General features: G+C 61.7%; 104 protein-coding genes and 1 pseudogene (2 of these 105 cut by a window edge). 65 read left to right on the forward strand and 40 right to left on the reverse strand.

All coding sequences use genetic code 11. From position 1 onward, the window contains the following. The 3 genes from QEH68_RS05545 to QEH68_RS05555 all read left to right on the forward strand — a co-directional run. Nucleotides 1-151, forward strand: the 3' portion of a protein-coding gene (locus QEH68_RS05545) for an AAA family ATPase (RefSeq protein ID WP_280627168.1). It extends 2,084 nt beyond the left edge of the window; 151 of the gene's 2,235 nt are visible here — the last part of the coding sequence; its start codon lies beyond the left edge, outside the window; it ends in the stop codon at nucleotides 149-151. 91 nt (nucleotides 152-242) lie between these two features. Further along, nucleotides 243-1,451, forward strand: coding sequence for a restriction endonuclease (locus tag QEH68_RS05550; RefSeq protein ID WP_280627979.1), 1,209 nt, complete (start codon nucleotides 243-245; stop codon nucleotides 1,449-1,451). 36 nt (nucleotides 1,452-1,487) lie between these two features. Then, entirely contained in the window at nucleotides 1,488-1,727 is a 240-nt protein-coding gene (locus QEH68_RS05555; RefSeq protein ID WP_089593976.1) for a PLD nuclease N-terminal domain-containing protein, read from the forward strand. Between the two features lie 7 nt (nucleotides 1,728-1,734). Here QEH68_RS05555 and QEH68_RS05560 read toward each other — a convergent pair whose 3' ends face one another. Further along, nucleotides 1,735-3,405, reverse strand: coding sequence for a PAS domain-containing sensor histidine kinase (locus QEH68_RS05560; RefSeq protein ID WP_280627170.1), 1,671 nt, complete (start codon nucleotides 3,403-3,405; stop codon nucleotides 1,735-1,737). A gap of 99 nt (nucleotides 3,406-3,504) precedes the next feature. Between QEH68_RS05560 and QEH68_RS05565 the strand changes: the two genes are divergently transcribed. Beyond that, nucleotides 3,505-4,248 carry a response regulator transcription factor gene (locus QEH68_RS05565; protein ID WP_280627171.1) on the forward strand — a complete coding sequence of 248 codons (744 nt, stop codon included), beginning with the start codon at nucleotides 3,505-3,507 and terminating at the stop codon, nucleotides 4,246-4,248. A gap of 60 nt (nucleotides 4,249-4,308) precedes the next feature. Here the strand turns inward: QEH68_RS05565 and QEH68_RS05570 are convergent, their stop codons facing one another. The 3 genes from QEH68_RS05570 to bioB form a co-directional block, all read right to left on the reverse strand. Beyond that, the gene (locus QEH68_RS05570; protein WP_280627173.1) at nucleotides 4,309-4,689 is read right to left on the reverse strand and encodes an Hpt domain-containing protein; all 381 of its coding nucleotides are present in this window, start codon (nucleotides 4,687-4,689) and stop codon (nucleotides 4,309-4,311) included. Nucleotides 4,690-5,016: 327 nt separating this feature from the next. Then, nucleotides 5,017-5,511, reverse strand: a complete 495-nt coding sequence (locus QEH68_RS05575; protein ID WP_207596627.1) for a very short patch repair endonuclease — start codon at nucleotides 5,509-5,511, stop codon at nucleotides 5,017-5,019. 295 nt (nucleotides 5,512-5,806) lie between these two features. After that, nucleotides 5,807-6,841 (reverse strand): biotin synthase BioB, encoded by a 1,035-nt coding sequence (gene bioB / locus QEH68_RS05580; protein ID WP_280627175.1) that lies wholly within the window; start codon nucleotides 6,839-6,841, stop codon nucleotides 5,807-5,809. 195 nt (nucleotides 6,842-7,036) lie between these two features. Between bioB and QEH68_RS05585 the strand changes: the two genes are divergently transcribed. Next, the gene (locus QEH68_RS05585) at nucleotides 7,037-8,764 is read left to right on the forward strand and encodes a hypothetical protein (protein WP_280627177.1); all 1,728 of its coding nucleotides are present in this window, start codon (nucleotides 7,037-7,039) and stop codon (nucleotides 8,762-8,764) included. A gap of 156 nt (nucleotides 8,765-8,920) precedes the next feature. Here QEH68_RS05585 and QEH68_RS05590 read toward each other — a convergent pair whose 3' ends face one another. Beyond that, nucleotides 8,921-9,106 (reverse strand): CsbD family protein, encoded by a 186-nt coding sequence (locus QEH68_RS05590; protein ID WP_089593984.1) that lies wholly within the window; start codon nucleotides 9,104-9,106, stop codon nucleotides 8,921-8,923. A 107-nt stretch (nucleotides 9,107-9,213) separates the two neighbouring features. Here QEH68_RS05590 and QEH68_RS05595 point away from each other — a divergent pair, with 107 nt between their 5' ends. Beyond that, nucleotides 9,214-10,200, forward strand: a complete 987-nt coding sequence (locus tag QEH68_RS05595) for an SDR family oxidoreductase (RefSeq protein ID WP_280627180.1) — start codon at nucleotides 9,214-9,216, stop codon at nucleotides 10,198-10,200. A gap of 18 nt (nucleotides 10,201-10,218) precedes the next feature. Here the strand turns inward: QEH68_RS05595 and QEH68_RS05600 are convergent, their stop codons facing one another. After that, a complete protein-coding gene (locus QEH68_RS05600; RefSeq protein ID WP_280627182.1) occupies nucleotides 10,219-11,394 on the reverse strand; it encodes a zinc-dependent alcohol dehydrogenase in 1,176 nt (391 codons plus the stop codon). Between the two features lie 130 nt (nucleotides 11,395-11,524). Here QEH68_RS05600 and QEH68_RS05605 point away from each other — a divergent pair, with 130 nt between their 5' ends. From QEH68_RS05605 to QEH68_RS05665, 13 genes are all read left to right on the forward strand, one after another. Then, nucleotides 11,525-11,728 (forward strand): hypothetical protein, encoded by a 204-nt coding sequence (locus QEH68_RS05605; protein ID WP_089593987.1) that lies wholly within the window; start codon nucleotides 11,525-11,527, stop codon nucleotides 11,726-11,728. Between the two features lie 91 nt (nucleotides 11,729-11,819). After that, nucleotides 11,820-12,242 carry a hypothetical protein gene (locus QEH68_RS05610; RefSeq protein WP_280627980.1) on the forward strand — a complete coding sequence of 141 codons (423 nt, stop codon included), beginning with the start codon at nucleotides 11,820-11,822 and terminating at the stop codon, nucleotides 12,240-12,242. A gap of 109 nt (nucleotides 12,243-12,351) precedes the next feature. Beyond that, nucleotides 12,352-12,861, forward strand: coding sequence for a hypothetical protein (locus QEH68_RS05615; protein WP_207596634.1), 510 nt, complete (start codon nucleotides 12,352-12,354; stop codon nucleotides 12,859-12,861). Between the two features lie 27 nt (nucleotides 12,862-12,888). Further along, nucleotides 12,889-13,512 (forward strand): SIS domain-containing protein, encoded by a 624-nt coding sequence (locus tag QEH68_RS05620; protein WP_280627186.1) that lies wholly within the window; start codon nucleotides 12,889-12,891, stop codon nucleotides 13,510-13,512. Nucleotides 13,513-13,641: 129 nt separating this feature from the next. Continuing rightward, nucleotides 13,642-14,712, forward strand: a complete 1,071-nt coding sequence (locus tag QEH68_RS05625) for an alkene reductase (RefSeq protein ID WP_280627187.1) — start codon at nucleotides 13,642-13,644, stop codon at nucleotides 14,710-14,712. A gap of 156 nt (nucleotides 14,713-14,868) precedes the next feature. Continuing rightward, the gene (locus QEH68_RS05630; RefSeq protein WP_280627188.1) at nucleotides 14,869-15,567 is read left to right on the forward strand and encodes a GntR family transcriptional regulator; all 699 of its coding nucleotides are present in this window, start codon (nucleotides 14,869-14,871) and stop codon (nucleotides 15,565-15,567) included. Between the two features lie 180 nt (nucleotides 15,568-15,747). Next, the gene (locus tag QEH68_RS05635) at nucleotides 15,748-16,749 is read left to right on the forward strand and encodes a sugar phosphate isomerase/epimerase family protein (RefSeq protein WP_280627189.1); all 1,002 of its coding nucleotides are present in this window, start codon (nucleotides 15,748-15,750) and stop codon (nucleotides 16,747-16,749) included. A 4-nt stretch (nucleotides 16,750-16,753) separates the two neighbouring features. Beyond that, a complete protein-coding gene (locus QEH68_RS05640; protein WP_280627190.1) occupies nucleotides 16,754-18,514 on the forward strand; it encodes a dihydroxyacetone kinase family protein in 1,761 nt (586 codons plus the stop codon). Then, nucleotides 18,511-18,993 (forward strand): ribose-5-phosphate isomerase, encoded by a 483-nt coding sequence (locus QEH68_RS05645; protein ID WP_089593994.1) that lies wholly within the window; start codon nucleotides 18,511-18,513, stop codon nucleotides 18,991-18,993. The genes QEH68_RS05640 and QEH68_RS05645 overlap by 4 nt, the downstream gene beginning before the upstream one ends. 2 nt (nucleotides 18,994-18,995) lie before the next feature. Then, on the forward strand, nucleotides 18,996-19,985 hold the full coding sequence (locus tag QEH68_RS05650) for a 3-hydroxyacyl-CoA dehydrogenase family protein (protein ID WP_280627193.1): 990 nt from the start codon (nucleotides 18,996-18,998) through the stop codon (nucleotides 19,983-19,985). A gap of 20 nt (nucleotides 19,986-20,005) precedes the next feature. Beyond that, nucleotides 20,006-20,770 (forward strand): SDR family oxidoreductase, encoded by a 765-nt coding sequence (locus QEH68_RS05655; RefSeq protein ID WP_207596642.1) that lies wholly within the window; start codon nucleotides 20,006-20,008, stop codon nucleotides 20,768-20,770. Nucleotides 20,771-20,953: 183 nt separating this feature from the next. Beyond that, entirely contained in the window at nucleotides 20,954-22,303 is a 1,350-nt protein-coding gene (locus QEH68_RS05660; protein WP_207596643.1) for an MFS transporter, read from the forward strand. 9 nt (nucleotides 22,304-22,312) lie between these two features. After that, nucleotides 22,313-23,116, forward strand: a complete 804-nt coding sequence (locus QEH68_RS05665; protein WP_280627981.1) for a triose-phosphate isomerase — start codon at nucleotides 22,313-22,315, stop codon at nucleotides 23,114-23,116. Here the strand turns inward: QEH68_RS05665 and QEH68_RS05670 are convergent. Next, on the reverse strand, nucleotides 23,113-26,673 hold the full coding sequence (locus QEH68_RS05670) for a TM0106 family RecB-like putative nuclease (protein ID WP_280627198.1): 3,561 nt from the start codon (nucleotides 26,671-26,673) through the stop codon (nucleotides 23,113-23,115). The genes QEH68_RS05665 and QEH68_RS05670 overlap by 4 nt on opposite strands. Before the next feature lie 111 nt (nucleotides 26,674-26,784). Between QEH68_RS05670 and QEH68_RS05675 the strand changes: the two genes are divergently transcribed. Beyond that, nucleotides 26,785-27,237 carry a nucleoside deaminase gene (locus QEH68_RS05675; protein WP_280627200.1) on the forward strand — a complete coding sequence of 151 codons (453 nt, stop codon included), beginning with the start codon at nucleotides 26,785-26,787 and terminating at the stop codon, nucleotides 27,235-27,237. Between the two features lie 32 nt (nucleotides 27,238-27,269). On the opposite strand, the gene QEH68_RS05680 is transcribed toward QEH68_RS05675, so the two are convergent. After that, nucleotides 27,270-29,459 (reverse strand): hypothetical protein, encoded by a 2,190-nt coding sequence (locus QEH68_RS05680; RefSeq protein WP_280627201.1) that lies wholly within the window; start codon nucleotides 29,457-29,459, stop codon nucleotides 27,270-27,272. A gap of 336 nt (nucleotides 29,460-29,795) precedes the next feature. On the opposite strand from QEH68_RS05680, the gene QEH68_RS05685 reads away from it, so the two are divergent. Then, a complete protein-coding gene (locus QEH68_RS05685) occupies nucleotides 29,796-30,230 on the forward strand; it encodes a CBS domain-containing protein (RefSeq protein ID WP_207596646.1) in 435 nt (144 codons plus the stop codon). Between the two features lie 51 nt (nucleotides 30,231-30,281). Here the strand turns inward: QEH68_RS05685 and QEH68_RS05690 are convergent, their stop codons facing one another. Then, on the reverse strand, nucleotides 30,282-30,578 hold the full coding sequence (locus QEH68_RS05690; protein ID WP_207596647.1) for a hypothetical protein: 297 nt from the start codon (nucleotides 30,576-30,578) through the stop codon (nucleotides 30,282-30,284). Between the two features lie 88 nt (nucleotides 30,579-30,666). Between QEH68_RS05690 and QEH68_RS05695 the strand changes: the two genes are divergently transcribed. After that, on the forward strand, nucleotides 30,667-33,021 hold the full coding sequence (locus QEH68_RS05695) for a Tex family protein (protein WP_280627203.1): 2,355 nt from the start codon (nucleotides 30,667-30,669) through the stop codon (nucleotides 33,019-33,021). Nucleotides 33,022-33,073: 52 nt separating this feature from the next. Here the strand turns inward: QEH68_RS05695 and QEH68_RS05700 are convergent, their stop codons facing one another. The 3 genes from QEH68_RS05700 to QEH68_RS05710 all read right to left on the reverse strand — a co-directional run bounded on the left by QEH68_RS05700 (nucleotide 33,074) and on the right by QEH68_RS05710 (nucleotide 35,529). Continuing rightward, nucleotides 33,074-34,105 carry an alpha/beta hydrolase gene (locus QEH68_RS05700; RefSeq protein WP_280627204.1) on the reverse strand — a complete coding sequence of 344 codons (1,032 nt, stop codon included), beginning with the start codon at nucleotides 34,103-34,105 and terminating at the stop codon, nucleotides 33,074-33,076. Continuing rightward, nucleotides 34,102-34,464 carry a DUF1622 domain-containing protein gene (locus tag QEH68_RS05705; RefSeq protein ID WP_280627206.1) on the reverse strand — a complete coding sequence of 121 codons (363 nt, stop codon included), beginning with the start codon at nucleotides 34,462-34,464 and terminating at the stop codon, nucleotides 34,102-34,104. The genes QEH68_RS05700 and QEH68_RS05705 overlap by 4 nt, the downstream gene beginning before the upstream one ends. Before the next feature lie 150 nt (nucleotides 34,465-34,614). Continuing rightward, nucleotides 34,615-35,529, reverse strand: coding sequence for an MSMEG_6728 family protein (locus QEH68_RS05710; protein ID WP_207596651.1), 915 nt, complete (start codon nucleotides 35,527-35,529; stop codon nucleotides 34,615-34,617). A gap of 83 nt (nucleotides 35,530-35,612) precedes the next feature. On the opposite strand from QEH68_RS05710, the gene QEH68_RS05715 reads away from it, so the two are divergent. From QEH68_RS05715 to QEH68_RS05725, 3 genes are all read left to right on the forward strand, one after another. Further along, nucleotides 35,613-36,644 (forward strand): adenosine deaminase, encoded by a 1,032-nt coding sequence (locus QEH68_RS05715; RefSeq protein WP_207596652.1) that lies wholly within the window; start codon nucleotides 35,613-35,615, stop codon nucleotides 36,642-36,644. Between the two features lie 157 nt (nucleotides 36,645-36,801). Next, complete coding sequence (locus QEH68_RS05720) at nucleotides 36,802-37,698, forward strand: glycosidase (RefSeq protein ID WP_280627208.1); 897 nt, start codon at nucleotides 36,802-36,804, stop codon at nucleotides 37,696-37,698. 90 nt (nucleotides 37,699-37,788) lie between these two features. Next, complete coding sequence (locus tag QEH68_RS05725; protein WP_207596654.1) at nucleotides 37,789-38,073, forward strand: acylphosphatase; 285 nt, start codon at nucleotides 37,789-37,791, stop codon at nucleotides 38,071-38,073. Between the two features lie 7 nt (nucleotides 38,074-38,080). On the opposite strand, the gene QEH68_RS05730 is transcribed toward QEH68_RS05725, so the two are convergent. After that, entirely contained in the window at nucleotides 38,081-38,977 is an 897-nt protein-coding gene (locus QEH68_RS05730) for a ribokinase (protein ID WP_280627210.1), read from the reverse strand. A 22-nt stretch (nucleotides 38,978-38,999) separates the two neighbouring features. After that, a complete protein-coding gene (locus QEH68_RS05735; protein WP_207596656.1) occupies nucleotides 39,000-39,773 on the reverse strand; it encodes a GntR family transcriptional regulator in 774 nt (257 codons plus the stop codon). Between the two features lie 135 nt (nucleotides 39,774-39,908). On the opposite strand from QEH68_RS05735, the gene QEH68_RS05740 reads away from it, so the two are divergent. Both QEH68_RS05740 and QEH68_RS05745 read left to right on the forward strand, forming a co-directional pair. After that, on the forward strand, nucleotides 39,909-41,360 hold the full coding sequence (locus QEH68_RS05740) for an MFS transporter (protein WP_280627211.1): 1,452 nt from the start codon (nucleotides 39,909-39,911) through the stop codon (nucleotides 41,358-41,360). Between the two features lie 93 nt (nucleotides 41,361-41,453). Continuing rightward, on the forward strand, nucleotides 41,454-42,446 hold the full coding sequence (locus QEH68_RS05745; protein ID WP_280627212.1) for a nucleoside hydrolase: 993 nt from the start codon (nucleotides 41,454-41,456) through the stop codon (nucleotides 42,444-42,446). A 70-nt stretch (nucleotides 42,447-42,516) separates the two neighbouring features. On the opposite strand, the gene QEH68_RS05750 is transcribed toward QEH68_RS05745, so the two are convergent. After that, nucleotides 42,517-43,269, reverse strand: a complete 753-nt coding sequence (locus tag QEH68_RS05750) for a metalloregulator ArsR/SmtB family transcription factor (RefSeq protein WP_207597496.1) — start codon at nucleotides 43,267-43,269, stop codon at nucleotides 42,517-42,519. A gap of 440 nt (nucleotides 43,270-43,709) precedes the next feature. On the opposite strand from QEH68_RS05750, the gene QEH68_RS05755 reads away from it, so the two are divergent. From QEH68_RS05755 to QEH68_RS05775, 5 genes are read left to right on the forward strand one after another with little or no spacing between them, the layout of a single operon-like run. Continuing rightward, nucleotides 43,710-45,797 (forward strand): beta-galactosidase, encoded by a 2,088-nt coding sequence (locus QEH68_RS05755; protein ID WP_280627214.1) that lies wholly within the window; start codon nucleotides 43,710-43,712, stop codon nucleotides 45,795-45,797. Beyond that, entirely contained in the window at nucleotides 45,797-46,777 is a 981-nt protein-coding gene (locus tag QEH68_RS05760; protein ID WP_207596660.1) for an ABC transporter permease subunit, read from the forward strand. The genes QEH68_RS05755 and QEH68_RS05760 overlap by 1 nt, the downstream gene beginning before the upstream one ends. Before the next feature lie 56 nt (nucleotides 46,778-46,833). After that, the gene (locus QEH68_RS05765; RefSeq protein WP_089597228.1) at nucleotides 46,834-47,703 is read left to right on the forward strand and encodes a carbohydrate ABC transporter permease; all 870 of its coding nucleotides are present in this window, start codon (nucleotides 46,834-46,836) and stop codon (nucleotides 47,701-47,703) included. Nucleotides 47,704-47,723: 20 nt separating this feature from the next. Next, nucleotides 47,724-49,373, forward strand: a complete 1,650-nt coding sequence (locus QEH68_RS05770; protein WP_280627216.1) for an extracellular solute-binding protein — start codon at nucleotides 47,724-47,726, stop codon at nucleotides 49,371-49,373. An 8-nt stretch (nucleotides 49,374-49,381) separates the two neighbouring features. Then, nucleotides 49,382-50,104 carry a YesL family protein gene (locus QEH68_RS05775; protein WP_280627218.1) on the forward strand — a complete coding sequence of 241 codons (723 nt, stop codon included), beginning with the start codon at nucleotides 49,382-49,384 and terminating at the stop codon, nucleotides 50,102-50,104. Here the strand turns inward: QEH68_RS05775 and QEH68_RS05780 are convergent. Continuing rightward, a complete protein-coding gene (locus tag QEH68_RS05780) occupies nucleotides 50,101-51,438 on the reverse strand; it encodes an amidohydrolase family protein (protein WP_280627219.1) in 1,338 nt (445 codons plus the stop codon). The two genes, QEH68_RS05775 and QEH68_RS05780, sit on opposite strands and share 4 nt — an antisense overlap. Nucleotides 51,439-51,615: 177 nt before the next feature. Between QEH68_RS05780 and QEH68_RS05785 the strand changes: the two genes are divergently transcribed. Next, complete coding sequence (locus QEH68_RS05785) at nucleotides 51,616-51,765, forward strand: hypothetical protein (RefSeq protein ID WP_280627221.1); 150 nt, start codon at nucleotides 51,616-51,618, stop codon at nucleotides 51,763-51,765. A gap of 283 nt (nucleotides 51,766-52,048) precedes the next feature. Here QEH68_RS05785 and QEH68_RS05790 read toward each other — a convergent pair whose 3' ends face one another. The 3 genes from QEH68_RS05790 to QEH68_RS05800 are packed head-to-tail and all read right to left on the reverse strand — an operon-like array spanning nucleotide 52,049 to nucleotide 54,992. Next, nucleotides 52,049-54,025, reverse strand: coding sequence for an HNH endonuclease signature motif containing protein (locus QEH68_RS05790; RefSeq protein ID WP_280627222.1), 1,977 nt, complete (start codon nucleotides 54,023-54,025; stop codon nucleotides 52,049-52,051). A gap of 44 nt (nucleotides 54,026-54,069) precedes the next feature. Further along, nucleotides 54,070-54,564, reverse strand: a complete 495-nt coding sequence (locus tag QEH68_RS05795) for a DinB family protein (protein WP_280627224.1) — start codon at nucleotides 54,562-54,564, stop codon at nucleotides 54,070-54,072. Continuing rightward, the gene (locus QEH68_RS05800) at nucleotides 54,561-54,992 is read right to left on the reverse strand and encodes a VOC family protein (RefSeq protein WP_280627226.1); all 432 of its coding nucleotides are present in this window, start codon (nucleotides 54,990-54,992) and stop codon (nucleotides 54,561-54,563) included. The genes QEH68_RS05795 and QEH68_RS05800 overlap by 4 nt, the downstream gene beginning before the upstream one ends. Nucleotides 54,993-55,563: 571 nt before the next feature. Between QEH68_RS05800 and QEH68_RS05805 the strand changes: the two genes are divergently transcribed. Together QEH68_RS05805 and QEH68_RS05810 are read left to right on the forward strand one after the other, a co-directional pair. Next, entirely contained in the window at nucleotides 55,564-56,253 is a 690-nt protein-coding gene (locus tag QEH68_RS05805) for a hypothetical protein (RefSeq protein ID WP_280627228.1), read from the forward strand. Then, nucleotides 56,250-56,939 (forward strand): SDR family NAD(P)-dependent oxidoreductase, encoded by a 690-nt coding sequence (locus tag QEH68_RS05810; RefSeq protein WP_280627230.1) that lies wholly within the window; start codon nucleotides 56,250-56,252, stop codon nucleotides 56,937-56,939. Before QEH68_RS05805 ends, QEH68_RS05810 begins: the two co-directional genes overlap by 4 nt. 123 nt (nucleotides 56,940-57,062) lie before the next feature. Here QEH68_RS05810 and QEH68_RS05815 read toward each other — a convergent pair whose 3' ends face one another. Next, a complete protein-coding gene (locus QEH68_RS05815) occupies nucleotides 57,063-57,563 on the reverse strand; it encodes a GNAT family N-acetyltransferase (protein WP_280627232.1) in 501 nt (166 codons plus the stop codon). A gap of 49 nt (nucleotides 57,564-57,612) precedes the next feature. After that, nucleotides 57,613-59,964: a glycoside hydrolase family 3 N-terminal domain-containing protein gene (locus QEH68_RS05820; protein ID WP_280627234.1), complete on the reverse strand. Its 2,352-nt coding sequence runs from the start codon at nucleotides 59,962-59,964 to the stop codon at nucleotides 57,613-57,615. Between the two features lie 200 nt (nucleotides 59,965-60,164). Between QEH68_RS05820 and QEH68_RS05825 the strand changes: the two genes are divergently transcribed. From QEH68_RS05825 to QEH68_RS05840, 4 genes are read left to right on the forward strand one after another with little or no spacing between them, the layout of a single operon-like run. Next, nucleotides 60,165-61,271 (forward strand): Gfo/Idh/MocA family oxidoreductase, encoded by a 1,107-nt coding sequence (locus QEH68_RS05825; RefSeq protein WP_280627235.1) that lies wholly within the window; start codon nucleotides 60,165-60,167, stop codon nucleotides 61,269-61,271. A 27-nt stretch (nucleotides 61,272-61,298) separates the two neighbouring features. Next, nucleotides 61,299-62,336: a PmoA family protein gene (locus QEH68_RS05830; RefSeq protein WP_280627238.1), complete on the forward strand. Its 1,038-nt coding sequence runs from the start codon at nucleotides 61,299-61,301 to the stop codon at nucleotides 62,334-62,336. 1 nt (nucleotide 62,337) lies between these two features. Continuing rightward, on the forward strand, nucleotides 62,338-63,084 hold the full coding sequence (locus QEH68_RS05835; RefSeq protein ID WP_280627982.1) for a cupin domain-containing protein: 747 nt from the start codon (nucleotides 62,338-62,340) through the stop codon (nucleotides 63,082-63,084). A gap of 24 nt (nucleotides 63,085-63,108) precedes the next feature. After that, complete coding sequence (locus tag QEH68_RS05840; protein ID WP_280627240.1) at nucleotides 63,109-64,128, forward strand: LacI family DNA-binding transcriptional regulator; 1,020 nt, start codon at nucleotides 63,109-63,111, stop codon at nucleotides 64,126-64,128. Here the strand turns inward: QEH68_RS05840 and QEH68_RS05845 are convergent. Next, nucleotides 64,125-64,538, reverse strand: coding sequence for a hypothetical protein (locus QEH68_RS05845; protein ID WP_280627242.1), 414 nt, complete (start codon nucleotides 64,536-64,538; stop codon nucleotides 64,125-64,127). The two genes, QEH68_RS05840 and QEH68_RS05845, sit on opposite strands and share 4 nt — an antisense overlap. 265 nt (nucleotides 64,539-64,803) lie before the next feature. Here QEH68_RS05845 and QEH68_RS05850 point away from each other — a divergent pair, with 265 nt between their 5' ends. Further along, nucleotides 64,804-65,541: a GAF and ANTAR domain-containing protein gene (locus QEH68_RS05850; protein ID WP_207596675.1), complete on the forward strand. Its 738-nt coding sequence runs from the start codon at nucleotides 64,804-64,806 to the stop codon at nucleotides 65,539-65,541. 5 nt (nucleotides 65,542-65,546) lie between these two features. Here QEH68_RS05850 and QEH68_RS05855 read toward each other — a convergent pair whose 3' ends face one another. Genes QEH68_RS05855 through phnD form a run of 5 tightly spaced genes read right to left on the reverse strand, consistent with a single transcriptional unit; the run spans nucleotide 65,547 to nucleotide 69,465 of the window. After that, nucleotides 65,547-66,164 (reverse strand): TetR/AcrR family transcriptional regulator, encoded by a 618-nt coding sequence (locus QEH68_RS05855; RefSeq protein ID WP_280627246.1) that lies wholly within the window; start codon nucleotides 66,162-66,164, stop codon nucleotides 65,547-65,549. Next, nucleotides 66,157-66,924, reverse strand: coding sequence for a tyrosine-protein phosphatase (locus QEH68_RS05860; RefSeq protein ID WP_280627248.1), 768 nt, complete (start codon nucleotides 66,922-66,924; stop codon nucleotides 66,157-66,159). The genes QEH68_RS05855 and QEH68_RS05860 overlap by 8 nt, the downstream gene beginning before the upstream one ends. Nucleotides 66,925-66,933: 9 nt before the next feature. Then, nucleotides 66,934-67,791, reverse strand: a complete 858-nt coding sequence (gene phnE / locus QEH68_RS05865) for a phosphonate ABC transporter, permease protein PhnE (RefSeq protein ID WP_280627250.1) — start codon at nucleotides 67,789-67,791, stop codon at nucleotides 66,934-66,936. Next, nucleotides 67,760-68,569 (reverse strand): phosphonate ABC transporter ATP-binding protein, encoded by an 810-nt coding sequence (gene phnC, locus QEH68_RS05870; RefSeq protein ID WP_280627252.1) that lies wholly within the window; start codon nucleotides 68,567-68,569, stop codon nucleotides 67,760-67,762. Before phnC ends, phnE begins: the two co-directional genes overlap by 32 nt. Further along, nucleotides 68,566-69,465 (reverse strand): phosphate/phosphite/phosphonate ABC transporter substrate-binding protein, encoded by a 900-nt coding sequence (gene phnD, locus QEH68_RS05875; protein WP_280627254.1) that lies wholly within the window; start codon nucleotides 69,463-69,465, stop codon nucleotides 68,566-68,568. Before phnD ends, phnC begins: the two co-directional genes overlap by 4 nt. Nucleotides 69,466-69,645: 180 nt before the next feature. Between phnD and QEH68_RS05880 the strand changes: the two genes are divergently transcribed. Then, complete coding sequence (locus QEH68_RS05880; RefSeq protein ID WP_280627256.1) at nucleotides 69,646-71,010, forward strand: MFS transporter; 1,365 nt, start codon at nucleotides 69,646-69,648, stop codon at nucleotides 71,008-71,010. Here the strand turns inward: QEH68_RS05880 and QEH68_RS05885 are convergent. Further along, on the reverse strand, nucleotides 71,007-71,462 hold the full coding sequence (locus QEH68_RS05885; RefSeq protein ID WP_207596682.1) for an anthrone oxygenase family protein: 456 nt from the start codon (nucleotides 71,460-71,462) through the stop codon (nucleotides 71,007-71,009). The two genes, QEH68_RS05880 and QEH68_RS05885, sit on opposite strands and share 4 nt — an antisense overlap. An 80-nt stretch (nucleotides 71,463-71,542) precedes the next feature. Here QEH68_RS05885 and QEH68_RS05890 point away from each other — a divergent pair, with 80 nt between their 5' ends. The 5 genes from QEH68_RS05890 to QEH68_RS05910 all read left to right on the forward strand — a co-directional run bounded on the left by QEH68_RS05890 (nucleotide 71,543) and on the right by QEH68_RS05910 (nucleotide 75,631). Then, on the forward strand, nucleotides 71,543-72,550 hold the full coding sequence (locus tag QEH68_RS05890) for an AraC family transcriptional regulator (RefSeq protein ID WP_280627259.1): 1,008 nt from the start codon (nucleotides 71,543-71,545) through the stop codon (nucleotides 72,548-72,550). Between the two features lie 51 nt (nucleotides 72,551-72,601). Beyond that, nucleotides 72,602-73,057, forward strand: coding sequence for an SRPBCC domain-containing protein (locus QEH68_RS05895; protein ID WP_280627261.1), 456 nt, complete (start codon nucleotides 72,602-72,604; stop codon nucleotides 73,055-73,057). An 85-nt stretch (nucleotides 73,058-73,142) separates the two neighbouring features. Next, complete coding sequence (locus tag QEH68_RS05900) at nucleotides 73,143-74,138, forward strand: NADP-dependent oxidoreductase (protein ID WP_280627263.1); 996 nt, start codon at nucleotides 73,143-73,145, stop codon at nucleotides 74,136-74,138. Between the two features lie 32 nt (nucleotides 74,139-74,170). Further along, the gene (locus QEH68_RS05905) at nucleotides 74,171-75,016 is read left to right on the forward strand and encodes an alpha/beta hydrolase (protein WP_280627265.1); all 846 of its coding nucleotides are present in this window, start codon (nucleotides 74,171-74,173) and stop codon (nucleotides 75,014-75,016) included. 12 nt (nucleotides 75,017-75,028) lie between these two features. Continuing rightward, nucleotides 75,029-75,631, forward strand: coding sequence for a TetR/AcrR family transcriptional regulator (locus QEH68_RS05910; protein WP_207596687.1), 603 nt, complete (start codon nucleotides 75,029-75,031; stop codon nucleotides 75,629-75,631). A 14-nt stretch (nucleotides 75,632-75,645) separates the two neighbouring features. Here the strand turns inward: QEH68_RS05910 and QEH68_RS05915 are convergent, their stop codons facing one another. Next, complete coding sequence (locus tag QEH68_RS05915; RefSeq protein WP_207596688.1) at nucleotides 75,646-76,833, reverse strand: TerC family protein; 1,188 nt, start codon at nucleotides 76,831-76,833, stop codon at nucleotides 75,646-75,648. A gap of 180 nt (nucleotides 76,834-77,013) precedes the next feature. Between QEH68_RS05915 and QEH68_RS05920 the strand changes: the two genes are divergently transcribed. Beyond that, nucleotides 77,014-77,457 (forward strand): hypothetical protein, encoded by a 444-nt coding sequence (locus QEH68_RS05920; RefSeq protein ID WP_280627268.1) that lies wholly within the window; start codon nucleotides 77,014-77,016, stop codon nucleotides 77,455-77,457. Further along, on the forward strand, nucleotides 77,454-77,759 hold the full coding sequence (locus tag QEH68_RS05925; protein WP_280627270.1) for a transcriptional regulator: 306 nt from the start codon (nucleotides 77,454-77,456) through the stop codon (nucleotides 77,757-77,759). The genes QEH68_RS05920 and QEH68_RS05925 overlap by 4 nt, the downstream gene beginning before the upstream one ends. A gap of 50 nt (nucleotides 77,760-77,809) precedes the next feature. Here QEH68_RS05925 and QEH68_RS05930 read toward each other — a convergent pair whose 3' ends face one another. The 4 genes from QEH68_RS05930 to QEH68_RS05945 form a co-directional block, all read right to left on the reverse strand. After that, nucleotides 77,810-78,880: a hypothetical protein gene (locus QEH68_RS05930; RefSeq protein ID WP_280627272.1), complete on the reverse strand. Its 1,071-nt coding sequence runs from the start codon at nucleotides 78,878-78,880 to the stop codon at nucleotides 77,810-77,812. Nucleotides 78,881-79,385: 505 nt separating this feature from the next. Continuing rightward, nucleotides 79,386-79,886: a hypothetical protein gene (locus QEH68_RS05935; RefSeq protein ID WP_280627274.1), complete on the reverse strand. Its 501-nt coding sequence runs from the start codon at nucleotides 79,884-79,886 to the stop codon at nucleotides 79,386-79,388. Between the two features lie 3 nt (nucleotides 79,887-79,889). Beyond that, nucleotides 79,890-80,129 carry a PLDc N-terminal domain-containing protein gene (locus QEH68_RS05940; RefSeq protein WP_280627275.1) on the reverse strand — a complete coding sequence of 80 codons (240 nt, stop codon included), beginning with the start codon at nucleotides 80,127-80,129 and terminating at the stop codon, nucleotides 79,890-79,892. Nucleotides 80,130-80,236: 107 nt separating this feature from the next. Beyond that, on the reverse strand, nucleotides 80,237-81,070 hold the full coding sequence (locus QEH68_RS05945; protein ID WP_280627276.1) for a VCBS repeat-containing protein: 834 nt from the start codon (nucleotides 81,068-81,070) through the stop codon (nucleotides 80,237-80,239). A 335-nt stretch (nucleotides 81,071-81,405) separates the two neighbouring features. On the opposite strand from QEH68_RS05945, the gene QEH68_RS05950 reads away from it, so the two are divergent. Both QEH68_RS05950 and QEH68_RS05955 read left to right on the forward strand, forming a co-directional pair. Continuing rightward, complete coding sequence (locus QEH68_RS05950) at nucleotides 81,406-84,288, forward strand: NPCBM/NEW2 domain-containing protein (protein WP_280627278.1); 2,883 nt, start codon at nucleotides 81,406-81,408, stop codon at nucleotides 84,286-84,288. A 783-nt stretch (nucleotides 84,289-85,071) separates the two neighbouring features. Then, a complete protein-coding gene (locus QEH68_RS05955) occupies nucleotides 85,072-85,266 on the forward strand; it encodes a hypothetical protein (protein ID WP_280627280.1) in 195 nt (64 codons plus the stop codon). Nucleotides 85,267-85,317: 51 nt separating this feature from the next. On the opposite strand, the gene QEH68_RS05960 is transcribed toward QEH68_RS05955, so the two are convergent. Further along, the gene (locus QEH68_RS05960; RefSeq protein WP_280627282.1) at nucleotides 85,318-85,905 is read right to left on the reverse strand and encodes a hypothetical protein; all 588 of its coding nucleotides are present in this window, start codon (nucleotides 85,903-85,905) and stop codon (nucleotides 85,318-85,320) included. 31 nt (nucleotides 85,906-85,936) lie between these two features. Further along, nucleotides 85,937-86,062 carry a hypothetical protein gene (locus QEH68_RS05965; protein ID WP_280627284.1) on the reverse strand — a complete coding sequence of 42 codons (126 nt, stop codon included), beginning with the start codon at nucleotides 86,060-86,062 and terminating at the stop codon, nucleotides 85,937-85,939. 98 nt (nucleotides 86,063-86,160) lie between these two features. Between QEH68_RS05965 and QEH68_RS05970 the strand changes: the two genes are divergently transcribed. Continuing rightward, complete coding sequence (locus tag QEH68_RS05970; protein WP_280627286.1) at nucleotides 86,161-86,889, forward strand: hypothetical protein; 729 nt, start codon at nucleotides 86,161-86,163, stop codon at nucleotides 86,887-86,889. A gap of 90 nt (nucleotides 86,890-86,979) precedes the next feature. Here the strand turns inward: QEH68_RS05970 and QEH68_RS05975 are convergent, their stop codons facing one another. Then, nucleotides 86,980-87,483 (reverse strand): MarR family transcriptional regulator, encoded by a 504-nt coding sequence (locus QEH68_RS05975; RefSeq protein WP_280627288.1) that lies wholly within the window; start codon nucleotides 87,481-87,483, stop codon nucleotides 86,980-86,982. An 87-nt stretch (nucleotides 87,484-87,570) separates the two neighbouring features. On the opposite strand from QEH68_RS05975, the gene QEH68_RS05980 reads away from it, so the two are divergent. The 8 genes from QEH68_RS05980 to QEH68_RS06015 all read left to right on the forward strand — a co-directional run bounded on the left by QEH68_RS05980 (nucleotide 87,571) and on the right by QEH68_RS06015 (nucleotide 101,978). Beyond that, entirely contained in the window at nucleotides 87,571-88,467 is an 897-nt protein-coding gene (locus QEH68_RS05980) for an EamA family transporter (RefSeq protein ID WP_280627291.1), read from the forward strand. Nucleotides 88,468-89,422: 955 nt separating this feature from the next. Next, nucleotides 89,423-90,742 carry an antiviral reverse transcriptase Drt3a gene (drt3a, locus tag QEH68_RS05985; RefSeq protein ID WP_280627293.1) on the forward strand — a complete coding sequence of 440 codons (1,320 nt, stop codon included), beginning with the start codon at nucleotides 89,423-89,425 and terminating at the stop codon, nucleotides 90,740-90,742. 5 nt (nucleotides 90,743-90,747) lie between these two features. Next, nucleotides 90,748-92,691 (forward strand): antiviral reverse transcriptase Drt3b, encoded by a 1,944-nt coding sequence (gene drt3b / locus QEH68_RS05990; protein ID WP_348537388.1) that lies wholly within the window; start codon nucleotides 90,748-90,750, stop codon nucleotides 92,689-92,691. Nucleotides 92,692-94,737: 2,046 nt separating this feature from the next. Further along, entirely contained in the window at nucleotides 94,738-97,494 is a 2,757-nt protein-coding gene (locus QEH68_RS05995) for a Z1 domain-containing protein (protein WP_280627295.1), read from the forward strand. After that, complete coding sequence (locus tag QEH68_RS06000) at nucleotides 97,491-98,486, forward strand: PD-(D/E)XK motif protein (RefSeq protein WP_280627296.1); 996 nt, start codon at nucleotides 97,491-97,493, stop codon at nucleotides 98,484-98,486. The genes QEH68_RS05995 and QEH68_RS06000 overlap by 4 nt, the downstream gene beginning before the upstream one ends. Nucleotides 98,487-98,560: 74 nt before the next feature. Next, a complete protein-coding gene (locus QEH68_RS06005; RefSeq protein ID WP_280627298.1) occupies nucleotides 98,561-100,324 on the forward strand; it encodes a hypothetical protein in 1,764 nt (587 codons plus the stop codon). Beyond that, entirely contained in the window at nucleotides 100,321-101,208 is an 888-nt protein-coding gene (locus tag QEH68_RS06010) for a hypothetical protein (protein WP_280627300.1), read from the forward strand. Before QEH68_RS06005 ends, QEH68_RS06010 begins: the two co-directional genes overlap by 4 nt. A 32-nt stretch (nucleotides 101,209-101,240) precedes the next feature. Further along, nucleotides 101,241-101,978 (forward strand): hypothetical protein, encoded by a 738-nt coding sequence (locus QEH68_RS06015; protein ID WP_280627302.1) that lies wholly within the window; start codon nucleotides 101,241-101,243, stop codon nucleotides 101,976-101,978. Here QEH68_RS06015 and QEH68_RS06020 read toward each other — a convergent pair. Continuing rightward, complete coding sequence (locus QEH68_RS06020; protein WP_280627304.1) at nucleotides 101,968-103,443, reverse strand: DNA cytosine methyltransferase; 1,476 nt, start codon at nucleotides 103,441-103,443, stop codon at nucleotides 101,968-101,970. The two genes, QEH68_RS06015 and QEH68_RS06020, sit on opposite strands and share 11 nt — an antisense overlap. Before the next feature lie 725 nt (nucleotides 103,444-104,168). Further along, on the reverse strand, nucleotides 104,169-104,963 hold the full coding sequence (locus QEH68_RS06025; RefSeq protein ID WP_280627306.1) for a hypothetical protein: 795 nt from the start codon (nucleotides 104,961-104,963) through the stop codon (nucleotides 104,169-104,171). A 385-nt stretch (nucleotides 104,964-105,348) separates the two neighbouring features. Between QEH68_RS06025 and QEH68_RS06030 the strand changes: the two genes are divergently transcribed. The 3 genes from QEH68_RS06030 to QEH68_RS06040 all read left to right on the forward strand — a co-directional run bounded on the left by QEH68_RS06030 (nucleotide 105,349) and on the right by QEH68_RS06040 (nucleotide 107,867). Then, a complete protein-coding gene (locus QEH68_RS06030) occupies nucleotides 105,349-106,740 on the forward strand; it encodes an APC family permease (RefSeq protein WP_280627308.1) in 1,392 nt (463 codons plus the stop codon). A gap of 117 nt (nucleotides 106,741-106,857) precedes the next feature. Beyond that, nucleotides 106,858-107,058, forward strand: coding sequence for a hypothetical protein (locus tag QEH68_RS06035; RefSeq protein ID WP_280627310.1), 201 nt, complete (start codon nucleotides 106,858-106,860; stop codon nucleotides 107,056-107,058). Nucleotides 107,059-107,231: 173 nt separating this feature from the next. Continuing rightward, on the forward strand, nucleotides 107,232-107,867 hold the full coding sequence (locus QEH68_RS06040) for a dihydrofolate reductase family protein (RefSeq protein ID WP_280627312.1): 636 nt from the start codon (nucleotides 107,232-107,234) through the stop codon (nucleotides 107,865-107,867). A gap of 29 nt (nucleotides 107,868-107,896) precedes the next feature. Here QEH68_RS06040 and QEH68_RS06045 read toward each other — a convergent pair whose 3' ends face one another. Continuing rightward, complete coding sequence (locus QEH68_RS06045) at nucleotides 107,897-108,475, reverse strand: HNH endonuclease signature motif containing protein (RefSeq protein ID WP_280627314.1); 579 nt, start codon at nucleotides 108,473-108,475, stop codon at nucleotides 107,897-107,899. Between the two features lie 301 nt (nucleotides 108,476-108,776). Next, nucleotides 108,777-108,835, reverse strand: a pseudogene (locus QEH68_RS22520) (hypothetical protein); the annotation flags it as partial. A 501-nt stretch (nucleotides 108,836-109,336) separates the two neighbouring features. On the opposite strand from QEH68_RS22520, the gene QEH68_RS06050 reads away from it, so the two are divergent. From QEH68_RS06050 to QEH68_RS06060, 3 genes are all read left to right on the forward strand, one after another. Beyond that, nucleotides 109,337-109,540, forward strand: a complete 204-nt coding sequence (locus QEH68_RS06050) for a cold-shock protein (protein WP_011773907.1) — start codon at nucleotides 109,337-109,339, stop codon at nucleotides 109,538-109,540. Between the two features lie 484 nt (nucleotides 109,541-110,024). Continuing rightward, entirely contained in the window at nucleotides 110,025-112,592 is a 2,568-nt protein-coding gene (locus QEH68_RS06055) for a LuxR family transcriptional regulator (RefSeq protein ID WP_280627339.1), read from the forward strand. Nucleotides 112,593-112,661: 69 nt separating this feature from the next. Next, a protein-coding gene (locus tag QEH68_RS06060; protein ID WP_280627341.1) for an APC family permease crosses the window boundary here: on the forward strand, nucleotides 112,662-113,690 show its 5' portion. Its footprint extends 225 nt past the window's final position; 1,029 of the gene's 1,254 nt are visible here — the first part of the coding sequence; it begins with the start codon at nucleotides 112,662-112,664; its stop codon lies beyond the right edge, outside the window.

Genomic DNA, 113,690 nt, shown 5'->3' on the forward strand with positions numbered 1-113,690 from the left:
CGCCGCCCAGAACCCCACGGGCCTGCGCCGGATCTGGAAATACGAGCTCATGCCGCTGTTGGAAGAGCACTACCACGGGCAACTGAACCGGGCACAGCTGGAGGAGCGCTTCGGCCTGGACCAGCTGCTGGGACGTCTTGCAGCCCGCTAAGGCCATCCCGCCGCGGCCGGGCCGGGCGCCCGCCAGCGCCGCCCGGGTCACCAGCGCGGGCCGGATCACCGCGGGCCCCCGGCACATCGTCCTGGACGAGCTCTCCGGAGGCGTGGTGGACAAGCTCGACCCCCACTCGGCGGCATTCATCAATACCAGCGGTCTGGCGAAGACCTCGCCCATGGGCATGGGCCTGTACCGGATTGAGCCGGTGGGCAAAGTGGGTTCGGTGCGGACTGCCGCGGTGCAGTTGGAAGTCCGGCCCAAGGATCGCCTTGGCCTGAGCCGGTTGCTGTTCCTGCTCAGCTACGCCGGTGAACAGGGCTTCCGGGACCATTCAGTGGAGGCCATGGAACACCCGGATTTGTGGAGTGCCCTGTCGGAATCGCTGGCTCAGTTGGCGGACAGGGCCCTCAGCCGCGGCGTCCTGCAGGGCTACCTGACAGTGGAAGAGTCACTGCGGACCGTGAAAGGCCGGATCCGGATCTCTGACCAGATCTCCCGCCGGCCCGGAATGATGGTGCCGCTGGAAGTCTCCTACGACGAATTCACCGAGGACATCGCTGAGAACCGCATCCTCCGGGCTGCCTTGGAAAGGATGGGTAAGGTTCCCGGTGTCCGGCCCGACGTCCTGAGCCGCTTGCGGCAGCTCAAAGGAAAGCTCGACGCCGTCACCCGGCTTCAGCCCGGTGCGCCGCTGCCGGCGTGGCGGGCCAGCCGGATGAACCTCAGATACCACGCTGTGCTGCGCCTGTCCGAGGTAATCCTCCGCAATGCCTCTGCCGAGGCCGGTGTAGGCAAGCAACAGACCGCGTCCTTCGTGGTGGATATGGGCCAGGTGTTTGAGGAATTCGTAGGGACTGCCTTGCGCGCTGCCATGAGCGCCCACCCGGGTGAGATGCGCCTCCAGTACGGTGCGCTGCTCAACGAGGCCGTGAATGACTCGGACCGACTGACAGTCCGCCCCGACGCCGTCCATTTCCTGGGCGGCCGTCCGGTGGTGGTTTACGACTCCAAATACAAGGCAGCTTCCGACGCCGGTGCCTCGCTCAGTGCCGATCATTACCAGTTGCTGGCGTACTGCACGGCGCTCCGGGTTCCCACAGCGTGGTTGGTCTACGCCGGTGCAGGGGAAGTGAAGCTGCGGCGCATCCTGAACACGGATATCGACATCGTGGAGTACCCGTTGGACCTGTCGCTGCCGCCCTCGGAAATTCTGGCTGCGGTGGCTGACCTCGCTGAACAGTCCTGGGGTGAAGTAGTACGCCAGGCTGTGGCGGGTCGGTCGGCGTCGGACTAGCCTGAGAGGTAAACCGTTCGGCGATTAGGAGGCACCATGGCCGGCAAGAAATCCTGGCGTGACATGAGCAAGGGCCAACGCATCTCGGTTCTGGCCAGCGGAGCCCTGAACCTGGCTCTATTGGTGGCCGCGCAGCGCAGCATAGCCAAGACCCCGGATTCAGATATCAGGGGCAAGAAGGCTGTCTGGCGCGCGGTGTCGTTCATCAACTTCTTCGGCCCGGTCAGCTACTTCCTGTTCGGCCGCCGACGTGATGCAGCGGGTTTGAAGAACTAAGAAGGGCTCAGGCGGGCACTTTCACCGTAAACGTGGTGCCGCGGCCCGGCTCGCTCTCCAGCGTGATGGTGCCGCCGTGGGCTTCGACGATTGCCTTGCTGATGGGCAGCCCCAGCCCGACACCGGGTATGGCGCTCTTGCGAACCCCGCCGGCCCGGAAGAACTTGGTGAAAGCTTCCGCCTGTTCCTCTTCGTTCATGCCCATGCCCGTGTCAGTGACGCGGCAGAACACAAAGTCCTCGTCCTCCCACGCTGCCACTTCCACGTCGCCGCCGTCGGGTGAGTACTTGATCGCATTGGACACAAGGTTGTCCAGTACCTGCGCAATGCGTGAGGAATCGACGTGGGCTTCCAGGGCATCGGGAAGGTCCACCGAGAGGCGGATACCTGCTTTGGCTGCCCGGGGTTCCGCGGAGCTCACGCTGCCTCGCACCAGCTCAGCCACATCAACGGCGTGTGGCTGGATGACGATCTGGCCTGAGCGCACGGCCAGGAGGTCGGAAACAAGAGTGAGGAGCCGCTCGGCGTTGCGCCTGACGATGTCGAGTTGTTGACGGGACCGGACGTCGAGGGCGTCGGGATCGTCCAAGATCAACTCCACGTAGCCCAGGATGGACGTCAACGGGGTCCTGAACTCGTGGGAGACGTTGGAAACAAAGTCGTCTTTGGCCGCCAAGGCGTTCATCAGGTCTGTGACGTCGCTGAACACCACCACCGATCCCGTGAACTTTCCAGCGTCGTCCACCATGGGCCGGGCACTGGCGGTGAAGGCGCGTTGACCCTCTCCGGCACCGAGCCAGACCAACTGATCGGTGAACCGTTCGCCCAGAACGGCGCGTCTGACGGGCCGGCGGTCCGCGTCCAGCGGCGTGGTCCTGTCGATGTCGAAGACCAGCAACTGGGACTCGTTGGGATCGTCGATATCGGCAGGAGTGGCCAACACGTGGGTTTGGCGTTGGCGGCGGTTCATGAGGATGTCGTGTCCCTCGCCGTCGACCGCTACTACTCCCAGCGGCAGTGCTTCCATCACGGTATTCAGGAGCCGTTCCTGCTTGGTGCTGACCTCCAAGGCTTCTTTGAGGGCCTCGTCCTTTTCCTCCAAGGCGCGCTGCTGTCGCACCATGCTCAAGGTCAGGACGCTGACGGACACCCCGATTCCCAGGATCAGGATGGGGAAGAGCAACGGCTTGGTGAGCGCCTGTTCGGTGATGTCACCCTTGACAAACACGGGAACCCACACGATAGCCAAGGGCCCGAGGAATGACAGGACTATGGCCAGCTTTGGATAGAGGCCCGACGCGCAGAGCCAGATGACAGGCAGAACCACCAAAACGCTGAGGCCAGTGAGTGCTTCTTGTCCACCTTCACGTCCGAAGGCTATGGAAACCATGTCAAGGACAGGGATGACGAGGAAGCTGGGGAAGGGTAACCGGTGCCACGGGACAATGACGCATGCGGCAAGGAGGAATGCCTGGCTCAGCAGGAATATCAGGAAGTATGGATTCTCCAGCGTTGCCGGGAAAAACACCCAGACCAGGATGGCCGAAAGACAAACACAGACAGACAACGGCAGTTGGCTGAGGACAACCCGCATCCGCAGGGTATGTTCGTGGAACGAGCGCTGAAAAACCAACAGTTTCTTCTTTTCACCGATGTCCCACGTCGAAGGGTGGGTCATGGCACATCCACCACGGATGCAGAAGAAAGTCGGTTCATAAGATCAGCCTAACCATAATGGATATACTTCTGAGGTTATCGAAGGGGCTGAGGGGCAGCGATGAGTGAAGTACGTGTGGGGCTGGTCATTGAAGATGACCAGGATATTCGCGAGCTGGTAAGGGTTGTCCTATCCCAGGCAGGGTTCGATGTTCACACTGCGTCCACCGGTTCTGCTGGTGTGACGTCGGCACGTGAACTGAATCCGGATGTCATTACGCTGGATCTCGGCCTCCCGGATATTGACGGCTTTGAGGTTGCCCGCCAGATCCGCAAGTCCTCCGATGCCTACATCATCATGCTGACCGCCCGCGCCGAGGAACTCGATACCCTCATGGGGCTGGAGGCCGGTGGTGACGATTACCTCACCAAGCCGTTCCGTCCCCGCGAACTGCGCGCCCGTGTTGAGGCCATGATGCGAAGGCCCCGCGCGTCGTCGGACACTAAGAACGTTGTTGAAGAAGTTGACCCCGAGGTGAGCCACAACGGCCTGGCCGTCTCTGCAGGTTCCCGCACCGCCGTTCTGAACGGTGCGGAGCTGAAACTCACCCGGACCGAATTCGACCTCCTGCTCGCGCTGCTGGAAACCGGCCGGATCGTCCGGACCAAGGCAGACCTGGCCCGTCGCCTCCGCAACGAACCGTACGACGTCGGAAGTTACGTCAGCGATGCCGACGAACGCGCCGTCGAGGTGCACATGGGCAACCTGCGCAAGAAACTTGGCGACAGCATCCAGGCCCCCCGCTGGCTGGAGACAGTCCGCGGCGTCGGATACCGACTCGCGCCCTCCTCAAGCAACAACTAGCAACGCGCTGGGGCTCCGCCGCGATCACCGGGTGGTTGCGGGCGGGGTCCTCGGGCATGCTCAGAGGATCGGCGTTTCCAGCTCCGTAATGGTGCCGAAGACAAACTGTTCGATTTCCACAACCTGGGGCCCGAGCTCGTTAAGATGGTCCGCATTGGGCAGGAGCCTGAGGCTGATCTCCAACTCCGTAGCCAAGCGGTTCATGCAGATGGCACCCACCATGTGGCTGGAGGTCTTCAGGCTGAGGACCGCGTCCATGGCGTCTTCCATGTCCAGGTTCTCTAGGGCCCTATGGAGCCGGGACACCCGCCAAGGCAGCAAGGCTACGTAGTTGCGGACGAAGGCGCTGATGATGGCATGGTCTCCGCCGAGCTCCGCCTGGAGCTCGGTGAGGACGGTCCGATCTACCAGGGAGTCAGTGCACTCGTCGTACTCAGACACCTGACTCCTCCCGCCTCCAAACAATAGATTCACGATTCAACAGTAGGACCCGTGGAACGGCGGAAGCGCCAGAAAACGAAAGCTTGATCCAATCTTGAGCGGACTCAGAGGGAGTCTTGATTGCCGCCCCCCAGAGTAGGACAGCAGAGGCAAGATCACGGATCTGGGGGATTCCAGGCTTGAATCAAGGATCGGGAAAAAGCATGAACAGCAGTCCTCGTCCATCACCTGGCTTGATGGTCACCATCGTTTTGTGCATGACCGTCCTTCTGGGCATTGGCGGGACCGCCGCCTACGCATTATGGGAACAGGGCACCCGCACCACCGTCACCGACCAGACCGCAAGCTCTGCACCGCCCACTTCCGCCCCGTAGCCGGAGGGGCCTGCAGACCGCCCTCCAAAAACTGTGTGAGCCTGTCTTCGAGAACCGATTGGTCCTTCAGTTCGCACTCCCACACCGTCAACACGTCCCAGCCGCTGTCGGCTAATTGCTCCCGTTGCAGGGCGTCGCGCTCGCGGGTCCGGGTCCGCTTGGTTTCCCAGAACTCCGCATTGGCCGCAGGCGCATGCTGCCCTACGCGGCACGTATGAAAATGCCAGAAACAGCCGTTGACGAAGATGACTTTTCGCCGGCCCGCGAACACCAAGTCTGGTCGCCCGGGAAGCTTTGCCGTTCCGGCCTGTCCGTGCAGCCGATACCGGTAACCTTTCGCATGCAGCAATCTGCGGACCAGCAGCTCCGGCTTGGTGTTCTTGCCGCGGATTCTGGACATGTTGCGGCTGCGCTGCTCCGGCGTCAGGAGGTCCCGGCTCTCGCCCATGATCCCAGCCTACCCAGGCTCCGCCACCGCTGTCCGCAGGATGTCGGCACCATGGCACCGGTCGCGCTTCAGCCGCAAGTTCATGACGCGAGCCTCCCGTGCCTGGAGCACTCTGCGGTCCAGCCCAACGGGGTGACCTGGACTTTCATGCGGCGGCGGCATTGCGGGCAAAAGCGCGGTGGCTCCATCGTCAGGCGCTGTTGGCAGCCATCGTGGGCGTCCGACGTCGGGCTGTCACCGTTGCCGTCGCCCCCACCGCCGCAGTGGCCGCAGTACTGCTGGCTAAACGCCGTGGTCACAGCGACTTCTGGAATTCCTTGATGGGCATGTTGAGCTCCACCAACAGGTTCAGGTCGGCGTTGGCAGGGCGGCCCAGTGTGGTGAGGTAGTTGCCTACGATGACCGCGTTGATTCCGCCGAGCAGGCCCTCCCGTGTGCCGAGGTCGCCGAGGGTCAGTTCGCGGCCGCCCGCATAACGAAGAACGGTGCGGGGCATGGCCAGCCGGAACGCGGCGATGGCCCGGAGGGCATCTTTGCCGTCCATGATTCCCTGGTTTTCCAGGGGTGTACCGGGGCGTGGGTTGAGAAAGTTCAGCGGGACTTCATGGGGTTCAAGGGCTGCGAGTTGGGCGGCAAGTTCAGCGCGCTGCGCCAACGACTCACCCATGCCGATCAAGGCACCGCAGCACAGTTCCATGCCGGCCGCCTTGACCATGGCGCAGGTTTCCAGGCGTTCCTCATAGCTGTGGGTGGTAACTACCTCGGGGAAGTAGCTGCGCGCGGTTTCCAGGTTGTGGTTGTAGCGGTGGACGCCCCACTCGGCCAACTGGTCTACTTGCCGCTGCGTGAGCATGCCCAGCGAGCAGGCGATGTTGATGTCCACGGCTTCATTGATGCGGTCGATCGCGAATTTGATCTGGTTCATGAGCTTGATGTCAGGCCCGCGGACGGCTGCGACGATGCAGAACTCCGTGGCCCCCGTGGCTGCGGTTTCCTTGGCGGCCTTGACCAGCTCCGGGATGTCCAACCAGACTCCGCGGACGGGGGAGTCGAACAGCCCGGACTGGCTGCAAAAATGGCAGTCTTCCGGGCAGCCCCCGGTCTTGATGGAGATGATCCCTTCCACCTCCACGTCCTCGCCGCAGTGCTTGAGCCGAACCTCGTGGGCAAGTTGCAGGGCTGCGGGGATTGCCTCATCCGGTAGCTCCAGGATCTCGATGAGCTGGGCCTCGGTCAGGCCTTCGCCGCGTTCGAGGACCTGCTCCCGGGCGGTGTCCAGGATGCCGTAGTCAGTGGATTCAGGGGCTTCTTGGGGTGCTTGCGTGGTCATGTCCTTGACGGTATCCGCGCTGGTGAAGGGCGATTTTGTGGGTTGCGCACAAACTGGCGTGGTGGATTTTGGAGGTGACTGTCCGGGGCGGCTGGTGCAGAAGTTACACCTGTGAAACATGCACGTGACTGAATTGACGCGCTGCGTGACTAGCGTCGGGGACGAGGCACCCTCCCCGGACGAAAGCGACCACGCATGAGCGACGACAAGACGAGTACCGCAACACTGGAGCCGACGACGGCGGCAAGCACCGCCGTCGGAATCGGCGGCTCCGTTTCAACGGCCCCAGGCAACGCCGATGCCATGAGTGCGGCCAAGGAGAGCCTGGAGGATTACACGCTCCGGTTCGCCCCGCGTTCCTACCGGAAGTGGAGTGCCGGTGTGGTGGCTACAAGTGCGCTGGGTGGCATTGCCTACCTGGCCGACTTCTCCATTGGCGCGAACATCGGCATCGCCTACGGAACGGTAAACGCCATCTTCGGCATCATCGTGGCCGCGGTGATCATCTTCGCCACGGGGTTCCCGTTGGCGTACTACGCAGCCCGGTACAACATCGATTTGGACTTGATCACCCGCGGCTCAGGTTTTGGTTACTACGGTTCGGTGGTCACGAACATCATCTTCGCCACCTTCACGTTCATCTTCTTCGCCCTCGAAGGCTCCATCATGGCCCAGGGCCTGCAATTGGGCCTGGGCATTCCGCAGTGGATCGGCTACGCCGTGTCCACCATCATCATCATCCCGCTGGTGATCTATGGGATGAAGACGCTCGCTACGTTGCAGGTGTGGACCACGCCGCTATGGCTGCTGCTCATGGTGGTCCCCGTGGGCTACCTGCTGCTGTCCCACCCCGAAAGCATCGACGCGTTCTTCGCTTTCACCGGAGCATCCGGCGAAGGTGGTCCCAACCTGGCTTCGGTAATGCTGGCTGCGGGCGTTTGCCTGTCCCTGATGGCGCAGATCGCTGAGCAGATCGACTACCTTCGCTTCATGCCGCCCAAGACCGCCGAAAACAGGGGCGCCTGGTGGCGCGCAGTGATCCTCGCTGGACCGGGCTGGGTCATCTTCGGCGCCATCAAGCAGATCATCGGCCTGTTCATTGCCATCTACCTGATCGCCAAGCTCGACCCCGCAGCGGCATCTACCGCGAATGAACCGGTCCACCAGTTCCTGGGCGTCTACGAAGAAATGATGCCGGCGTGGCTCGCGATGACCCTGGCCGTGGTGCTCGTTGTCATTTCCCAGATCAAAATCAACGTCACCAACGCTTACTCCGGCTCGCTGGCTTGGACAAACTCCTTCACGCGCGTCACCAAGACCTACCCGGGGCGCATGGTATTTGTGGTGGTGAACCTGGTCATCGCGCTGATCCTGATGGAGTCGAACATGTTCGAGTTCCTCAACACGATCCTGGGCTTCTACGCCAACTGCGCCATGGCCTGGGTGGTCACTGTTGCCTCTGACATCGCCATCAACAAGTACCTGCTGAAAATTTCACCCAAGGTTCCGGAGTTCCGTCGCGGGATGCTCTACGCCGTGAACCCCGTGGGCTTCGTGTCCATGCTGGTCTCTGCCGGGGTTTCCATCGCAGTGTTCTTCGGGGCCTTTGGTTCCGGTGTCCAGCCGTTCTCGCCGATCTTCGCAGTGGGCCTGGCGCTGATCCTGCCGCCCGTGCTGGCTCTGGCCACCAAGGGACGCTACTACCTGCGGCGCACCGACGACGGCATTGACCTCCCGATGTTCGACGCCGACGGCAACCCCAGCGACCAGAAACTCCTCTGCCACGTCACCGGTCTTGAATTCGAACGCCCGGACATGCTCCGGTCGGGGCAGGATGGGCCCGACGGCGAACCCCGGTACATCTCGTCCCTCGCCTTGTCCACGGATAAGTCGGGCGAGTTGGTGCTCCCGGCCCAGAAATAGCCCTCCCAACCCAACTAAGTAACAGCACCTGCTCTATTGAGTGGTCATTGGAGCGTGTGCTGTTACCTACTTGGGCCCACGCGAAACGCCCCGGCTTCCATCAAGGGAGCCGGGGCGTTGCGCTGTGTGTTTTCTTGATGTGTATTGCTGTGAGGCTTACTTGTCGAAGGCGTCCTTCGCGGCGTCCTTGACGTTCTCGCCAGCCTGCTTGGTCTTGGCGGCCGCTTGGTCAGCGACACCCTCGGCCTGCAGTTTCTCGTTGTTGGTGGCGTCTCCCAAGGCTTCCTTCGCCTTGCCCGAAACTTCCTGTGCCTTGTTGCTGATCTTGTCTCCGAGTCCCATGGGCCCTCCTTCGATGTAATCCAACGTTGACGATTGCTAGGCTAGCGAGCAATTCTGGGTACTTCCTGAACGACTTCCAAGATAGTCAGGATGCTTACACTGAGATCATGGCTGAGGAGATCCTGAACGAACAGACGGAGCAAACGGACCTGGACGAGGACATCGCCATGGCCCTGGTTAACAATGTGGTCTCCGAATCCTACGATCCGGAGGACGAAGCATCGGATCCCCGTACCAAATACCCGTCCGAAGGGTTCGAGCCACAAACCCAGGATTATCCGGGCTGGACCGAGGCCATGACTCCCCGCCCCGATCACGGCGAACAAAGCTACGTGGGGCACAGCCGGATGCTGGGCCGCCGGACCCTGATTACGGGCGGCGACAGCGGGATCGGTAAAGCCGTAGCGATTGCTTTTGCCCGTGAAGGTGCGGACGTCGCTTTCACCTACCTGCCTGAAGAAGAGCAGGACGCCGAGCATACTGTCCAGCTGATCGAAGACGCCGGCAGCAGGGCGCTCGCGCTACCTGGTGACTTGCGGGACGAAGAGTTCTGCCAGGAAGTCATTGCCCAAACCGTCGCCGAATTCGGTGGGCTCAATGTGCTTGTGAACAACGCCGGGTTCCAGATGACCACGAGCCGGGGGATCGAAGACCTCAGCACCGAACAGTTCGATCAAACCTTCAAAACCAACGTTTATGCGCTGTTCTGGCTCACCAAGGCAGCACTGCCGCATTTGAAGCCCGGCGCCGCGATCATCAACACCTCGTCCGTCCAGGGCTACCATCCAAGCCCATCACTCATCGACTACGCAGCGACGAAAGCAGCCATCAACAGCATGACCTTTTCGTTGGCAGAGTCACTGGGTCCTCAGGGGATCCGCGTCAATGCAGTAGCGCCGGGTCCCGTGTGGACGCCACTGCAGCCGCCCACCCAGCCCGCGGAAAAGATCCAAGAGTTTGGCCAGGACACCCCCTTGGGGCGCGCAGGGCAGCCTGCCGAACTTGCCGGGACCTATGTCCTGCTGGCCAGCGAAGATTCCAGTTATATCTCCGGATCGGTCATCGGCGTCACCGGTGGCAAACACCTCGCCTAGTGGTTTGTCTGAGCGTCATTATGGCTTGAGGACCACCTTGATGCATCCGTCCTGCTTCTTCTGGAACTTCTCGTAGAGCGCCGGTGCTTCATCCAGTCCTCCCGTGTGGGTGACCAGATGCATGACGCCCAGCGGATCGGCGTCGTCCTCCACCAAGGGAAGCAGATCGTCAGTCCAGCGGCGCACATTGCATTGCCCCATGCGGAGTTGGATCTGCTTGTCGAACATAGTCATCAGGGGCATCGGGTCCGCCTGCCCGCCGTAGACCCCGCTCAGCGAGATCGTCCCGCCACGACGCACCAGATCCACGGCTGTATGCAGTGCAGCGAGCCGATCGACGCTCATGGTTTCCATGGCAATCTGCGCGGGTTTGTCCGGCAGCAGGGAAACCGCCTTGTGAAGGAAGGACGCCACAGGGGATCCATGGGCCTCCATGCCCACAGCATCCACCACGGAATCCGGGCCGCGACCCAGTGTTTGTTCGCGGATCCGGCCGGCCACGTCTGAGCTGTAATCCATGGTTTCAATGCCGTGGGCCTCCGCCATCGCGCGGCGTTCAGCAACCGGATCAACGCCGATCACCCGGAAGCCCTTGTAGGCCCCGATCCTCGCAGCAAACTGGCCCACGGGACCCAGTCCGAGCACCGCGAGGGTGCCCCCTTCCGGAACGTTCGCGTAGTCCACTGCCTGCCAGGCCGTGGGAAGGATGTCCGAGAGGAAGAGGTAGCGCTCATCCGGGGCGCCCGACTCCACTTTGATGGGGCCGTAGTCGGCATAGGGAACGCGGAGGAACTGGGCCTGGCCACCGGGAACGGAACCGTAGAGCTCTGAGTAGCCAAAGAGGGCCGCCCCGGATCCCTTCTCCTTGACCTGGGTGGTCTCGCACTGCGACTGCAAGCCTTGGTTGCACATGTAACAGCGCCCGCAGGAGATGTTGAAGGGCACCACAACGCGGTCGCCCTTCTTGAGCCGGTGGACACCCGGGCCCACTTCTTCGACGATTCCCATCGGCTCGTGGCCGATGACATCGCCCTTGTGCATGTACGGGCCGAGCACTTCGTAAAGGTGGAGGTCCGAGCCGCAAATCGCGGTGGAGGTGATCCGGACAATCGCATCCGTAGGCTCTTGGATGCTGGGATCGGGGACGTCTTCAACGCTGAGTGAGCGCCGGCCTTGCCATGTCACTGCTTTCACAATTACTCTCCCTGCTTTCGGCTGGAGGTGTCCCGCGCTGCAGGAGACCACCCCAGCGAATCAGAGATGGCATCGGCGCACAAGGCCGGCCGCCCTCGACACGGTTCGCGGCCGAGCCTAGATTGAGGCTATGAGCGAAGAACCGAACGAAGCTGACGTTGCGCCCTCTGAAGCCTCCAAACCCACGGTGCCTGCCGGCGTCGAGCATGACAAAAGTGCCGCCGGAAACGGTGACTTCACCACGGAAGTGGACCCCACCTTTATCCCTGATGAAAGCGGCGAATCCCCGGTGGAGAAGCGGGCCAGGGAGCATCCCGAAGCGACGGGAAGCTAAAACTAGTAAGTAATCTGACCAGTAGTGTTAACATGGTGGGCAAGGGAGAGTTTCGGGCAGAGTTGACCGAGGAGTGTCTGCGTTGTCATCGATGAAAAACCCTCTGGTTCCAGGCGACGCAACCCGTCCCCACGCTGAACCCCTCCAGTGCCGTCAATGCCGGTCCGACGATCACTTGGATCTGGAAACCATCGAATCCCTTGAGCCGCATGCCGGCGACTTGATGGTCCGGGTGTCTTATAGTTGCCTGGCCTGTGAAGTCCCGTACACCCACAACGCTGCCTTCCACGACGTGGCCGCGGTCCTCAACCGCAACGGGTCGGCGTCGGGACTGCTGCAATTTGGCGGACAGTACTTCCATTGCGGTGAACCAATGCAGTTCACCAAATCCTCAGCTCGAAGCGTCTATGCACCCATGACCACGGAAGTCGTTGAGGACGGCCTCCTCGAGGTGTACTTGAAAACGCGCGTCATCGAGTGCCGGTGCGGCTTCCGGATGGAGCTGCCGGCATGAAGGCGGGCATCGTTTGGGGGCGCCCTGAACTGGGTACGTCCCAAGCAGCAACCACAGCGTGGGCTACGAGCGGCGCCCATAGAAGCCGCTCACCAGGGAGGTAATCCGCATGGATACAGGACAGCTGGTTCTCATCATCGTGGTGGCCGTCGTCGTCATCGCCGCTGTGATCGTCGCGGTCGTCATCGGACGTCGGAAGAAGGCGGAGGTCAACCGCCACCGAGCAGCGGAACTTCGCGAAAAGGCCGCGGAAGAAGCCATCGGAGCCCACCAAGCCAAGGCCGAATCGGCCCAGGCGGAGGCCAATGCGCTGCAGGCAGAGGTCGAAGCCAATCGGCTCCGGCAGGAAGCGGAACGCCACGCGGAGAAGGCCAACGAGGCTCATGGGCGGGTAGAGGAACACCTGCGGCACGCAGACAAGTTGGACCCCAATACCGGGCAGGATCGCTCGACTGACGCAGATCGCTCGCAGGACTCGGATCGCTCTCAGGACCCGGATCGCCGGGCCGACGAGGGCCGCCCGGCCGCAGTTGAAGGCGAACGCCTGACTCGTGACCGGAGTGGCCGCGACGGCGCCACGCGCGAACGAACCCCACACGAAGGTGACAGGAACTTGTAGTTTCACAGGAGAAACGGAGGGCGGGAAGTGAGCATCGTGGTGAGGCGAACAGGTGAGGCTGTGCGGTCGACTGAGTCGAAGGCGACGCGGCATGCGGTAGATGTGGTTCTGGGACACTTGGGCGAGATCGGACCGGCCGTTGCGGCCCTGCGCCGCGAATCGTCCAGGCTGGCCGAATGGGGCGAACAACTGGCGCTTGTCAGGCTGCGCGGTGGAACGGTCTTCGCCGCAGGCAGCGACGGATCCTCGCACGAGGCGCAGAGGTTCACCTCGGAACTGGCGGCTCACGACCACGGAGACGGGTCCGGCTTCAAAGCGATCTACATTCCCAAGGGCGCCAGCGGCTCCAACGGGACTACCCCAAGCATCAGTGCCCAACTCTCTGAACAGGTGCGGCGTGGAGACATCGTGGTGCTGCTGGCTGCCAAGGGAATCACCGACGAGCTCCGCGACGCTGCTGCCGCCGCAAAATCGGGTGGTGCGATCGTGTGGGCCCTGACGGGTAAGGAGTCCAAGGAGCTCGCGCAGTCGGTCAATGAAGCAATATGCATCAACACCGATCCGCCACACGCCGAGGAAGCGCATCTGGTGGCGGTGTTGGCTCTCTGCGAATGCTTTGATGACGCACTGAAGCACGTCAAGCCGGCGTGACCCCGGACTGACTGGGCCGGGTGGCGGAGAAGGCCAGCCCGGGCGTGTGATCTGCACTTCGTTTGGAATAGTTGCAGACGCCATGCAGTTGCGCAGAGTGAACCTGTTTCATTCTGAAAGGAACTGCGCATGCTGTTTTCCCCTCTGGCCCTCGGCGAGCTTGAACTTTCCAACCGACTGGTGATGGCGCCCTTGACGCGTCTTCGCGCGGGTCAGAACGGCGTGCCGGGTCCGTTGATCGCCGAGCACTACCGCCAGCGGGCTTCCCTGGGGCTGATCGTCAGCGAGGGAACCTACCCGGTTCCGGCCGGTCAGTCCTACCCGGGACAGCCAGGGCTCGTCACCGAGGCTCAGATCGCCGGCTGGAAGACAGTCACCGACGCCGTGCACGCTGAGGGTGGCCGCATCTTCGCGCAGGTCATGCACGGAGGCCGCGTTTCCCATGCTGACATCACCGGTGGGCACGAGATTGTGGGCCCCAGCGCTGTTGCCATCGAAGGTGATGTCCGCACCCCCAATGGCAAGCAGCCGTACCCCGTACCGCGTGAACTCCGCACCGACGAACTTCCGGGCGTCATTCAGGAGATCGTCACAGCGTCCAAGAACGCCATCGAGGCAGGGTTCGACGGCGTCGAGCTCCACTCCGCCAACGGTTACCTGCTGCACGAATTCCTTGCACCGAACTCGAACGTCCGCACAGACAGCTACGGCGGCTCCCCGGAGAACCGCGCCCGTTTCGTGATCGAGACGGTCAATGCCGTGGTCGAAGCCCTCGGTGCCAACCGCGTCGGCATCCGGATTTCTCCGGAGCACAATGTGCAGGGAATCGCTGAAACCGATCCCGCTGACGTTCGGGCAACCTACGAGGTTTTGGTGGACACCATCGCCCCGCTCAACCTTGCTTACCTGAGCATCCTGCACCACGACCCCAAGAGTGCTTTGGTCCAGGATCTTCGCGAACGGTTCAACGGAACGTTCCTGGTGAACACCGGCTTCAGCGAAATCACGACCCGCGATGAAGCCTTCGCCATCATCGAAGACGGCCTCGCGGACGCTGTGGTGGTGGGCCGCCCCGCCATCGCCAACCCGGACCTTGCCCGCCGCTGGCGCGAGAGCCTGCCGCTCAACGAGCCGGACGCCTCCACCTTCTACGCCGACGGCGCCGAGGGCTACACGGACTACCCGTTCTACGCGAACTAAAGCCCAGCACCCCCAGTAAAACCACGACGTCGGCACTCACCTGAGTGCCGACGTCGTGGTTTAACCTGTGGCCACCCCATTGACTGGCAGCTGGTGAGGGAAGGTGACAGGACCACGTGCCCGGTCCCGAGCGCGGCTTCCTATAGGATTTGTGGCATGTCTGATCCTTCCCCGGCCGGTGCCCGCCCTGGCTTTCCCGTCAGCCGCCAAGTGCTGGCCGACCACGTCTACGAAGCCCTCCTCGAGTGGCTCATGGACGGCCGTTTGGAACCGGGGGCGGCAGTGAGCATCGACGGGATGGCTCGTGAACTGGACGTCTCGCCGACTCCCGTGAGAGAAGCCTTGGCCCGGTTGGAGCACACAGGCATGGTCCGGCGGGTGGCGCTCAAGGGCTACAGGGTTGCCCCCGTGTTTACCCGCGAAGACTTCGCGGAACTGATGGAAGCCAGGCTCTCCATTGAACCCGTCAATGCAAAATTGGCGTGTTCGCGCATGACGCCTGAGGGATTGGATGCCCTGAAGCAGGCCGTCGAAGACCTGAAGACTGCACCCCGGGGCGGAACTTTTGCCGAGTACCGCAGCTATCTCGAGGCCGACGAACGTTTTCACCAACTCATCGCCGCGCAGGCAAACAACCAGTTCCTGCTCACGGCCTACAACACCCTGGGTGGGCAGATCCAGCGGTTCCGACTGTTCGGGGGAGTGGGAATCACCGACGCCGAGCAGGCGATCGCCGAACACCAGGCCGTACTCGACGCCATGGCCAGCGGCGATCCGGACAAGGCCGCGAAGATGATGACCGACCACGTCGAAAAGGTTCGTGGCAGGGCCATGGCTGACGCTCCGGAGGACTAGCTAACGGACCAACGAGGGTCCGCTGGCCATTGCCGGCGGGCCCTTCCTGCGGGGTTTCGTGACCCCCTTCACAGTCAAATGTATGACATATAGGATCTAGGAAGTTTCGCAAAAGGGTTGACAGTCTTGCTTGGTTCGTAAATCCTATAGGAAACAGGATTCCACGAAGGAGTGATCACTATGGCGTACACCGCCAAGGACTGGCCCATTACGGCGGCCCTCCTGCAGTTCCCCGGCACCGACGCTTCGGGAAACCACGTCAACGACGCCGATGCTTCCGTTTGGGCGGCAGTCCTCCAGGAAGTGAAGGACGCCGGTTTCGCCAACGCGGACCTCACCGACAGCTGGGTTCGTCCTGGCGACCTCAGCAAGGACCGGCTGGCCGAGTTCAAGCGAACCGCCGACGAGGTCGGCATCGGGGTTCCCGTCATCTCCGCTATCCGCCGCAGCATCATCCACGCAAAGGACTGGGCAGACAACCTCGCCTACAGCCACCGCACCATCGACGCCGCTGCCGAGCTTGGCTGTGAAGTGGTGTCCTTCGGGCTTCACCAAGCCATCACCCCAGAGCAGCAGAAACAGCTCTGGTTCTGGACCGTTGAGGGTTATAAGGATCCGGTGGGGGACAAGGAAGCATGGGGCAACGCCGTCTCCCGCCTTCGCGAGCTCGGTCAGCACGCAGCAGAGGCGGGGGTGCTGATTTCGCTGGAAATGTACGAGGACACCTACCTCGGAACTGCTGACTCCTCGGTTCAGCTGGTCCAGGACATTGGCTTGGACAACGTCGGCCTGAACCCGGACCTCGGGAACCTGATCCGCCTCCACCGGCCCATCGAGGACTGGCGCGAGATGGTGGCAAAGACCCTGCCGTACTCCAACTACTGGCACATGAAGAATTATCTCCGGGACGAAGATGTGGCGCGCGACAGCTACATCACCATGCCGGCGCCGATGGAGAGCGGTCTCATCAACTACCGCGAGGCCTTCAAGTTCGCGCTGTCCGTCGGATTCCAGGGCATCCTCTGCACTGAGCACTACGGTGGCGACGGTCTCAGCGTCACGGCCAGCAACCAGGATTACCTCCGCCGCCACGTCCTGCCGAAGACCGCAGGCTATGAACTCGGCAAGAGCCAGGTGGCCCAAGGACGCCAGGTACCGGCAACGCAGCTCGCAGGAGTGTAGGAAGATGACACGGATTTTTGACAACCCGGCAGATTTTGCCGATGAAGCGCTGGACGGTTTCGTAGCCGCCAATCGCGGCTACGTCGCCCGCGTTGACGGTGGCGTCGTCCGCTCCACCGAAGTCCCCCACGGCCAGGTCGCACTGGTGGTCGGCGGCGGTTCCGGGCACTACCCGGCCTTCGCTGGACTCGTCGGACCCGGACTTGCCACGGGTTCGGCGTGCGGCAACATGTTCGCGTCGCCGGCGGCAGGCCAGGTGTATCGGGTGGCCAAGGCTGCCAACGCCGGCGGTGGCGTCCTGCTCAGCTACGGCAACTACGCAGGGGACGTCCTGCACTTCGGCCAGGCGCAGCTCCGCCTAAACGCCGAGGGCATCGAAACGCGGACAGTCACCGTCACTGACGACATCGCCAGCGCGCCGATCGAACAACTCGAGAAGCGCAGGGGCATTGCCGGCGACCTCACCGTCTTCAAGATTGCCGGCGCCGCCGCCGAGGCGGGACTGGACCTTGACGGCGTCGAACGCTTGGCCATCAAGACGAACCATCGGACCCGTTCCCTGGGAGTGGCCTTTGACGGCTGCACGCTTCCCGGCGCCAAGGATCCGCTGTTCCATGTGCCTGCCGGGCAGATGTCGCTCGGCCTGGGTATTCATGGCGAGCCCGGCATTTCCGAGCACACCATGCCCACAGCATCCGAGCTGGCCGAACTCCTTGTGTCGAAGCTTCTCAACGACAAGCCCGAGGACGCCGGTGACCGTGTGGTGGCTATCGTCAACGGCCTGGGAACGGTGAAGTACGACGAACTCTTCCTGCTGTTCGGCAAGGTGGAAAAGCTGCTCACCGCCGCGGGACTCACCGTTGTTGAACCCGAGTGCGGCGAGCTGGTAACCAGCCTGGACATGTCCGGACTGTCGCTGACGCTGCTGTGGCTGGACGAAGAGCTTGAGCAGTTCTGGGCCGCACCCGCGGACACTCCGGCGTTCCGCAAGGGCAGCATGGCGCCCCGCGCGCCCCGTGCTGGCATCGCAGCCGACGACGCCGAAACCGCCGACGTCGAACAGCCCACCGCCGCTGCGGCTGACCTTGGGCAGTTGGCCGTGGCCGTCCTCGCCCAGGTGAGGGACGTCGTCGTCGAGCATGAAGGGGAACTCGGCAAGCTGGACGCGATCGCCGGCGATGGCGACCATGGCATTGGCATGCGCCGCGGCGTCGACGCTGCAGCTGCGGCTGGGGAAGCTGTGAGCGGTGGATCCGCGGCGCGGGTCCTGACCGCAGCCGGCGAGGCCTGGAGTGAACGCGCCGGCGGAACCTCGGGAGCCCTGTGGGGTTCAGCGGTCATCGCCGCCGGGTTGTCGCTCGGGAACCGCGAAACGTACACATCGGAGGACGCAGGGGCCGCTGTACAGGCGTTCGTCCGCGCCATCACCGAGCTCGGCAAGGCAGAGCCTGGGGACAAGACCATGGTGGACGCGCTCCTGCCCTTCCGGGACGCCTTCCTGACAGAGCTCGACGGCGGGGCTCCCGTTGACCGGGCGCTGGCAGTTGCTGCTGCGGCTGCTGAGTCCGCTGCCGCCACAACCTCGGATCTGCGCCCGCTCAAGGGCAGGGCACGCCCGCTCGCGGAAAAGAGCCTTGGCCATCCCGATCCAGGGGCGGTCTCCTTCGGGCTGATCGCCGTCAGGATCTCGCAATTCATCGATTCACAACTGGCCTCGGCTGCCCCCACGGGGCAGCGGTCGGCCGGGAACGGAGCCCAAGCATGAGCAACACCGAAGGCTGGCGCATCGTCGTTGGCAATGACGAAGCCGGAGTCGAATACAAGCAGGCACTCCTGGCGTTGTTGGAAGCGGATCCCCGTGTGGCAACAGTGACGGACGTCGGCGTTGGTTTCAACGACTCCACCGCGTACCCGCACGTCGCCGTTGACGCCGCGCGCAAAGTGGCCGAAGGCGAAGCCGACCGTGCACTGTTGATCTGCGGAACGGGCCTCGGTGTGGCCATCGCGGCCAACAAGGTCCCCGGAATCCGCGCCGTCACTGCCCACGACAGCTACTCCGTGGAAAGGTCCGTCCTGAGCAACAACGCACAGGTCCTCACGCTCGGCCAGCGGGTGATTGGCCTGGAACTGGCCAAAAAGCTCGTAGGGGAGTGGCTGGGCCACCGCTTCGACCACACCTCCTCCTCCGCCGCCAAGGTGGACGCCATCTGCTCTTACGAGCCCGACTACACGAAGGCAGTCTGATCATGACCACTCCCGAGACAACCGAAGCTACAGCCGACAACGCAGCCCGGAAGATCGCCGTCGTCGGCTCCGGCTACATGGGTGGCGGCATCGCCCAGGTGCTGGCTCTTGGCGGGGCGCGTGTTGCCCTGGCCGATGTCTCTGACGAGGTCGCGCAGAAGAACTACGACCGCCTGCTGGAGGAGTCGGAGCAGTTCATCGCCGACGGGCTCTTTCCGGCAGGGTCCACGGAGATCCTCAAGCAGAATCTGTGGGCAGCCAAGGACATCGAAGAGGCCGTTGCGGACGCAGATTTCATTGAGGAGTGCGTTCCTGAGGTCCTGGACATCAAGCACCAAACCCTCGCCCGCATCAGTGCCGCTGCCCGCCCGGACGCCCTGATCGGTTCCAACACCTCCACGATTTCCATTGGCGCACTGGCAGAAGCCGTCACCAACCCGGAGCGGTTCCTGGGTGTGCACTTCTCCAACCCGTCACCGTTCATTCCCGGCGTCGAGATCATCCCGCACGCCGGCACGGATGCCGCAACGGTTGCCGCGTCCCGCGAGCTGGTCCACGCGGCCGGTAAGCAGACCGCCGTCGTCAAGGACGTCACCGGCTTCGTGCTGAACCGTCTGCAGTACGCGCTGTTCCACGAAGCCGCGCAGCTGGTTGAGCAGGGAATCGCTACAGCGGACGACGTCGACACGCTGGTGCGTACGACGTTCGGCTTCCGCTTGCCCTTCTTCGGCCCGTTCGCCATCGCGGATATGGCCGGTTTGGATGTGTACAACTTCTGCTACAAGTCGCTGCAGACCGGCTTCCCGGAACGCTTCGCGACGCCGAAGATCCTTTCGGACCTGGTGGACGCAGGCAAGTTGGGCACCAAGACCGGTGCAGGCTTCCTCAATGTTCCCGCCGAACGCACTCCGGAACTCATCGCCTACCGCAACAAGGCCTACGTGGCCATGCAGAAGCTCATTGAAGAGCTCGGCCCCGCCCCCATCAACTAAGACCTTTCAGGAGAAGACCTATGACTTTCCCCGCAGAACGCACAGCAATTGTCACCGGCGCCGTTTCCGAGCGCGGCATCGGCCGTGCCACCGTGAATTACCTGGCTGCCCAAGGGTGGAACATCGGCATCATCGACCTTGATGACGCCGCATGCAAGATCGCAGCCAAAGAGATCGCCGCCGAATATGGCGTCCAGGCCCATGGCGTTGGTGCCAACGTGGCCAGCGAAGCCGAGGTCCGCGCCGCCATTGACGAGCTTGAAAAGGAACTGCCGCAGATTGTTGCGCTGGCCAACGTTGCCGGAGTCAGCTCGCCTGTTGGCTATCTGGAACTCGAACCTGCCGAGTGGGACCGGGTCCTGAACATCAACCTCAACGGCGTCCACTACGCCACCCGCCGTGTGGCCGAGTCCATGGTCAAGAACCGCATCGGCCGCATCGTGAACATTTCCTCCGTGTCCGCTCAACGCGGCGGCGGCACGTTCTCCAAGACCCCGTACTCCGTGGCCAAGGCCGGCGTCATTGGCCTGACCCGCGCAACGGCCAGGGAGCTCGGCGAATACGACATCACCGTCAACGCCATTTCTCCGGGCCCCATCGACACCGACATCATGGGTGGCACGCTGAGCCAGGAACGCAAGGATGAACTCACCAAGGACCTTGTGGTGAACCGCGTGGGCTCCACCCGTGACATCGCAGCCGCTATCGCCTTCCTCATCAGCGAGGACTCCGGATACATCTCCGGCCAGACGCTGAATGTGGATGGCGGACTGTACATGCACTAGGCCCTCATGCGGACCTGGACTCGAGAACGCAAGATCTACCTTGCCGTGGGCGTCCTTGCCTGCGCCGTGGGCCTGGTGCTCATTTTCTTCCCGCGCTGACCGCGCCTGTGCGCGGTTGACCGCGCCTGTGCGCGGTTGACCGCGCTGCACTGGTCATTTCCTGTCACTCAAAGAGGAGTTTCAATGTCTGTTGCCACCAATTCCACCAAGGAGTTGCTGGACACGCCGGTCCTCAAATCGGCGATCTCCAAAGCTTCGCGGCGACTCATGCCGATGCTCGTCATCCTCTACGTGGTGGCCTTCCTGGACCGCACCAATGTTGGCTTCGCCGAAGCTGCGCTGGAAGTGGACAGGGGCATCACCGCCGGGGCTTACGCCCTGGGTGCCGGCATTTTCTTCATCGGCTACGCCCTGTTCGAGATTCCCAGCAACCTGCTGCTCACCAAATTTGGCGCCAAGGTGTGGCTGGCCCGCATCGCCATCACGTGGGGCATCGTCTCTGCGTGCTTCGCGTTCGTCCAAGGTGAAACGTCCTTCATCATCCTCCGGTTCCTGCTGGGCGTCACCGAAGCCGGTCTGTTCCCCGGCGTCATCATGTTCCTGGCGGCTTGGTTCCCCAACAAGGTTCGTGTGAAGATGTTCGCCATTTTCTACCTGGCCCAGCCGTTCTCCCAGATGATGGGTGCACCCCTGTCCGGCTGGCTCATCAACATCGGCGACCAGGTTCCGGGCGTCGCAGGCTGGCAGGTGATGTTCTTCGTTGAGGGCATGCTCGCCGTCCTGGCCGGTATTGCCGCCTACTTCTTCCTCATCAACAGTCCCCAGGATGCCAAGTTCCTGACCAAGGAAGAGAAACGGGCTTTGTCCGATGTCATGGCGCTCGAGGATACCGTGAAGGAGGAATCCGGCCCTCGTGGCGTCCTTGCCTCCATGCGTAACGGCCGGGTCTGGTACTTCACGGTCATCTACTTCTGCCTGCAGGTGGCCGTGTATGGCGTGACGTTCTACCTGCCACAGCAGGTGGCGCAGCTGACCGGGCAAAAGGTGGGCATCGCCGTCGGACTCCTCGCAGCCATCCCGTGGTTCTTCGGCATCTTCGCCTGCTACTTCATCGGCAAGGCAGCCAACACCGTGGCGCGCCGCCGTCGCTGGGGTACAGCATTGTTCATCTCCACGGGCCTGTGCATCTTTGGTTCCGCGTGGGCCGGTGCCAACCAAATGCCGGCCCTGGGCATCATCTTCATCACCCTCGCGGTGTGCAGCTTCCTGTCCACCGGCCCCATTTGCTGGTCATATCCGACGGCGTTCCTCACCGGAACTGCCGCGGCCGCCGGTATCGGCCTGATCAACTCCCTCGGAAACCTGGGTGGTTTCGTGGCGCCGATCCTGCGGACTACGGTCAACCAGGTCACGGCCTCGGACACCGGAACCATGGGTGTCTACGCCTTGGGTGTCCTGCCGTTCCTGGCTGCGCTGCTGATGTTCGGTACGAAGCGTTTCAGCAACAAGGCCGACGAACTGCTGGAGAAATAGGGCGTGAACCTGCCTGCTTTCCCTTCTGCTGCGGACTCTGCGAAGGACGCCGCGCTGGACAGGGTATTCATTGGCGTCAGCACCAAGATGTACATGGGCTACGGGCAGAGCTTGGCGTGGCTGGAGCAATTGGTGGCAGAAGCAGACGCCCGCCCGGCCCTCGCGGCCGGGCGGGTGGTCCCGTTCGTGATCCCGTCGCATCCGGTGTTGCCCGCAGCGGCGCATATGCTTCACGGCACGTCACTGGTCTTGGGCGCTCAGAACTGTGGCTGGGCCGATGGGCCGTGGACAGGTGAGGTGGCACCGTCCATGCTCGCTGAGCTTGGAGTGGGATTGGTGGAAATCGGTCACGCTGAGCGGCGGCGCTACTTTGCCGAAGATGAGGCGATGATCGCTCTCAAGGTCAGTGCAGCCGTCGATGCCGGGCTGACTCCGCTGCTGTGTGTGGGAGAGTCCGAGATGCTGGAACCGGAGGCAGCCGCGGACATGGTACTCGGGCAGATCAAAGCCGCAGTGTCCGGCGACTGGTCCCTTGCCTCGAAGCTTGTGGTCGCCTACGAGCCCGTCTGGGCGATCGGCGCTCCTGAGCCTGCCTCAGCGGCATATGTTTCGCGGGTCGTCGGTACCTTGCGTTCGGTGCTTGCCCGGCACGCGCTGGCCGGGCTTCCCATCATTTATGGCGGGTCGGCGAAACCCGGCTTATTGCCGCAACTGGACGGGGTTTCCGGGCTTTTCCTTGGCCGCTTCGCGCACGACGCCAGCAACTTCGGCCAGGTCCTGGACGAAGCCCTGGATATCGCCAGCCGGTCTTAGAGGGCCGCTCGCTGGCAGAGGGCCACGAAACCGCCGAGGTTTTCGAGGCCTTCCGGATGGGTCGGCAGGTAGTTGGTCAGTTCAGGCGAACGCACGACGACGGCACGCCACTGACCGCGCGACACCGCCACGTTGATCCGGTTGCGGGACAGCAGGAACTCCATGCCGCGGGGAACTTCGCCGGCGGCTGATGCGGCCATGGAGACGATGACCACCGGGGCTTCCTGGCCTTGGAATTTGTCCACGGTACCTACCCGCACTGTCCTGAGGCCGGCAGATCGGAGCTCATGTTTGATGAGCTGTACCTGGGCGTTGTACGCCGCTACCACCAGGATGTCGGTTTCCTCGAGGGAGCGGCGTTCCGGGGAGTCCGAAGGGTCCAGCCATTTCAGGCCGAGGTGGGCTTGGACTTGCCGGACAACCTCAACAGCTTCTTCCTGCGACGCAGTGGAGTTGGCGTTGTGCGTAACGTAGACGCAGGAAATTCCGGGGCTCGCCCCCTCAAGTTCACGCAGGGTGGCGGCAGGTGCAGCCTCGAGCCGGTTGTCGTAGGACAGCTCTGACACTGCGCTGCACAATTCCGGATGCATACGCCATGACAACGCCAGGAAGTAGCCCAGATGGGACGGCAAAGTGTTGTAGCCATCCGACAACCAACCCAGGGCCGATTCATCAACGGGTTCCGGATGCTTGCCTTGAGTGACCTGGGGAAGCTGCTGCGGGTCACCGAGGAGCAGGAGCCGCTTAGCGGCCCGGCTGACAGCCATGGTGTTGGCCAGCGAGAACTGTCCCGCTTCATCGATGACCAGGAGATCGAGCGATCCGGCAGGGACTTCCTTGCCCACCATGGTCCACGCGGTGCCGCCGATCAGGGCGCCACCTGGCTGGGACAAGAGCTCTTCCACGTCGCCTTTGGCGCAGTTGGTCCACGGCACAGGATCGTTGTGCTTGACGTCCTTGGCCACCAGACGGGGATCAATACCCGCCTTCTCCACGGCAGCGCAGAGCATGTTTTCCACTACGGCGTGGGATTGCGCAACGACGCCGACTTTCCACCCGTCGGCCACCAGCCTGGCCAGCACGTGGGCGCCAACATGTGTCTTCCCGCTGCCGGGAGGACCCTGGACGGCCAGGTAGGAATGGTCCAGGTCCTTGACCGCCGCTGTGATGGCATTAATGTAGCCATCGGGGCCGGAGGGGACTGCTGGAAGGTTGGCGAGGGTGCGCAGCCTTGGCGGCTGTCGGCGGGCAAGGTCCAAGGCAGGATCCTTGGGCCAGGAAGGCAACGCCGCGCGGAGCTTGGTGGCCATTGCGGCCAACGCAGCCCGTTGCCCGGTTGTCTGAATCGGGCTGTCAGGGGTCAGCGCCATAGGGGTCTGGACGAACTCCGTGGAGTCTTTTCGAAGCTTCTCGACGATGGTGACGGACTCGAAGTCGCCCTCTTCACCGACCTCGATAACCTCCGTCCCGCCCCAACCCGCACGGCCCAACACTGAGGATTCCTTGGCAGCAAGAGCATCCGGCAACGGAGACGCATACATTCTGAAGTACTTCCTGCCTGGATCCAATCCCGCGCCGTCACCGGACCGGCCCAGGAGTTTGACGATCCGGGCAGGGTTGCTGCGAGGTGTTGGTTTCGCCCAGTCCTGCAGCAACTCCGAGTGGTCAACCAAGAACTGGTCGCGGGATTCGTCCCACTGCGAGGTCGGCTTTTCCAGACGGTCGAAGTGTTCCCACCAGTGCTGTTTGTCCTCGCGGCGGTGGTACCCGACGCCGGCTGCGACGATGCCGATGGCCCGGGAATCCGGCGTTGTCTGTTGCTCCACGGGCAGGCCGGCCACATAGTCGAACAGCGTCGTCTCTTCGGGCGGTGCCTCGTACGTCTCCGGCTCGGTGACTGGCTGTGGTTGCTCCTGCACAGGACCGCCGGGAACGATGGATCGCTCCGCAGCACGGGCAAGCAGCCAGTTGCGCAGCTCCAGCGTCGACAAGCAGTCGTACTCGTTGTAGTCCCTGATCCCCTCGAGAATGGCGGCAGCTTGCCCGCCATCCCCATTGTCGCGGGCCGTGCAATAGTCCGCGTAGGCCACCACGGAAGCTCCGGCGTCGGTGACGTCCCCGGAGCGCAGGCGCTGGCCCATGTACAGCGGCTCAAGTTTCTTGATGCTGTAGGAGTTCTCGGAGACCCGCATGCTGTGCCGGACGGTGTCAAAGAGGTCCACCAGGAGTCCTTGGCGCAGGAGGTCGTCGACGGCCGTTTCGCCCACCACATGCGTCAGGGACAGGTTCCGCAGCGCCGTTTTCTCGTATGAGGCGTAGTGGTAAATGTGCATACCGGGATACTTGGCACGGCGCTGGGCTACGTAGTCCAGGAAGTCGACGAACGCCTGGCCTTCCTCAGCGCGTGAATGCGCCCAGAAAGGGCGGAACACAGGCTCCGTCCCGGGCGCCACGGGATTTTCGATGACGCCGAAGAGGTACTCCAGTCCCCACTTGCCCGTGGCGGGGTCCTGCCAGAGGGGATCACCTTCGAAGTCGAAGAAGATGTCGCCCGGGTCCGGCGCGGGAAGCCTGCCGAGGGTGTTGTCCGGGAGGACGTTGTAACTGATGGCCTTGGTTTCTCCGGACTTGTCCGAGTACGTGACGGTGCCGTCAGGGTTGCCGGTACCAGTTTGCAGTTGGGCTTGCTCGCGGAGCCTCAGTTGCGTGGAGTCTCCGGTTGCCGGCATGGTGGCGAGTTGGTCGATGGTGGTGATGCCGGACTCGAGCAGCTTCTTACGGCGGCTGATGCGCATGCCCGCGACCATGAGGAGATCGCGGTGCAGTTGGACCTGTTCGGCGCAATAGTCGCAGCGGCCGCAGGCTGAGTAGCGGGAGTCGCCCCATTCCACCGGACCCGGCTCCGAGGCATGCGCAGATGTCATGCCAAGGAAGCGTTGACGCCGTTCCTTGAACACAGGGAGGATCTGCGAGAGGGGATGGTCGCTGTGGACCCGGTTGCCCAGCACCAGGGTGACGGTGGGATCCGGCGTGATTCCTGCTTTAAGCAGCTGGTCTCCATAGGCCGCGAGCTGCAGGAGGGCTGTGACCTTGGCATGGCGTGCCAGCTTGGTATCGAACACCGCATAAAGCCCGCCGGGCTGCTTCACCAGGAAATCGGAACGCCCGTGGAACTCACCGTCGAAAAAAGCAGCTTGAAACACCACATCCGCTCCGGAGCGCAGGGCTTCGATGGATTCCGCGTGCTTTGCCGAAAGAGTGGCGCGGTCCATCACCGTGGCGGGGACGACGTCGTAAACGCCCCTTCCGGTGGCCGCATCCCAGTGCCCGAACTTGTCTACGAACCCATCCAGTACCCGATGCTCGTGAACATCGCCAAGGGCGGCGGTACGTTCCAACATGGCGTCTGCCGCGAAGTCCGGCTTGGGCGAACGGCCGAGTTTTTCGTCGAGTTTGCGGAGCAGTTGGTACTCGCAGGTTGCTGCAATGACGAGGTCGCTGGCAGAGAAGACCAAGTCCTGCGGGGCGCCCGCCGTCTCCGGATCGAGAAAAAACACAGCGACCCACCTTCCTTCCATGCCGGTTGAAATCCTTGTAGCCAAGCTATCAGCGGGCACCGACAAAATGACTTCCGGCAAAACAGCGTCGGGCCACTTTAGACTGCACCCATGACCGATTCAGCCCCCACCGTGGACCCAGCCTTCGAAGCCGCCTTCCAGGCCGCACAAAAGAGCCTCAGCGAGGGCGGCATTCCCATCGGCGCCGCGTTGGCCCGCAACGGCGTGGTGGTCGCCAGTGGCCATAACGAACGTGTCCAGCACGGCGACCCGATTGCGCACGGCGAGATGTCCGCGCTCCGGGCGGCCGGACGCCAAAAGACCTATCGCGACACCACGCTCTACACCACCCTGGCGCCCTGCGCGATGTGCACGGGAACCATCATCCAGTTCAAGATCCCGCGGGTAGTCGTGGGCGAAGCCGAGACCTTCCCCGGCGAATTCGACCTCCTGCGTTCACGTGGAGTCGAGGTGGTGGTCCTGGACGATCCCCGTTGCGTGGACATGATGCGCACGTTCCAGGACAAGCACCCTGAACTGTGGGCAGAGGACATCGCGGAATAACCGTCGCCGGCTACAGAGGGTCCCTATACCAGCTAGCCATCCGACGACTTTTTGGCGGGCTTCCTCGGCGCCGCCCGGCGGGACCGGGTCGTCGGAGTGGGGGAAATCAGTTCCTTGACCTGGGCCACCACGGTGGAGTTGGCGCCCCGGGCTCCCAGGTCCTTTGCGAGGGTTTCCACCTCCGACCTTGCGGCGGCGCTGTTGTCCGCCTTCGCATGGAGTTCCGTGCGCAGTTCCACCAGACCGCGGTAGGCAAGATTGCTCGCCGCACCGGCAGACTGTTGATAGCCGGCGAGGCCGGCGTCGGTCAGCGCCAGCGCCCGCTGGGGATCAGCGCTATGGTGCTTGACCATCTTTTCGTCCTTGCGGCGATAGAAATCATCGCCCACAGACTGCGCGACGGCGGTGGCCGCCTTGACGCCCAAAGGCTCACCGCCAAAGCGTTCGGCGGCCTCGGTCAGGGCATTCAACCCTCTCTCCAAATAGGGTGACATGGACCCTTCAAACGCCAAGGTCAGGCCAACTTCCCGGGTAAAGAACTCGGGAGCGAAGCGGTCCTCTTCCCTGGTGACGGGGAAACCAACGCGCAACGGCAACGTGTTGGACGCCTGGACGATGCCGTCCGTGGAATAGATGGCGCGAACCAGATACTGCCCCGGCTCGTCGAAAGCGAAGCCCTCCACTCCGTATGCGAGGTGGACCAACTGGCTGAAGCGATCGCTGCCGTCATCGTCGCCCACCGGAGCCGGTGCCAGCGTGACCAATTCCGGGAGGCCGTAGAAGCAGACCACCGATTCATGCAGGATCACGGTTCCGTTGGGCTTCTGGACGTACACGGTGGTGTTGCCATAGCGGGGGTCCAGCCGGCCGTCCACCATAACCGGCACGTCAGTGGTATTCCGCAACCGGAACTCGATGGACACAGGTTCCATGTAGTCGAAATGGTCCTTTGCCGAGAGCGTCAGTTCCACGTCGCTGCCCGGACCGGAAACCGTCATGGCGCCGGCAGGGGATTCCAAGTGCCCTCCGGAGGCCCATGGATCGCCGCCCATGATCACGGAGGCGCGGTCTCCGTGGCGCATGTGGAGCAGTTCGTCGTCGTCGAAGCGGAAGCGGAAGTTGCCCCAGAAGGAGTCAGTGCCGTTGCGCTGATCGTATTTCCAGTCGTAGTTCATCCAGGACAGCGAGTCCGGGCGGGCCTTGTCCCAGGCATGCAGGAAGTTGAACGCGTGCCCGGCTTCGTGGACCCAGGTGTAGAGGAAGTGCCGCATGGCCCACGCCTGATCCTGGGTGACCGGATTGGAGACGAGGTTGGTGAACCAGGAGTGGTTCCGGAAGACCGCAAAACCTTGGCGGTCCGGTCCGCGACCTGCGCCGCCAAAGCCCGCAGCGGCGTCGAACATAATGCCACCCACCCCCGCGCTGTCAAAGATGCCGGCCTGAATGCCCCACATGTTCCACGCGGGCCACCCCGAGTTGTACTTGCCGAACGAGGTTTCCATGGCGTCGTGGAGTTCGCCGACATTCCAGGAAGCGAAGCCTGGCGCGGTGTCGTCGATGACTGTGTGCACCGGATCGATAGTGACCGCGATCCCGGCATCCCTGTATGAGGACTCGATGGTGATGGTCCGGTGGGGCAGGTCAGGGGGACGGTTGGTGTGGGCATGGCTGTTGTAGACGGGGACCTTGGGCTCGATGTCCACGGACGAGCAGTAGTCCAACTCCAGGTTCATGTCGCGGAAGGCTTCCGAACGGTAAGAGCACGCATAGGGCTGGCCGAGGATCCCGCCGGACGTCAACGTGGCAACAGCCCCGGTCACAACACCGGAGGACCACGAGACCACTATGTCCACCGTGGTGGCAGGGTGGGTTCCTTTCCAATAGCGGACGGTCCCGACGATATGCACGTCGGTATCTGTGAATGTCACAAGAGGCGTGTCCACAATCCAGGACTCCACATACGTCTTCACCAACAGGTTGACGCCGGCGACCTTCACGAAGCGGGTGCTGTACAGATCGCCGCTGACCTTGTTCATGACCGGAGACTCGACCCCGTTGCGGGCGTCAATGTCCAGCCGGAGGTCCAGGGCGCTTCCGATGGGGCCGGGGTTGCCTTGAAAGCCTTCATAGCGTCCGCTGACCGTGCTGGGCTGGCGGCAACTCCAAAGATCGGAAGCGGGGGCAGGGGTGTAGTAGGTGCTGGGGACGTTGGGGGTGTCCATGGGGGATCTTTCTCACGCTGAAGCAGTCAAATATGCGATCGCCCGCGCGCTTGGCGCAGAGGCGGCATGACGGTCCAGGGCGGGGCGGGGTGCGCGTGGTGAGGCTCAGATGAGACGAAATGGCCGATGCCCGGAAGCCGTGTGTAACCCACACTGAGGATACTCCAGCGAATGGACTATATCCAGAGAAACACGGCCATTTTTTGGCCTCCAGAGAGTCCCCATGATCTGGTCAGCGGTACCCGCCGGGCGTAGGCTGGCATCATCGGCGCTCGGAGCCGAAGGAACCATGCCGAAGGCCCCGCGTCGATCACCCCAATCGATGAAGGAGGACCCATGAGTGCCGTACGTGAATTCATGACCACGAATGCGCAGTGCATCGCCGAGGATAAAACTCTCCAGGAAGCCGCCATGCTGATGAGGGATCTGGACTGCGGTTCACTTCCCATCTGCGGCAGCGACGGCAAGCTCACCGGCTTCATCACCGACCGCGACATCGTGGTCAAGTGTTTGGCCGAAGGTAAGGATGCCCGCGAAGTCCTTGCCCGCGAGCTCGCCACCGGAAAGCCCTACTGGGTGGACGCCGATGCCAACGTGGACGAGGCCGTCACCATGATGGAGGAACGCCAAGTCCGCCGCCTGCCCGTTATCAGCGACCACAAGTTGGTGGGCATCATCAGCCAGGGCGATATCGCCCGCAACCACTACGCGGAACAGCGCCTCGGCGAGATGGTGGAGCACATCTCGGCCAAGGAGCACATGTCCCGCTGAGCCAGTCCCAGCGGTTCCCAGTATCCACTCCAGCCGCCGCGAGGCCTTCCCTCAGAGGAAGGCCTCGCGGCCCGTTCCTTCACGCATCACGAGTTCGCCCTCTTCGATGGAGACGATCAGGCTCTTGGGTTTCCCCACGAGCTTCCTGGTTGCGCTGAGTTGTCTGCTGCTGACTTCCACCCCCACCGTGGCACCCTTGGCGGGAAGTTCCACCGTGACTTCGTCGGCCATCCCCAACAGCATCTTGGTGGAAATGCCGTGCTCGGACACGGCTTCCTTGCCGTTGACGGTGACGGTCACGTCATCGGCATCAAATCCGTCCTGAAGGATGATCAGCAGTTCCTGCATGGTCCAACTACAGCACTATCAGCGTCCCCGGGATAGGCCTTCCTGCTACCCGTCTTCGGAAACTGTCGGCCACGTGAGGCAAACTGTCATGGTGACTTTAAATCTCCAACACCAGTCAGCTGATACCGCCATCCACGCCCAGATCGCCGCTGAACTCGGCGTCAAGGCCTGGCAGGTCAAGGCCGCGGTGGAACTGCTCGACGCCGGATCCACCGTCCCCTTCATCGCCCGATACCGCAAGGAAGTCACCGGGACGCTCGATGACACCCAGCTCCGCGACCTCGAAGAACGGCTCAGATACCTGCGCGAGCTGGAAGAACGGCGCAAGTCAGTCCTCGAGGCAATTGCAGCCCAAGGCAAGCTGACCCCGGAGCTGGAAGCCGCCGTCGTCGGTGCCGATACCAAGGCGCGCCTGGAGGACATCTACCTCCCCTTCAAATCCAAGCGCCGCACCAAGGCCCAGATAGCCCGCGAAGCCGGGTTGGAGCCGCTGGCCGATGTCCTGCTCGCCAATCCCCAGCTCGACCCCGCTACCGAGGCCGCCAAGTACCTGAATGCCGAGCACTCCATCGACGACGCCACCGTGGCGCTCGCAGGAGCCCGCGCCATCCTGGTGGAGCGCGTCGGGCAGGATGCCGATCTCGCCGAAGATCTGCGAGAACGCCTCTGGAAGCAGGGACGCATGGTGTCCCGCGTGAAAAAGGGCATGGAGGCCGAGGGCCAGAAGTTCAAGGACTACTTCGAGTTCACGCAGGTGCCCTCCGGCATGCCCTCGCACCGCGTGCTGGCCCTGCTGCGCGGTGAAAAGGACGGCGTCCTGGAGTTGGATCTCGCTGAGGCAGACCCAGCCGACGACGACGCCCTGGCCGCCGCCCGCGGAAAGTACGAGAACGCTGTGGCCAAGTGCCTCGGAGTCGCCAACCAGGGGCGGCCCGCCGATACCTGGCTGATGCAAACCGCTCAGCTCGCCTGGCGGGGACGCATCCTGGACCGGCTGACCACTGATCTTCGCGGACGCATGTTTGCCGACGCCGAAGATGAAGCTGTTCGCGTTTTCGCCGCCAACCTGCGCGACGTCCTGCTGGCCGCTCCTGCCGGGAACAGGGCCACGCTTGGCTTGGACCCGGGGCTCCGGACCGGTGTGAAAGTGGCCGTGGTGGACGGTACGGGCAAGGTAGTCACCACAGACACCATCTACCCGCACGCCCCAGCGAACAAGTGGAACGAAGCGTTGGCCACTCTCGGTCGGCTCGCCAGGCAGCACAACGTGGAACTCGTCGCGATCGGCAACGGAACCGCCTCCCGCGAGACGGACAAACTGGCCACGGAGCTCATCAAGTCCCTCGAAGCTGCCGGCTCCAAGGGGATCCAGAAGCTGGTGGTGTCCGAAGCCGGAGCCTCCGTGTATTCGGCGTCTGCCTTGGCCGCTTCCGAACTTCCGGGCATGGACGTATCGCTTCGCGGTGCCGTGTCCATTGCCCGCCGCCTTCAGGATCCCCTGGCGGAACTGGTCAAGATCGAGCCGAAGTCCATCGGCGTTGGGCAGTACCAGCACGACGTCACCGCCGCGAAGCTCGACCGGTCCCTGGATGCCGTGGTGGAAGACTGCGTTAACGCCGTGGGGGTGGATGTGAACACAGCATCGCCAGCGCTGCTGAGCCGGGTTGCCGGCGTTGGCCCGTTGCTGAGCGAGAACATCGTGGCTTACCGGAACGAGAATGGCCCGTTCGCCAAGCGCAGCGACTTGAAGAAGGTGCCGCGTCTGGGCGCCAAGGCCTTTGAACAGTGCGCGGGCTTCCTCCGGATCACCGGGGGAGCGGAGCCGCTGGATGCCTCCAGTGTCCATCCAGAGGCCTACTCCGTTGCCCGCAAGATTCTGGTCGCAGCAGGCGGTGGGCCCGCCACGGCGCTGGATCCGCAGGCCTTCGTGGACGGCACCTTCGGTCTGCCTACGGTCAAGGACATCATGTCCGAACTGGAGAAGCCGGGCCGCGATCCGCGTCCTGCGTTCCAGGCGGCGTCGTTCTCCGAAGGGATCGAGAAGATCTCCGACCTCAAGCCCGGCATGATCCTGGAAGGAACAGTCACCAACGTGGCTGCCTTCGGCGCTTTCGTCGACGTCGGAGTGCACCAGGACGGCTTGGTCCACGTTTCGGCGCTGTCCAACAAGTTCGTCTCGGATCCCCGCGAAATAGTGAAGTCCGGCCAGGTGGTCCGGGTGAAGGTCCTTGAAGCCGACCCCGAGCGGAAGCGCATCTCCCTGACGTTGAGGCTCGACGACGAACCCGGCGCCGCTGCCGGACGCGGCTCCGGCGGGCGTGCTTCGGGCGGGCAGGGTGATCGTCGTCAGGGCGGCGCACGGCAAAGCAAGCCCCGGCAGGCTCCGGAGGCCGCGAACACGGCCATGGCTGAAGCACTGCGCCGGGCCGGACTCGGGAAGTAGCCGGAACCGGGAAGTAGCAGGAAGTATCAGGAGCCGGGAGGTACTGCGGGCCCTAAAGGCCTGCGGTCCTGGCGTCCCACACTTCTGCGTCCGAAGGCTGGAGGGCCATAGGCAGCCAGCGTCCGATGCGTTCGAATGCCTGTCGCCTAACAGGTTCGGGCGACAGGAAAATGTCGTGGAAGGCATTCGGCAGCCGGCTCACCGTGACGGTGTCCGCCAAGGACAGCGAGCGGTGGGCCACGGCGTCAACGTTCAAGGCGACGTCGGCGGTGAGTGCATCAGCGGACCACTTTGGCTGCAGATAGCTCTTGTCCGAGAGCAGCACGAGCACGGGAACGTCGATACCCAGTCCCGCTGCGACGGTGGCTTGGCCGCGGAATACGGCGTCAAGGAATGCGGGCGTGACAGGGAAGCCCCGGTCAGGCCGCCACTCGAGGTTGTAGTCCCACTCGCCGTCGAGGGTGGCTGACACGGCCCGGGTATAGATGCCCGGATCTACTGGCGGCAGTGGTGCCAAGGGGTGGAGTCGGGCGTGGAGGCCTACCAAGGGCGCGATCGCCCGCCGGCCGAGCTCAGTCGCCTGGAATTCCAGCCAGGGACTGTTGAGGATCAACGCCGACGCCATTCCAGGATGACGGGCAGCCCACAGGCTGAGGGTGAGCCCACCAGTGGAGTGCCCCAAAAGAATGAGCGGCCGATCCCGCCCAGGGTCACCTGAGCGTCCCATCGCTGACAGTGCTGCTGCGATGTCAGCGTCGTAGTCGGCCAGGTCGGTGACGAATCCCGGCACCATGCCCGGGCTCAGGCTGCGGCCGTAGTTGTGCAGGTCCAGGGCATGGAAGCGTGCGCCGGCCCGGTGCCAGAACTCAGCGACGTGGCGTTGGAAGAAGTAGTCCGACCAGCCGTGTACGTAGAGGACGTCTGCGTCGATTGCACTGTTGACGGGAGCTCCGCCCGCAGTCCAAGGCCACTCTGGTTCGGCTCCTAGGTACCGCACCACGGTGGCGACAGCGCCGCCGTCGAGGTTGAGCGTTTGCTGCTCAAAGCCTTCGCCAAGAATGTCCGGGACCCATTCCTGGCTCATGCGTCCTTTTCCTTCTGCCAGGGCCAGCGGCCAGTGATTTCCAGCTCAAGCGAGAAGCTGAGGAATGTCCGGATCAGCACGATGATCGCGAGGACGCCCACGCTCTCAAAAGTGGGAGTGACGGCGACGGTCCGGATGATGTCCGCGGCCACCAGGAGCTCGAGCCCCAAAAGGATGGACCGCCCCAGGAGCTGCCGGTAGGAACGGTAGGGGGAGAACGGTGTGAGGCTGGCGGCGCGCTTTGGCTGGTAGCCGCGCAAGGCCATCGGAATGGAAACCAGTGCGCCGATCACCATGACCGCCACCCCGGCTGCGTCCATGTACCGGCCGACTTCTTCGATGACGTGCTGGAAATCCATGGCCCTCCTCCATAGCTGCGTGTCTCCACCGTCTCACACAGCAACCAACGACGGCGGCAGCCGGGTTCTGTAAAAACAGAACCTGGCTGCCGTCGTCGTGCGCTGTTGAGTCGTGCGATGTTGCAGGCTGCCGCTACAGCGCGGCTGCCGCTACAGCGCGGGTGCCGGGACCGGGAAGAAGACCCGGGGATCCTGCAGGAGCGCGGGATAGTCGAAGTCGGAGCGCTTGATCACGTTGGTGACCTCGAAGTTGCGGGCGAAACGGCCATCCACCGTGATGGGCCGGCCTTGGATCAAGCCAACAGCGAACGTCTGGCCATCATCGAACGGAACGGCCAATTCGGTCTTGCCGGGCAAGGTGTTGAAGGCCCGCTCCTGTGCCTGGCGCTTCCGCGTAGGCTTCTTCTCGCGCGGTGCCACCGGGCGCTTCTTGGGGCCGCCTACCTGCCGGCGGGACTTTTCCTCCGCGTACACAAACTGGTACTCGTCAGGGTCCGCAACAGGCGTGGACTTGGCCTTGCCGTGCGGCGGCATGCTGACGATGGTGAGCTGCTCCGGGCGGAGGTCCTCCACGTTGGAGCGCAGGATCAGGAGGCGGTCCTCCTCCGGGTCCTCCGGGTGGAACTCGTGCTTGGGCTCGGGCCACACGTATTCCAGCTTTTCCTCGATGCCGGGGAAAATCTGCGCATAGTGCTTGGGATCTTTGCCCAACAGTTTGGAGCGGTGGCTGAGGTGCAGGTCCTCGTGTCCGAGCCACGGCGGCATGACAATCCGGGAAGCGTAGTCCGGGTGGGCTGCCTGCGGGGCGAATTCGGCGATGTTCGCGCGCGTGTTGTCCGGGTGCCCGCGATCCATCCATTCGTCTGCCATGGCCAGGCCGTACATGGTGAGGGCAGGGACGTGGCCCATCCACATGCGCACGGCGGGGTGCTGCTGCCAACCGTACTCCGGGATCACCAAAGCGCGGAGGACCTGGAGTGCTTCGACGCGCTGCTTGCCGAGCCTTGAGGTGTCGAGCGCCTTGGCACTCTCACGGAAATCGGCGAAGGGGAGGAAAGTCTGCATCCTTTCAGTTTGAGGGTGCCGGGCGTGAGAACCAAGTTGAGTGCTCCGGGACACGTGCCATTGTTGGGGCCTAGAGTTGCAGGGTGGAAACTTTTGACGAGAAAACTGTCACCACGGCGCCCCCGGTTGCCGAACTGCACCTGCACATCGAAGGGACACTCCAGCCAGAGTTGATCTTTGCCCTGGCCGAACGGAACGGCATCGAGCTGCCGTACCAAGACATCGAGGAACTCCGAGAGAAGTACGAGTTCACGGATCTTCAGTCCTTCCTGGACCTCTACTACGCCAACATGGCCGTCCTGCAAACCGAGCAGGACTTTACCGACATGACGCGTGCCTACCTGAAGCGGGCAGCCGCCGGGGGAGTGCGCCACGCGGAAATCATGATGGACCCCCAAGCCCACGTCTCCCGGGGTGTGGCATTGGAAACCTGCGTCAATGGTGTGGCCAACGCCCTGGCCACCTCCGAAGAAGACTTTGGTGTCTCCACCCTCCTCATCGCCGCTTTCCTGCGGGACATGTCCGAGGACTCCGCCCTCGAAGTGTTGGACCAGCTCCTGGCCATGAAGGCTCCGATTGCCGGCATCGGCCTGGACTCCGCAGAGGTGGGCAATCCGCCGTCGAAATTTGAGCGCCTGTACCAGCGCGCCGGCGAGGCCGGGCTGCGCAGGATCGCCCACGCGGGCGAGGAAGGCCCGGCCAGCTATATCACTGAGGCGTTGGATGTGCTCCATGTCGAGCGGATCGATCACGGCATCCGCTGCATGGAAGACACGGACGTTGTGCAGCGGTTGGTGGCTGAGCAGGTGCCCCTGACAGTGTGCCCCCTCTCCAACGTCCGGCTGCGGGCAGTGGACAAGCTGGAGGACCACCCTTTGCCCGAAATGCTCGCCATCGGCCTGAACGTTTGCGTGAACTCCGACGACCCCGCCTATTTCGGTGGTTATGTGGACGACAACTTTGAGCAGCTGGCCAAGGTCCTGGAGTTCTCCGTACCGGAGCAGGCCACGTTGGCGGCCAACTCCATCCGTTCTTCGTTCGCCAGTGACGCCCGGAAATCGGTGCTGCTGGACGAGGTCACCGAATGGGTCAAGGCATCGGTTCCCCACGCTTAAACGGCCCATAAACCCAGTCAGCCGATACCCGTGGATCACTTGCGGCGTCCGCAATGTCACACTCGGTCACGACACACGGTGTTTACCTTCTGCAGTCGCGGGAATTAACAATTCATTGGCAAACTGCAAGAAAGTATTCACCCGTTGAAGGAGAAGCATGGGCGCGAACACCGCCGAGAACACCAACCTTCGTCTGAAGGCCGTACTGGACATCCTCGCTGAAAGCGTGTGGTCCGAGACAACCCTCAACGCCGGCGAGGTCCTGGCCGAAGCGATCGTCCGCGTACCTTTCAATGACCACGAGGCTGAACTCCTCAGTGGCGGCATCCCCCGCGGCCACAAGACCCTTACCTCGGCATCGGCCAAGCTGGTCAAGGCCGGCTGGCTGGTCAAGGGCCGTTCCGGCTGGACCATCCCGGAGGACGGCCTGCGTGCGACGGTGGCCTTCCCTGATGTCGCCGCTTTTGCGGCAGCGCTCGACGCCGGAACTCCGGTACCAGCCGATGTTCCGGTTCCGACGGCCCCGCCGGTAAAAGCTCCGGCCAGGAAGGCAGCTGCCAGCAAGCGGGCCGCGGCAAAAAAGACCACCGAGCCCAAGGCGGCGGCTGCTGAGGTCGCCGAGCCGAAGGTTGCCGCTGCCAAGGTTTCTGCGCCGAAAGCCAAGGCTGCGACAGCCAAGGCAGCGCCTGCCGCGAAGAAGTCCACGCGGAAGGCGCCGGCCAAGGCAGCGGCGGCCACCGCCGTCGAAACCGTGCCGCAGCCCGAGGCCGTCGCGATTGCCGGTGACTTCAACAAGATCCTCGGTGCGCCCGAGGATTGGGCGCCGCAGTACGACGAAGCCCAGATGGAGTTCAACCCGCTGGTCCAGGTGTGGACCATCACGGCTGAACTGCCTGCCGGCTTCTACACGTACAAGATCGCGCTCAACCGGTCGTGGAACGAGAACTACGGTGCGTTCGGCGCCCGCGATGGCGCCAACCACGAGTTGAACCACGACGGCGGCCCCGTCACCATCACGTACAGCCACGCGACGCGGGACATTGTGATCGGCTGAGTATTTCCTGGCTGGATCCCGCCCTTGCTCGTCCCATGAGCCGTTGAACGGCAGGGGCCGAACAAGGGCGGGATTCGTTAAGGTGGGTCCATGACTGACGAAACCGTTCGCCTCACAGCCCGCATCACCGGCGTTGTCCAGGGTGTGGGTTTTCGCTATTGGACTGCCAGGAAAGCTGAAGAACTCATGCTGACGGGAACGGTCCGAAACAACCATGACGGATCCGTGCAGTTGGTTGCAGAGGGGTCAGCGGCAGACGTTGACAGCATGGTGACGTGGCTGCATTCAACACGGGCGCCGGGCCGGGTGGAGAACGTGGACTTCGAAGTCTCGGAGGCCACCAGGGATTTCGAGGACTTCAGGATCACCGACTAGCGACTGATTATTTGGTGGCCGAACCTGCGTGGAGGGCTGCCCGGGTCGCTTCGATGTAATGGTCCAAAGGCTTCAGCGCCGGCTGGGATGAAGCATCCCGGACCGCATCCGCGCCGACGGCGTTCGCCACGGCCAGTGCGTGACCGTACTCAAGGCCGGACTGGAGTGCCAGGACCAAAGCGGCGCAGAAAGCATCCCCGGCTCCAATGGTGTTGGCAATGTCCGTGACACGTACGGCCGGGGCCTCGGCCACTCGTTCTCCATCGACAAAGATGGCTGAGCCGTCGCCCCCGTAAGTGACGGCAACCAGTGGGGCATTTCGAAGGGCCGGAATCAGTTCATACTCTGTCTCGTTCACGATCACCAGGTCGCAGCGTTCCAGGAGTTCGGGAAGGATCGGTGCGGCCGGGGCCGCGTTCAGGGCGAAGAATCCGTTGGCGCGGCGGGCGGCCTCCAACACCAGGTCCTGGTCCACTTCGAGCTGGCAGAGCAGGGCCTCGCCGTCGCCGAATGAGACACCGTTCAAGGCCACGGAGCCGTTGGCGCCGGGGCAGACCACAATCTGGTTCTCGCCCTCGCTGTCCACCAGCACCAGCGCTGTTCCCGTGGCGGCATCCACGCGGGCAATGTCCCGGACATCGACGCCGGCACCCGCCATCGCCCTGATGAGGCTGAGTCCCGCGTCGTCCTGGCCCACTGCCCCCACCATGCGGGAAGTACCCGCGAGCCGGGCCGCCGCAACGGCCTGGTTGGCGCCCTTGCCTCCGGGCTGCTGGCGGAGGATGCCGCCGCCGACGGTTTCACCCGGTGAGGGGAGCCTGTCGGCGGTGGCCGTGATGTCGAGGTTGATGCTGCCCACCACGGTCAGGGATGAGGGCGCGGCAAACTGAGGGGACGTGCTCATGGAAGGTCCTTTACGGGTAATTTCAGGAGGACTGGATGACGGAGAGGTGGCCGGCCTTGGCAGCCACCAGGCATTTGGCGAGGTAGAAGGCGTTGCCGTTCCGGCGCACGTACTGGGTCAGGACCAGTACGGGGTCGGACGGGCGGAGGCCCAGCAGCTTTGCACGGCTGGGACCTGCGGTGCTGAGGCTGATTTCACATTCGCCGGGTCCGAGGGAAACCCCAGGAAGTCCGCTGAGGACTTCGAGCAGCGTGGACGCGGAAAGGGTGGGAGCTTCTGCCGCTTCGGCCAGGGCCTGGGCTTCGGGGATCCCTTGGGCCACGTTTTCCTGGAGGTGGGCAACAGGCTCACCGTTGCGGATGAGCACGCTTTCCCAGAACCACACGTCTTCATCAGGCTGCACGCCGATGCCGGGAGCCACGAATTCCGACGCCGGCTGCTTGATCGCCGCGACCCGTTTGACCTGGATGTCCTGGTCGGGTCCGCCAAGGAGTTGGTCAAACGGGCGTATGTGTTCGATGCCGATACGGGGAAGCGAATCCGCTACGAAGCGGCCGACGCCGCGCCGAGCCCGGGTGAGGCCGTCTTCTTCGAGCAACATCAGCGCTTCCCGGATCACGGTGCGGCTGACGTCCATCATGGTGCCCAGCTCGGTCTCCGTGGGGAGCAGCGAACCAGGCGGCAGGATCTTGGTGCGGATGGCCTCAGCGATGCGGGAGTAGGCCGCGACGCGCAATGGCTGACCTGGCTGGGCAGCGATGGGTCGTGACAGGAATTGGACGGCGTTGTCGGTCAAGGGTGCCTCACTTGAGATGGGTTACCGACACTGTACCGGATGACTGTGACAGGTTGCACAAGCTCGTAATACATGCTTGTATAACAACTCACATCTCGTGGCGCCGCCCCGCGCCCTCGGACAAAGGAGTTTGATGTGAACATCCCCACCGCCACTGGCCAGCAGCCTGCAGATCCGCAGGCCCCGGCACCAACGCAGGCCCCAGCAGCCGCGGAAGAAAGCCGCTTCCACGGAAAAGCCGCCGCGCTGCTGATCACCACGCTGGTCCTGGCAGTGCTGGCCTTCCAGCTCAACGCCAGCATGATCACCCCGGCGCTCCCGCACATCGGCTCCTTCTTCGGCGAAACACCCGAGGCCGTTGCGCAGGTCCAGTCGATGTTCTTCCTGGCGGGCGCCATTGCCGGTCCGGTCATCGGGCGATGGAGCGACTTCATCGGCCGCCGCAATGCCCTCCTGCTGGTGCTGGCGATCATGGGCGCCGGAACGGTCCTGTGTATTTTCGCGCCCACCCTGCCCCTGCTGGTCACGGGCCGCTTCATGCAGGGTGTCTCCAGTGCCATCTTTGCGCTGTCCTACATCGTCCTCAATGAGTACCTGCCGGCGCGGCTCTTCGGCACTTCCATCGGCATCATCGCGGCCATCAATGGCGGCGTTGGTGGCGTGGATGGCTACTTCGGCGGACTCATGGCCGAGACCCTTGGCTTCCAGTCGATTTTTGTCGCCGTCCTGGTTTTGGCCGCGATCGCCGTCGTCTGCGTCATCAAAGTGGTCCCCGGCGGCAAGTCCGCGGCGGCTCCGGGCCGTATGGACTGGTGGGGCGCAGGCTCGTTGTCCGTGTTCCTGGTCTTCATCACCTACTTTGTCTCCACCGGTTCTTCAGCCGGCTGGACCTCGCCTGCCGCCCTCGGCCTGTTGGCCGGCAGCATCGCTTCCTTTGCGGCGTTCTGGCTCATCGAAAAGAAGCGCGAAACTCCGCTGGTTGCAGTACACCACCTCCGTTCACGCCAGGTCTGGCCCGTCATCGCCACCACCGTGCTGACGCTCGCGGGCATCTTCGCCATCATCAACTTCACTGTGGTGCTGCTCAGCCAGGACAAGGAGAACGGCTTCGGTCTGTCCGCCTCGGTTGCCGCCCTGCTGTTCCTCACCCCTGCGGCACTCATCGGCGTGTTCGCCGCACCCCTGGCCGGATGGATCGCCGACCGCCGCGGTTGGATCAAGACCGTCCGCGTCGGCACGGCAACCAGCCTCGCCTGCGCGATCGTCGCAGCACTGTTCGCCCACCACCAGATCGCGGTCCTCATCGCCATTGCAGCCCTGGGCATCTTCTACAACGGCTTCTTCCTCACGGCCATCAACGGCTTGTCCGTGCTGCTCTCTCCCAAGGAAGCACCGGCCGCCTTGCCGGGCATCAACGGTGCCTCCTTCGGCATCGGCGCGAGCCTCGGCGTCGTGATTGTTGCCCCCTTCGCAGGTCAGGGAACTGCCGCCGGATACTCCACAGCCCTCTGGATTTCGGTGTCCATCACAGCACTTGCCTTCATTGTCAGCCTCTTCATCGCGGCACCCAAGGGCGAAAAAATCTAACGCACGACGCCGGAACCCGGCTGGGCGTGCCACACACCAGAACTTCACCCCGCCCGCCCCACGACCCGCTCCATCCTGAAACGAGAGACCATCATGACCCAGTCCGCACCCTTCTTCCTTGACTGCGATACCGGCATCGACGACGCCCTCGCCCTCGCCTACCTCCTGGCCGCCCCGCGGGCGGAACTGGTAGGAATCGGCACGGTCAGTGGCAACGTCAGTGCAGCAGGCGGCGCCCGGAACACCCTGGACCTGCTGAACCTGGCCGGCCACCCGGACATCCCGGTGGCTGTCGGTGCGCACGATCCACAGGTGGGTACGTTCCACGGCGGTGCCCCACATGTCCACGGCGACAACGGCATCGGCGGAGTGGACCTGGTCCAGTCTGACCGCGAACCGGTGGACGCAACGGCCGCCGAACTGTTGGTCCAGCTGGCACACCAGTACGCCGGGGAACTGCGCTTGGTGGCCATCGGCCCGCTGACCAACATTGCCGAGGCGCTGCGCCTGGAACCCAAGCTTCCGGAGCTCATTGCTGAGGTCACCATCATGGGCGGCGCAGCACTGGCCCCCGGGAATATTACGCCGGTGGCCGAGGCCAACATCGCCAACGACCCCGAAGCCGCTGCCGAGGTGCTGGCCGCCGACTGGAACGTCACCCTGGTACCCCTGGATGTCACCATGACCAACGTCCTGGAGGAAAAACACCGCCAGGAGTTGCTGGCCACCGAGCACCCGGTCTCGCAGGCGCTGGGAGAAATGCTGGGCTACTACTTTGGCTTCTACGTCGACATCTTCGGCCGGGCATGCTCGGCGATGCACGATCCCCTTGCCGCGGCCATCGCCGTCAGGGGAGTGGAGCTGACGCTGGCTCCCACCGTTCGTGTCCAGGTGGACACCACTGACGGACCCGGTCGCGGCCAGACGGTGTGCGATCTCCGGGGACAGTACGCGGGCTTCCCGGAGCAGCGCGGGGCACGCTGCCGGGTAGTGATGGAAATTGGCGAGGACTTCGCACCGCACCTGCTTGGAACCCTGCAGGGGGCCTGGCTCCCTGAAGAGCAGGAGATTGTGCCCGTCGCCTGAAGGTCGGGAGGCTGGGGTATCGACGACGACGGCGGCAGCGGCCCGCCGTCGTCGTCCGCGTTTAAGCCGCCTACGTGTACATGAGCGAGCCGGGTGTGGTGAGCTTTTCGCCGGTTTCCAACCACGTCTTGAGGCCGGAGAGGATCATGGGCCAGCCTCCGTAAAGTTGGTCGTTGGCGCCTTCGCGGAGTTGATCGTGCGTGACGGTCAGGTGGCAGGAGTCGCCGACGGGTTCAATTTCCCAGGTGATCCGCGAGGTTCCCTCGGCCTTCACGTCCTCGCCCCAGAGTGCACGCATGGTTTGGACGAGCCGGCGCGGAGGATCGACTTCGATGTTCTCGCCCTCGCCGAGTGGTGCGTCAGCGTTGACGTTGTGCATCTCGAAGCGGCTTCCGGGCGTCCAGTCCGATGTGAAGGTGTTTCCGAACTGGTACTTGCTGCGGATGTCGCTGTCGGTGATGGCTTCCCAGAGCCGTTCGGGAGTGGTCTTGATGTATATCTCGAAGATCTTTTCCATGGGACTTTCCAATCTGGATTTGAGGTCGCTGAGGGCAGCGGCCCATGGTTCTGCGTATTTACTCACCCAACGATCGTGGATGAGGCGGATGGGTACCGGGTTCAGGAAGTGCAGCTTTTCGCGTCCCCGACGGCGGGTGACCACCAATCCCGCATCTTCCAGCAGCTTGAGGTGCTTTGCGATGCCGAAGCGGGTCATCTCGAACCGGGCTCCCAAGGCGGAGGCGGACTGGCCATCCTCGCGGAAGAGTTCGTCCAGCAATTCCCTGCGGGTGGGGTCTGCCAAGGCCTTGAACACGATGTCCATGGCGTCAGAATAGGTGACCATATGGTCACATGTCAACGGTTTTCAGGGCCGCTGGGGGCGGGGCGCCGCGCGTGGACCGGGGCGGGGCGCCCAGATCGTGGGTGCGCTGCGAGACCGCCGTTCCTTTCCGGCGATCCCGCAGCTTTCCCGCGCTCCCGTTGAGATCAGGCCACGGCACAGGTCTCCGCAAAGATGGTCCGATAGTTTCCATTCAACCTCGGAAACTTGCTCGCTTCATTACTCGATTTCGCCCGCTGCGCCTGGCAACAGCTGTTCCGAAACTCTGGAAATCAGGCGTCGTTGGGCTATTTTCAGAGGGCGTTGTTACTCGCGAGTTTCCGATACTGACCTGTTGTTATTGCGTAAACTTTACGATAGTTTCTCTCTGTGATGTGCGTCGCACAGTGATGTGGGGCGACGAAGCCGAGTGAAGGACAACGATGACCATCCACCCTGAGGAATTGCGGACTGCCGAGGCGCGGCTCCAGCAACTGCACCAACGAATAGGCGGCATAGCCTACGGCGGGGATTACAACCCCGAGCAATGGCCACAGGAAGTGTGGTTCGAGGACGCCAAACTCATGCAGCAGGCCGGGGTAAACCTGGTGACTTTGGCGGTCTTCTCCTGGAGCCGGCTGGAAACCAGTGACAACGTCTTCGACTTCGGCTGGCTGGACGACGTCATGGACCTGATGCACTCGCACGGCATCGGCGTGGACCTGGCAACCCCGGACGCTGTGCCGCCGGCCTGGCTGGTGGAGCAGCACCCGGACATCATGCCGGAGCGCCCCGACGGCAGCATTTTTGGCTTCGGTTCCAGGCAGCACTTCGATGTTTCCCACCCCGTGTACCGCGCCAAGTCACTGGCCCTCGCAGAAAAGATGGGGGAGCGCTACGCCGGCCATCCTGCGCTGCGGATGTGGCACGTCGGCAATGAATACGGACCTGTGTCCTATGGTCCGTGGGCTGAGAAGGCGTTTCGGGAATGGCTGCAGCGAAAGTACTCGTCCCTGGATGAGCTCAACCAGGCCTGGAGCACCACGGTGTGGGGCCAGCTCTACTCTGACTGGAACCAGGTCGGCGTCCCTGCCCAACCCCGCACCTGGTCCAACCCGTCACGCCGCTTGGACTTCCATCGCTTCACCTCGGACAGCATGCTGGAACATTTCAAGGCCGAGCGTGATGTCCTTCGCCGTCACAGCCCGGACCTGCCGATCCTCACCAACTTCATGCGCTTCTACAAGACCAACGACTACTGGGCCTGGGCCGCTGAGGAAGACGCTGCGGCGCTGGACATCTACCCGGATCCTCGCGAAGACGACGCCCACATTGCCGCAGCGCTGAACTTCGACCTCATGCGCTCACTCCGTCACGGCCAGCCGTGGATGGTGATGGAGCAAGCCACCGGCGCGGTCAGCCAGTGGTCCGTCAACGTCTCCAAGCTTCCGGGCAAGATGCGCCTCGGCTCTTACCAGGCCATAGCGCAGGGCGCCGATTCCATCCTGTTCTTCCAGTGGCGGCAGGCCAAGGGCGGAACCGAGCGCTATCACTCGGCCATGGTGAACCATGCCGGCCCAAACACCCGGATCTTCCGGGAAGTGTGCGAGCTCGGCCAGGAGCTCAAGGCGTTGGGCGACCTGACGGGAACGCGATCCACAGCCAAAGTGGCCATCGTTTTCGATTGGGACTGCTGGTGGGCACTGGAACTCGGCAATTCTCCGAGGTCGGACCTGAACTACGCGCAGGAGGTCCAACGGTTCTACCGCCCCCTGTTCGAGGCCAACATCACCGTGGATTTCGTCAACGCCAACAGCGACTTTTCCGGGTACAGCCTGGTGATCATGCCGGCGTCGTACCTTCTGACGGACGACGCGGCAGCCCGCTTCGAAAACTACGTGGCCGACGGTGGAAGGCTGGTGGTCTCCTACCTTTCGGGCATCGTGGACCAGGACAACACCATACGGCTGGGCGGCTACCCGGGCGCGTTGAGGAAGGTCCTGGGGGCATGGAGCGAGGAAATGCACCCGCTCGCCGGCGCGGACGAGCACGTAAAGCTCTCAACGCCCGACGGCGGCACCTCCTCCGCGACCTACTGGACTGAGCATCTGCACGCCGAATCTGCGGAGGTCCTCGCCAGCTACTCCTCGGGCCGCCTTGCCGGTGCTCCGGCCGTCACCAGCAACTCGTTCGGCCTTGGCACTGCACTGTACGTGTCGGCACGCGTTGACGAGGACTTACTGAACCAGCTCCTGGGGGACCAACTTCGCGCGGCCGGTGTGGAGCCGGAACTGAAGGCGCCTGCAGGAGTCCAGGTCCGGCGTCGTGCTTCCACTGCCGCGGACGGCACCAACAAAAGCTTCCTCATGGTGCTCAACCACAACGATGCGCCGTCCAGCGTGGACGTGCTCGACGGCGGCACGGACCGCCTCAGCGGACGCGCGGTGAGCGGGCTGGTTGAGCTCCCTGCCAACGGAGTCCTCATTCTGGACGAAATTCCGGACGAAGCTGCCGGACGGGAGGCGGACTGATGGCTTTGCGACTGGATGTTCCACCCAAGGCCGTCGCGGGCCCCGAACCCGGCTCAGCGAAGAAGCGGCGCAACAAGCCCGGAAGCTGGAAGCTGGCGCTCAAACGCGACTGGCGTTTGTACACACTGCTGGCGCTGCCCCTGCTGTATCTCCTGATATTCAGATACCTGCCCATGGCCGGCAATGTGATCGCTTTCCGTCAGTTCCAGCCCGGAGGCAGCATCTTCGGCGAGAAGTGGGTGGGGTTCAAATACATCACCCTGTTCATCAACGATCCCAGCTTCTGGCAGGCCTTCCAGAACACCATCATCCTTGGCGTCCTGACCCTGGTGTTTTGCTTCCCGATGCCCATCATCTTCGCGCTCATGCTCAACGAGTTGAGGTCGCAGAAGTTCAAGAAGTTCGTCCAAACCGTGGCCTACCTGCCGCACTTCATGTCCGTGGTGATCATCGCCGGCATGATCCTGCAGAACTTCTCCATGACCGGCACCGTGAACCAAATAGCGGAGTCGTTGTTCGGAACCACCGTGAATTTCACGCAGGACCCGGGCTGGTTCAGGCCCATGTACATCAGCTCCGAGGTCTGGCAGACCATGGGCTGGGGCGCCATCCTCTATCTTGCCGCGCTGACGCGCGTCGACGAATCGCTCTATGAGGCGGCCCGGATCGACGGCGCCAACCGTTGGCAGCAGACCTGGCACGTGACTCTCCCAGCCATCAGGCCAACCATCATCACCCTGTTGATCCTGAACATCGGCACCTTCATGGCGGTGGGTTTCGAGAAGATCCTGCTCATCTACAACCCGCTCAACTACGCAACCTCAGACGTCATCTCCACCTACCTGTACCGGGTGGGCCTGGAATCCAGCAACTTCAGCTACGCGGCCGCTATCGGAATGTTCGAATCCGTCATCGGCCTCACGCTGATCCTCTCAGCGAACGCGATCTCAAAGCGCCTCGCAGGAACGAGCCTGTGGTGAACAAGACAGCTACTGCCATCAAGGGCGGCGCCGCCCAAGGCGTCCTGGTGAAGGACATGAAAGTCTCACGCGCCATGCGGATCTTCCGGGCGTTCAACCTGGTGTTCCTGCTGCTGGTGGTGTTCCTGACGGTGTACCCGTTCCTGAACATCATTGCCCAGTCGTTCTCCAGCGAAGGGTTCATCAACGCCGGACAGGTCAACCTGTTCCCGATGGGCTTCAACACCGAGACGTACAAGCTGATACTGGCCGATTCCACCTTCTGGAACAACTACGGCAACACCGTGCTGTACACGGTGGTGGCAACGGCAATCTCCATGGTGCTCACCACGTCGTTCGCCTACGCCATCGCCAAGAAGGACCTTAAAGGACGCAGCGTCTTCATAGGCCTTGCCGTGTTCACCATGTTCTTCAACGGCGGTCTGATTCCCAACTACGTGCTCATCAGTTCCCTGGGCATGCGGGACTCCATCTGGGCCGTGGTGCTGCCCAACGCCATCAGCGTGTTCAACCTGCTCATCATGAAGTCCTTCTTCGAGAACATGCCCCGCGAACTGGAGGAAGCGGCATCGATTGACGGGCTCACCCAGTACGGGGTGCTGTTCCGGGTGGTCCTGCCGCTCAGCAAGGCAATCGTGGCCACCATGATCCTGTTCTACGCCGTAGCCAACTGGAACTCCTGGTTCCAGGCCTTCCTCTACCTCGACAACCCGGACCTCTTCCCGGTCACCATCTACCTGCGCAACATGATCGCCGGAGTCACCACAGCGGGCTCAGCCGGCGGAACAGCGGAGAACGTCGGCCAGATCGCCGCCAACATCCAATCGGTCACCATCGTCCTGACCGTCATCCCGATCCTTTGCGTCTACCCCTTCGTGCAGAAGTACTTCTTCTCGGGCGTCATGCTCGGTTCCGTCAAGGAATAACCCTTATGAAAGGACATCCAATGATCCACAAACCTGAGCTCCGCCGACCAGAATTCCGCAGGCGCGATTTTCTTGGACTCGCTTCTGTTGCCACCATCGGACTCATGCTGACCAGTTGCGACGCCGAAACCACCGAAAAGGTGGATACGTCCAAGTCCCGCAACGGTGCGATGGACAGCTTCAATGTCGGTGATACCTTCAAGGCGACGGTGCCGTTGACGTTCACCTTCCTGTTCTCCGATCAGCCCACCTACCCGTACAAGAAGGACTGGCTGCTGTTTACCAAAATGGCCAGCGACAACAATGTCACCTTGGAACCGACCATCGTGCCCAACAGCGATTATGAACAGAAACGCAGCCTCCTCATCAGCTCTGGCAGCGCGCCGGAGATCATCGCCAAGACCTATCCAGGACAGGAAGCAGCGTTCGTTTCCGCCGGTGCCGTCCTGCCCGTCAGCGACTACGTGGACCTGATGCCGCATTTCCAGGAGAAGGTGAAGAAGTGGAAGCTCGAGCCCGAGATTGAAGGACTGACCCAGGAAGACGGCAAGTACTACGTCCTGCCCGGTTTGCATGAGGAACTCTGGCCCGACTACTCCCTGTGCTTCCGCAAGGATGTACTGAAGAAGGAAGGCCTCGCCGAGCCCACTACCTGGGACGAATTCCGTGACGTGCTGCGTTCGCTGAAGAAGGCCTACCCGGACGTGGTGCCCTACTCCGACCGGTTCAAGGGTGACAGTGTCCTGAACATCGCAAGTGCAGCCTTCGGGACCGTGGCCGGCTGGGGACTGGTGGACGGCCTGCAGTTCGACGAAGACAAAAAGGAGTTCGGCTTCGCCGCTGGTTCGGATAAGTTCAAAGACCTGGTGACGTACTTCAACTCCCTGGTGTCCGAAGGCCTGATGGACCCTGAAAGCTTCACCCAGACCGACGACTCCGCCATCCAGAAGTTCGTCTCCGGCAAGTCGTTCGTCATCAGTACCAACTCGCAGAACGTCATCACCTACCGCACCTCAATGGAGCAGTCCTTGGGCAAGGGCAACTTCGAGATCGGCAAGATCACGGTTCCGGGTGGCCCGGCCGGAGACGTCATCGGCGGAACCCGGTTGGAGAACGGCATCATGCTGAACTCGTCCGTGAAGGACAAAGACAGCTTCGTGGCGCTCATCCAGTACATCGACTGGTTGTTTTACAGCGACGCCGGGCAGGAGTTCAGCAAATGGGGCGTGGAAGGAACCACCTTCACCAAGTCCGGCGGTAAGCGCCAACTCGCATCCGACATTAACTTCCAAGGCCTCAATCCCGCCGGCACCAAGGACCTCCGGGTGGAGTACGGATTCTCCGGCGGCAACTTCGCCTACGGTGGGGCCACGGAACTGCTGCAGTCCACCTTCAACGACGAGGAGCTGGCGTTCCAGAAAGCCATGAAGTCCAAGAAGCCGCGCCCCGTGCCCCCTCCTGTACCGTTCAACGACGTGGACCGGGAGCAGGCGACCCTTGCACTCACCCCGCTCAAGGACCACGTCAAGCAGAACACCCTCAAGTTCATCACCGGTCAGCGTGCTCTGGCCGAGTTCGACGCCTACGTGAAGGAACTCGACAGCAAGGGCCAGACGAAATACGTGGAGTTGGCGAACAAGGCGTACAAAGCATACGCGGATAAGAAGTAGCTCTTCTGATGGCTGCGAAGGAGGAACAGTACGGGTCCGGCCCTCTGTTCAGGGCGGCGGGCGTGGTGTACGGCGTCATGGTGGGTGGAGCTTTGCTGGTGCTGGCCAACGCGCTGGTAGTGCTCATGCCGTTGCTGGCTGGACTGGTGGGTCCTGGGGCGTTGGTGGGGTTCGTGCTCGTGGGCCCCTCCGTGGTGGCTTCCTGCTATGCCTTCAACCGGCTTCTCGCTGGTGAGGACACGGGGGTGTTCCACGACTTCGTAAAGGCCTATCGGGGCAATTTTGGACAGGCATTGGCGGTCTGGCTGCCCTACGCCGCCCTCCTGGCAGTCATCGCCGCGAACCTCGCCAGCCTGCCGGGCAGCAACCTTGAAGCGGTTGCTGCCCGGATCGGGCTGGTGGGGCTTGGCCTTCTGGTGAGCACGGCTGCCCTGCACGCGATGTTGTTGCTTGCCCGCTTCGATTTCCGCACCGTGGACATCTACCGGCTATCCATCTACAGCATTGGTGTCCGGAAACGGGTAGCGCTCGGGAACGTGGGGATCCTCTTCATTACGGGTTTCGTGCTGATCTCCTCCAGCGTGTGGCTGATGCTGTTTGCCGCCGGGCTGCTGGTCTACCTGCTGTGCATGAACTCCCGACCGCTGCTGGCGTTGGTGGAAGAGAAGTTCACCGTTTCGGTGGCTGCCAGCGCGGCAGGTTCCCTGGCGGGATCCGCCCCGGTGGACTAGAGGTTTGTCCGGACCACGGCACCTTGCGCGATCACCGTGCTGACCTTTTCCAAGGCAGAGCCATCGGTCAGTGGATCCGAATCCACCACCACGACATCCGCCGCTGAACCGCGAACCAAACGGCCAACGTTTTCGCCGCGTCCCAGCAAACGCGCCGCATTGGTGGTGGCTGCCTGTAATGCTTCCAAGGGGGTCAGTCCGGCTTCCGCGAGCAAGCGGGCCTCCGTGCCAATCGGCGTCACGTCCGTTCCGAAGGAATCGGTGCCGGCCACGATCGTGACTCCGGCGTCCTTGGCTGCGCGCACGGCAGCTTGAAGGATGGGTGTGTATTCCGTTCCGCGTGCGGCCAGGATCGGGTTGGCGGAGCGGGCCATACTCGTGATGGCATCCATGGTGGGTGTGAAGAACGTGCCGCGCCGGGCCATCTCCTGGATGGTCTTTTCCGTCATGAAGACGCCGTGCTCGATGCTGCGCACGCCTGCTCGGACAGCGCCATCGATTCCTTCGGCGCTGTAGGCGTGGCAGAGGACTCCGGCTCCCTTGGCTGCCTTGACGATCGCACCGATCTGGTCCACGTTGTAGACCAACTCGCGGGGATCCTGTTCGGGAAGGCCAGCCCGCGGGTTGGCCCGGGTTTTGATGACCTCGGCGCCGCGCTTGAGGTTGACGCGGGTCAGGTACGCGAGGTCCTGCGGCTCCGTCACGCCACCGCTGAGCGTCGCCAGAGGCGCCAAGTCCGGATCAGCCAGGAGGGAATCTCCCTGATCCGGTGAGATAAACAGCCCCGCCGGAGTCATCCTCGGCGAGAGGCCAGGAGCCCACGACGGCAGCGCGGCGAGAGCAATGTCCTGGTAGAAAGTGCTCGATCCGCTCCGTACGCTGGTGGCTCCGCCTTGCAGGAGAGCCCGGGCGTCTGCCAGTGCGTTCGCGTGGACGTGGGCATCGACGAGTCCCGGAAGGACCCATTTGCCCGAGGTGTTGAGCCTACGGGCACGGTTCGCGACGGCGGCAACAGCCTTTCGTGTTTCGTCCCGGGTGCCGACGGCGGTGACCTTGCCGCCGTCGAGCACCACCACGCCATCTGCCACAGCATCGCCGGTCTTTGGGTCCACCACGGTGCCGCCCTCGACAATGAGCGCTTGGGTGGTCAACGGACGACCGGGGTAGTTTGGGCCCGACTGCGTGTTGTCCGCAAGGGCAGCTGGTGCTGATGCCAGTTGCGCGGCGATGCCGGCAACGGAGATCCCGGCCAGTGCTGCAGCTCCGGCGAGGATGCCTCGGCGGGGCAACTCACCCTGGGGCTTGGGTGCTGAGGTGTGATCGTGAAGGCACATTGTTGGACTCCTGGGGAACGAGCTGCTGGGCCGCTACTTGGCTGCGGTTGAGCATTTGGTATTCCAGAATGCCTCAGGCTTGTGGTGTGATGCAAGCAACTGCTGAAATTGTTGAGATAGCTTGAATGCTTGGTATGCCAAGGCTGTGCAGGTAATGGATGGACTTGGTTGTCGGGGATGCGGGGATCCTCTGCATGGCCGGCTCGTGCTGATCTCCTCAGCGTGCGGCCGATGGTGTTCGTCGGCGGCCTGCCGGTCTCCCTGCTGTGCCTGAACGCCAGGCCGCTGCTGGTGTCGGTAGAGGTAAGGCTCACCGTGGCCGAATAGACGGCTGGCGATTCACTCCCGGGGAGTCGGCACTGTGTACGCGCCGGTGTTTGCAGTTGCAGGCCCGCGGGGGGTTGGGCACGCGCCGGCACGGGAGGGCCCGGGAGCGAACAAAGTGTCGCCCTGGCCCTCACGATATTCCGACACCAAAGTTCGCTCGTCACCCGAGCCCGCGGCGCATCCCGCGCACCGTTTTACTGGACGGGTCGCCCTGTTATTGGGACGGTGCTGGGCGTGACCCGGCTTCACCGGTTGGGCGTGTTGTTGTTCTGCGGACGCTTTCCTATGTTCTGTGGGGTGTGTGGTGGTGGTTGCGTCGGGGTGTTTGGTGTGGGTCGATGTGGGGTGGGGGGATGAACCAGGGGATGCCGGTTTTGATGTCGATGCGCCATTGTTCTTTGTGGATGAGGTGGTGGTGGTGGCTGCAGAGCAGGGTGCCGTTGTCTGTTGAGGTGGTGCCGCCGTTGGACCAGTAGGTGGTGTGGTGGGCTTCGCACCAGGGTGCGGGCATGGTGCAGTCGGGGAAGGCGCATCCTTGGTCGCGGGCGGTGATGGCTTTGCGGATGTGGGGTGGGAAGATCCGGGTGGTGCGGCCGATGTCCAGGATGCGGGAGTCGCTGCCGAGCAGGACGGGGAGGATGTCGGCGTCGCAGGCGATTTTGCGGATGGTGTTCGGGTGCATCGGGCCGGTGAAGGTCGCGGTGCCAGTCCCTACCCCGGCCCCGGTCCCTATCCCAGCCACTGGTGCTGCCCCAGCCCATGTCCCTCTCCCTATCCCAGCCACTGGTGCTGCCCCAGCCCCTGTCCCTCTCCCGGTGCCTGTCCCTATCCCAGCCGCTGTGCCGGTGCCGGTGCCGGGGTTGTGGTGGTTGTGGACTTGTTCGAGGAGTTCTTGGTATCCGATGGTGACGGTGAGTTGGGGCGGGAGGCCGCCGTTGGCGGGTAGTTTTTCGGTGCGCATGGCGAGGCTGCAGGCGCTGGTGAGGCCGTTGAGGAGTTTCTGTGGGCGGCTGCGCCGGTCCAGGTCCGGGCCGGTACCTGTGCCTGTGCCTGGGCCGTTGTGTGGGTTGTTGTGTGGGGTGTCCCCGGTTTCGGTGTTCTCCGTGGTGCCTGTGCCGGGGGTGGTGAGGCGGGGGTTGGTGGCGACGTTCATGGCGGTGGTGAGGATTTCGTATTGTTCGTCGGTGGCGAAGATTTCGAGGTGGTGGAGTCCGTGGCGGCGTCGGCGGCGGAGGAACACGCCTTGGAGTTGACGGAGGATTTCTTCGGTGGGTTCGGGGCCGTCGTGGTCGATGGCGTCGATCCAGCGTTTGGCCATTGTGGTGACGAAGTCCGGGTCGGTCTCGACCGCGGTGGTGGTGAGGGCGTGTTCCATCCGGGTGAGGGTGTCCTCGTCGGTGAGGTTCCGGACTTTGTCCAGGGCGGTGCTGATGATCGAGGCCGAACGGGAAGGCACCAGTGCGGAACCAACCGCTTGGGAGAGGATTTCGTGGCGGGCCGGGATGTTCTGCCCGGTCATCCCGGTCTGGGGGAGGACGTCGGGTGCGAGGGCGAGCCGGCGCTTGGCTTCTCCGATGCCGATCCGCAACCGTGCGCGCAGGAACTGGGCCGCGTTCCGGTACCCGTCATCCAGAACACTGGCCGCTCCCGGAACCGTTACGCCCGGAGCCGTTTCGCCCGTGGCTGGTTCCGTCCAGCCGGTCCGCCATTGCGGTGCTGCCGCCGAGGGTCCGGGCTTGGTTTGCTGGGCTTCGGTCCGGGTCCGTTCCACAGCCTGCGCCGCGACCACCTGCAAGTACTCCACCGACCGGGCGATCTCCTCGACCTTGCCGGCAAAATCCGCTGCCTCCTCGAACCCAAACAACCGGGTTTTAGGAATGACGGATTGGCGAAGGGATGTCAGGATTGCACCGGCCTGCGCAAGTGGTACGTCTACGACGTCGGGAGAGGGTTGGCCCGCATCGACAAAGCCAGCCGCGCGCTTAATGTCCGCAACCGGAACTACACGCAAGCCCGGAGCAACGTCTGCGGAGCTCAGGCCGCCAGCGTAGCCCGATTCCGAGGACCGCGCCATCGGACTCAGACCGAGAAGCAGCCCAGTGCCGCTGGACGTATCCGCATCCTGGCCTACCGCCGTCGTGAGCTTGAATGCCGGGACCCGGGCAGGCCCGTTAAGAGATGTGAGGGCTCTTTGACGAAGCAGCGCATGGCCGCGGGGCGAGCCTGCCCGCCTTGCCAATACCTGCCCGATTGCTCCCATGAATCAAGCATGTCAGGGGGGTCCGACATTATTAGGGCGCCCGGCTACCGGGTGATCTGCTCCCGCAAGATATCCGCGTGCCCGCAGTGCTGGGCGAGTTCGCGGAGCATGTGCAGGTACACCCAGCGGAGGGGGAGCGGGCCGCGGCGGTTCCCTAGCACAAGGTCGTCGAGGCCCAATTGGGCCGCCGCCTGCCTGGATGCCGAGCAAGCCGAGGCATAGGCGCTTCGGATGCTGGCAATGGTGTCGTTGTCGTCCAGGATGAACGAATCGTCCGGCGTCGCTGGGATGCCGATCTCGGCCCGGGTCCTGCACGTGATGGCTTCGTCGAACCACACTTTCTCGACGAAGGTGGCGTGCTTCACCAGGCCCAGGAGCGTGGTGCGCGAGGCGACGAGCCGGCGTCGTGCTTGTTCCTCAGTAAGTCCATCGAGGCACTCGGTGAGGGCCCTGCGATGCTCATCCAGGAATGTGTCGAACTGGGTCCGGGCGTCCTGGTTGATGACATCCTCAGTGGAGGTGTGCGGGAGCGCGCTCATCCGAAAACCACCGTGCCGTCGTCGTTGATTCCCCAGCCGGGGTTGTGCGCGATCTCCCAGACGATGCCGTTGGGGTCCTTGACGTGGCCGTGGAAGATGCCGCCAAACGCGCCTGCCTGCGCCGGCTTCAAAACCGACGCGCCGGCCGCCACCAAGGAATCGATGGTGCTGGCGACTTCCTCGGGGCTGCGGACGTTGTGGGACAGCGTTACTCCGCTGACTCCCGCCGTCGGAGCAGTGGCGCCGAGGTCCTGGTCGAACTTATCGGCGTCGAACAGGCCGAGCATCAGCCCTGGCCCGATCTGGAAGAAGAGGATCTCGCCGAGAACGTCCATGGCCGGATCCCAGCCGAGCCCGTCCTTATAGAAGGCGCGGGCGGCGTCGAGATCCTTGGTGGCGAACGTGAGGAAATGCAGTCGCTGGTCCATAGGGGAAGCCTAGCGGGAGGGTACGACGGCGGCACTCGCCTGGGGCGGTTGGTGCAACAACGTTGGCGGAGCCATGCAACGATTCGGGTGCCATTCGATGCCGACCGTGTCCGCGCGGTGCCGGAACCGCCAACAATGAAGGTATGGCCAAACCAGCGCAGTCCAAGTCACGCGGCACAGAGTCATGGATGCTGGCGTCGGCGCTTTTCCTTACGATGGGGGCTGTCGGGTGTAGCCCTTCGTTAAGTTCGCTGCCGTGCATGCCTCCCGATTACCAAGTGTCCCCTTCGTCGGCGAGGCCGGGTGACATGGTGACGGTCTCGGCGCCGGAGGCGAAATGCAATCCCCGTTATGGACCCAACGCGCAGCTCCGGGTGTCATGGCCGTGAAGGCCGAGCCCTATGGTGTCGACTGGTGCGATGACACAGGCACGAACAACCGGGCGAACCAGGGTGAGGCGGAGCTTGAGAGAGCCTCTTGTGCGGAGCCGATGAAGCCACTGACCATCACAAGGTAGCCAACTTGGCCAGTCCTGTTGAGCCCCGGTCCGGGCCGGTGGGAGGATGGAGCAGTGGAACCCCTCTTCGACTTCCTTGGCAGTTACTGGTGGCTCATTTTCCCTATCGGCGGGATGGCTGGTGGCTGGGCGAGGTCGTGGTCGAAAGCCAGCGAGGAACGGCACCGCCGCAAGGTGGAATTGCTGAAGTTGAAGAACCAGTTGGCGGTGCACGAGGAGGCCAACCAGGCCGAGGTAGTCTCGCTGATTGACGCGCATGATTCGGTGAACCACAGATGGCTTGATTACGAGCTCGACGTCGGCAACCTTATTGACTTCCCCCTCATGACTGACGTGCGCGAGCCGCTCACCGTCGCGTTCCTGCGCGCCAAGAAAGAGGCCGACGGCTTGCGACCCGCCACTCCTGAAGAGATTTCGACGCCGGCCCGGCTGGCTGAGTACCGCGCAGCTGTCCACAGTTACGAACTCGCTTTCGATGTCGCCGAGCGGGAGGCCCGGCGCATCAAGGACGGCAACTTCAGTGGCCCCGAACGGCAACGACTTGCGACCGCAAGGAAGCTGCTGCGCATCGCCGAAGACACTGCCGCCACCCCTGCTGAACGGCAAACCGCCTACAAGCGGGCACGCAAGGAACTCGATGGCCTGATCGTGCTGCCGGAGGCGACCGTTGCCGCGCTCGAGAGCAAGATCATCAGCATGTTGGATTCCCGCAAGGACCCGGACACGGACGTGCGGTTCGCTTGACGCCACGCAGAAGGCTCGCCGTCATTACAGGTGCCAGCCGCGGTCTGGGAAAGTCGTTGGTGGAGGAATTCTCCCACGCCGGTTGGGCGGTTGTCGCAGTCACGCGGACCCCCACCACGTGGGCCGGCCGACAGCATGTCACCGCGGTTACACAGGATGTCCGGCACCAGCCGTCCGACGAGCTGCTGTCAACCATCGGGGGCAGATCCGTTGACGTACTCATCAACAATGCTGCCCAGGGGGCTCAGTACGCCGAACTCGGTGACATAGCAACGGAAGGCGTTCTCAACGCCGTCGACGTCAACGTTGCTGGACCCCTGCGTCTGGTGCAGGCCATCCTGCCGAACCTGCTGGCCGCACCGGGTCCGGTGATCATTAACGTCACGTCCCGCCTGGGTTCGATGGCGGCCCAAGCACGGGGTGACTACGCGGAGCTTTCCACGAGCTACGCGTACAAAATCTCCAAGGCTGCGCAGAACATGCTGACCATTTCCCTCGCCCACGACCGCGCTGGCAGGGTGCGCTGCTGGGCGGTTCACCCTGGCAAGCTGGCCACTGACATGGGGCAGTCTGACGCCTCCAAGGATCCGCGGGTCGCGGCCCGAGAGCTGCGGGAACTGGTTTATTCCGGCGACAGCACATCACCGCGCTTCGTCTCACTCGGGGCGGCCGACCTCGCCTGGTAGCGCCGCCCCACATCAGGCTGTGCCTTCATGACCTTCTTTGACCACGGCTAGGCCGATTTGCAACCCATATCGACTGATTTTGGGCCTGCCTGCAGCCAAAGTGGGTGGGGACGGTACGCGAATTTAGCCCAGCTCCACGCCCATCACTGTTCGCACCACAGATCCGCCCAGATCGTCCTCGAGGTGTCGCATCCCCAGCCGCTCAGCGACTCGGCGTGATGCCGCATTGTCCGGGTGGACGATGGCCACGAGCAGACCAACCCCCACCACGTCGCGCGCGAATTCCAGGCACGCCAGCGCCGCTTCCGAGGCATACCCGCGTCCCTGAAGTTCTCGGCGGACGTGGTACCCGACCTCGAGTTCGGGCCGTCCGTTGACCTGTTGCCACGTCACCCCGCAGTCGCCAACAAAATCGCCGTCGTGTGTCTCCACGATCCACAACCCGTACCCGTGGCGCACGTAGTTCGCCTGGGTCCATTCGATCCAGGCAGTTGCTTCGTCACGGGTTTTGGGGAAGGGGTAGTAGGTCATCACGTCGGGATCACCCAGCATCAAGCTCATCGCATCGAGATCAGCCATCGTCATCTGGCGGAAACGGAGCCGGGCTGTCGGGTGGGGGAGCATGTCCGCAGCCTACCTTCAGCAGAGCGGACAAGAAGGATAGAGCCTCCGCTCAGGCCGTAGTCCGCACTTCCACCGGCGTCAGCATCTCCCGTTCGAACCCCACCACGCGCCTTGGTCCGTGCAGGATCACCTCATGCGTGTGGGTGTCAGCAGTGCTGGACGTCGAAACGTGCAGCTTCACCAAACCGGGCGTCACCACTCGCTGAAGGTCCAGGCCGGTAAAGGAGGTCCGGTCGGCGTGAACCAGGAACTCCACCTCGGCAGAACCCCCTGCTGGAAGCTCGACGCGCGCGTAGCCGATCAGCTCGCGGAGGGGACGGACCACTTCACCCACCGGATCCTCCAAGTACAGTTGCACGACCTCTGCGCCACTACGGGAATCAGTATTCGTGACCGTGCAGCTGAGGGTGACCGAATCCGACGTCGACATGGTGGGTGCGCTGCATTGGTGCTCCGACAACTCCATCGTTGTGTAGGACAGGCCATGCCCAAAACCGAACAACGGCGAGGGGTCCAGGGCGCTTACCCCTGAGGGTCCAGCGAGCTTCGAATGCAGGTACGTGCCGGGCTGGCCGCCGGGGGAGCGCGGCACTGAGACGGGCAGTTTTCCGGACGGATTGACGACGCCGGTGAGCACGTCCCAGAGCGCCGCGGCTCCTTCTTCGCCTGGAAAAAAGCCTTGGACGATCGCGTCGGCACGCTCCACGAAGTCGCCCAGCGCGTAGGGTCGCCCGCTGAGGACCACCACCACGGTGCGCGTTCCTGAATCTGCGCAATCAGCGAGAATGCGGTCCAGCATGAGGTGTTGGTCGCCGGGAAGGCGAAGGTCGGCGGCATCGTTACCTTCGCCGGACGTACCCCGGCCGAACAGGCCAGCGTTGTCGCCAACCACCACCACGCACGTGTCCACGGAGGATGCCACCTGGCAGGCTTCGGCGATCTGCTCCTCAGTGGCGGCCTCGCAGTTTCCGGTGACCGAGGTAGCCACTGACCCGAACCGTCCGGAAGCAACGCCGGCCACGGACGGAACCGAGATTCCCATCGGCACGTCCGGATGTGAAGCTCCAACATGCGCGTCAAAGGAATAGCACCCAAGCATCGCGAAGGGATCGTCAGCCAGCGGACCGACAACACCCAGCGAACCGGTCGACGCGACGGGCAGTGGCAACGCCGGAGCGCCATCGAACTCGCGGTTGCTCAACAGCACCAGGGACTGGGAGGCCAGTTCGCGCGCCAATGCCCGGTTCTCCGCCGGATCAAGGTCGATTGGACCGGACAGCGCTTCGGGGACGGGGGAGAAGTCCGGCGACAACAACCCAATCTCCGCCTTCTGCCTCAGAACGCGGCGCAGGGCGTCATCCACCACGGACTCGTCCAACGCACCCTCGCGGATGCGACGCAGCAGCGGCTCACCGAAGCAGTTCACCGTAGGAAGTTCAACGTCGACGCCCGCGCTCAGGGCCAGCACTGCAGCGTCACCGGAGTCTGCGGCCACGCCGTGCGTGACGTCCAGGAACGCGACGCCGAAGTAGTCAGCCACCACGGTCCCGGTGAAGCCCCATTTCTCACGAAGCAGCCCCGTCAACAGGGCGCGGTTCGCGGCGGCCGGTACGCCGTCGACGTCGGTATAGGCGTGCATCACCGAGCGGGGACCGCCGTGGCGGATCGCCATTTCAAACGGCGGCAGCATGACGTCGGCGAGTTCGCGGGGGCCCATGGAGACGGGCGCGTGGTTACGGCCGGCTTGGGAGGCTGAGTAGCCCACGAAGTGTTTGAGGGTGGCGACGATGCCGGTGGATTCCAGGCCCTGCACGTACGCTGTGGCCACCGTGCCTACCAGATACGGGTCTTCGCCGATGGTTTCTTCCACGCGGCCCCAACGGAGGTCCCGCACCACGTCCAGGACGGGGGCCAGGCCCTGATGGACGCCCAAAGACCGCATACCCGCACCGATCCGGGTTGCCATCTCCCGTACCAAGCCAGGGTTGAATGTGGCGCCCCACGCGAGCGGAACGGGGAAAGCCGTTGCCTTCCACGCGGCCAGCCCGGCCAAGCATTCCTCGTGGACCTGCGCGGGGATGCCGAAGCGGGAAGCGGCCATGATCTGCTCCTGCGCGGCCGCCAGCCGGTGCGCGCCCTCAGCGGGGTCAACCGGAACGGTGCCGTACATACGCGTGATCTGCCCGAGTCCGTCGGCGATGATGTCATCCCAGGAGCGGGCGTCTCCCGCCATCTGGCTTTGCAGCGGAGCCACGGAATCGCCGTCGGTGGAGGCATTGACCCACACGCCCACCAGCTGGGCGAGCTTCTCCTCCAGTGTCATTTCGCTGATGAGGTGCTCTACGACGTCCGACGCCGGAACGCGGGCAAGTGATTGCTGATCGGCGGCGCCGGTGCTCACAGGCTTCTCCTTGGATTCTGAAGATGATTTTTAGAAACTATCAGAAACATCCAATTACTTTCCATAGTAGAAAAACCTTGACTTCATCAGCGGCATCTTCATAGCGTTGAGGACTGAGGCGGAAGCAGTGCGTCCAACGGCGCGGCCAGCCTTGCGAGAAAATAAGAAACTTTCGGAAATGAAACCACCATCGGAGAACCATGCACACGTACAGAGTGGCCATCGTCGGCGCTGGCGGGATCGCGGCAGTCCACGCGTCCAACCTGGCCCGGACCGATCACAGGGCGGAGTTGGTGGCCGCGTGCGATGTTGACGAAATCCGCCTGCAGGCCTTCGCTGACGACCATGGCATTGCCTGCCGCTACCAGAGCCTCACCGAGCTCCTGGCAGAGTCGAAACCGGACATCGTGCACCTCTGCACGCCGCCCATGATGCACATCGACCAAGCTATTGAGTGCCTCGAAGCCGGCGTCCATGTCCTGTCCGAGAAGCCGCCGGCGCTCAGCCTGGCCGACTTCGATCGCCTCGACGACGCGCAAACACAGGGCGGGGCCCAGTTTTCGTGCGTCTTCCAGCACCGTTTCGGTGACGCTTCGGCTGCCGCCAGGGCCCTGATCGGGGGCAGCGATTTTGGCCGTCCGCTCGTGGCCCGTTGCGACACGCTCTGGTACCGGCCCGATGAGTACTTCGACCTCCCTTGGCGTGGCACCTGGAAGGCCGAGGGTGGCGGACCCACCATGGGCCACGGCATCCACCAGTTCGATCTTCTCCTCCACCTGCTCGGCCCGTGGGAGGAGGTCACCGCCATCGCATCCCGGCAAGCCCGCGCCACGTCCACCGAAGACTTCTCCGCTGCTTTGGTCCGCTTCGAGAACGGCGCCGCCGCCACGGTCATCAACTCGCTGCTCTCGCCGAGGGAAACCTCGGACATCCGCGTCGACTGCGAATTCGCCACCATCGAACTCAGCCACCTCTACGGTTACGGCACCAAGGACTGGACCATCACGGCCGCGCCCGGACACGAAGACGCCGTGTCTGCCGCCTGGAGCGCAAAGCCGTTGGAGCGGGGCAGTGGACACTCCGCCCAGTTCCTGGCGATGTATGACGCGCTCGACGCCGGACTGCCGCTACCATCCGACGCGGACTCTGCCCGGCAAACACTGGAGTTCGCTGCCGCGATTTACGCCTCGGCCTTTACCGGCCACCCCGTGCGGCGCGGGGACATCGTCCCCGGCCACGCTTTCTACGAGGGCATGGACGGTGAAGGTCGCGGCACCCGCGTCCTGGCCTCCACAGCCCGCGCCTGAAGCCAACACCCGAACCGGAGATCCCACATGACCACCACAGCCATGACCGCCACAGCCCAGACCACCACAGCCCAGACCACCCTGACCGAAACCGTCAGCTACACCGACAACGGCCACTCCTTGACGTTCACCGTCGGAGACCAGCAGATCGCAACGTACACGTACCGTCCCACAGACGACCAGTACGAAAGCCCCCGCCCCTTTTTCCATCCCCTCACCACACTGGAGGGAGACGAGGTCACTATTTCCAGGCCGTGGGATCACGTGTGGCACAAAGGCCTGTCGTGGGCCCTGCCGAACGTGGGCGAGCACAATTTCTGGGGCGGAGCCACGTACACCCGCGAGACCGGCTACTCGAACCTGGACAACAACGGGGCCATGAACCACGAGGCCTTCACCAGCATCGAAGAACTCGGGACGGGCATCACCGCAGCGGAATCGCTGCTGTGGACTGCCCAGCCTGCCGAAACCCAGCCTGCCGAAACCCAGTCGGCCGAAACCCAGCCGGCCACACAAGGGCAGGCCGGCGCACCCCTCATCAGGGAACAGCGCCGTTTCGCCATCCAACTGCTCCCCACCGGAAACGCGTGGGCTCTGCTCTTCGAAACCACCATGGACAACGTCTCCGGCGCGGAGATCGGAATCGGCAGCCCCACTACCGAGGGCCGCGACAACGCAGGGTATGGCGGCTTGTTCTGGCGCGGACCCAGGTCCTTCACCGGCGGCCAGTTCCGATCCGACAAGGGGACCGGTGCCGACGAATTCATGGGCACCCGTTCTCCGTGGATCGCCTTTACCGGCCAGCACGATGTCACCTGCCGGAAGTCCAGCATCCTGTTCGTCGAGGACCAGGCCAACCCTGGCGCGTCCAACCAGTGGTTCGCCCGCTCGTCCATGTTTGCCTGCCTCGGCTCGGCACCGTTCTTCAGCGAAGTAGTCCCGCTCAAAGAGGGCCAGCCGCTGACGTACCGCTACGCCGTCGTGATTGCTGACGGGGCGTTGGAAGACCAAAAGGCAGCTGCGCTCGCCGACGCTGCCAAAGCTGCACTGGATGCCTGGGCCTGAGATGTGCACATCGTTCCCGGGGGCCACTGCGGTTTCCGAGGTCAGCATTTACGATTGGCCCGGGCTGGACGGCGCGGCCGGAGGCTCCCCGCACCTGCACACTGCGTCCACTGAAGCGTACGTGGTGCAGCAGGGTTTCGGCCGCCTGGAGACCCTGGATTCCCGCGGGTTCACCTCCACGCCGCTGGCGCCCGGGACGGTTGTCTGGTTTACGCCGGGTACGGTGCATCGCGCCATCAATGACTCCGGCGACCTCAGGGTGCTGGTGGTGATGCAGAACGCCGGGCTGCCCGAGAACGGTGACGCCGTGATGACCTTCCCGCCAAGGCACCTGGTGGATTACGAGACGTACGCACGCGCCGCCGCGCTGCTGTCGAAGAACGCCGACGGCGGTGACGCGGCTGCGGAGGCGGCCGCGCGTCGCCGTCGTGACCTGGCGTTGGAGGGTTATCTGGAGCTGAAAACGGCAGTCCAAAAATCCGGGGCCGCTGCGCTCGCCGACTTTCATGCTGCCGCCGCGCGATTGGTGCAGGGGAAAGCCGGGACGTGGCGCGGGTACCTCACGGACGGCGCAGAGCGGCAGGCCACCCTGACAGGGCAGCAGTTGCTGTCTCTCGAGTCCATGGAAAGTTTCTACATGCAGGACGCGAGGACTACGATGGGCGAACGGAAAACCCGCAGGATCTACGGCATGTGCGGTCGGATCCAGGCGTGGGAACTTTCCGAAACTGTCATCGCCGGGACGTGATTCCCGGCCGGGAAGGTGGGGACCATGGTAACCAAGCAGGACTCGGGACGGGCGACGATCAGCGAGATCGCCCGGGAGGCCGGCGTCTCCGTTCCCACTGTCTCCAAAGTCCTTAACGGCCATGCCCACGTCGCGGCAGCCACCCGCGCAAGGGTTGAAGAAATCATCGCCAAGCGTGACTACGCCCGCCGCCCCGCCAAGCGCAGCAAGAAAGCCGGGCTCATCGACCTCGTGTTCCCGGGTATGGGCTCTGAATGGGCGTGCGAGATCATCGAAGGCGTGGAACGGGTCGCCCAGGAAGCCGGGTACGGCACTGTGGTCAGCAGCCTGTCGCTGGACGGGTCCAGGATCCGCCCGTGGCTGGCGAACCTTGCGGAGCGGAAGTCCGACGGCGTGCTGCTCGCCGTGTACGAACTGGACTCGAAGCAGATTCAGCGCATCAAGTCGCTCGGCATTCCGGTGATCCTGATCGACCCCGTGGGGCAGCCGGGACCGGATCTCATGACCGTGGGTGCCGCCAACTGGGACGGTGCGTTCTCGGCCACAGAACACTTGTTGAAGCTTGGCCACACAAGGATCGGCATGATCGGTGGCCGTGAGGATCTGCAGTGCAGCAGCGCACGCGAGGACGGGTATCTGGCTGCGCTGCGGCGAGGCGGCGTGGACGTTGATCCGTCGTTGATGGTGCCCGGCGACTTCTCCACCGAATCCGGGGCGCGGGGGACCGAAGCTCTGCTTTCCCTGGCAGACAAGCCCACCGCGATCTTCACCGGCAACGACGCCCAGGCTCTCGGCGCCTACCGTGCCGCGCGCTCGGCTGGCCTGCGTATTCCCGAGGACCTCTCCATCATCGGCTTCGATGACATCCCCGCTGCGGAATGGATCGAACCCGGCCTCACCACCGTCCGCCAGCCTGTGGTGCAGATGGCTGAAACCGCCATGCGCGCGCTCCTCCGGCACCTCGAGGGTGACGAGGAGTTGCCGCAGCGGATCGAGCTGGGAACGGAGCTGGTGGTGAGGGGCTCGACGGCTCCTATTTCTTAGCCCCGGCCCATGCTCGTGGACGGATCCCCGCCGCCCTCTGAGGGGTCTGCGCGGAGGTCGTCGGGATCGCCGTCGGGCAACCCCGCCGGTCCCGGGACGTCTCCCGGGGCCGCCGGAACGTCGTCGTCGGTTTCGCTGGCTTGGCGGGTGTCGCCGTCGGACCCTGTCCGGCGTGAGGTGGTGCCGGCGTCTGGTTCTCCGGGCCCGCGGTGGCGGCCCTTGGAGTTGGTGTCCGGGGAAAGGTCCTCGTCCATGGCGTTGGAACCCTCACTGATGGACGAATGGACCTGGATGTCGTCGTCCTTCTTGTCCGGCTCGGGGACGTGGCCGTCGTCCACGGGATCGGACGTGCCGGCCAGGTCTTCCATCGCGTTTTCGGTTGCCTTGCGGATGCTGTCTTCTACGCCCATCAGATAACTCCTTTGCACGAAAGGCCCGTGTGCCGGACCCGATTGCATAGTAAGCCTACTTACTTTTTCGGTGATGTGAAACCCGTACCGGGGTTGACAAAGTGGCTCCTTTTGGGTTGCGTCGCCGCAGGTCAGGACCTTACGCGCCGCACTTTGTACCGTTGATCGTTGGGCGATAAGGTATTGCCAGACCGTTTTGCAGAGGGCGGCCCTTTTCGCTCCTTTGCTGTCTGCTGGGGACGCATTTCAGTCAGTAGGAACGTGCATGGTCAACCCCCGCCCTGAGCAGGAAGCTCTCCAGAATGGATACTTTTTAGATCTCGTCCTGGGCAGCGAAGATGTAGAGGCTTTTCTCAGCGATTTAGCGGCTTTCTCAGCCGAAAGCCTCTCGCATCCTGACTCCACCGTCTTCTGCGGTATCACCGTCCTGCGCCGTAAGAAGTCCGCTACCGCGGCCAGCAGTGACGACCGTGCCCGCGTGATGGACGAGCTTCAAAACGACTTTGAGGGCCCCTGCCTCACGGCCATGGACAAGCTGACTTCCGTCCTGGTGCCGGACCTCCTGCGTGAGCACCGCTGGCCGGACTACGTCGAAGCTGCATCGCACCAGGGTCTGAGGTCAATCCTCAGTGTCCCGCTTCTGGTGGAGGGCGATACACGTGCCGCCCTCAACCTTTACTCGGAGCGGGCAAATGCGTTCAGTGACTCCGACGTGGAGCATGCAGAGGTCTTCGCCTCGCACGCCTCGAAGTCGCTGCGCCTCGCCCTGAAGATCGCGCAGCTCAGCGATGCCCGGAACGACCTCGCGGCAGCCATGCAGTCCCGCACCGTGATCGACCTCGCTGTCGGAGCGATCATGGCGCAGAACAAGTGCAGCCAGGAAGAGGCCTTCACCATCCTTCGCACCGCGTCCAGCAACCGCAACATCAAGCTGCGGCATCTGGCCAAGTCCATCATCGCGGCCGTCTCGTCAGGAAAGATCACCACGCACTTCGAGGAGTAGGGGCCCTATCGCCGCAACGCACCGTCCCACACCAGCTTCACGGCGTTGCGCACACGCTCCCGGGTTTCAGCGATGGACGCGGCATCGGAACCTGCAGGCCGCACCACGAACTGGTAGTAGTACAGCCCGTTGATGAGGTCGATCATCGCCTCCACATCCACGTCCGGCGCCAGCTCACCGGCGGAAATTCCGCGGCGGATTTCCGCCGCAATCGGTTCGCGGCGCCGGGAGACGTGACGGTTCCAGGACAACGCACGGAGTTCATCGTTCTCCAGGCCCATGGCCACGCGCTTCTTCACCAGCGCGCCCACGCGGCCGTCGACGTCGATCGCTGCTTCTTCATACGAGGCGAGGATCGTCTCCAGTGTGGTGTCCTTTCGCCGGAAGCCGATGCTGGACCGGACGCTGTCCAAAGCCGCGGCGATCAGCTCTTCGCGGCTGCTCCACCGCCGGTACAGGGCGGCCCGGCTCACGCCTGAACGCTCTGTAATCGCTGAGATGGTCACGTCCCGCGTGTCGCGTTCAAGCAACAGCTCCACTGTGGAGGAAAGGACGGTGGACTCCAGTGCGGTGTCGCGCGGCCTGCCCGGCCGACGATCCGCAACGGCGGCGGTGTCAGGCATCGGCAATCACCAAGCGCTCACGCAACTGCGCTATGGTCGCGTCCGACAGCCCGGCACGGCGCACAGGCTCCAGCACACTCCCGTGCCGCTCGATCAGCACCTTCTGCATCGCCTCCATGGATTCCACATGGGCGCCCATCATGGCGCCCATGCCCTTGATGGCTTCCTCGTCAAGGACCCGGTCCGGCATGAGACCACCCATGATCGCCCGGAGCCGGGGGAACAGCTGCGGCAGGCGGGTGGCCGTCACGGCGTAGTCGGCGGAGATGGTTTCAGGCGTAGCGCCCAAGGCTGACAGCACGACGGCGGCGAACACTCCCGTACGATCCTTGCCGGCCGCGCAATGGAAGACGGTGGCGCCGTCGGCCATGGCTACCAGCGTCACGCCGAGGGCGAGCTGCCGGGCCTGGGTCTCGAGCAGGTTGGCGTACCAAGCGCCCACATGTGCAGGAGTAGTGGCGGAGGTCATCATCTCGTGGCTGATGTCCTCCGGCGATGAAACCGACGCCGTCAACGCAAGGTGGTGGTAGCTTACGCCCGGTGCAGTCAACGGGCCCCGCCCGGTGAAGAGTGCTTCTTCCGGTGAGCGGAGATCGATCACCGAGGTGACGCCGTCGTCGATCATTTGCTGGGCGAAAGCCGCCGGCATCACCGAGACATCATCACTGCGGAGCAGTACGCCGGGACGGGTGGTACCGCCGGAAACGGGCAGGCCGCCAAGGTCGCGCAGGTTGACGGGAGAGAGATCCAAAGTTTCCACAAGAGAGTCCTAGCTGAGCTTGGCGCGGATGAAGGCGCTGACCCGGTCGATGATGGTGACCAGCACGACGATGCTGATGATGATGGCGCAGAGGTGTCCGTAATCGTACATGCGCATTGCGGTAGTAAGCTCCAAGCCGATGCCGCCGGCACCCACCAAACCGAGGATCGTGGCGCCGCGGACGTTGCCTTCGAAGAGGAGCAACGTATAGCTGACCAGCAGCGGCGCAGCCTGGGGGAGGACGGCATAGCTGATGATCTGGCGTTTGTTGGCGCCCACGGCGGTCAGTGCTTCCACCGGCCCGGGTTGCACGGATTCCATGGCTTCGGCGTACACCTTGCCGATGGATCCTACTGAGCCAAGCACGATTGCGAGGATGCCGGCGAACGGACCCAACCCAACAGCCGAGACGAACATCAGCGCGAAGATGAGCTCCGGGACGGATCGCAACACGTTCAGCACCGCCCGGCAGGAGGTGTAAACCCAGCGCGGGGCGATGTTGCTGGCCGCGCCGAAGCTCAGAAGCAGCGATGCGAGGGCGCCGAGGACTGTGCCCACCAAAGCCATCTGCAGGGTTTCGACGAGCAGCTTGATGATGATGCCGAACTTGTCGAACGTCGGCGGGAAAAGGCGGCCCAGGAAGTTGCCCATGTTGGGGATGCCGCTGAGCAGTTTGTCGGGGTTGAACCCGGCGCCCATTCCAGCCCAGACCAGCACGACGGCGACGATCACCCAGAGCGCAGCGCCGCGTGGCGTGGGGAGGCCGAAGGGGCGGGAAAGCCGGAGGCGGTCGGCTTCGGGGAGGCTGGTATTAATGGCCTTCTCTGCGGGGGCTTCAGTTTTCGAGGAGCTCAGTGTCTGTTCCATAAATCTGGTGCACCTCCTTTTCGGTGATGGTGGTGGCGGGGCCGGCGAAGACGAGTTCACCGGAGTGCAGCCCCAGGACGCGGTCGGCGTAGCGGCGGGCGAGGCCCACGACGTGCAGGCTGACGATCACGGGGATCTGTTCCTCGCGGGCGATGTCGCGGAGCAGTCCAAGGATGGTGCCGGCGAGCCGCGGGTCCAGGGAAGCGACGGGTTCGTCGGCGAGGATCAGGCGCGGCTGCTGCATCAAGGCGCGGGCAATTGCGACGCGCTGCTGCTCACCGCCGCTCAGGCTCCGGCACGGCTGCTTGGCCTTGTGCGCCAGGCTCACGCGGTCCAGCAGTTCCAACGCCATGGTCCGCTGCGCCCTGCTGAACGTGCCAAGCATGTTCAACGGCCCTGCCGAGTGCAGTCCGCCGGTCAGCACGTTGGCGAGGGCAGTCAGCCGTGGCACCAGATTGAAGTGCTGGAAGACATATCCGACGTCGGATCGCAGCTCGCGCAGGCCGGTCGGGTTCTGTTGGGCTACTGAGCGGCCGGCGACTTCCAGTGCGTCAGCAGTGAAGGGGGCGATCCCGGTGAGGGTCTTCATGAGCGTCGATTTACCCGAGCCGGAGTGGCCCAGCAGCGCCACGACTTCGCCGGGGTAGACGTCCAGGTCGATGCCCGCCAGCGCTACCTGCTCGCCATACTGGACCCGCAAGCGACGTGCGCGGACGGTGGGCGATCCGGCCGGGGCGAGTGCCGCCGTCGTGCTTTCTGTTGGTGACAAGAGGCTCATCGGAGGTCCTGGAGGTCCACGCCGATGGACTCGGCCACGTCTACGAGGGGTGCGTACGTGCTGAATTCCGGGTCGGCCGTGGGTTCGCCGGTGATGCCGAAGGTCTTGGACACCTTCTCGTTGCCGGTCATCAGGGCAGGGAGCTTGGCCTTGAGGGCTTCGCGGGCTTCGTTATCCAGGCCTTTGCGCACCACGATGGAGATGCCGACGGGAATGGGGTCCGACTTGGCGATGACTCCGATCTCGTCCTCCTTGATGACGCCCTTCTGCACAAACGTGGGGTACAGCTGGCGGGCGGTGCAGGCAACATCCACGTTGCCGTTCGCCAGGGCCAGGACTGCGGAGTCGTGCGAACCGGCGAACGTGCTCTTGTAGTCGGTGCCGTCCGTGAGGCCGGCCTTGGCCAGCAGTGACTTGGGCATGAAGTAGCCGGTAGTGGAGCCGGGGTCGATGAAGGCAACCTGCTTGCCCTTCACATCGGCCGCGGACTGGATGCCGCTGTCCTTCCGGGCCAGGCAGAAGCTGGCAGGTTCGGTGCTGGCAGGCCATACCAGGAGCGGGTCCACGCTGTCGGTCTTGTAGGCGAGTGCTGCGGAGAACTGGCTGAGGACGGCAATGTCCACGGATCCGTTGCGGACAGCTTCGACGACGCCCAGATAGTCGGCGGGCTGGAGGTTGGTTACGGTGCGGCCTGACGCGTCGCCCACCATGGTGGCGAGGTCGGCCATGATGGCTTGTTCGTCGGGATCGTCGGTGCCCGGGGGAGTGGCGAAGACGAGTTCTGTTTTTGAGCTGTCGGCGCCGGCGGCGTTGGCGTCGCCGGAACAGCCAGCGAGTGCGCCGATGGCCAGGAGGCCGATGAACGAAGTTGCGATGATGCCTGCACGAGCGTGCATGGTGATGCCTTCCGTCATGTGTTGGGGTGACGTAATTACGAAACCAGCAGTATCTGAATCGGAATTACGAGACTGCCGTACTTGAAATGGCGGGAAGGTTAACTGTTTGCGCTCGCCTGGAAAGTCCGCCCTGTGGCCCCGTTTCGTGACCCGAGGCAACCATGGAGCAGACTTAGGCGGGTGACCGTCAACAAACCCCGCCCCGGCCTCGCGATCGCTGCGCTGAGTCTCGGGACGGCGCTGAATCCGCTGAACTCGTCCATGATCGCCGTCGCACTGGTGGTTTTGCGGGAGCATTTCGAGCTCGACGTCGCCACGGTCACCTGGGTGATCACCTCGTTCTACCTCGCGTCCGCCGCTGGTCAGCCGCTCATGGGCCGGCTCGCCGACCGCTTCGGTCCGCGGCGTCTGTTCATGTTCGGCATGGCCCTGGTTGCGGTCACCTGCGCCATCGCACCGTTCCTGCCCAACTTCGCGCTGGTCTGCGTGGCCCGCGCGCTCATGGCTGTGGGGACCGCGACGGCGTACCCGTCCGCCGTCGTGATGGTCACCGAACTGAGCCGGCTGGCTAACCTGCCGTCCACGCGGCCTTTGGGCCGGATCCAGATGGCCAACACCTCGGCCGCTGCCGTCGGACCAGTAGTGGGAGGGCTGTTGGTGAGCCTGGTGGGATGGCAGGCGTTGTTCGCGATCAACGTGCCCATCGCCTTGCTGGCCATGATCGTGGTCTACAAAGTGGCGCCGGTCGATTCCGGCCGCGAGACCGGCAAGCTCGGCCAACTGATCCGCGATTCCGACATCCCCGGCATCCTCGCGTTCGTCACCTCGCTGATGCTCGCCATGATGGCCCTGCTCAATGTCATGCCGGGATACCGCTGGTACCTGCTGGGCGCCGCCACCGTGATCGGAGCGCTCTTCGCCTGGCGTGAGCTGCGCTTCCAGCCGCCGTTCCTGGACCTTCGATTGCTGGGCCGGAACCGACCGCTGCTGCTGGTCTACCTGCTTTTCGTCGTGTTCAGCGGCGTCTATTACTTCGCGTTCTTCGGCCTGCCGCAACTGCTGCAGGAAGCTGGACAGTACGACGCCGGTGTGGTCGGCCTGCTGATGCTGCCCCTAGCGGCGTTGTCGGTGGTGGTGACGCCACTGACGGTGAGGTTCATCGAGCGGTTCGGCGTACGTTCCGTCCTGATCACCGGAGTCCTGATTCTGACGGTTGCTGCGGGAACACTCGGCTTCCTGACCATGACGCTGTGGGCTCCGCTGGTCTTCGTGCTGACTGCGTTGATGGGCGTTCCCTATGGCGTGGTGAGCACTGCCTCCAACCAGGGCCTGTACGTGTCAGCCCGTCCCGAAGAAAGGGGAGTGGCCGCCGGAATCTTTCAGACCTGCCGCTACCTCGGAGCCATCACGGCCACCGTGTTGATCGGTGTCCTCTACGGCCCGGGCGTGAACCAGGCCAACTGGGGAATCATGGTCCTGGTGATGCTGGGTCTGAGCGCCGTGGTGCTGGTGCTGGCTGTCATGTGGCGAAAACCCGCTGATTAGGGATTCAGCGGGATCAGCAGCGCCGCCGCGCCCGCGATGGACAGGGCGGCGCGCAGGTGGTTGGCCGGAACCCAGCCCCGCAGGAACTGGCTCCAATCCTGACTGGAGCCTTGGGCCAAGCGGTTGTTGAGCGGCACATTGATCGCCATGGTGGAGAGGAATCCAGCCAGGCAGGCCGCGGCGCCTGCCACCCGGAGCGGAGGCTGGCTTCCGGGATCGACGACGGCGGCGACCACCACGCCGGCGGAGGCGGCCGCCGAGCCGAAGAACAGGACCATGAATGGCGGGGTTACAGCCTTCTGGTTGATGGAGTTCATGGTGGTGGCCGCTTCACCCGCTGGCCGGTGGCGAAGGGCCGGCATCACGAGGGTGGAGAAAGCGAAGTAGAAGCCGCCCACCAGGGCCGAACCCGTTCCGGCTGCTACGGGAAGCCAGGTGCTCAAAGTTGTCATGCCTCAAGCCTGCCTTCCCCGGTGTGGACGATGAATGGTCAGGGATCCACTTTTCATACGTTTGCGTCTAGGCTGGCCGCATGGACCCACTGTCGCAGTTCCTCACCGGTCCTCGGGCGCAGGCGGCATTTGCCCTCCGCGTGGTGATGGATCCGCCCTTCGCCATTGACGTTCAGGACCAGGCCGCCCTGACAGTGATCGTGGTGGTGCGCGGAGAAGCGTGGATCATTGCTGACTACGCTGAACCTCAACTCCTCCGGCAGGGTCAGGCGGCGACAGTCCGAGGGCCGGAACCCTATATCGTGGCTGATGCTCCCGGCAGGGAACCCACGGTAGTCATCGATGCAGAGCAGTCCTGCCGCACCCCCAGCGGCGAAAAGTTGGAGCTCACGTTTTCCCGAGGAGTGCTGACGTGGGGCAACAGTGCCGTTGGCGAAACAGTCCTGCTGATCGGCACGTACCAATCGCCGGCGGCCGTGGGCCAGTTGGTCACGTCGGTGCTGCCCAGGGTGACGGTCTTTGGGGAAGAAGACCTCGATGGCGGTCTGTTGGGAATGTTGGAATGCGAACTCACCCATCAACGGCCGGGGCAGGAAAGTGCGCTGGACCGGCTGCTGGATCTCCTCCTGCTGAACCTTGTGCGTGCCTGCGTGGACCGGGGAGACGCGCCCCATGGAACGTGGGCAAAGGCGTCCCGCGAACCAGTGGTTGCGCAGGCTCTCGAGCTGCTTCACCAAGAGCCGGCGGCGCCGTGGACCGTGGCCGGATTGGCGCTCAGGTGCCACGTCTCCAGGGCCACCATGGCCGCCCGCTTCCGTGCCGCCGTCGGGCAGTCCCCCATGGCCTATCTCAGCGCCTGGCGGCTGGCGCTGGCTGCCGACAGGTTGGCCTCCAGCAATGCCACTACTGCAGTCATCGCGGTGGAGGTTGGCTACAGCAATGCGTTCACGTTCAGTGCCGCGTTTTCGCGTGAATATGGCGTCAGCCCAAGTGGCTACCGGCGGTCCGCGCAGGCGGCAAACGGCAGAACGGAAGGCGCAGCTAAATCATCCGCAGGAACCGGCGCCGGTGAGCGTCGCGAAATGTAGCATCTGAAGGAGACGGCCAATAACCGTGCACTTCGGAGAAAGCGGAACACCATGTCACCCAGTCCCGATGGAATTGCCACCACCGTCAGCAAAACGTTCAGCCGCACCACCCAGGTGTCCACCACCGTCAACGCCAGCCCGGCCACTGTGTGGACGTTGCTGACCACGGCGTCGGATTATCCGCGGTGGAACTCCACCATCGTTTCGGTGGACGGCGACATTAAGCCCGGATCCACCATCCAGCTGGTCTCCACGCTGGATCCCAACCGCACGTTCAAGCTCAAGGTCAAGGAGTTCGAGCCCACCAGCCGGCTGGCCTGGGGTGACGCGATGGGAACCCGCGTGTACACGCTCATGGAAACCAACGGCGGCGGGACCCTGTTCGAGATGAACGAGCGCATCGGCGGGCCGATATTTCCGCTGTTCGCCAGCAAGATCCCGTCGTTCGACGCCAGCTTTGAACAGTTCGCCGCCGACCTGAAAGCTGCCGCCGAGAACACCGACTGACGTCAGAGGGGGGCCCCCCTTGACTAAATAACTGAGTGAACTCATAATTGAGTTAAGTCAGTTAATTAGTCATTGGAGAACCCCCGTGAAAGCCTTCGTCCTCAATCAGTACAAGGAACCCCTGCAGCAGATCGACGTCCCGGAGCCGGTGCTCGGTGACCACGATGTGCTGGTTGAGGTTCACGCGGCCGGCCTGAACCAGCTGGACGAGAAGATCAGGCAGGGGGAGTTCAAGCAGATCCTCCCGTACAAACTGCCGCAGGTTCTTGGCCATGACGTTGCCGGTGTGGTCCTGCAGGTGGGGCCCCAGGTGCGGTCCTTCTCGCCTGGCGACGAGGTATTCGCACGCCCCGGCAAGGACAGCATTGGCACCTTCGCGGAGCGTATCGCCGTGGCCGAGGAAGACCTGGCCATCAAACCGGCCACCGTCAGCATGGAGGAAGCGGGCTCACTTCCGCTGGTGGCTTTGACGGCGTGGCAGGCGCTGGTGGAGCGCGGGAACGTTGGCCCCGGCCACAAGGTCTTCATTCATGCCGGTGCCGGGGGAGTGGGCTCCATCGCCATCCAGCTTGCTAAGTACTTGGGCGCAACAGTAGCTACCACGGTCAGCGCCGGGAACAAGGAATTTGCCCGCGAGCTCGGCGCTGATGTGGTGATTGACTACCGCACCGAGGACTTCGTGGAGATCCTTCACGACTACGACCTCGTCCTGGACAGCCTTGGCGGCGAGAACCTGGAGCGGTCCTTGAAGGTCTTGAAGAAGGGTGGCAAGGCCATTGGCATCGCGGGTCCGCCGGATGCCGGCTTCGCCCGCCAGCTGGGTGGTAACCCTGTACTGCTGGGTGTGACAACCCTGCTGAGCTCGGGTATTCGCCGCAAGGCCCGCCGCCTTGGCGTCACCTACGAGTTCCTTTTCATGCGCGCTGATGGCGGCCAGCTGAAGGAAATTGCTGCGCTCATCGACGCCGGCCACATCAAGCCTGTACTGGGACGCGTGGTGCCGTTCGATCAGACAGCCGATGTCCTTGCTTCCCTGGAAAAGGGCGGCGTCCGCGGCAAGACCGTCGTCAGCCATCTCTAACCACAAACCAACACCCCGACAGGACAAACATCATGAGCAGTGAACAACAGAGGTATGTGCAGGTGCCTGCGAAGACGGTGACGGCCAGCGGCGTTACCTACGCGTATCGGGAGATGGGTCCCAAGGGCGGGGTTCCGGTGGTCTTCCTGATTCACCTCGCTGGAACCATGGACAACTGGGATCCACGCATCATCGATCCCATCGCCGCCGAGCACCACGTGATCACCTTCAGCAACCGCGGAGTGGGCGCCTCCACGGGCAGCGTTCCGGACAGCATTGAAGGCATGGCCGACGACGCCGCTGCCTTCATTCAGGCCCTCGGCTATCCTCAGGTGGATCTCTTCGGGTTCTCCCTTGGCGGCATGATCGCCCAGGCGCTGGTCCTCAAGCACCCGGGGCTTGTTCGCAAGATGGTGCTCGCAGGCACGGGCCCTGCCGGTGGGGAAGGCATCCAGAACATCATCGGAATCACCTACTACGACGTTCTTCGGGGCACCCTTACCCGGCAGGACCCTAAAGAGTTCCTGTTCTTCAACAGGAACGCCGCCGGTAAACCGGCCGCCCGGGCCTTCATCAATCGACTCAAGGAACGCACCACCAACCGCGAGGCACCCTTCAAGCTCGCCGCATTCCAGACGCAACTGAAAGCCATCCGCCGGTGGGGATTGTCGCCGTCGGCCGATCTGGGTGTCATCACCCAGCCGACGCTGATCGCCAACGGTGACAATGACCGCATGGTGCCATCTGTCCTCTCGAGTGACCTGCACCGCCGGATTCCGGGCAGCGAACTGGTCATCTACCCCGATTCCGGGCACGGTGGCATCTTCCAGTTCCACGACAAGTTTGTCCCTGTAGCCCTCGAATTCCTGGGCCGCTGATACGGTAGCTGAATGCAGCCTGCGCCCCAGACCCTTGGCCGACGTGAACGGAATAAGCAGGAGAAGCTTGACCGCATCACGGCGGCAGCCCGTGAGCTTTTCACCCAGTATGGAGTGGATGAGGTCACCACCCAGCAAGTAGCTGAAAAGGCCGACGTCGGTTCGGGAACCTTGTTCCTGTACGCCAAGACCAAGGCGGAGCTGCTGCTGCTGGTGCACAACGTCAAATACGCCCAAGCGCTGACCAATGGGGTGGACGCAGCGTCCGCTGAAACGGCGGTGCTCGACGCGGTGATGGCCATCATCCGCCCCATCATCGAGTGCAACCGCGTCCAGATCGAAAACGGCCGGACGTACCTGAAGGAGATTGTCTTCGGGGATCCGGCGGAGCCGCATCACGCAGAAGCGCTGTCGCTGACCATACGCACGGAAGAAGCTATTGCCGGGATCCTGGGCCGCGACGAGCAACTGCTGGCCCGCGACCCCGCCAAGCTGGCACGGATCATCACAGCGATCATGTTCATCAGCATGACGTCCTCGGCCACCAAAGAACTGACAGACGCCCAGGTTGGCGACGAGATCCGGGATCAGATCAGCGTGCTCCTGGGCGCCTGACTTCTTAGCTGGGCTTAGCGGTTGAGGAAAGCCTCGTGCTGGCGGTGGGCTTCCTTCACCTGCTCGCGGATCGCCTCCACGTCCTTGGCCTTGTTCCGATACTTGAGCGGCATCTGGACGATCTGCGCTTCCTCGGCGGTCAGTGCGCGGTAGATGCGCTCGCGCTCGTTGGCGTCGGCGGTGTAGTCGAGGTCCAGGTAATCCACGGCATGGCGGCGGGCGTTGTTGATGGCCGTCTGGGCCTTGCCCGCCGGGCTGATCAGTGAGAGCACCACGGTGACGATCAGGACGCCGATGATCACACTCAGCGAGAGGCCGGTGGTGATCTCGATGACGTTGACGTGCTCGCCGTCGTTGATGAACGGCAGGTTGTTCTCGTGCAGGGCGTGCAGGATCAGCTTGACGCCGATGAACGCGAGGATGGCTGCCAGGCCGTAGGAGAGGTAGATGAGGCGGTCCAGCAGGCCGTCGATCAGGAAGTACAGCTGGCGCAGGCCCATCAGGGAGAACGCCGTAGCGGTGAAGACGATGAAGACGTTCTGCGTGAGGCCGAAGATTGCCGGGATGGAGTCAAGCGCGAACAGGATGTCCGTGCCACCAATGGCCACCATGACCAGGAGCATGGGAGTCAGGGCACGCTTGCCGTTGACGGTAGTGAAGAGCTTGTCGCCGTCGTATTTATCCGTGGTGTGGAAGAGCTTCTTGGCGAGCCGGATGATGAAGTTGTTGGCTTGGCCGTCACCGTGGTCGCCGGGCTTGAGCAGGTTGCCTGCCGTGAGCAGCAGGATGAGGCCGAAGATGTAGAAGACCCACGCGAACGAGTTGATCAGCGCGGCGCCCAGGAAAATGAAACCGGTGCGGGCGATCAGCGAGAAAACGATGCCGAAGAGCAGGACCTTCTGCTGATCCTCACGCGGCACCCGGAAGCTCGCCATGATGATCAGGAACACGAACAGGTTGTCGACCGAGAGGGCCTTCTCCGTGATGTAGCCGGCGAAGTACTCGGACCCCATCTGGCCGCCGCCGAAGATCAGGACCAATACTCCGAAGAGCACAGCCAGGCCCACGTAAATGGAGGACCAGATGGCCGCTTCCTTGAGCGAGGGGACGTGTGCCTTGCGGATGTGGAAGAAGTAGTCGAAGGCCAAGAGCGCCAAAATGACGACGATGGTGATGCCCCAGATGAGGGGAGAGACGGTCATATGATCCTGCTTTCGTGAGGCGCGCGAGTGGTGTTGCTCACCGAGGGTCAAACTCTTGGAATCAAATTTACCGGGAGTGGTGGGGCGGGCGCTAACTAGACCGTCATGGGAAAGTACTTGACAATATGGAAAGTACTTTCCTAGGTTGGGGTTATTGATCCGCACAACTTTGGGGGAACCATGAACGAGACCACCGGCAACATGTCAGCAGCCGAAGCACGCGAACTCCTTGCGAGAGCTGACTCAGTGGGTGCCGCCTCGATCAACGCAGCAGCCTGGCCCGTCGCCGTCCTGTTCACCAGCCTCGCCATCATGGGTTCACTGCTCATGATCGGGATGCACATCGTCGCCCATACCGGTTACGGCGCTGCGTTGCTGGCGTGTTCTGTCGGCGCCTGGGGTGCCATCACCGCGTGCGTCTGGCCCATGTTCCAACGGTCCACCAAGGCCGGATTCACCAAAAGGTTCGTGACATCGCTGATCGGGTATTTCGCGCTGTACGTCGTAGCCCTGGTGGTTGGTGCCTACTTCTTCCGCGACGGAAACCTGTGGTTCTACATCCCGGCCGCTGTCGCGCTGGCCGGCATTGGCCTCGCCGCCGCCTTCCGCGAGCTGCGCGCATGAGCACGCCGGCGGAACACCCGCGCCACCAGCTCAACGAGGTCGTCCACTCACCGGTCCGTTTCTCCATCATGGCTGCGCTCGCTAAGGCCGAGTCGCTGGACTTCAAGGACCTGCGCGATGCGATTCAGGTCAGCGACTCTGTCCTCAGCAAGCAACTGGCCATCCTGGAGAAGGCAGAGTTTGTGAAGATCAAGAAGAGCTTCGCCGGGAAGTTTCCGAGGACTTCCGCGAGTTTGACTGTTGCGGGGCGGGGCGTGTGGGCAGCGCACCTGCAGACGCTGCGGGACATTGCGGGCGGCTGACGGTTTGTGTTGTTAGTGCACGACGGCGGCTGGTTGCGCGGGTGGGTCAGCTAACCTCCCGCGGCCAACTGCCACTCGTCCTGGTTATGCGGCCTGTGCCAATGCTGACGGGGCTCCCCGGATTCGCGGACTACGTCGTTGAGCCAGAACGTGGTGTCGGGGTTCCATCCGGCGATGACACTTGAAGTGTCTTCGCCCACTGCGAGTGCGCGGCCCGCAACGCTGAGGTAGCCGGTGACAGTCAGGTGTACGGCATCCCACGTGGATGCAGCTTGCTCCCAATCGGGGATGACCCAGCGGCCGTGGCGGTCCGTGGTCCGGAACCAGTCGTGACGACGGGACGCTGTGACCTCCAACGGGAAAGCGCGGCAGAGGGTGGTCCAGTCCTCTTCAGTGGTGATTTCCAAAATCCTGCCTGTTCCTGCCACCGGGATAACGGTGGCTTCTTCCCAGCCGAGGGAATCTTCCACCAGGCTGAGTCCTTCGGGGATCCGCGCCACCGTGTGGATCAGTCCGTGGGGGATCGACCACCATTCGCCGCTGAAGTTGGCGCGGGGGTCTTGTGGCCGTTCCTTGGCCGCACGTAACTCCTCGGCCCGTTCCTTTCGTACCCACTCGGCCAGGGTATGCTGCGGGTTTCGGGGGAGCGGTGTGGGATCGTCCGCTGAGCGCCAGTCGATAGCCCACTGCCCGGGTAGGGCCTTCTGATCCCACCACAGCGTTGCGGGTTTTCCTTCTAGGCTCTTGGCGACATGCGCCAGGGACTCTGTGATTTCCTGGGTGGCGGCGAGGAAGTCCTCCCCTTCGGGCTCCTGCCAATATCTGGCGGTGTCCACTGCGCGCTGAAAGGCGTGTTGAACCAGCTCGGTGGTGATGTTCCGTAGATCCAAGGACGTGATCAGCCCTGCGAGCTCCTCCATGGTCGACTCCGGTAGTGGAGGCGGTGCTTCGCCGACGGGGTCCATGGTCAACATTCTGCGTGACCTGCCGGCGCCAGGATCGAGGTTGTAGCCGAGGTGGAAGACGGCGATCCGGATGTCCTGGTCCATTTCCATCGCGAGTTCAAGGCAGAGGCGTCGGCCTCGGGGCCCATTTAGCAATTGTTCGATGTCCGGCTCCATATCCTCGTCCTTGCAGCTGATAACCCTGGCACGCTGAATCACGACGCCGGAACCCGCCTTGCTGCCGGCAGCTTGCCTGACGCTTGAACATGCTTTCAATGGGGTTACTGTGTGTCCAAACCCCAAGTTGTGAGACCGCCGCCGGGGCAAGAAATCAAGAGCAACCCCTCTGGCCCATTGAGCGTCCAGGCTTCGTACTGTTCATCTGGCGAAACCTCAACGGTGCTACCGTCGGCGAAGTCGACATGTAGGCTTCCGCGGTCGTCAGCGAACCCCGCCGTGACTGAGGAACGTGCGATCGAGAGTGCAGGCCCCAGCTGGGAAGGTTCTCCGGCGGGATTAAGGCGGTGACTTAGGCCGGAAGCTGACTTGTAAATGAACTTATTTTCGACCCTGAGGACAATGCCGCCCTGCGTGTGAATGCTGAAGGCATAGTCGACCATGCAACGGACAACGTCGTCCGGTCCGGATGTCGTTGGCCATGTCCAAAGCACATGTGAAGGTTTCACTGGCTCGCCGCTCCTGGTCGCATCCACTTCTGAATCTCCGGCCCGGCTGCATCCATGAAGCTCTTGACCACCTGCCTGGCGTCGGGTTCCCCACCCCACCCGTCGTACGCATCATATGCGTCATCAAGCTCAACCAACTCCTGCGCGATGGGGTGGCCTTCGTGACCGACAACCCGGTGCGCCCACGACGCGAGTTCCCGTACAGGCATGGTTCCCTCGATGGCTTGGCTGGCGTAATAGTAAGCCGCTACAAGCTGGGCATCGTCTTTTGTCATGTCACCCGTCGCCACGCCAAGCTCCTTGAGAGCATCGTCGATGAGGACCCCAAGCTGGAACACGTTGATGTGCGCCGAAACGCCAGCAAGCTCGCGGAGGGCTCGGCCGTCGTGCCCATCGACCAGGGCATCCGTCGCAGCCGAGATGGCCGCTGCAGCAGCATTCTGTCCGATTAGCCACGAAGCACGTGCGGCAATCAGGGCGAGAGTAGCTGAGCCCAACACCTAGAGCGTCTTCCTCAGGCGCGTGCCACTACTCAAACCAGCCAGCCGAGTCTTCGCGTACAGCCACACGACAACACCGAACAGCGGCACCACAAAGAACAGCATCACCCACATGATCCGGGCAGCTTGATCCAGACCGTCCTGACGCAGGACATCGAAGATCGCCCAAAGGTTCGCTCCCATGACGAACACCGCGGACAGTCCCGCCAGCGACGCCAACACCCATTCCCAAGCTTCCATGTCATCCCCCTGAACCAGCAGCTTCCGTACAAAGTAGCACTCGCGTTACACACGTACGACGGCGGAGCCCGCCTTGGTGCCTGCCGTTTAGTGGCGTTTCGGTTGGGTCAGATGAGGGCCGTCATAACGTTCCAGCCTTCGCCGATCTTCTTCCGTGGTTCGAGGTGACGACTGCCGACGCCGGGGTAGAGCCAGAGGTCTCCGTTGGCATCACGGGCGATGACTTGTGAGTAGCCCGGATAGTGGCCGTCAAATCTTCCCGTGGAAATGATCGCCGTCATGGCATTCCAGCCTTCGCCTACCTGCATTCGGGGCAGCCAGCCGCCCTTGCCGTCACCGGGGTAGAGCCACAGCCGTCCTCCGGTGTCGCGGGCCATGACGTCCCGCTTGCCGTCCTCGTTGAAGTCACCGCGGCCGATCAGGGCTGTCATCACATTCCAACCGACACCTATTTGGCGCCGGGGTTTCCAGCCGCCGGTGTGATCCCCGGGGTACAACCAAAGGCGGCCTTCGGCGTCGCGGGCGATGACGTCGGCACAGTAGTCGCCGTCGAAGTCGCCAGGACCCATGATCGCGGTCATGGCGTTCCAACCGACGCCCACCTTGGTCCGTGGTTTGAGGTATTCGTAGCCACCGGGGTAGAGCCACATGTCGCCATTGATATCGCGGGCAAGGATGTCGTCGTTGAACTCGCTTTGGAACTTGCCCGCACCAATGATTGCAGTCATCACGTTCCAGCCCTCGCCCATCTTGAAGCGGGGCTTCTTCCAACCGCCTTGGCCGTCACCGGGATAAACCCATAGGTCGCCTGCAGTATCTCTGGCGAGGACGTCGTCGTTATAGCCGGTGTTGATGTTGACGTAGTCCCAGTTATTTAACGGGACGTTCGCTGTGCGTATGCTCGGCTGGCTTGCCTGTGCTGGAAGGGCAGTTGTGCCCATGAGCAGGGCCGCGACCGCGGCCAGAGTTGTGCCTACGAAGAGTGGGCGCCTTCGATCTTCGGGTGTTTTATGGCATGAATTCTTGCTCGACTTTGATCTGAACATCACTGTTACCCCCAGTAGCAACATGTACATCAAACGATTCACCGGAGCATAGTCCTGTTGGGTGGCTTTTGTTAGTGGTGGGGAGGTTCGGCCGGTCCGTTGCCGATCGCCGGGTGACACTGCAGTCAGCATGTTCATACCTGTGCATTTCGTTGCAACAAACGCACACCCCGCAAGAAACTCCTTGAGGAAACCCACTCAATGAGGAGCCCCACTTGCACCCACACCCCATGGCCAGACGTCTGGCAGCAGTAGCCGCATCAACCGCATTAACGGCAGCGGCGCTGGCAACCGGAATCGCAGCCAGCCCAAGCGCAACCGCAGCCGAACTTCCCCCGCCACCCACCGGCGTCGTCTATGCCAGCGACGTTCCGTGGTCGAGCATGACCAACGGTTGGGGACCGGCGGAACTGGACATGAGCAACGGTGGCCAAGCGGCGGGCGATGCGAATCGCCGGCCGTTGACCGTCGGTGGCACTGTGTACGCGAAAGGTATTGGCACCCACGCAGCGTCGTCCATTACGTACAACCTTGGCGGGCAATGCCGGCAGTTCCTCGCCCAAGTTGGCGTGGACGACACTCAGGGTGACCGCGGTCGGGTGGACTTCAAGGTGTTGGTTGATGGCATCGAGCGCTTCGCGGGAGAGCGGAAGGGGACGGACGGAGCCCTGCCCGTCAACGTGAACCTGCAGGGCGGCAGCACGCTGCAGCTCAAGGTGGAGACCGGCCCGGAGGGGAACGGCAACGATCACGCCGACTGGGCCGATGCCAAAATCAACTGCTCGGACGCGTTCATCGCAGCACCGCTGCGGGTCGAGGGCTCAGCCGGGACCAATCTCAACGGGCTGGTCCCCGGAACGCCAGCTACCGTCGTCGTGCGTGACCTCAAACCGCTCAGCCCCGTCAGCCTGGGCCTCCGGGGCGAAAAGATGGCCGACGCCGTTGCTGACGCCACCGGCGCGGCAGCCATCACCTTTGTGGTGCCGGCCGGAGCCGCAGGCGGGGCGACAGAACTGGTCGCCACGGGCACGGGGCCGTTCGATGTGGCCACCACGGGCAGGATCGGCGCGTTCATTGTGCAGATCAGCGATGCGAAGTTCTATGTGGACTGCTCGGTCCTGACCTCAGGTAATGGCAGTCAGGCAAGCCCGTTCAACTCGATCGCCCAGGTGAACGGCCACGGCGCGTTCAATGCCGGCGAGTCGATCCTGTTCCGGGCCGGCGCTGACTGCATCGGCGCACTCACGCCGGCGGGCACCGGCATCGCCAACCATCCCATCACGCTCTCCAGCTACGGGGACGGTGCGAAGCCCACTATCAACGGCGGTGGTGCTGTAGCGGCCATCCAGATCACGAATGCCAGTCACTGGACCGTCAGCGGATTGCATGTGGTGAACCCGTCGGACACTCCGGTGCGCAGAGTTGGGATCCTCTTCGAGAACAGCGGAACGGCGCAGACTGCAGGAATTGTGGTCACGGGAAACCACGTGGAGGACGTGGCAGGGTGGCGGAACAAGGCGACGAACGGCGCTGGCTTCGCGCAGTCGGCCGGCATCATGGTGCGGACGTGGGGCAAGGGATCGGTTGACGGCATCACCATCACCGATAACGAGGTCAACGACGCTGCCGGTGGTGGCGTGAAGATCTCAGCTCCCGATACAACCGAGCGCTACAACACCAAGGTGTACGTTGCGCGGAACGAAATCCATGACGTGGGCGGCGATGCGATCGTGATCCATAACTCTGACGCGCCGCTCATCGAGCACAACAGGGGTCTGAACCTCGGCCAAGGTGCCCACCCCTATGAGGGCGGCAACTTCGCGGGCATGTGGCCTTACAACTCCAAGAACCCGGTGTTCCAGTTCAACGTGGTGGGTAACAGCACCACCTCCACGTACGACTCCACCGCTTGGGACTGCGACATGAAGATCGTGGGAACCTGCCTCTTCCAGTACAACTACTCGTACGGGAACGCCGGCGGCTTCTACCTCAACTGCGTGTCCAACTGCGGGGGCGGCGCAACGGCGGCGAACGTGGTTCTGCGCTACAACGTGGCCCAGGACGACTGTCGTCTGGGCGGCAGCAGCAGCGGTACCGGCAAGCACTATATCTACAACAACACCTTCTACTGCCCGTCGCGTGTGTTTTTGGACGACATGACCGGCCCACGCGAGGTGCGGAACAATCTGTTTGTGGCACCTGGTGGTGTCCTCAAATCGTCTGCCGCTGTGTATGCGAACAACGCGTACTTTGGCGGTATTGTCCCGCCCTCGGGGGAGGCTGGTTCGGTGCTGGGTGATCCTAAGTTGGTTGCCGGTGGCAGCGGCCAGACAACGTTGGACGTTCCCGGGTACCGGCTTGCTTCCGGGTCACCGCTGATCGGTGCCGGTGTTCGGATTAACGACGACGGCGGCAAGGACTTCTTCGGTAACCCCACCCCGGGTGCCGGTTCCGTTGGGGCTCCGAACATTGGTGCTTACCAGGGACCTGGTGTTGCTGTTGCTCCTTTGCCTTTTGCTTCATTGGTGAATCAAACCTCCGTGGCCAACGCGGCCAATCCCCGGAATGGGGCTGTTACGTCTGACCGTCGGACGTTCTCTGAGGAGGCGTTGGCCGCTGCCGGGCTTGTGAGCGGGAAGCCGTATTCGGCGTTTGGCGTCTCGTCCGTGTGGCATCCGACGGCTGTGGGGACGCCGGATACGTTGAAAGCTGCCGGTCAGGAAGTGGCTCTGTCAGGACGCGGACGGACCTTGCTGGTGACGGGGTTCTCCACTGGCAACGTGACCTCCGGAGTGGCTACGGTGCACTTCACTAACGGGCAGAGTCGGACAGTGACCATTTCGCTGGCGAACTGGCGCACCGGGGTTGCTACGGATACTGCGGTGGTGGTGGCTGAGTCGGCGTATCACCAGCGGCACACGCAGGCTTACATCGGTGGGCCGTCGACGGTGGTGCGGGTTGATGAGCCGGCCCGCGTCTTCGCCACAAAGATCGACATTCCCCCTGCTTTTGAGGTGTCCAGCGTGACGTTGCCGCAGGGGAGCGCGCTGGTAAACGAGGGGCTGAACATCATGGGTATTGCCGTGGGGAATGTGCCGCCTGGGTTGAGGTGAGTTTCTTGATCGGCTGAGGTAGGGCAGGCGTGGGATCCGCTGGTGGCGGGTCCCGCGCCTGTTTCATCGTGGGGGCTAGTGAAGGTGGTTCTCGGAAGAGGCCATCCAGGCTCCTTCGCGAACCCCTAGACGCGGCTAGCGGCCACTCATTTTCGGGCGCTTCGGCACCTAGTTTCGCTCTGACAGCACCTAGCTAGGAGTATTTCGCCACCTAGCCGGCATATGGCGGGCGCACAATGTGCGGGTCAACAAAGACCGTTCTTCACTAGGAGGAAGCATGATGTCGGAGCAGGCAAACAGACATTTCGTGGCCTTCCAGCGCAAGCATCTGGTGAAAATGGCCGATGTGTAGGGCTAAACGGTTCTCGCTATGTCTGTCCTTGATTTTCGGTGCGGGCATATCATCCGTGGGTCTGGTCCCTGCGCCGCTCGTGTACTTTGTTGGCCTCCTCCTCTTGTGTCTCCTCATCGTTGCAACCAAGTACTACCGGCGTTGGCGATGGGTTCCACTTGGGGTGGGGTCGGCACGTTCGGCCGCTTTGGGCGTGGGGTGCGTGGCGGCGATGAGTGCGGCATCAATTTTCAGGGGAGGCGAATGGAGTTTCGTTCTCATTCCCATGCTCAGCGTCGCGGGAACCGTTGGCATATTCCACTGGTTGACCAGACACGGGCGCTTCGTGAGCTCAAGGGGATCGGACCTCGCCTGAGTGCGAGGTCCGAGTCAGACCGCCTTCGTCATGAATTACCTGCCGGCCACGCGGCGCCCAATCGAAAGAGGGAATGATGAGCAAGGTTCCGCATCCATTGCACGTTGTGATGTTCTTCGTCATGGCCCTCAACTTCGCGATTTGGCAGCCTTTCGCATGGTGGCGTGCCTGTGCTGCTGTACTCATGCTGGGGTTCGGTTGCTACGGGATTTATGTGTTGCGGCGGAGCAAACGTAAAGAAACCAGCCAGGAGCCCAGCGAGCTTGAGTGATCGGGAAGTTGATGATGGCCTGTGGACTAAGGTCTGCGGGCCATCTCTTTGCTAGTGGGTGTTGTCGTCGGGGCGAAGGCGATTCTGCAAATCGGGGTCACCCTGGCCAGCCACGAATCCGAAGTCGTGTTCTCCGTTCTCCGGAGGGAGCTCGCGCTCCAATTTCAGTGCCGTCGTCGGCGTGAACAGCGTTTTCGCGATTCCGCTTTCTGTATCGAAAGTGAAGGACCCGAAAATTGTCCGATCTGCCCTGTGCCTCAGCAGGAGCGTCGTGTCCGAGCCGTTCACTTCACAAGCGACCGGGTGGTAGTCGTCCAGTTGCCGGCCCCATATGGGTAGGGAGAGCGGGAACGAGAGTTGGACAGCCTCAGGAAAAGAAAACGGGATGCGGTCAATGGAAAGGCTGAAATCATCGACGCCATCCGTCTGCAGAGTGAGTGAGCGGGGTTCGAACGTTCTCGTGGGTCCGTCAGGCAACTCGGTCGCAGACCAGATGAAGGCTCTTGGGTGCACCGAAATGGTATGCCTCACCAAGTGGTTGCCGCTCTGGCAATACGAGGTGCCGGTGTAGGCGCTTGCCTGTCCGCCTCCCAGTGCTTTTCCGATTGCGATCGCCAGCTGCTCAGAGGAAGTGTCCACGCCTCATCCTCGCATGGGTGACGCTACCCGCTTAGGAGGGTTCGCCGTCGTTGTTTGTCAGCAGGAACTTGCGCAGCAGGTTCGCCAGCTGCACCCGCTCGGTCTTGGATAGGCCTTCTAGCATCTTCTGTTGGTTCTCGACGTTATGCTCCACCATGGCAAGTCTCCTGGCGCACACTAACTATGGCGAGGGAACTGTCGTAGCAGCCAGATGTCGCAACCCGTAAAGTAACGGGTGCTTGCTAGAGTCCGTCTATGACGACTGAACCCAGCGAAGCGGCAGTACGACTAACTGAAGTTTGCCGTTCTATTTTCGACGATGAATCTCAATGGATCGAAGCGGACGGTTATCCGGACAGTCTCGCGCTGGGCATTATTGACTCCATCTTCTCGACCGGATCGCATTACACAAGTGTCGTGAACGTCATAACGGCCTATCGCGCTATGCGGCGGGCAGAGGCCGGCGATCCGAATAGCGACGGCGTCCGAGAATTACTGGCCTCGTTCGACGCCTTGGGCGGCAGCGCCGGATGGGCCGAAGCGGTCAACAACCGTAAACCGGCGCACACGGGGGACGGTGCACTCCTAAAAGCCGAGGTTGTCTATCGCGCTGCGCTGACTCTAGCTTCACTTGAAGATCGTCCAATCGAGACCGCGGCTGACGTGCGGGAGGAGTTCCAGCGGGACCCCGAATTGAAGAGGATCAAGAAGGCATGGCTACGCCTTCCGAGCCAATCCTCGGGAGTTACTTTCAACTACTTACTGATTCTTGTCGGTCTACAATCCGTTAAGCCTGACAGGATGGTGATCCGCTTCATTCAAGAACACGCGGGCCTTGAAGATCGCACTGTTACTCCAAAAGATGCGGCGAGCTTGATCAGCCAAGTCGCTGGGCTCTATCCGACCGCAGCGCGCAAGCTTGATCACGTGATCTGGCGGTATGTCTCAGGCCGCGAGGTTTATCGAACGGCTGACGTGAACTGAGTTCGCGTATTTGGAGGCACGGCTTCTATGAATCCGACGGAGGCCAAGGTGGTTTTCCGCGCCTCATCCTCGCATGGGTGACACTACCGCTTAGGAGGGGTCGCCGTCGTGGTTAGCTAGCAGGAACTTGCGCAGCAGGTTCGCCAGCTGCACCCGCTCGGTCTTGGACAGGCCCTCGAGCATCTTCTGTTGGTTTTCGACGTGATGCTCCACCACATCATCCACCAGGGCGAGTCCCTCTGGCGTGAGGCTGATGAGCAGCTGCCGGCGGTTCTCGGGGTTGGTCTCGCGATGAACCAGGCCGCGCGATACCAGTCGATCTACGCGGTTGGTCATGGCCGCCGAACCGATCATGGTGAGGCTGGCGAGTCGCCCGGGCGTCAACGGCGCCTCGGCCGCGGACCGGCGCAATGTTGCCAGGACGTCGAACTCCCAAGGCTCCAGCCCGAACTGGTTCATGAATTTCTGCAAGTCCAAAGACGCGAGACGACTCGCCCTGTTGAGCCGGCCCAGAACGCCCATGGAGCTGACGTCCACGTCGGGTCGCTCCTTGTTCCACTGCTCAAGAATCATGTCCACTGCGTCGCGGTCCATCGTCCTCCAATGCTTGACCTCAAACAGTACAGCACCTACATTGTCTTACATCAAATAGTTCGACATCGAAATGTATGGAAGTGAAAGATGAGTTCATCTACAGCGGTGGCCAGCAGGGCGGGAGTTGGGGCGTCCAAGGCATCCCCTCGCGACCTCTTCATCACCGCGCTCGCGCCGATGGTCTGGGGTTCCACCTACCTGGTGACCACGGAGTTCCTCCCCGCGGATCGGCCGCTCCTCGCCGCAACCGTGCGGGCGCTGCCAGCGGGTATCGTGCTCATGGTGGTCACCCGAACGTGGCCGCGGGTGAGCTGGTGGTTCAAAGCCGCTGCGCTGGGCGCGCTCAACATTGGGCTGTTCTTCTTCCTCCTGTTTTTCACCGCGTACCAACTGCCGGGTGGGCTCGCGGCACTGGTCATGTCCATTCAGCCCTTGTTCGTGCTCTTCCTCGGCGTGCTTTTGCTGGGGGAGAGGATCCGCAAGGCGCACATCCTTGCCTGCGCAGTAGGAGCTGCGGGTGTCGGCTTGCTCGTCCTGCGATCCGACGCGACGCTGACTCTCGTGGGTGTGCTCGCCGGGATGGCGGCGGCGCTGAGCATGGCGGCCGGCATAGTTCTCACCAAACGCTGGGGACGGCCCGACGGCGTGGGGCTGCTTGGGTTTACCGGCCTGCAGTTGGCGATGGGTGGGGTGATGCTGCTGCCGGTGACGCTGGTGGTTGAAGGGCTGCCGGGGTCGGTTTCGCTGCCTAACCTGGCGGGCTTTGGTTACCTCAGTGTCATCGGCGCGTTGGCTGCCTACGCGGTGTGGTTTCGGGGTATCCAGCGGCTGCCGACGATGGTGGTGTCGTTCCTGGGTTTCTTGAGTCCGCTTGTGGCTACGGTGCTGGGGTTCGTGTTCTTAGGGGAGTCGTTGTCGGCGTGGCAGTTGGTGGGTGCGGTGTTGGTGTTGGGGGCGGTGTTTTTGGTGCAACGGCCCAAATAGCATGACGGACGGGATAGTTTTCTTCGCCGGTATCCGAACGAGACCCGGGACGACTGCCTCATAGGTTGAAGCTGTGTAACCGGTAATGACCACCCCCTTACTGGAGCGTTCACTGTTCGTTCCGACCCTTTTGGACGAATCGACCGGTCTTAGTGAAATCGGGCCTACTTCCTCGTGGCCCGAGGTGCAGTCTCCAGAGCGCATCTTTGAAGGCATCGGACACGCTGAAAGGCGGTCGGAAGAGGTCGCTGATATGCCCCCGGGGGCCTAGGCGGGCAACCGTGGTCTTACTTCGAGAAGGGACGAAGTGGACGTAGCCTTCTGCCCTATGGTTTGTCGTGCGGGGGTGGTTACGGATGCGAGTATGCTGGCGGCTTCTTGCGCTTAGCACCAGCGAGACAGGCGGCCTCCATCGGAGGACTCGGGGGAGCTGTTGGCGGCATAAAACGACACACCGCTGGCTTCCAAGGCCAAAGGTGCCGCTGGGAAATTTTGCCGTCCGGATGGCTTCGCGGCTGGACGGTTGGCAATCCGGGGCCCGGCCTGTTTCTTACGTGACGGCCCTAAGCCCACAGACAGTGCATTCGTGTAAGCTAGGCAGCTCCTCGACAAGCTTCGGTGCTCTCGTTGACAGCGGGCGCAGCGCGATATGTTGAAGTGGAGTCGCCGCAGGACTGCGTCCACGTCCCTCACCCACTCTGATCTACGAGCGCGACGGCGTTGCTGAATTAGGGCACCGGCGCGAATCACGTCTGTTGCCGAGGTCCTGTTGCTACCGGCGAGGTAGCCCTTAGATTCGACTCTTTTACTGATATGGGGTCAAGCAGACTCGCCGTCGACGAAGGTGGCGCATCCTAGGTTGAATGTCTACTAATGTATTGACTTGTGCATTTAGGGTATTGAAGCACGTTCCGAATGGGGAAATACATTGAAGCTACTTCGAAGCAGCGACCACTTGCCATCACGCACCACGCTCCGTGCTGCCTGGAAGAAACTTGAACGATCAGGTCAAGATCCTGTGCAGAAATTGCGTAAGATAGGTACTCATCATGAGCAGATTCTACTTACCTATATCGATGAAGCAAGATCAAATCGAGGGTTAAAGACTGCATCGACGACCGCAAAAGGGGCCACTGACGGTCCTACCGTCGATGACAGTGACTTTGAAATGAAGATCGCAGCCTTCTTCGAAGTGGTCTTGGATTCGGAAGACTTCAAAGACTTTACCATCGAACTGCGAACCGCGGCCAAGGCCTCAAATAAGAGCACCTACAGAGTCGTGTTCCCATCGGCGGCAAGTTGGTTTGCATATAATCAAATAGATTCTCAACTGCGAAGTGAATTGCAAACGACCTTTAGTAATAGGAACACGGTAGCGGATCTCGTTGGCGACTCCACCTATTGGCAGTTCAAGCGCCTACTTGTGCGTGCGGATATAGAAAACTTCTATGAAAGTATTTCGCATAACTCACTTATGGCCCGGATTGAAGCAGATCAGAATATCAGTTCTACATCGATTCGCGCCATTAAATCACTATTAAGGTCATATACTAGGGAAACAAATCGAAACAGCGGTATCCCGCGTGGTGTCTCGATGAGCGCCACGATTGCCGAATATGTCCTTGCCGATTTTGACCAAGCAATCCGCGGTCGGAATGACTGCCTTCTTTATGTACGTTATGTTGATGATATCTATGCAGTCTTTCAATCTGGATCGAGCCCGCAGTCACTCCAGGCCTTCTTTTCCGATGGTTTAGCACCACTGGGACTGCATTTATCCTCAAAACCTTCCAAGCGGAGATTTGACCTCGTGGATATTAGTAAAACTCCAAGCGCTCTCGAGTATCTCGGTTATAAGTTTAAATTTGGGATGAAGCCGGGAGAACCGAACATACTCCTCTCAGCCGAACGACGTAAGCGGCTGGCCTCACGGATTGTCAAGTCCTTTGAGATTTACTCCCATTCATCGAAGAGTGAATGGGAAAAGGCGGTGCTTCTAGACAGGATTAGGTTTCTAACTTCAAATACCAAGCTAACTGGAAATAAGCGTGATGCATATGTCGGTATCCGCTTTTCGCAGAGAGCATTAACAGGGCTCGAAGACATGGATTACTTAGACAAACAGATCAAAACTGAAGCAGATAAACTCAATGATGCAGACCTGGCAAATCGACTAGTCAGGTTCAAATGCAGGGAAGGATTCGAGCATTCCAAGTTCCATACATGGTCTCCCCATCGACTGAAGACCCTTGGGATTGCTTGGCGGGACCAATGATGAAGATGTCTTCTGCCCGACTTGGCGGACTAAGAGCGGTTATCTCGGAGGTCCTTCCATATGAAGTACCCCCTACTTTCACTAACCGTAGGTTCTATCGCTTCGCTCGACGTGTGGGTCTGAAGACAACTGACAAAGGTTGGACTTGCCTCGGCACCCAGGCGGAGAAGGCTCTGCTTAGCATTATGATGCGTGAAAGCAAAGATGTGTCTACCATCGCATACGGTTTTACGGTCAGTCGCGGTGGCCGAGAGTACCGTGAACTCAGCGTGCCACACCCTCGCGCTCAACTGGACACGGCTGAGTTTTATGAGCGATACAAGAGTCAAATCCTATATTTCACAAATCAGAGTGCTTTCTCTATACGTTTTCCCAAAGCGGTTGCTCGCTACACTGTTTTGAGGAAGCAATATTCGAATTATGTTGACATGGCGAACGTTACTTCAGTTGAGGATATCCATACCAGCGATCCTATTTTGCGTTCATTCTTTCGGTACCATAGGTATAGCAATTTATATAAGTTCTATGACTCTCCGGAGTACCTGAGCCTCGAGTCGGAGTACTCTCAGTTAATTCGTTTGGATATTACCCAGTGTTTTAATAGTATCTATACTCATTCAATGGCTTGGGCTACAGTGGGTAAACATCAGGCAAAGTTAGATCGTTCGTCTAAGTCGTTCGGCAACGAGTTTGACCAGTTGATGCAGAGAGCTAATCACGGGCAAACTAATGGGCTCTTGGTGGGTCCCGAATCGTCACGAGTTTTTGCCGAAGTCATTCTTCAGGATGTTGACAAGCGGGTCGAACAGGAGCTAATTGGCATTGGTCTTTTCCGAGGTCGAGACTATGAGATTAGACGTTATGTGGATGATTATTTCGTTTTCACTAATAGCATCGAGGCTGGTACTGCAATCAAGTTACAAATATCTAGTAAATTGCGGAATATCAATCTTAGATTAAATGAAAGCAAGGAATCGGTCTTTTCGACGCCCCATATCACATCTATTTCTATTGCTAAATCTGCGATCGTCAAGGTTCTCGAAAATGGTATACCATCAAGCTTGACATTAGTTCAAGAGCTCCAAACTATCCCCCGCGCATTTGAACCTACGAAAGTCATCTTCGACTACAAGTCTGCGGTCTCGCTGTCGGGCTGTAGGCATGATGACGTCGTGAACTTTTCCCTGGCAGTAGCGGAAAGGAGAGTGGCGGGTCTAGTTAGATCCTTGCGCTCAGCAGCCACTCAAAGTGAAGTAGATGACCAGATCGCTGTTGGTCTCCTACTGGGCGCCGTCGAGATAACACAGTTCCTGTACGGAACCTCGCTGAGAGTTGCGACAACAATCAAGATTTGTCGGATACTGGGCCATGTACTCAATGCAACTGATGAAGTACTACGACGTAAGTCGAGCCGCGTAGTTATAAAGGATGCTATTGCCTCTATTCTGAAAAAGTGCCTAAAACGGCCATCGTCGGTAGGTCAGCCAGGGGTAGAACGTCTCTATCTGCTTACGACACTTCACTCGTTAGGTCGTGCGTGGCTACTGTCCTCGAACGAGCTAGAGGCTGTCCTGCGTGACTCTTTTCGGGCGAACAAGGGACCCGGCGGCACCGAGGTCATGGACTACTTCACTGCTACCTCGCTGCTCCATTATATGGAAGCAAGGCACCGATACGAGGCGCTCCGTCTTAGAGTTGTGAATGCCTGTCTAGCTCAGATCGTGGCGCTTCCTCATAATGCTGCTGAAAGAGCGATGTTATCCGTGGATCTTTTGGCGTGCCCTTACGTCTCGTACGACATCAAAGAGCAGGTAATGAATATTCATGATGTTCCAAACGATTCCACTCTTCGCCATCGTTTGGCAGCCGGTGTGTTTTCGTTCACTCAATGGGCGAGGTTTGACCTCCAAAGTCAATTGGAGTTAAAGCGGAACTCTGAGGCATACTAGTGATGCGTGGCGGCACCCTGGGCGTCGAGTAATTTGGCGCCACACACCAACGCACCCCGAGTTGCCATCCTTGGGTGATTCGTCTCCGCAGTAGTCGCCGAGGCGGAGTACGCGCGGGCCGGCTAATGAGTCGAGGGCACTTGACTCATGTCTGCCGGCCTGTGCGTGAACCCCTACCGCGGAGTGGACCCTTTTACTTAAGGGCGCAGTAGCCGGGTTTCGGGCGCCTGCGTTAGCCTCTCCCGCCACAGGGCCAAATGCCCCTGTGGTGTCGGCCTTCGGGGATCCTGCCGAGCTCCTTCACATCGATGGTTCATCTCCAGGGCTTCGAATACTCATAGCTACGGGCGCGTTCCTAGCGGAATCTGATCCCGTGGAACGGTCCGTATCCCACGACTCGATGCTCCGTCCGCACAGCGGTGCGGTAAGCCCAGCTCAGAGGTCGGCGGGGACGTTCTAGGATGCTGGAGCCTCGCCACGGAGGCATTGAATTGTTCAGCCGCGCGCGGCGACGGCAAGTGGCCAACCACCACCCACCGGGCCAATTTCAGGCGGCCAGCGGGGGGCAAGGATCGCGTTAGAGTGCGACACGGGGACCGTTTGAATGCGTCTTTGTTCTCGCCCAAGCTCCACACAACATCCGGAAATCCTCTTACCCCTTCACATCCATCCCTTGGCACCGATCTGCCGGGCCAACACATCAAGTTGGCGTCGGGCTGTGCTTTCACAGACACATTTACTGCGTCGAAAAGGTCCCGCGAGGCGAAAACGTCAGATTTCGCACCAAAGCGGTGAGTTGTAGTTTTAGGGCTGTTGGCTATCGTGTCAAAACTGTGAAGCCAGTATCTCAGTACTCGAAGGTCCTGACTCGGCCATACACGGAGGATGTCCTACGGTGACGTCGTCTGTTATGCAATAGTGATGTCATAATTTCTGCCGACGATCGAGATGCTTGGCTATTGTTGTCGGTTGGCGACAACCGCGCCTTCTAGAGCAACGACGGATACGGGGATGAACCTGAAAGTCCCTACAGGTGGGACAGTACGGTCCCCAATCACGCAAGGCTCCAACCTGGTCAGCGTATTGTTTTGTGGGACAAGAAGTCGAGTCTGGGTATGTCCGCCATTGCATCCATCGATCGTCAAACTGCTATGAAGACTGTTTACAGCTGCCCGTTGTGTGGGAAAGCTCACATAAACTCTCGAAAGAATAAGCAGCCTCGCTATAAGTGCTTCGCATGTCAAGCTACTTCCAAATGGCGGCATCAAAGACCATTGAAATCACGGAGTACACATCGCATCACAGTGACGCCTATGTAGATATGGGCGGGTTAATTCCCGGAAGCATCCTCAGAAGCCTTTGCGAGAGTCCAAGTCGCAACTGAGTCTCCGACCGCTTAGGTGGGAAGAATTCAGGGCGGTAGTGTCCGCCTACGATGGTCCGGAAATTTTGACAGTAGTCGAAGCTGCTTCTGACATGGCTGCCGGCGGTCACCGCACAGCAAATGTAAGGGTGCGAATTGGTCAGTCTGCATTTCGGAAGACGCTTCTTGATGCTACAGGTCCCGTTTGCATTTTCACCGGTCAATGCCCACCGGCGGCCTTAGAGGCGGCACATCTGTACAGCTTCGCCAAGCTAGGAGTGCACCACGAACACGGCGGCTTCCTCATGCGGCGGGACTTGCACCGACTTTTCGATCTCGGGCTTCTGGCCGTTCATCCGGAGACCCTCAAAGTGGATGTGAGCCCTACGTTGGCTAATTACCCGGCATACAGGGTGCTGGCGGGGCGCTCCCTGAATGGCCAGGTAAGAGGCGTCCAAGTTGACTGGTTACGAGAGCACTGGCGGGAGCACAGACAACCAACGACTGGCGACGTGTAGCTCCTTGACGCTACAGCCTCAACCGCCGGCTTTCATTGTAACGAAATCTCGCATATTCCAGGCAAGGACTCGACAGACGTGGACCGGATGGGCTTGGGGCTATGTACTATCAGATTACTGACAAGACCGTCAGCGGACGTGTTGCGAATTCAAGGGGGATGGCCAATGGTGCCCACAAATGTTGAGTCTCTGGGCGGAGAGCTGGACGAGCACCAAACCGCCGTGCGGGAAGTGGCGGACCATCTGGAGGGTTTGGTCCGTGGCGGCAAGAGCATAGCCGCGGCTGTCTTGGCCCTCTCCAATGGCTTCTTCAAAGTCGAGGATTCGCTCTTGAATGCGGGTCGTGCGGAATATGAACGACGACGCAAAATCATCCAAGAATGGGACGACCTAGATGGCACTGACGTCCTGCACAGTGGGGGTGAGGGCGGATGGTACGGGGGGCCCAAGGAAGGCGATTTCTTTTGGCCACCACTTCGCAATCGATTGAAGTCAGAGCTCCCCGAGGCGTTCGAGGACGTCGACAGGTCTTCATCCCGCGTAGTCGACTTGGGGGAGCGCCCGGGCGAGGAGACCATCGACACTCGTGGTCTCGTGCTGGGATATGTGCAAAGTGGCAAGACGACCAACTTCATGTCCGTAATTGCCAAGGCCGCGGACGTGGGGTATCGCCTGATCATTGTTTTATCCGGAATCACAGATAACCTCCGGCAACAGACGCAAGAACGGCTGTACGACTATCTCGTCGATCCATGCCAGACGAGGGTGCATCTTCTGACTACTCAGGAGCAGGATTTTTCGGAGATCACGCCGTCCGAGGCGCTGTTCAGCCAAGACGAGCTCAGGCTCCTCGCCATTGTCAAGAAAAATCCAGCCCGGCTGAGGCGACTGAATGCCTGGATTAAGAAGGCATCTGTAACCACTCTGGCAAACTGTCCGATTCTGGTAATCGATGATGAAGCAGATCAGGCTTCAATCGATGTCGGAAGCAATCGCCAGTCGACAATTAACAATCTTATCCAAGAGCTCCTGTCGCACCCAAAATCTGCCTATATCGCGTACACCGCTACGCCGTTTGCTAACTTGTTGATCGATCCACTCGACGAATCTGGCCTATACCCCAGAAATTTCGTGGTCACTTTGCCTCGATCCGATGATTACTTTGGTCCTGAGCGAATCTTTGGCACGCTGGAAGCCGAAGAAGGAGTGGATCCGGATGACGGTCTCGACGTTGTTCGTGAAGTCCCCATAGAAGATGCCGCCATTGTTAAACCTCCAACAAACAAGGACCAACTGGAACAATGGACCGCGGCAGTTCCCCCCTCTCTTCGGCGTGCAATCCTCTGGTTCGCTCTCGCCACTACGGCGCGGAGGCTTCGCTCTAAAGAGATCCGCCATTCCTCCATGCTTGTGCACACCTCAATGAGGGCCGTTGCCCACCAAGCCACAAAAACAGCTGTCGAGGCCGAGCTAGTCGGCCTGCGTAAGAGCGTTGCTTCGCAGGACCCTGCGGTCTTGGCCGAACTCCACGAATTGTGGGTTTCGGAGACGCAGCGTGTAGGCGCCGAAGCATTCAACAACGCGCCAATTTCCGCCGACGAGGTCATGGCGGAACTCCTGAAGACGCTCGATTCTACGCGCGTTCTTATGGACAATTACTTGTCCGGTGATCGATTGAAATACACTAAAGACCAGCCTGAGACGGTGATTGTCGTGGGCGGTAATACCCTTTCGAGGGGTTTGACTCTCGAAGGGTTGATTTCGAGCTATTTCGTTCGAGCCGCTTCCGCCTACGACACTTTGCTCCAAATGGGTCGGTGGTTCGGTTACCGAAAGGGTTATGAGGACCTGGTTCGAGTCTGGATGACCACCGAGCTTCGCGAATGGTTCGTTGCGCTCGCAACGGTCGAGGCCGAGATTCGGGAAGAGATTGATACGTACGCCAAAGAAGGATTGAAGCCCTCTCAACTGCCCGTGCGGATTAGATCGCATCCCCAGATGACAATTACCGCAGCGGCCAAGATGCGGAGTGCGATCAAAGTTAATGTGAGTTACTCGGGCACGAAAGTCCAGACCATCCTTTTCAATGATGAAGACAAGACTTGGCTTGATGCAAATATTCAGGCGACAACCGCGCTGGTTGTAGCTGCCCGTGCTTCAGGACACAATGAAGATGAGTTGCCGAGCAAGAGTACGCGAGGGTTTTCTGGCATACCTAATGACCTGATCCTCAAATTCTTGACCGAGTATAAAGTTCACGAGGATGCACGAACCATTCAGACCGACACGGTTTGCGAATATATACGCGCCCAGGCGGATAAAGGAGCTTTGGACTCTTGGAACGTTGTATTTGTGGAGCGACAGAATGCGCCTGTATCCGACCTGAGCCTAGGTCTTAGCGCGCCCTTAAAGCTTCTGCAGCGCCGGAAAATGGTCGTCAGCAGTAAGAACGGCGTGGCAAATCTCAAAGCCATCTCCTCGCGTTGGGACCGGTTTGCCGATCTGGATTACACTAAGAAATCAATCGTCGACTCTCACGGGTTGTCCAGCGAAGCTCAGGTACGCGACTACCATTTGCGAGACCTTAGGAGGAAACGGGGATTAGACAAGGTCGGCCTCTTGGCTATTTATGCCATTAACAAAGACTCGAACCTCATTAAAGAGTCCGACTCTCAGGTAGAGGCTGTCGCAGACCATAGCGATCCCACTACGCCAAAATCCGAACGTGTCCCGCTGAATGCGGCGAATCACTTGATCGGTATATCACTGATGTTTCCGGAGGCGCGCGACTTGTCGGATACGGTCGATTATTATAGCGCTCGGGTAGACCCTGATGATGTGGAAGATGTGGAAGCTGAACTGGCTGCGGCTGACGACTTCGACGAAAAGCACGCGATCCAAGAAGAGGCAGCCGCGAAATGATGGGTGCCAAGGAATCCTCTAATACCATTTTTTCATTCCTTCAAGGGCAAGCGCCTGCACCGCGCAAGTTGACCGTCAGGAACACGGACGTTCTAACAGAACATGGGCCTGTCGTTCATGCCATAGATGGCAATGGGCATCCAACCCTCTTGGTCCCTGTTGCTTCCCAACCGGGAAACAGCATCGATTGGCAGAATAAGCTCGTCACGTTCGGTTACCGGACCATAACCGTCGCAGGCAAGCAGCAAGCGTTCCTGGCACTGCAGTGCCTTGCGGAACGTGTTCGATCACAGTTTGGCCTTCTGGCCGACGACATCCTGGACGCAGTGGCGGCGGACCCTGGCAAGGCCGACCTGCGCACGAGACAAACGGTCGACCGTTGGAAGGAACTGCTGCGAGATGACAAGGCGCGCCTTCTGGGTCAATCGCAACTTTCCGGGCTCTTCGGAGAGCTGCTTTTCTTGGAACAGCTCGCATTTCACCACGGTTCTTGGGCGCTGAGATCGTGGACCGGTCCGCATGGCAACAGGCACGACTTTGAATTCGAAAACGCTTCCTTCGAGGTGAAAACCACTGTGAGCAACAACAATATGATTGTTGGCTTCCACGGGGCGCGCCAACTCGAGACCACGGACGGTCTGCCGTTATATGTTGCCGCATTTCAGCTAGAGCGCACGCCTCAAGGCGATTCAATCCCAACTGTTCTTGAACGCCTATACGATGCGGGTTTCGACCGATTAGACACGATGAGGCTGCTTGAGAAAGTCGGCTATTTCGAAGCGGACTCCGGTCACTACGCCGCGTACCGTTTCTTGGCCCTATCCTCTAAGACCTTGGCCGTGGACAGCGATTTTCCTCGAATAACTCATGAAACAATGCCGGTGCCCGGAATGCTCGACGGGATCTCCGCGCTTCAGTACTCCGTCGATTTGGGTCCGCTAGCTGCTGTCGACATTCCGCTGGAAGAACTGAAGGAGGCTTCGTCTCTGTGAACGGTACATTCCGACTGTTCCGACACCCATGGGAGCCTACGGGTAGCGGAGACGCTAAGTCGATCCAGAAGGCGATGGGCAAGACAAGCTTGGACCTGTGGAGCGTGCTGCTGCGGGAGTCACTGCAGAACAGCTGGGATGCACGGCTAGGCAGCCACATCGAGTTTCATGTCGCAGATACTCTGCTCTCTGAAGAGCAGACGGGCGTCTTGATTCACGATTTGTTCTGCGAACTCCCGCCTCAAGGTGCCTGTCGTCAAATTCCTCAGAAAGCGAGCAGCGGACGTCTGCGGGTTCTAACAATCTCCGACTACGGAACGACAGGTTTGGGGGGCCCAGTTCGAGCAAACATCGAACCCGCCGAGGGCGAACGCGCGGACTTCGCAGATTTTGTGCGTAACTTCGGTCGAGACGATGGCAAAGGACTCAGGGGTGGCACCTATGGCTATGGCAAGGGCGTGCTCTACCAGGCCAGCAGCGTAGGTGTTTGCTTGGTATATTCGCAGGCGGTTGTTGGTGGAACTATCGAGAACCGCTTGATAGGTGTCTCCGGTGGAGACGGAGGCTACGTCCATGACGGCTTTAAGTACACGGGTCGGAATTGGTGGGGTGCGATTTCTTCTGATGGGATCGTAGATCCCCTGACAGGGGATACGGCTCGGCTGACAGCCCAATCAGTAGGCATGCCGGTTCCCGGAAGCGATCAGACCGGCACAAGCATCATGGTGCTGGCTCCTCAGCATTTCCAAGGCGAAGGTGAAAACGTCCTTTTATCGGATCGAATTCTGGCCATTCGAGCGGCTGCCGTTAAGTGGGCGTGGCCCCATGCAGTGGACACTGGGGGCGGTCCTAACATTCGTTTTGTCTTCGGCCTAGACGGTGAGCAGCTGCCGGAGATTGATCCTCTTCAGGAACCGCTCGTTAGACACTTTGCACTGGCTTACGCGGACAGCGAGCGATTCGCGGCGACGAAGAAGCCCCCAATATCTTCTCAAACAAAGCTCGAAACAATTATGTCACAGAAACCCATTCGTCGTCTTGGAATCTTGGCAATGCGACAGGCGATCAACCACATAGCTGACGATCGAAGCTTAGAGAATTCTGTGGCTCTAATGCGAGCTCCCAGGATAATTGTCAAGTATTTGGATGTCGCTGCTCCAGCCGACGACTACTCCGTCTACTCGGTCTTTCTGGCCGACGAGGGGGTTGATGAGGACTTCGCTTCCTCTGAGCCTGTCACACATGACGACTGGATCGTAAAGGATGCGATAACCCGCGGGAGCTTTAATTTTGTTCGCATCGCGCTAAACAGGATTGACGGAACCTTCAAGCGGATGCACGGTTCGTCAGGTCCCGCTACCGTAGCTCAGAAAGCGGCCGGTGCGACTCGGATTGCCACGACACTGGGAGGCCTGATCGGAGGCATTAGCGGGCACGGATCGAGTTCGCAACCGGAAAAGGCGCCAAGCGGAGGTGGAGCGTCTAGGTCAGGGGGGCGTCGCGCATCTGCGAAGCTGACGGCACCACCCCGCCTCATGATCATTGATGGATCACCCCATGTAGGCTTCCCTTACTCGGTTACTGGCGGCAAAGTGGGCGAGTCATTTGCGCTCAGCGTTCGCGGCCACGTGGTGACAATGACCGGCGCCATCGAAGTCGACGCTCCTCTGGGCGACGATGGACCTCAATTCGTTGGATGGCAGGTGGACGGTAGGATCGTGCGGACGCAGTCGATAAAGGTGGATGTTCCGTCCGGACTCGACTACTTAGCCATATTCACCCAGCCGAAAAACACGGCCGTGTCTTCGACCGTGGCCTTGGAGTTGGTTGGGGAATGAGAAAGATTAGCTTGGGCCACCTCGTTGTGGAGGACGGGATCATCGGACCGCCCGAGTGGGAGTACGCGGTAAACGGTCAGGCTGCCAACTTAACGGGAGGCATGCTCCCAGACTGGAATTACTTTTCCGATCTCGATGTTTCCTGCAACATGACCTTGAATCTCCCGAACCTTCGTCGAGAGTTGCATGTGGCTGACGACCTTGTGCTCGCATGGGTCCTAATCGCTCGCTCGACTTCGTCTCCCGTCATCACGGCCAGCGCCCCACTCCCGGTCACGAGTGGAGCCCAGGAAGTGGCCATAACCGTACCCGCTTCTACATTGGGTGGTGTGCTCACCCTCGAACTCGAAATGGGCGTCCTTTCGTCATCGAAGGAGGAGCCGGGGGACTTCGCTCCGTCTCAGGTCGGCCACACCGTTTACCGCACGGTCTCAAAGATCGTCCTTGAGGGGGACGGCGGCCAGTTGCCCATACTCCCTGTCTCCTTCAAGGACCACGGGATTACGAATCCGAGCTCCTCGCTCTGGTGGCTCCGAGTATTGTCTCAAGACCTTCATGATCCGGCAGCTGCCTCGCTGTGGATGTGGATCAATACTGACAACCCTCAGCTACAGCCGCTTATCGATCACGTCGATTCTGATGCGGGAGACTTGTGGATGCAGATCCTAAAAATGGACTTTATTCGCCAACTACTGCGTGAGGCGCTGAGTCACGCAGAATTGGACGAATCGCGCGATTATCCTGAAGGGTCACTCGGAGCATTGCTGCTGGGAGTTGTAAAACTGGTGGGATCGTCGCTGAAAGAAGTTAGAAGCAAGTACGGCGACGATCCCGGCAGAGTTGAGGCCGATCTCCAGGGCGTCGTAAATGGGAGCGGAAGTTGAACGCGACGCCAGTTTGCTTTCCGAGGCTACCGTTGGCTCAGGCGGCCGCCTTCTGGAACGAGTTGCGAGTCCAGTCCTTTGAGGAAATAGGCCAGTTGGCGTCCTCGGTCACAACTGCGGGTGCGGAGTTCTATCCTGTAGCCACAGCACGATGCACGGATGGCGATTTAGCGGAACTGCGCGCCGCGGTAATTGCAGAAGCCCGGCGACACGGTTTCCCAGATATGGCTCAGGCTAGGCAAAAAACTGAATTTGACCAAGCAGTTTCTAAGATTATTTACGAGCGGATGAATATTTTACCGGCTGACGCTGCGAGTGTGGACGTGTGGAACTTCATTAACGTTCGTCTCCTGCCGGACGTTGCCATATGGCGATACGGTCACAGATCTGGAGACGGCGCTCGTTGGGACGTGACGGAAGCCAGGCTTTTTGCTATGACGCGCACAATTTTTGGGCGACTTTGGTGGAGAGCGTTTCTGCTCGGCCCCGACATAGCAATCCGACTCAAGGAGGACGAATCGGTTCAGCTAACAGAACGTCCCCTAATCTGTGGATATGCGCCATTGGCACGAGCCATAGCTAACAGACATCTTTCGACGTTTTCCACTGGTAAGCGAATGATGCTCCTGCGTGATGCCATGAAGAGGTTCACCCGTCGACTTGTGGTCGTCAGCGTGTTCCTCATGTCGGAAGATCAGATTGCTGATCTGGTGGAGGACGTCTTCCTAGAAAGCGAACAAGCGTTGAAGGCCGCTGAGTCTAAAATATAGCCGCTATCCGCTTGCCAATTTGGCTTGCTAAGAGCGGTGGGACTGCATTACCCACTTGCGTGAACTGCTGCGTTCGGTTTCCCAAGAAAATGTAATCGTCTGGAAAAGTCTGCAGGCGCGCGGCTTCCCGGACTGTAAGACTGCGCATTTGCGTGGCGTCGGGATGGATGAAGTAGTGCCCATCCTTGGCGATGTGGGAAACCACGGTGGATGACGGAGAGCCGGCTACTTGGACCCGGAACCTATCTTCAAAAGGTACGATGGCGGCCTCGATGTTCGCATGGAGTGGCCAGAGACTGCGAGGAAGTTCCCGCACTTTCGGGCTGGTCAGGCGCTGTTCCGCCAGCGCGCTAAGTGCTCCGTAACGGAGGAGATCCGGAATCATGTGGCCTCGGGCTTCGTGATTCCATGTGGGGAGATCGGACGCTTCCGATCGGATGAATTCGTGATACCGCCTAGCACTTTCGGTTATCAGGCCATCCAAGGTCTTCGGCTTGTCCCTCGAGGCGTACGGCAGTGAATTCATGCCACGGGAATCGATCTGTGCGCTCGGAACATACTTCTTGACGGTACGACGGACGTCATACCAGGCTTCGGTGTCATCGGCTTTGAAGCGTGAAATTCTAGATCGGAGTGCCGGGAGATTGCCAATAGCATCTGCAACCGATACTGGGCCAGACGCCTCAAGGACCTGGGGTCGCCCGAGCCCACTGTCCCTACTGACGCCGACGATTATCAGCCGGTGCCGTTTCTGAGGAACACCGTAGTCTTCGGACCGTATGAGGAAATCACCGGCGCCCAACGCGCCACCCTCATGATCCACGACCATGGAGAACAAGTCATACTGAACTCCGTCAATGGGCGCCTGCAGATCTGTCCGAATCAGATCGAACATGTTCTGGCCTCGATTGACCGAGGACAACAGACCCTTGACGTTTTCCATCACGAAGACCGTGGGCCGGTGCGTTCTGATGATATGGAGATACTCGCGGTATAAGAAGTGCTTGTGATCGTCCTGAAATGACGTGTCATTTGTGCGTCTTGACCGTCCGGCTAACGAGTAGGCTTGGCACGGCGGTCCGCCAATAAGGACCCATCGATCCCTTTCGGCGCCCAAGGCCTTTCGAATGATGGCGTCAGAGTCAGCCCTGCTTTCCTCAGACAGGACAAACTCGTGTACTTCTTCTACTGCTTCTTTGTATGCGACCTGAAACTCTACATCGGCATGCAGAGCTTCAATAGAAAGATCACCAGCGAGAAAACCTCGCAAGGCATCGTTGGATGCAGCACCACCTCGGCGTAGTGCACGTACGGCGCTTCTGAATCGGAGCGTCTGGACGGCTGATTTTTCCATCTCGATCGATGCCACCGTTCGAAAGACGCTACGGCCTTGACCGTCCAGTACAGAGGAAAAGCCCTCGTTCAGGCCGCCTGGTCCTGCAAATACATCGACTACGGGTATCAAGTGCGTCTCCTCTGGTGCTGCTGACTCTCAAAGTTACCAGGTCCCAGCGACTTTAAAGTGCAAGGTCTGCCATCGCACGTCCGCGGATCCCGCAAGGCCCGGTCAGGGCTGCTGACGGCAGCCCTACGCGCATCCACAGCCCGCAAGCCAGCGCTGTGCGGTGCTCGTGTCGGCACCGCACGGGTGCCCAATTAGAAGTTGACGCACGCGGCTGCCGGTCTCGCGAAGGACAACGAGCAGTTCCACGAAATATTGTGGGCAGGTTTCGACGCGAAGGCCGGTGGCAGGATAGAGCACGAATTCGCGTTTCTTTGTCGATGAAGCTTGCGGCAAGAAGTTCAAGCCTTGGTAATAGGCGCGGCCCGCCGCAGTTCGAAAGTGGTGCGAAGCTCGAGGGGCGATCTCATTCGGACCCGAAGTCTATGGGTTAGTCACCGAGGCGATTTTCGAAGCTTCCGTCTTCGGATGCTTCAAAGCGAGCTGAGGCTGAGTGCCGCGTCGGCCGAGTTGGTGGAGGTTAGTGCTGTGACCGCCGTGGGTGCAAGAGGGTACGGGGTGGGAAAGAAGCGCGCTCCGGATACCGGGGATGAGGGCATTGACCTCGAACTCCGGCCGCGTTTGCCGGTTACAAGCATCAAGTAGTTGAGGTCCCGGACGCGGTATTGACGGAGCGCCTCAGCCGTGGCGGGTCGGCCTGCCGAAACTCACCTGATGGTGACCGTCCTCTACTTGACCACTTCGCCGTTAACGACCTGAGGCTCATCCGGCCGGTGGTCCGGCTTGGTCAACTCCAGGCTGGCCAAGTGCTTCTGCAAGCGATTAGACATCGGTAGGAAGGTACTCAAGGTGAGGCCGCCAGACAACAGCGCACCGACGACGGGGATGGCCTTCGCAACCCCGCTGGCGAAAAGCTTCTTGGTCATGCTGACTCCGAGGTAACCGGCGACCTTCTTCACAATTGGGTATATGACTCCCTGAGTGAGGGCCTTCTGCGGCAGCTTTTTGGCGACGTTAGCAGCGACCATCGCAGCGACCTTGGTAACTCCACTCTGAGCGATTTGAACGCCGAACATGACGCCGATGAAGAGGACCAACATGCTTTCCGTGGCCTCGTCGACTTCTTCGCCTTCGCCGGCGAAGAGGTCCGGCCAGCTGTAGATATAAGCGAGCTTTTGGGAAATCCGTAGCATATGGCCGAGGTACTGGATCAGGTCAGCCGGAACTGTGCCTATCATCGCAAGCCCCCCAGGGATGCCTGATAGAGCTGACAAGCCGGTGACCTTGCTCGTCTCATATTTGATGGAGGTGTTCGCTGCCTCAGTTAAGACCTTGTGGGGAATTCCAGCGGCAGCAGGACTCTCAGCGATTGCCTTCTCAATCTGCTCTTCGGTGCAATGGCGCTTCAGCGCCGTCCGGAGATATGTGCCTCTGTTGATTCGAACCCCCGGCAATTTGGCCGCAGCGTCCAGAACCTGCGTGAAATTTATGCCGAGGTTTTCCACCTCTTGTGTTTCGGTCATTCGTAGATCGTAGCGAGAATTTTCCGCCACGGTTGCTTTTGCGAAGAAGTTCGGACATCCGGTAGATGAGGTCGTGGCCGCGGTATCGGCGGGGCGCTTCGGGGACGATGAAGATGGCGTGGTGGATGTCGCGGCCGGCGGCTCCATCAGGCCCAGATCGGAAGAGGATTCCCGTCACATATTGACTGTGACCCGCCTCACGGTCACAATAAATGAACGTTATTCATTTCTTCTCACCTTCACATGGCCAGCGGCCCACCAAGCACCCATGAACCACCTCCAGCACTTCAGGATTTCGGTGACCCCGGAGATCCGGTCGCCGCTACGAAGTTCTGCACCGTCGCAGCTTCCAAGCACACACCAGCATGACCATCAAGGATTCCCAATGACCCCCACGTTTGAAACTGATACACCGGCAGGCGAGAAGCCTGTGGGGCCGGCCTCCGCCCAAGCACCTTCCCAAGGTTGGCGCCGAGTCCTCGGCGTTCCATCCCTGGTCCTGCTGGGATTGGTCTACATGGTGCCGCTGACGATCTTCAGCACCTACGGCATCGTCGTTGAACTTACGGGCGGGCGGCTCTCGGCTGCCTACGCCGTGACCCTGGTGGTCATGCTGTTCACGGCCCGCTCGTATGGCCGCATGTCGCAGGCATTCCCATTCGGTGGATCCGCATACACCTATGCAACACGATCCTTCGGGCCGGGCCTTGGCTTCATGGCCGGTTGGTCGCTCCTGCTGGACTATCTACTGCTGCCGATGATCAACTACCTGCTGATCGGCATCTACATGGAAGCCGCCTTCCCTGCTATTCCGGCCTGGGCATTCATGATCGTCTCGATTGTGGCTGTGACGGTGCTGAACATCCTTGGCATTACTGCGATTGCGAAGGCCAACTTTGTGGTGGTGGGACTCCAAGCGCTCTTCATTGTGTTGTTCGTCGCCCTAGGGCTTTCCTCAATCACGGGAATCGGCAACGTTGACCTGCTGGCGCCCTTCACCGGGGCCGAAGGTGCCGAAGGCCTTTCGCCTGTCTTTGCTGGTTCCGCCATCCTCTGCCTCTCCTACTTGGGGTTCGACGCCGTCTCAACCTTCGCGGAGGAAACAAAGGACCCGAAGCGCAATCTGCCCCGCGCCATCATGATCACCACCATTCTGGCCGGCATGATCTTCCTGGGGCTCGCGTACATCAGCCACCTGGTTCTCCCGGTCAGCACCTTCAACGACGTGGACTCGGCGGCCATCGAGGTCATTGGCGCAGCCGGCGGCGAGCTGCTCGTGGCCTTCTTCACGGCCGCCTACATTGCCGGCAGTCTCGGGTCAGCGTTGACCTCACAGGCCTCGGTCTCACGGATCATTCACTCCATGGGCCGCAGCGGAGTGTTCCCTGCAGCGTTGGGGCGGCTGCACGCCCGCTTCAGCACGCCGGTGCTGCCCATCCTGCTGACCTCCACCGTGTCGCTACTGGCGTTCGTGTTGGACCTGCTGACGATTTCCTCGCTGATCAGCTTCGGTGCCCTGGTCGCGTTCTCCGTGGTCAACCTGGCAGTCATCAAGCACTACTACTTCGACCAAAAGGCCCGCGGAGCTCGCGGCGTGATCCACAACCTTGTGCTTCCGGGCATTGGGTTTGTGCTGACGATCTGGCTGTGGACCAGCCTGAGTGGCTTGTCGTTCACCTTCGGGTTGATTTGGGCAGGCCTGGGGTTGGCCTACCTGGCATTCCTGACACGAGGGTTCCGGAAACCTGCGCCGCAGCTGGATCTGAAGGAGGTGTAGGTTTCCTGAGCGGAAGCTCAGAGGATCTTCGCCGGCCGGCTGCATTCCTCCTGCAGCCACTCTGGGACCGGAGACGTTAGGCTTCTTGGACGACATCGTAGGGGGAACGATTCTGAAATGACTACTGCACGTAAGCTCCGCATCTTGAACATTGCATCCACAGTCCTGTTGATGACCGTCGTGATTCTGCAGTCCACCCAACTGATCAGCATGTTCTGGGGCATGGCGCTCCTGGTACTCATCGGGGTCCCGACGACAGTCGTTTGGGTGATCCTTGAGCGGCGCCAGGGCGCCGAGAAGATGAGGGGCGAGGCGTAGCTCGACTTCTTCTTCCGGTGTCCGGTGTCCGGATTTTGCCGGCGGCGTTCGCGCAAGGTGCTGTCGCCGTCGTCGTACTTCTCCGGTCACCATTGCCTGGCGGCCCCTCCTGTGGAACCCTCAACTTGATCCTGTCGCCGGGGTGACGACGGGCAGCAGGGAAGGATCCCGCCATGGGACTGATTCACATTGACCTCTTCACGACGCTCGACGGAGTCGCGCAGGCGCCCGGCGGGCCCGAAGAGGACCCTGCTGACGGCTTCGTGTTCGGCGGCTGGCAGGCGCCGCTTATCGACGAGGTTGTTGGCGATCAGATCGATTCCGGAATGGTGGGAATGGACGCATTGCTACTGGGGCGGCGGACTTATGACATCTTCGCCTCGTACTGGCCTCACCAGGATGGCAAGATCGCGGAGCTGTTCAATCGCCTTCCGAAGTATGTGGCTTCGCGCCAGTCGCAGGAGCTTGAGTGGGAGGGATCAGCTCTGCTCGGCACTGACACGGTGGCGTCCCTTCGGGAGCTACGCGAGAAGCACCAGAACGTCCACGTCATCGGCAGCCTCGACTTCGTCCAGACTCTTTTCTCTGAGCGCCTGTTCGACCAACTCAACCTGTGGGTCTATCCGATCCTCCTCGGCCGCGGGAAGAAGGTGTTCGCAGACGGAGTGGTGCCGACGAACCTCAGGCTTATCGAGCCCGTGGTTGCTTCACCGAACGGTGCGGTGATGCAACGCTACGCCTTGGTTGAGGGGACGCCCGCGGTGGGAAGCATGGCGGACATCGATCAGGCAGAGCAAACACGAAAGTAGCGGCAAGGTGCGATTCGTGAGTTGCATCCTCACCGGCCGCGCCTTTCGCCCACCAGAACCGCCCCGACATACGAAGCACGTCGTCGCTCCAGGCGCCTCAATAGCCCAGGACTCGGGATGCGGGCGCCCTTCCGCCGATTGCATTGACTGCAGGCGGCAACGAAGTTTCGGAGCGAAGTCGCTCCACCTTTAGACCATGGATAGAAATGATCTCCATGTTCGGCAGCTTGGGTGCAACGCTTCCCGTAACGTGACTCCAGCTCACATCGCCCCTTTGCTCGAGTCATCCCCTCGCGTCGCTGGTACCGCGTAAACCGGCGCTGCGGATCACGCCTGCGTAGGTCGCCCCTCCGCAAGACGAAAGCTGCAACTAGCAACATCACAATAAATGCTGCTGGCGCTCCGATCGCAACCCAGAGGCCTCCAAATACTTCTCGGATGAATGCCCCGATTGTGCCCGCGCCGATCTCGCCAATGCGCGGGGAAGTAAAGAACAGGTAAACAGCCCCAAACAACCATGCCGCGGAGAGCGCGAAGAGCATGCGAAGGCATTGGCGCGTCCAATAGATACGCCGCAATTCAAATCGAAATGACTGGCCCACTGTCATGACGTGACGTTAGCAGGAACGTAGTTCACCATCAGCGGCACGGGGTACAGCCGTGCCGCGTCCACGCCCGTATGGATCGGTACAGCGATCAGCTCTGCATAGCGTCTGAGGGGGTCACCACTGCATAGCGTCTGAGGGGGTCACCACTGCGTCGCGGAAGATGAACGCGTCCCGATCCTCGCCGTCGCACGGCATGCCGGGGAGGTCCAGTGCAAGGTTCGGGGTGTTCATGTAGAAGCTGTCCCAGCGGTCCTGGAAGACGCCGCCGAGGTGGTCGCGTTGTCCCAGGAGCTGATGCTCGACACCGAATTGCGTGAGCCAGTAGCTCGCCGTGAGGCTGGCTTGGCCTGCGCCGATGATGACCGCATCCGGAGTCGGTCCGTGGGGGTGGAGTTTGCGCTTGGGGGCTGTTGTGCCTGTTTCTGCTCGTCAGCGGCCTATTGGACAACTTCTGGGCGACGGCGTGCCTTATAGCGACCGCTGCACCGTCAATTGCCAGTTGGGTGCTCAAAGACAGGCTCAATGGCGCCACCAACGGTGACGAGCCGCGGCGCGGTAGCGAGCTGCCTGCCCGGGCTCATCGGCAGCAGCCGAGCGGGACTCCACTGCCCTGTAAACGGTGGATATTGAAGGCCCGGTTTCGGGCCTGCAGGAAACATCCAATGGATAAATATTTCCCAGCACTAGCTATCTGCTCAGAACTCTGTAGACTTGACGGTGTTGTTGTGTTTGGCATTTGGTAGTTCAGGCAGTCCCCACGGTCCCTCTGGATCGTGACCTTCTGAAGTAACGGTGGAGAACACCCCACACCGGAGACCCGAAAGTCGGGAGCATCTCCACCTTCAGTAAGGACTGAAAAAAATGGCTACAGGTACCGTAAAATGGTTCAACTCCGAAAAGGGCTTCGGCTTCATCTCTCCTGAAGATGGCAGCCAGGACGTTTTCGCTCACTACTCTGCGATCAACTCCTCGGGCTACCGCTCCCTCGAAGAGAACCAGAAGGTTTCCTTCGACGTCGAGCAGGGCCCCAAGGGTCCCCAGGCAGTAAACATCCAGGCTATCTAGTCTTCGGACAACAAAGAAGCAGGGCCGGTCATTGACCGGCCCTGCTTTTGTTTGCCCTCATGCAGGTGATCCCGGCCTTGCAGCAGCGCCGGGTGCGTCCCACGGGGGGTGTAGCAAGCCCATGCTAAAACAGGCTGAGACTCGCTTGCGCGTCCGAAGGGAACATACTTACTAATCTAGTAAATCTCGATTCGAACACATATCCACATAGCGAATTACACCCATGTAACTCTCGCTCAGCCCTCCGTAGCGTGGGAGGTAATCCACCCACAGAGCTGAGGGAGCATCCCATGGATCACCTGATTTCCGAACAGCCCCACCACCTAGACGAGTCCCGCCACCACCTAGATTTGCCCAAATCACCACCTAGATGGACCCAAATTGGCCTGTGCAAGGCCTTTTTGCCACCTAGTCCCGTTTTCTCGATCTAGCCTGCGAAGTGAGCCGCATGTCGGGCATCCACAGAAACAGAAGGTTGGGTCGAGTGTTCGATTCTGAGGTTCAGCGAATCCTCGACTTTGTCGCACGCGGAATCGGAGTGCGGGTCGTCGGTGCTCCGGGGAGCGGCAAAACGTCCGTGGTCCGCAGTGTGATGAGCAATCTGGAAAAGACCGGAGTAGCCGTTCACTTCATCACCGGACTGCGCACGCACCGCATCCTTCCCTTCGCGGCCATCAAAGGACTCGGGCTGGACTTGCGGCCCGGCCGCAGCGGTGTCTTCGACATCGCGGACGTGCTAACCAGCCAACTTGCCACCAACGGGAAGCACCTGCTTGTCGTCGACGACCTTCACCTCGTTGACAGCGAATCACTGGCGGTCCTGGAGGCGGTTCGGCGCCGATCCACTTGTCCTATGGTTGCCACGGCCCCCGAAACCTGGGCATTCTCCAAAGGCCAGCTGGCCATCCTCAACAACGGCCGCGAGGCACACCTGCAGCTGGACCCGCTCCACTACGAGCAGGTTCACATGCTGATCGCACAAGTCCTCGGTGCCCCAGCGGACGCAGACACCACAGCCCGGATCCTCACCAAGTCCGCCGGCAACCCGCGCCTCATCGTGCGGATTGCCGAGACCGCTTCCCTGAGCAACCTCTTGGTCATGAAGGACAAGCAGTGGGGCATGACCACCAACACCCTCTGGAACGAGCACCTGCGGGGGACACTTGAGTCGCTCCTGGCAGAGCTCAGCGCCGATGAGTTCACAGCGCTGCACACCATGGCAATCCTCGGCACCGCTCGTGTGGACGTCCTGCAGAAGGTCATCGAGCCCGACGCCCTGGAAGGTCTCGAACGCAGGGGATTCCTCTCCGTCATGGACGATCACCACAACGGCTCCATCGCCGCCATCAGCCCACCCGTCATCGCTGACTACTTCCGCGGCAACAAGAACCTTAGGGACCGGAAACTGCTGCGACGAAAGATCGCCGGCGTTCTGGAGGCCGCGCCGCGCGCGGAACAGGAAAACCAAACAACGGCAGACTGCCTCGTCCGGGTTTTGGCTACGCTGCGTCTGGAAAAGGGCGACGGCGACGCCGTCACCGCCCGCCACTTCCACGACCACAGTTCCGATCGTGAACGTATCCGTTTCGAGCGATGGGAAGCCAACAAGTCCGCCGCCAACGCTGCGGCCCTGCTTCGGATCTACTGGGGTGCTCCCGTCGATGTCCAGCGGGCAGCCCGCGTCTGCAGTGAAACAACAACGTCCGAGGCCGACCCCAAGGACGTCCTGTTTGTCACCATTACCCGCGCAATGCTCGCGGTCCACACCGGGCAAGGCCCAGGTGCCGCCGTCGACATCCTCCAAAAGTTCGCAGACGACAACCCGGACCATGCCGCGGAAGCCGCCCACGCGATCACCTTCCTGAGTGCCTCCCACGGAAGGGTCCCTGTGGACACACCCACAAGCGTGCTCGAAAGCAAGCCGTCAGGGATGGGCAGCTTGGTCCACGGGCTGTTGGAGCTCTACCGCTTCAGGCCAGCGGCGGCCTACGACGCCGTCGACGGCCAGAACGATGACGACACCTTCTCCCACCTTCGTCCGTTCATCCGCGGGTTCGCGCTGTTCGCCGCCGGCCGGACCGAGGAGTCCCTCGTCTTCGCCCTGGACTGGCGGGCCGAAGCACGCAAGAACCTGGACCAGTTCGGGGTGGTCACCAGCAGCTACGTCGCTGCCCACGGGCTGCTGTATCGCGGGCACTTTGAGGAAGCGGAGTACCTCATGAGCAGTGTCTTCGCCATGGGCCGGCCAGGCTTCGTGGTGGACGCCCTCTACGACGCGATGCTGCGCCTGGCGGGGCTCCGCCACGCAACCACCGCCACACCACCGGCCCTCTCGATTGCCGCGCAGGCGCGGACAGAAGTACCCGACGTCGGCCCTTTGCCGGGCATTGGAAAGGGAGCCTACGAACTGATTGCCCACGACAGCGCACAACCCTCGACGTTCGACCGCAAAGCCGCCAAGCTCGTCAGGCGCCAGCTGAAGAGCGGCTACGTGCTGGAAGCCATGATGACGGCGCTCCTCTGCACGTGTCTGAACCCGGGACGTCCGGTTCTGGACCTGCTGCAGAAGATCCTGCGGGACAGTGGCGTCACGGTTCACGATCAACTCATCGGCATTGCTACCGCCGTGGTTGAAGGGGACCACCAGCTCCTTGGTCTGCTGCTGAAGCACTACGAACCGGACATCGACACCTACCAGGTGGGGATGCTTCTCCGGGGTGCACTCAAGAGGCACGTCATCGAGGGGGATACTGCCGCAGCCGACGCCATGGCCCAGGCCTCGTCCATGTTCGCGGTCCGGTTCCCGTCAGCCAACGAGCAACTCTCCTTCAACTCGTTCAGGACCACGCCACTGACTGAACGTGAGATCGAGGTTGCCGTGCTGGCAGGCCATCGCACCAACGTGGAGATTGCCGAGCACTTGGGCATCAGTGCCAGGACAGTGGAAAACCACATCTCCAATGCGCTGCGCAAGACAGGCGCAACGTCCCGCAACGGACTCTTCATGCTCGTCGGGAATTCACTTCCACCGCGAGGAGCCGGGATAAGCTGAAACCAATTCTCCCAACGCCGGTCTCCGACGCCACGCCCTGAGCCCGGCCCCTCAGCGTGAAGGGTGTCAGTGAACAACTCCCCGGCTTTGGCCCGCCGACTCGGCACGTTCGATGCTTCGCTTATCGGCTTGGGTTCCATGATCGGCGCTGGGGTGTTCGCAGCTTTCACCCCGGCCGCTGCCGCCGCGGGATCCGGACTGCTGATCGGCTTGGTAGTGGCTGCATTCGTAGCCTTCTGCAATGCCACGTCGTCTGCCCAACTCGCTGCCAGATACCCGACCTCCGGCGGTACCTACGTCTATGGACGGGAACGCCTGGGACCGTGGGCCGGGTTCCTTGCCGGCTGGGGTTTCATCATTGGCAAGACTGCCAGCGCGGCTGCCATGGCAATGACGTTCGCGGCCTATGCCGCACCGCAGGGGTGGGAACGCCCGGTGGCGATTGCCGCCGTCGTACTTCTGACAGCGGTGAACTATCACGGGGTGTCCCGGACAGCTGGGCTGACCCGTGTCTTGGTGATCGTGGTGCTGGCGGCACTGGCCATTGCTGTCACCGCAGTGTGGGGTGGGTCAGGGCCCGACTTTGGTGACTTTGCGGGGGAGAGGCTGCTGGCGGAGGGCTGGTACGGGATCCTGCAATCCGCAGGGCTGCTGTTCTTCGCATTCGCCGGGTATGCGAGGATCGCGACCATGGGCGAGGAAGTCCGTGAGCCCAAGCGCACTATTCCCAGAGCGATCGGCATCGCCTTAGGCATCACGATTCTCATCTACGCCGTTATTGCGGTGACACTGCTCGCGGCACTCGGCCCGGAAGGTGTGGCGGCTACCCCCACACCGCTGGCTGATGCAGTGGACGCAGGAACCTTGGCGTGGGCCTCGCCTGTTGTTCGTATTGGGGCCGCCGTTGCCTCGCTGGGTGCCCTGTTGGCACTGGTTGCCGGACTCGGCCGCACGAGCCTGGCGATGGCCCGCGAACACGACCTGCCGAACTGGCTCTCTGCCGTGCACCCGAAATACAAGGTGCCCCATAGGGCCGAGGTAACTCTTGCCGTGGTGATCTGCCTGATCATTGCCGTGGCCGATCTTCGCGGGGCCATC

Source organism: Paenarthrobacter sp. OM7, assembly GCF_029873575.1.
Lineage (GTDB): Bacteria > Actinomycetota > Actinomycetes > Actinomycetales > Micrococcaceae > Arthrobacter.

Excerpts from the sequence above, each read along its gene's own strand:
- QEH68_RS05660 (WP_207596643.1), top strand. The coding sequence starts at position 20,954 with ATGTCTGTTGCCACCAATTCCACCAAGGAGTTGCTGGACACGCCGGTC.
- QEH68_RS05815 (WP_280627232.1), bottom strand. The coding sequence starts at position 57,563 with ATGCTCCCCCACCCGACAGCCCGGCTCCGTTTCCGCCAGATGACGATG.
- QEH68_RS05590 (WP_089593984.1), bottom strand. The coding sequence starts at position 9,106 with ATGGGACTCGGAGACAAGATCAGCAACAAGGCACAGGAAGTTTCGGGC.
- QEH68_RS05565 (WP_280627171.1), top strand. The coding sequence starts at position 3,505 with ATGAGTGAAGTACGTGTGGGGCTGGTCATTGAAGATGACCAGGATATT.
- QEH68_RS05625 (WP_280627187.1), top strand. The coding sequence starts at position 13,642 with ATGCTGTTTTCCCCTCTGGCCCTCGGCGAGCTTGAACTTTCCAACCGA.
- QEH68_RS05645 (WP_089593994.1), top strand. The coding sequence starts at position 18,511 with ATGAGCAACACCGAAGGCTGGCGCATCGTCGTTGGCAATGACGAAGCC.
- QEH68_RS05700 (WP_280627204.1), bottom strand. The coding sequence starts at position 34,105 with ATGAGCCAGGAATGGGTCCCGGACATTCTTGGCGAAGGCTTTGAGCAG.
- drt3b (WP_348537388.1), top strand. The coding sequence starts at position 90,748 with ATGTCTTCTGCCCGACTTGGCGGACTAAGAGCGGTTATCTCGGAGGTC.
- QEH68_RS06000 (WP_280627296.1), top strand. The coding sequence starts at position 97,491 with ATGATGGGTGCCAAGGAATCCTCTAATACCATTTTTTCATTCCTTCAA.
- QEH68_RS05955 (WP_280627280.1), top strand. The coding sequence starts at position 85,072 with ATGAGCAAGGTTCCGCATCCATTGCACGTTGTGATGTTCTTCGTCATG.
- QEH68_RS06030 (WP_280627308.1), top strand. The coding sequence starts at position 105,349 with ATGACCCCCACGTTTGAAACTGATACACCGGCAGGCGAGAAGCCTGTG.
- QEH68_RS05915 (WP_207596688.1), bottom strand. The coding sequence starts at position 76,833 with ATGACCGTCTCTCCCCTCATCTGGGGCATCACCATCGTCGTCATTTTG.
- QEH68_RS05725 (WP_207596654.1), top strand. The coding sequence starts at position 37,789 with ATGACTGACGAAACCGTTCGCCTCACAGCCCGCATCACCGGCGTTGTC.
- QEH68_RS05800 (WP_280627226.1), bottom strand. The coding sequence starts at position 54,992 with ATGGACCAGCGACTGCATTTCCTCACGTTCGCCACCAAGGATCTCGAC.
- QEH68_RS05685 (WP_207596646.1), top strand. The coding sequence starts at position 29,796 with ATGAGTGCCGTACGTGAATTCATGACCACGAATGCGCAGTGCATCGCC.
- QEH68_RS05555 (WP_089593976.1), top strand. The coding sequence starts at position 1,488 with ATGGCCGGCAAGAAATCCTGGCGTGACATGAGCAAGGGCCAACGCATC.
- QEH68_RS05950 (WP_280627278.1), top strand. The coding sequence starts at position 81,406 with ATGGCCAGACGTCTGGCAGCAGTAGCCGCATCAACCGCATTAACGGCA.
- QEH68_RS05830 (WP_280627238.1), top strand. The coding sequence starts at position 61,299 with ATGACCACCACAGCCATGACCGCCACAGCCCAGACCACCACAGCCCAG.
- QEH68_RS06035 (WP_280627310.1), top strand. The coding sequence starts at position 106,858 with ATGACTACTGCACGTAAGCTCCGCATCTTGAACATTGCATCCACAGTC.
- QEH68_RS05730 (WP_280627210.1), bottom strand. The coding sequence starts at position 38,977 with ATGAGCACGTCCCCTCAGTTTGCCGCGCCCTCATCCCTGACCGTGGTG.
- QEH68_RS06005 (WP_280627298.1), top strand. The coding sequence starts at position 98,561 with ATGGGCAAGACAAGCTTGGACCTGTGGAGCGTGCTGCTGCGGGAGTCA.
- QEH68_RS05640 (WP_280627190.1), top strand. The coding sequence starts at position 16,754 with ATGACACGGATTTTTGACAACCCGGCAGATTTTGCCGATGAAGCGCTG.
- QEH68_RS05795 (WP_280627224.1), bottom strand. The coding sequence starts at position 54,564 with ATGAGCGCGCTCCCGCACACCTCCACTGAGGATGTCATCAACCAGGAC.
- QEH68_RS05690 (WP_207596647.1), bottom strand. The coding sequence starts at position 30,578 with ATGCAGGAACTGCTGATCATCCTTCAGGACGGATTTGATGCCGATGAC.
- QEH68_RS05650 (WP_280627193.1), top strand. The coding sequence starts at position 18,996 with ATGACCACTCCCGAGACAACCGAAGCTACAGCCGACAACGCAGCCCGG.
- QEH68_RS05940 (WP_280627275.1), bottom strand. The coding sequence starts at position 80,129 with ATGGAAGCTTGGGAATGGGTGTTGGCGTCGCTGGCGGGACTGTCCGCG.
- QEH68_RS05945 (WP_280627276.1), bottom strand. The coding sequence starts at position 81,070 with ATGGGCACAACTGCCCTTCCAGCACAGGCAAGCCAGCCGAGCATACGC.
- QEH68_RS05895 (WP_280627261.1), top strand. The coding sequence starts at position 72,602 with ATGTCACCCAGTCCCGATGGAATTGCCACCACCGTCAGCAAAACGTTC.
- QEH68_RS05720 (WP_280627208.1), top strand. The coding sequence starts at position 36,802 with ATGGGCGCGAACACCGCCGAGAACACCAACCTTCGTCTGAAGGCCGTA.
- QEH68_RS05995 (WP_280627295.1), top strand. The coding sequence starts at position 94,738 with ATGGTGCCCACAAATGTTGAGTCTCTGGGCGGAGAGCTGGACGAGCAC.
- QEH68_RS05840 (WP_280627240.1), top strand. The coding sequence starts at position 63,109 with ATGGTAACCAAGCAGGACTCGGGACGGGCGACGATCAGCGAGATCGCC.
- QEH68_RS05680 (WP_280627201.1), bottom strand. The coding sequence starts at position 29,459 with ATGGACACCCCCAACGTCCCCAGCACCTACTACACCCCTGCCCCCGCT.
- QEH68_RS05975 (WP_280627288.1), bottom strand. The coding sequence starts at position 87,483 with ATGGACCGCGACGCAGTGGACATGATTCTTGAGCAGTGGAACAAGGAG.
- QEH68_RS05560 (WP_280627170.1), bottom strand. The coding sequence starts at position 3,405 with ATGACCCACCCTTCGACGTGGGACATCGGTGAAAAGAAGAAACTGTTG.
- QEH68_RS05885 (WP_207596682.1), bottom strand. The coding sequence starts at position 71,462 with ATGACAACTTTGAGCACCTGGCTTCCCGTAGCAGCCGGAACGGGTTCG.
- QEH68_RS05980 (WP_280627291.1), top strand. The coding sequence starts at position 87,571 with ATGAGTTCATCTACAGCGGTGGCCAGCAGGGCGGGAGTTGGGGCGTCC.
- QEH68_RS06045 (WP_280627314.1), bottom strand. The coding sequence starts at position 108,475 with ATGACAGTGGGCCAGTCATTTCGATTTGAATTGCGGCGTATCTATTGG.
- QEH68_RS05745 (WP_280627212.1), top strand. The coding sequence starts at position 41,454 with ATGACCCAGTCCGCACCCTTCTTCCTTGACTGCGATACCGGCATCGAC.
- QEH68_RS05770 (WP_280627216.1), top strand. The coding sequence starts at position 47,724 with ATGATCCACAAACCTGAGCTCCGCCGACCAGAATTCCGCAGGCGCGAT.
- QEH68_RS05825 (WP_280627235.1), top strand. The coding sequence starts at position 60,165 with ATGCACACGTACAGAGTGGCCATCGTCGGCGCTGGCGGGATCGCGGCA.
- QEH68_RS05835 (WP_280627982.1), top strand. The coding sequence starts at position 62,338 with ATGTGCACATCGTTCCCGGGGGCCACTGCGGTTTCCGAGGTCAGCATT.
- QEH68_RS05755 (WP_280627214.1), top strand. The coding sequence starts at position 43,710 with ATGACCATCCACCCTGAGGAATTGCGGACTGCCGAGGCGCGGCTCCAG.
- QEH68_RS05920 (WP_280627268.1), top strand. The coding sequence starts at position 77,014 with ATGAACGAGACCACCGGCAACATGTCAGCAGCCGAAGCACGCGAACTC.
- QEH68_RS05750 (WP_207597496.1), bottom strand. The coding sequence starts at position 43,269 with ATGGACATCGTGTTCAAGGCCTTGGCAGACCCCACCCGCAGGGAATTG.
- phnC (WP_280627252.1), bottom strand. The coding sequence starts at position 68,569 with ATGAGCCTCTTGTCACCAACAGAAAGCACGACGGCGGCACTCGCCCCG.
- QEH68_RS05760 (WP_207596660.1), top strand. The coding sequence starts at position 45,797 with ATGGCTTTGCGACTGGATGTTCCACCCAAGGCCGTCGCGGGCCCCGAA.
- QEH68_RS06050 (WP_011773907.1), top strand. The coding sequence starts at position 109,337 with ATGGCTACAGGTACCGTAAAATGGTTCAACTCCGAAAAGGGCTTCGGC.
- QEH68_RS05615 (WP_207596634.1), top strand. The coding sequence starts at position 12,352 with ATGGATACAGGACAGCTGGTTCTCATCATCGTGGTGGCCGTCGTCGTC.
- QEH68_RS06025 (WP_280627306.1), bottom strand. The coding sequence starts at position 104,963 with ATGACCGAAACACAAGAGGTGGAAAACCTCGGCATAAATTTCACGCAG.
- QEH68_RS05965 (WP_280627284.1), bottom strand. The coding sequence starts at position 86,062 with ATGGTGGAGCATAACGTCGAGAACCAACAGAAGATGCTAGAAGGCCTA.
- QEH68_RS05905 (WP_280627265.1), top strand. The coding sequence starts at position 74,171 with ATGAGCAGTGAACAACAGAGGTATGTGCAGGTGCCTGCGAAGACGGTG.
- QEH68_RS05630 (WP_280627188.1), top strand. The coding sequence starts at position 14,869 with ATGTCTGATCCTTCCCCGGCCGGTGCCCGCCCTGGCTTTCCCGTCAGC.
- QEH68_RS05710 (WP_207596651.1), bottom strand. The coding sequence starts at position 35,529 with ATGCAGACTTTCCTCCCCTTCGCCGATTTCCGTGAGAGTGCCAAGGCG.
- QEH68_RS06010 (WP_280627300.1), top strand. The coding sequence starts at position 100,321 with ATGAGAAAGATTAGCTTGGGCCACCTCGTTGTGGAGGACGGGATCATC.
- QEH68_RS05845 (WP_280627242.1), bottom strand. The coding sequence starts at position 64,538 with ATGGGCGTAGAAGACAGCATCCGCAAGGCAACCGAAAACGCGATGGAA.
- QEH68_RS05775 (WP_280627218.1), top strand. The coding sequence starts at position 49,382 with ATGGCTGCGAAGGAGGAACAGTACGGGTCCGGCCCTCTGTTCAGGGCG.
- phnD (WP_280627254.1), bottom strand. The coding sequence starts at position 69,465 with ATGCACGCTCGTGCAGGCATCATCGCAACTTCGTTCATCGGCCTCCTG.
- QEH68_RS05635 (WP_280627189.1), top strand. The coding sequence starts at position 15,748 with ATGGCGTACACCGCCAAGGACTGGCCCATTACGGCGGCCCTCCTGCAG.
- QEH68_RS05595 (WP_280627180.1), top strand. The coding sequence starts at position 9,214 with ATGGCTGAGGAGATCCTGAACGAACAGACGGAGCAAACGGACCTGGAC.
- QEH68_RS06040 (WP_280627312.1), top strand. The coding sequence starts at position 107,232 with ATGGGACTGATTCACATTGACCTCTTCACGACGCTCGACGGAGTCGCG.
- QEH68_RS05695 (WP_280627203.1), top strand. The coding sequence starts at position 30,667 with ATGGTGACTTTAAATCTCCAACACCAGTCAGCTGATACCGCCATCCAC.
- QEH68_RS05855 (WP_280627246.1), bottom strand. The coding sequence starts at position 66,164 with ATGCCTGACACCGCCGCCGTTGCGGATCGTCGGCCGGGCAGGCCGCGC.
- QEH68_RS05705 (WP_280627206.1), bottom strand. The coding sequence starts at position 34,464 with ATGGATTTCCAGCACGTCATCGAAGAAGTCGGCCGGTACATGGACGCA.
- QEH68_RS05850 (WP_207596675.1), top strand. The coding sequence starts at position 64,804 with ATGGTCAACCCCCGCCCTGAGCAGGAAGCTCTCCAGAATGGATACTTT.
- bioB (WP_280627175.1), bottom strand. The coding sequence starts at position 6,841 with ATGACCACGCAAGCACCCCAAGAAGCCCCTGAATCCACTGACTACGGC.
- QEH68_RS05910 (WP_207596687.1), top strand. The coding sequence starts at position 75,029 with ATGCAGCCTGCGCCCCAGACCCTTGGCCGACGTGAACGGAATAAGCAG.
- QEH68_RS05780 (WP_280627219.1), bottom strand. The coding sequence starts at position 51,438 with ATGTGCCTTCACGATCACACCTCAGCACCCAAGCCCCAGGGTGAGTTG.
- QEH68_RS05970 (WP_280627286.1), top strand. The coding sequence starts at position 86,161 with ATGACGACTGAACCCAGCGAAGCGGCAGTACGACTAACTGAAGTTTGC.
- QEH68_RS05925 (WP_280627270.1), top strand. The coding sequence starts at position 77,454 with ATGAGCACGCCGGCGGAACACCCGCGCCACCAGCTCAACGAGGTCGTC.
- QEH68_RS05675 (WP_280627200.1), top strand. The coding sequence starts at position 26,785 with ATGACCGATTCAGCCCCCACCGTGGACCCAGCCTTCGAAGCCGCCTTC.
- QEH68_RS05605 (WP_089593987.1), top strand. The coding sequence starts at position 11,525 with ATGAGCGAAGAACCGAACGAAGCTGACGTTGCGCCCTCTGAAGCCTCC.
- QEH68_RS05655 (WP_207596642.1), top strand. The coding sequence starts at position 20,006 with ATGACTTTCCCCGCAGAACGCACAGCAATTGTCACCGGCGCCGTTTCC.
- QEH68_RS05765 (WP_089597228.1), top strand. The coding sequence starts at position 46,834 with ATGAAAGTCTCACGCGCCATGCGGATCTTCCGGGCGTTCAACCTGGTG.
- QEH68_RS05790 (WP_280627222.1), bottom strand. The coding sequence starts at position 54,025 with ATGGGAGCAATCGGGCAGGTATTGGCAAGGCGGGCAGGCTCGCCCCGC.
- QEH68_RS05785 (WP_280627221.1), top strand. The coding sequence starts at position 51,616 with ATGCGGGGATCCTCTGCATGGCCGGCTCGTGCTGATCTCCTCAGCGTG.
- phnE (WP_280627250.1), bottom strand. The coding sequence starts at position 67,791 with ATGGAACAGACACTGAGCTCCTCGAAAACTGAAGCCCCCGCAGAGAAG.
- QEH68_RS05585 (WP_280627177.1), top strand. The coding sequence starts at position 7,037 with ATGAGCGACGACAAGACGAGTACCGCAACACTGGAGCCGACGACGGCG.
- QEH68_RS05890 (WP_280627259.1), top strand. The coding sequence starts at position 71,543 with ATGGACCCACTGTCGCAGTTCCTCACCGGTCCTCGGGCGCAGGCGGCA.
- QEH68_RS05610 (WP_280627980.1), top strand. The coding sequence starts at position 11,820 with ATGAAAAACCCTCTGGTTCCAGGCGACGCAACCCGTCCCCACGCTGAA.
- QEH68_RS05575 (WP_207596627.1), bottom strand. The coding sequence starts at position 5,511 with ATGGGCGAGAGCCGGGACCTCCTGACGCCGGAGCAGCGCAGCCGCAAC.
- QEH68_RS05930 (WP_280627272.1), bottom strand. The coding sequence starts at position 78,880 with ATGGAGCCGGACATCGAACAATTGCTAAATGGGCCCCGAGGCCGACGC.